The sequence below is a fragment of the Sphingopyxis sp. FD7 genome (assembly GCF_003609835.1).
Lineage (GTDB): Bacteria > Pseudomonadota > Alphaproteobacteria > Sphingomonadales > Sphingomonadaceae > Sphingopyxis.
On the sequence record NZ_AP017898.1, the window covers coordinates 2372667 to 2484722 of the forward strand.

General features: G+C 65.9%; 105 protein-coding genes and 1 pseudogene (1 of these 106 cut by a window edge). 43 read left to right on the forward strand and 63 right to left on the reverse strand.

Translation table 11 applies throughout. The annotated features are described in order from the left end of the window. On the reverse strand, positions 1-141 hold the start of the coding sequence (locus tag SPYCA_RS11280; RefSeq protein ID WP_120220468.1) for an SPFH domain-containing protein. 762 nt of this gene lie to the left of the window's left edge; 141 of the gene's 903 nt are visible here — the first part of the coding sequence; its start codon is at positions 139-141; its stop codon lies beyond the left edge, outside the window. A gap of 151 nt (positions 142-292) precedes the next feature. Between SPYCA_RS11280 and SPYCA_RS11285 the strand changes: the two genes are divergently transcribed. Beyond that, positions 293-1666 (forward strand): M20/M25/M40 family metallo-hydrolase, encoded by a 1374-nt coding sequence (locus tag SPYCA_RS11285; protein WP_120220469.1) that lies wholly within the window; start codon positions 293-295, stop codon positions 1664-1666. Positions 1667-1670: 4 nt separating this feature from the next. Here the strand turns inward: SPYCA_RS11285 and SPYCA_RS11290 are convergent, their stop codons facing one another. The 10 genes from SPYCA_RS11290 to SPYCA_RS19060 form a co-directional block, all read right to left on the reverse strand. Next, a complete protein-coding gene (locus tag SPYCA_RS11290; RefSeq protein ID WP_120220471.1) occupies positions 1671-2081 on the reverse strand; it encodes a SufE family protein in 411 nt (136 codons plus the stop codon). Positions 2082-2331: 250 nt separating this feature from the next. Next, on the reverse strand, positions 2332-2577 hold the full coding sequence (locus SPYCA_RS11295) for a hypothetical protein (protein ID WP_120220472.1): 246 nt from the start codon (positions 2575-2577) through the stop codon (positions 2332-2334). Positions 2578-2600: 23 nt separating this feature from the next. Beyond that, the gene (locus tag SPYCA_RS11300; protein WP_120220474.1) at positions 2601-2858 is read right to left on the reverse strand and encodes a hypothetical protein; all 258 of its coding nucleotides are present in this window, start codon (positions 2856-2858) and stop codon (positions 2601-2603) included. Between the two features lie 33 nt (positions 2859-2891). Beyond that, positions 2892-3155: a hypothetical protein gene (locus tag SPYCA_RS11305; RefSeq protein ID WP_120220475.1), complete on the reverse strand. Its 264-nt coding sequence runs from the start codon at positions 3153-3155 to the stop codon at positions 2892-2894. 12 nt (positions 3156-3167) lie between these two features. After that, positions 3168-3485 (reverse strand): hypothetical protein, encoded by a 318-nt coding sequence (locus tag SPYCA_RS11310; RefSeq protein ID WP_120220477.1) that lies wholly within the window; start codon positions 3483-3485, stop codon positions 3168-3170. An 11-nt stretch (positions 3486-3496) separates the two neighbouring features. Then, a complete protein-coding gene (locus SPYCA_RS11315; protein WP_120220479.1) occupies positions 3497-3796 on the reverse strand; it encodes a hypothetical protein in 300 nt (99 codons plus the stop codon). A 47-nt stretch (positions 3797-3843) separates the two neighbouring features. After that, a complete protein-coding gene (pspC, locus tag SPYCA_RS11320; protein ID WP_120220481.1) occupies positions 3844-4224 on the reverse strand; it encodes an envelope stress response membrane protein PspC in 381 nt (126 codons plus the stop codon). A gap of 1 nt (position 4225) precedes the next feature. Then, complete coding sequence (pspB, locus tag SPYCA_RS11325; RefSeq protein WP_011540524.1) at positions 4226-4501, reverse strand: envelope stress response membrane protein PspB; 276 nt, start codon at positions 4499-4501, stop codon at positions 4226-4228. A 12-nt stretch (positions 4502-4513) separates the two neighbouring features. Beyond that, positions 4514-5176 carry a phage shock protein PspA gene (pspA, locus tag SPYCA_RS11330; RefSeq protein WP_120220482.1) on the reverse strand — a complete coding sequence of 221 codons (663 nt, stop codon included), beginning with the start codon at positions 5174-5176 and terminating at the stop codon, positions 4514-4516. Between the two features lie 101 nt (positions 5177-5277). Then, positions 5278-5646: a hypothetical protein gene (locus tag SPYCA_RS19060; RefSeq protein ID WP_146625129.1), complete on the reverse strand. Its 369-nt coding sequence runs from the start codon at positions 5644-5646 to the stop codon at positions 5278-5280. Here SPYCA_RS19060 and pspF point away from each other — a divergent pair. Then, complete coding sequence (pspF, locus tag SPYCA_RS11335; RefSeq protein WP_120220484.1) at positions 5624-6655, forward strand: phage shock protein operon transcriptional activator; 1032 nt, start codon at positions 5624-5626, stop codon at positions 6653-6655. The two genes, SPYCA_RS19060 and pspF, sit on opposite strands and share 23 nt — an antisense overlap. Positions 6656-6949: 294 nt before the next feature. Here pspF and SPYCA_RS11340 read toward each other — a convergent pair whose 3' ends face one another. From SPYCA_RS11340 to argH, 4 genes are all read right to left on the reverse strand, one after another. Further along, positions 6950-7744: a precorrin-2 dehydrogenase/sirohydrochlorin ferrochelatase family protein gene (locus tag SPYCA_RS11340; protein WP_120220486.1), complete on the reverse strand. Its 795-nt coding sequence runs from the start codon at positions 7742-7744 to the stop codon at positions 6950-6952. Between the two features lie 151 nt (positions 7745-7895). Further along, positions 7896-9155, reverse strand: a complete 1260-nt coding sequence (lysA, locus tag SPYCA_RS11345; RefSeq protein ID WP_120220488.1) for a diaminopimelate decarboxylase — start codon at positions 9153-9155, stop codon at positions 7896-7898. A gap of 119 nt (positions 9156-9274) precedes the next feature. After that, on the reverse strand, positions 9275-9526 hold the full coding sequence (locus SPYCA_RS11350; RefSeq protein ID WP_172595045.1) for a hypothetical protein: 252 nt from the start codon (positions 9524-9526) through the stop codon (positions 9275-9277). Beyond that, positions 9526-10902, reverse strand: a complete 1377-nt coding sequence (gene argH / locus SPYCA_RS11355) for an argininosuccinate lyase (protein ID WP_120220492.1) — start codon at positions 10900-10902, stop codon at positions 9526-9528. Before argH ends, SPYCA_RS11350 begins: the two co-directional genes overlap by 1 nt. Here argH and SPYCA_RS11360 point away from each other — a divergent pair. Continuing rightward, a complete protein-coding gene (locus tag SPYCA_RS11360) occupies positions 10901-11521 on the forward strand; it encodes a TlpA family protein disulfide reductase (RefSeq protein ID WP_172595046.1) in 621 nt (206 codons plus the stop codon). The two genes, argH and SPYCA_RS11360, sit on opposite strands and share 2 nt — an antisense overlap. Before the next feature lie 213 nt (positions 11522-11734). Here the strand turns inward: SPYCA_RS11360 and SPYCA_RS11365 are convergent, their stop codons facing one another. The 12 genes from SPYCA_RS11365 to zwf all read right to left on the reverse strand — a co-directional run bounded on the left by SPYCA_RS11365 (position 11735) and on the right by zwf (position 26782). After that, positions 11735-12070 (reverse strand): hypothetical protein, encoded by a 336-nt coding sequence (locus SPYCA_RS11365; RefSeq protein WP_120220494.1) that lies wholly within the window; start codon positions 12068-12070, stop codon positions 11735-11737. Between the two features lie 136 nt (positions 12071-12206). After that, entirely contained in the window at positions 12207-13208 is a 1002-nt protein-coding gene (locus SPYCA_RS11370; protein ID WP_120220496.1) for an NAD(P)H-dependent glycerol-3-phosphate dehydrogenase, read from the reverse strand. Between the two features lie 99 nt (positions 13209-13307). Then, positions 13308-14243, reverse strand: a complete 936-nt coding sequence (locus tag SPYCA_RS11375) for an alpha/beta fold hydrolase (protein ID WP_120220498.1) — start codon at positions 14241-14243, stop codon at positions 13308-13310. A gap of 203 nt (positions 14244-14446) precedes the next feature. Continuing rightward, positions 14447-15301, reverse strand: coding sequence for an alpha/beta hydrolase (locus tag SPYCA_RS11380; RefSeq protein WP_120220500.1), 855 nt, complete (start codon positions 15299-15301; stop codon positions 14447-14449). Between the two features lie 2 nt (positions 15302-15303). Continuing rightward, positions 15304-16773 (reverse strand): DUF3336 domain-containing protein, encoded by a 1470-nt coding sequence (locus tag SPYCA_RS11385; RefSeq protein ID WP_232003277.1) that lies wholly within the window; start codon positions 16771-16773, stop codon positions 15304-15306. Between the two features lie 2 nt (positions 16774-16775). Then, on the reverse strand, positions 16776-18329 hold the full coding sequence (locus SPYCA_RS11390) for a wax ester/triacylglycerol synthase family O-acyltransferase (protein WP_120220502.1): 1554 nt from the start codon (positions 18327-18329) through the stop codon (positions 16776-16778). A 1-nt stretch (position 18330) separates the two neighbouring features. After that, the gene (locus SPYCA_RS19275) at positions 18331-18498 is read right to left on the reverse strand and encodes a hypothetical protein (protein WP_172595047.1); all 168 of its coding nucleotides are present in this window, start codon (positions 18496-18498) and stop codon (positions 18331-18333) included. Next, positions 18495-20831, reverse strand: a complete 2337-nt coding sequence (locus SPYCA_RS11395) for a glycerol-3-phosphate 1-O-acyltransferase (protein ID WP_120220504.1) — start codon at positions 20829-20831, stop codon at positions 18495-18497. The genes SPYCA_RS19275 and SPYCA_RS11395 overlap by 4 nt, the downstream gene beginning before the upstream one ends. Positions 20832-20953: 122 nt before the next feature. Next, complete coding sequence (locus SPYCA_RS11400) at positions 20954-22516, reverse strand: HAD-IB family hydrolase (protein ID WP_120220506.1); 1563 nt, start codon at positions 22514-22516, stop codon at positions 20954-20956. 104 nt (positions 22517-22620) lie between these two features. Further along, positions 22621-23241, reverse strand: coding sequence for a bifunctional 4-hydroxy-2-oxoglutarate aldolase/2-dehydro-3-deoxy-phosphogluconate aldolase (gene eda / locus SPYCA_RS11405; RefSeq protein WP_120220508.1), 621 nt, complete (start codon positions 23239-23241; stop codon positions 22621-22623). A gap of 100 nt (positions 23242-23341) precedes the next feature. Further along, positions 23342-25183 (reverse strand): phosphogluconate dehydratase, encoded by a 1842-nt coding sequence (gene edd, locus SPYCA_RS11410; RefSeq protein ID WP_120220510.1) that lies wholly within the window; start codon positions 25181-25183, stop codon positions 23342-23344. Between the two features lie 195 nt (positions 25184-25378). Continuing rightward, positions 25379-26782 carry a glucose-6-phosphate dehydrogenase gene (gene zwf, locus SPYCA_RS11415; RefSeq protein ID WP_232003672.1) on the reverse strand — a complete coding sequence of 468 codons (1404 nt, stop codon included), beginning with the start codon at positions 26780-26782 and terminating at the stop codon, positions 25379-25381. A gap of 269 nt (positions 26783-27051) precedes the next feature. Between zwf and glpD the strand changes: the two genes are divergently transcribed. The 3 genes from glpD to mobA all read left to right on the forward strand — a co-directional run bounded on the left by glpD (position 27052) and on the right by mobA (position 30122). Continuing rightward, a complete protein-coding gene (glpD, locus tag SPYCA_RS11420; protein ID WP_120220513.1) occupies positions 27052-28551 on the forward strand; it encodes a glycerol-3-phosphate dehydrogenase in 1500 nt (499 codons plus the stop codon). A gap of 258 nt (positions 28552-28809) precedes the next feature. Beyond that, positions 28810-29613, forward strand: coding sequence for a formate dehydrogenase accessory sulfurtransferase FdhD (fdhD, locus tag SPYCA_RS11425; protein WP_120220515.1), 804 nt, complete (start codon positions 28810-28812; stop codon positions 29611-29613). Then, a complete protein-coding gene (gene mobA, locus SPYCA_RS11430) occupies positions 29610-30122 on the forward strand; it encodes a molybdenum cofactor guanylyltransferase (protein WP_120220517.1) in 513 nt (170 codons plus the stop codon). Before fdhD ends, mobA begins: the two co-directional genes overlap by 4 nt. 153 nt (positions 30123-30275) lie before the next feature. Here mobA and SPYCA_RS11435 read toward each other — a convergent pair whose 3' ends face one another. Then, positions 30276-32546 (reverse strand): FdhF/YdeP family oxidoreductase, encoded by a 2271-nt coding sequence (locus SPYCA_RS11435; protein ID WP_120222299.1) that lies wholly within the window; start codon positions 32544-32546, stop codon positions 30276-30278. 121 nt (positions 32547-32667) lie between these two features. Further along, positions 32668-33369, reverse strand: a complete 702-nt coding sequence (locus tag SPYCA_RS11440; protein ID WP_120220518.1) for an extensin family protein — start codon at positions 33367-33369, stop codon at positions 32668-32670. Between the two features lie 171 nt (positions 33370-33540). On the opposite strand from SPYCA_RS11440, the gene SPYCA_RS11445 reads away from it, so the two are divergent. From SPYCA_RS11445 to SPYCA_RS11455, 3 genes are all read left to right on the forward strand, one after another. After that, positions 33541-34665, forward strand: coding sequence for a phosphoserine transaminase (locus tag SPYCA_RS11445; RefSeq protein WP_120220520.1), 1125 nt, complete (start codon positions 33541-33543; stop codon positions 34663-34665). Positions 34666-34769: 104 nt separating this feature from the next. Continuing rightward, positions 34770-36356, forward strand: a complete 1587-nt coding sequence (gene serA / locus SPYCA_RS11450) for a phosphoglycerate dehydrogenase (RefSeq protein ID WP_120220522.1) — start codon at positions 34770-34772, stop codon at positions 36354-36356. A 69-nt stretch (positions 36357-36425) separates the two neighbouring features. Beyond that, positions 36426-37538, forward strand: coding sequence for an ATP phosphoribosyltransferase regulatory subunit (locus SPYCA_RS11455; RefSeq protein ID WP_120220524.1), 1113 nt, complete (start codon positions 36426-36428; stop codon positions 37536-37538). On the opposite strand, the gene SPYCA_RS11460 is transcribed toward SPYCA_RS11455, so the two are convergent. The 6 genes from SPYCA_RS11460 to rimP are packed head-to-tail and all read right to left on the reverse strand — an operon-like array spanning position 37535 to position 43892. Next, a complete protein-coding gene (locus SPYCA_RS11460) occupies positions 37535-37912 on the reverse strand; it encodes a DOPA 4,5-dioxygenase family protein (RefSeq protein WP_120222300.1) in 378 nt (125 codons plus the stop codon). The genes SPYCA_RS11455 and SPYCA_RS11460 overlap by 4 nt on opposite strands. A 52-nt stretch (positions 37913-37964) precedes the next feature. Next, on the reverse strand, positions 37965-38366 hold the full coding sequence (gene rbfA / locus SPYCA_RS11465; protein WP_120220526.1) for a 30S ribosome-binding factor RbfA: 402 nt from the start codon (positions 38364-38366) through the stop codon (positions 37965-37967). Between the two features lie 52 nt (positions 38367-38418). Further along, entirely contained in the window at positions 38419-40950 is a 2532-nt protein-coding gene (gene infB / locus SPYCA_RS11470) for a translation initiation factor IF-2 (protein ID WP_120220528.1), read from the reverse strand. A 17-nt stretch (positions 40951-40967) separates the two neighbouring features. Next, entirely contained in the window at positions 40968-41726 is a 759-nt protein-coding gene (locus SPYCA_RS11475; protein ID WP_120220530.1) for a DUF448 domain-containing protein, read from the reverse strand. Beyond that, positions 41707-43341 (reverse strand): transcription termination factor NusA, encoded by a 1635-nt coding sequence (gene nusA, locus SPYCA_RS11480; protein ID WP_120220531.1) that lies wholly within the window; start codon positions 43339-43341, stop codon positions 41707-41709. The genes SPYCA_RS11475 and nusA overlap by 20 nt, the downstream gene beginning before the upstream one ends. Further along, complete coding sequence (rimP, locus tag SPYCA_RS11485) at positions 43341-43892, reverse strand: ribosome maturation protein RimP (protein WP_120220533.1); 552 nt, start codon at positions 43890-43892, stop codon at positions 43341-43343. Before rimP ends, nusA begins: the two co-directional genes overlap by 1 nt. A 359-nt stretch (positions 43893-44251) precedes the next feature. On the opposite strand from rimP, the gene SPYCA_RS11490 reads away from it, so the two are divergent. From SPYCA_RS11490 to SPYCA_RS11505, 4 genes are all read left to right on the forward strand, one after another. Beyond that, positions 44252-45199: a right-handed parallel beta-helix repeat-containing protein gene (locus tag SPYCA_RS11490; RefSeq protein ID WP_120220535.1), complete on the forward strand. Its 948-nt coding sequence runs from the start codon at positions 44252-44254 to the stop codon at positions 45197-45199. A gap of 78 nt (positions 45200-45277) precedes the next feature. Then, positions 45278-45763, forward strand: coding sequence for an anthrone oxygenase family protein (locus SPYCA_RS11495; protein ID WP_120220537.1), 486 nt, complete (start codon positions 45278-45280; stop codon positions 45761-45763). An 89-nt stretch (positions 45764-45852) separates the two neighbouring features. After that, a complete protein-coding gene (locus SPYCA_RS11500) occupies positions 45853-46977 on the forward strand; it encodes a cell wall hydrolase (RefSeq protein WP_120220538.1) in 1125 nt (374 codons plus the stop codon). Between the two features lie 45 nt (positions 46978-47022). Further along, entirely contained in the window at positions 47023-47409 is a 387-nt protein-coding gene (locus SPYCA_RS11505) for a VOC family protein (RefSeq protein ID WP_120220540.1), read from the forward strand. 399 nt (positions 47410-47808) lie between these two features. Here the strand turns inward: SPYCA_RS11505 and SPYCA_RS11510 are convergent, their stop codons facing one another. The 5 genes from SPYCA_RS11510 to SPYCA_RS11530 form a co-directional block, all read right to left on the reverse strand. Further along, on the reverse strand, positions 47809-49518 hold the full coding sequence (locus SPYCA_RS11510) for an ATP-binding protein (protein ID WP_172595048.1): 1710 nt from the start codon (positions 49516-49518) through the stop codon (positions 47809-47811). Between the two features lie 73 nt (positions 49519-49591). Next, the gene (locus SPYCA_RS11515) at positions 49592-50365 is read right to left on the reverse strand and encodes a TIGR02186 family protein (protein WP_172595049.1); all 774 of its coding nucleotides are present in this window, start codon (positions 50363-50365) and stop codon (positions 49592-49594) included. Beyond that, on the reverse strand, positions 50362-51270 hold the full coding sequence (locus tag SPYCA_RS11520; RefSeq protein ID WP_120220543.1) for a sulfite exporter TauE/SafE family protein: 909 nt from the start codon (positions 51268-51270) through the stop codon (positions 50362-50364). The genes SPYCA_RS11515 and SPYCA_RS11520 overlap by 4 nt, the downstream gene beginning before the upstream one ends. Before the next feature lie 104 nt (positions 51271-51374). Then, positions 51375-52019: a hypothetical protein gene (locus SPYCA_RS11525; RefSeq protein WP_146625130.1), complete on the reverse strand. Its 645-nt coding sequence runs from the start codon at positions 52017-52019 to the stop codon at positions 51375-51377. Positions 52020-52498: 479 nt separating this feature from the next. Then, positions 52499-53983 (reverse strand): glycosyl transferase family protein, encoded by a 1485-nt coding sequence (locus tag SPYCA_RS11530; protein WP_232003278.1) that lies wholly within the window; start codon positions 53981-53983, stop codon positions 52499-52501. Positions 53984-54062: 79 nt separating this feature from the next. Between SPYCA_RS11530 and nhaA the strand changes: the two genes are divergently transcribed. Together nhaA and SPYCA_RS11540 are read left to right on the forward strand one after the other, a co-directional pair. Next, complete coding sequence (gene nhaA, locus SPYCA_RS11535; RefSeq protein ID WP_120220547.1) at positions 54063-55337, forward strand: Na+/H+ antiporter NhaA; 1275 nt, start codon at positions 54063-54065, stop codon at positions 55335-55337. Positions 55338-55346: 9 nt separating this feature from the next. Beyond that, positions 55347-56699 (forward strand): hypothetical protein, encoded by a 1353-nt coding sequence (locus tag SPYCA_RS11540; protein WP_120220549.1) that lies wholly within the window; start codon positions 55347-55349, stop codon positions 56697-56699. A 116-nt stretch (positions 56700-56815) separates the two neighbouring features. On the opposite strand, the gene SPYCA_RS11545 is transcribed toward SPYCA_RS11540, so the two are convergent. Further along, a complete protein-coding gene (locus tag SPYCA_RS11545) occupies positions 56816-58555 on the reverse strand; it encodes an N-acyl-D-amino-acid deacylase family protein (RefSeq protein ID WP_120220551.1) in 1740 nt (579 codons plus the stop codon). 293 nt (positions 58556-58848) lie between these two features. Between SPYCA_RS11545 and SPYCA_RS11550 the strand changes: the two genes are divergently transcribed. The 3 genes from SPYCA_RS11550 to SPYCA_RS11560 all read left to right on the forward strand — a co-directional run bounded on the left by SPYCA_RS11550 (position 58849) and on the right by SPYCA_RS11560 (position 62472). Then, entirely contained in the window at positions 58849-59592 is a 744-nt protein-coding gene (locus tag SPYCA_RS11550; RefSeq protein WP_120220553.1) for a class I SAM-dependent methyltransferase, read from the forward strand. Between the two features lie 190 nt (positions 59593-59782). Next, positions 59783-60817: a LacI family DNA-binding transcriptional regulator gene (locus SPYCA_RS11555; protein ID WP_120220555.1), complete on the forward strand. Its 1035-nt coding sequence runs from the start codon at positions 59783-59785 to the stop codon at positions 60815-60817. A gap of 152 nt (positions 60818-60969) precedes the next feature. Next, positions 60970-62472: an MFS transporter gene (locus SPYCA_RS11560; protein ID WP_120220557.1), complete on the forward strand. Its 1503-nt coding sequence runs from the start codon at positions 60970-60972 to the stop codon at positions 62470-62472. 179 nt (positions 62473-62651) lie between these two features. Here SPYCA_RS11560 and SPYCA_RS11565 read toward each other — a convergent pair whose 3' ends face one another. Genes SPYCA_RS11565 through SPYCA_RS11575 form a run of 3 tightly spaced genes read right to left on the reverse strand, consistent with a single transcriptional unit; the run spans position 62652 to position 64752 of the window. Then, on the reverse strand, positions 62652-63134 hold the full coding sequence (locus tag SPYCA_RS11565; RefSeq protein WP_120220558.1) for a DUF2721 domain-containing protein: 483 nt from the start codon (positions 63132-63134) through the stop codon (positions 62652-62654). Further along, positions 63134-63544 carry a DUF4345 family protein gene (locus SPYCA_RS11570; protein WP_120220560.1) on the reverse strand — a complete coding sequence of 137 codons (411 nt, stop codon included), beginning with the start codon at positions 63542-63544 and terminating at the stop codon, positions 63134-63136. Before SPYCA_RS11570 ends, SPYCA_RS11565 begins: the two co-directional genes overlap by 1 nt. After that, entirely contained in the window at positions 63544-64752 is a 1209-nt protein-coding gene (locus SPYCA_RS11575; protein WP_120220562.1) for an LL-diaminopimelate aminotransferase, read from the reverse strand. The genes SPYCA_RS11570 and SPYCA_RS11575 overlap by 1 nt, the downstream gene beginning before the upstream one ends. Positions 64753-64867: 115 nt before the next feature. Between SPYCA_RS11575 and SPYCA_RS11580 the strand changes: the two genes are divergently transcribed. After that, complete coding sequence (locus SPYCA_RS11580; RefSeq protein WP_120220564.1) at positions 64868-66637, forward strand: PHA/PHB synthase family protein; 1770 nt, start codon at positions 64868-64870, stop codon at positions 66635-66637. A 10-nt stretch (positions 66638-66647) separates the two neighbouring features. Here the strand turns inward: SPYCA_RS11580 and SPYCA_RS19575 are convergent, their stop codons facing one another. After that, entirely contained in the window at positions 66648-67070 is a 423-nt protein-coding gene (locus tag SPYCA_RS19575) for a hypothetical protein (protein ID WP_232003279.1), read from the reverse strand. On the opposite strand from SPYCA_RS19575, the gene SPYCA_RS19580 reads away from it, so the two are divergent. After that, a complete protein-coding gene (locus SPYCA_RS19580; RefSeq protein ID WP_232003280.1) occupies positions 67060-67506 on the forward strand; it encodes a phasin family protein in 447 nt (148 codons plus the stop codon). The two genes, SPYCA_RS19575 and SPYCA_RS19580, sit on opposite strands and share 11 nt — an antisense overlap. 192 nt (positions 67507-67698) lie before the next feature. Then, positions 67699-68064 carry an ATP-dependent Clp protease adapter ClpS gene (gene clpS, locus SPYCA_RS11590; protein WP_172595050.1) on the forward strand — a complete coding sequence of 122 codons (366 nt, stop codon included), beginning with the start codon at positions 67699-67701 and terminating at the stop codon, positions 68062-68064. 15 nt (positions 68065-68079) lie between these two features. Here the strand turns inward: clpS and SPYCA_RS11595 are convergent, their stop codons facing one another. Then, positions 68080-68610: a winged helix-turn-helix transcriptional regulator gene (locus tag SPYCA_RS11595; protein ID WP_120220569.1), complete on the reverse strand. Its 531-nt coding sequence runs from the start codon at positions 68608-68610 to the stop codon at positions 68080-68082. A 103-nt stretch (positions 68611-68713) separates the two neighbouring features. Here SPYCA_RS11595 and SPYCA_RS11600 point away from each other — a divergent pair, with 103 nt between their 5' ends. The 3 genes from SPYCA_RS11600 (at position 68714) to murA (ending at position 71484) form a co-directional block, all read left to right on the forward strand. Next, entirely contained in the window at positions 68714-69439 is a 726-nt protein-coding gene (locus SPYCA_RS11600; RefSeq protein WP_120220571.1) for an SDR family oxidoreductase, read from the forward strand. Beyond that, positions 69433-70038 (forward strand): 2-hydroxychromene-2-carboxylate isomerase, encoded by a 606-nt coding sequence (locus tag SPYCA_RS11605; protein ID WP_120220573.1) that lies wholly within the window; start codon positions 69433-69435, stop codon positions 70036-70038. The genes SPYCA_RS11600 and SPYCA_RS11605 overlap by 7 nt, the downstream gene beginning before the upstream one ends. Before the next feature lie 162 nt (positions 70039-70200). Next, positions 70201-71484 (forward strand): UDP-N-acetylglucosamine 1-carboxyvinyltransferase, encoded by a 1284-nt coding sequence (murA, locus tag SPYCA_RS11610; RefSeq protein WP_120220575.1) that lies wholly within the window; start codon positions 70201-70203, stop codon positions 71482-71484. Here murA and SPYCA_RS11615 read toward each other — a convergent pair. From SPYCA_RS11615 to SPYCA_RS11635, 5 genes are all read right to left on the reverse strand, one after another. Next, on the reverse strand, positions 71471-72751 hold the full coding sequence (locus SPYCA_RS11615) for an alpha/beta hydrolase family protein (protein ID WP_120220577.1): 1281 nt from the start codon (positions 72749-72751) through the stop codon (positions 71471-71473). The two genes, murA and SPYCA_RS11615, sit on opposite strands and share 14 nt — an antisense overlap. A 46-nt stretch (positions 72752-72797) precedes the next feature. Next, on the reverse strand, positions 72798-73757 hold the full coding sequence (locus tag SPYCA_RS11620) for a DMT family transporter (protein WP_120220579.1): 960 nt from the start codon (positions 73755-73757) through the stop codon (positions 72798-72800). Then, positions 73754-74764: a threonine aldolase family protein gene (locus SPYCA_RS11625; RefSeq protein ID WP_120220581.1), complete on the reverse strand. Its 1011-nt coding sequence runs from the start codon at positions 74762-74764 to the stop codon at positions 73754-73756. The genes SPYCA_RS11620 and SPYCA_RS11625 overlap by 4 nt, the downstream gene beginning before the upstream one ends. An 85-nt stretch (positions 74765-74849) precedes the next feature. Beyond that, positions 74850-75035: a hypothetical protein gene (locus tag SPYCA_RS11630; RefSeq protein WP_120220583.1), complete on the reverse strand. Its 186-nt coding sequence runs from the start codon at positions 75033-75035 to the stop codon at positions 74850-74852. Positions 75036-75227: 192 nt separating this feature from the next. Continuing rightward, positions 75228-76445, reverse strand: a complete 1218-nt coding sequence (locus tag SPYCA_RS11635; RefSeq protein ID WP_120220585.1) for an argininosuccinate synthase — start codon at positions 76443-76445, stop codon at positions 75228-75230. Positions 76446-76694: 249 nt separating this feature from the next. Between SPYCA_RS11635 and SPYCA_RS11640 the strand changes: the two genes are divergently transcribed. From SPYCA_RS11640 to SPYCA_RS11650, 3 genes are all read left to right on the forward strand, one after another. After that, entirely contained in the window at positions 76695-77483 is a 789-nt protein-coding gene (locus tag SPYCA_RS11640; protein WP_172595051.1) for an energy transducer TonB, read from the forward strand. A gap of 87 nt (positions 77484-77570) precedes the next feature. Further along, a complete protein-coding gene (locus SPYCA_RS11645; protein WP_120220589.1) occupies positions 77571-79637 on the forward strand; it encodes a S46 family peptidase in 2067 nt (688 codons plus the stop codon). Between the two features lie 29 nt (positions 79638-79666). Beyond that, the gene (locus tag SPYCA_RS11650; protein WP_120220591.1) at positions 79667-80104 is read left to right on the forward strand and encodes a DUF1801 domain-containing protein; all 438 of its coding nucleotides are present in this window, start codon (positions 79667-79669) and stop codon (positions 80102-80104) included. Between the two features lie 31 nt (positions 80105-80135). Here the strand turns inward: SPYCA_RS11650 and SPYCA_RS11655 are convergent, their stop codons facing one another. The 4 genes from SPYCA_RS11655 to SPYCA_RS11670 all read right to left on the reverse strand — a co-directional run bounded on the left by SPYCA_RS11655 (position 80136) and on the right by SPYCA_RS11670 (position 84882). Beyond that, complete coding sequence (locus SPYCA_RS11655) at positions 80136-81383, reverse strand: SAM-dependent methyltransferase (protein WP_120220593.1); 1248 nt, start codon at positions 81381-81383, stop codon at positions 80136-80138. A gap of 38 nt (positions 81384-81421) precedes the next feature. After that, a complete protein-coding gene (locus SPYCA_RS11660) occupies positions 81422-82177 on the reverse strand; it encodes a molybdopterin-dependent oxidoreductase (protein WP_120220595.1) in 756 nt (251 codons plus the stop codon). A gap of 110 nt (positions 82178-82287) precedes the next feature. Then, the gene (locus SPYCA_RS11665; protein ID WP_120220597.1) at positions 82288-83142 is read right to left on the reverse strand and encodes a cytochrome b/b6 domain-containing protein; all 855 of its coding nucleotides are present in this window, start codon (positions 83140-83142) and stop codon (positions 82288-82290) included. A 30-nt stretch (positions 83143-83172) separates the two neighbouring features. Further along, the gene (locus SPYCA_RS11670; RefSeq protein WP_120220599.1) at positions 83173-84882 is read right to left on the reverse strand and encodes a class I adenylate-forming enzyme family protein; all 1710 of its coding nucleotides are present in this window, start codon (positions 84880-84882) and stop codon (positions 83173-83175) included. Positions 84883-84959: 77 nt separating this feature from the next. Here SPYCA_RS11670 and lgt point away from each other — a divergent pair, with 77 nt between their 5' ends. The 6 genes from lgt (at position 84960) to SPYCA_RS11700 (ending at position 91055) form a co-directional block, all read left to right on the forward strand. Continuing rightward, positions 84960-85835, forward strand: coding sequence for a prolipoprotein diacylglyceryl transferase (gene lgt, locus SPYCA_RS11675; RefSeq protein WP_120220601.1), 876 nt, complete (start codon positions 84960-84962; stop codon positions 85833-85835). Next, positions 85822-86892, forward strand: a complete 1071-nt coding sequence (locus SPYCA_RS11680) for a class I SAM-dependent methyltransferase (RefSeq protein ID WP_120220603.1) — start codon at positions 85822-85824, stop codon at positions 86890-86892. Before lgt ends, SPYCA_RS11680 begins: the two co-directional genes overlap by 14 nt. Beyond that, positions 86889-87407 (forward strand): GNAT family N-acetyltransferase, encoded by a 519-nt coding sequence (locus SPYCA_RS11685; protein WP_120220605.1) that lies wholly within the window; start codon positions 86889-86891, stop codon positions 87405-87407. Before SPYCA_RS11680 ends, SPYCA_RS11685 begins: the two co-directional genes overlap by 4 nt. Continuing rightward, positions 87404-88165, forward strand: a complete 762-nt coding sequence (gene pgeF, locus SPYCA_RS11690; protein WP_120220607.1) for a peptidoglycan editing factor PgeF — start codon at positions 87404-87406, stop codon at positions 88163-88165. The genes SPYCA_RS11685 and pgeF overlap by 4 nt, the downstream gene beginning before the upstream one ends. Before the next feature lie 120 nt (positions 88166-88285). Next, positions 88286-89692, forward strand: a complete 1407-nt coding sequence (locus SPYCA_RS11695; protein ID WP_120220609.1) for an SLC13 family permease — start codon at positions 88286-88288, stop codon at positions 89690-89692. Positions 89693-89762: 70 nt separating this feature from the next. After that, the gene (locus SPYCA_RS11700; RefSeq protein WP_120220611.1) at positions 89763-91055 is read left to right on the forward strand and encodes a cystathionine gamma-synthase family protein; all 1293 of its coding nucleotides are present in this window, start codon (positions 89763-89765) and stop codon (positions 91053-91055) included. A gap of 200 nt (positions 91056-91255) precedes the next feature. On the opposite strand, the gene SPYCA_RS11705 is transcribed toward SPYCA_RS11700, so the two are convergent. Beyond that, the gene (locus tag SPYCA_RS11705) at positions 91256-91975 is read right to left on the reverse strand and encodes an HAD family hydrolase (RefSeq protein ID WP_172595052.1); all 720 of its coding nucleotides are present in this window, start codon (positions 91973-91975) and stop codon (positions 91256-91258) included. Between the two features lie 101 nt (positions 91976-92076). Here SPYCA_RS11705 and SPYCA_RS11710 point away from each other — a divergent pair, with 101 nt between their 5' ends. The 6 genes from SPYCA_RS11710 (at position 92077) to SPYCA_RS11735 (ending at position 97062) form a co-directional block, all read left to right on the forward strand. Then, positions 92077-93183 (forward strand): ABC transporter permease, encoded by a 1107-nt coding sequence (locus tag SPYCA_RS11710; protein WP_120220613.1) that lies wholly within the window; start codon positions 92077-92079, stop codon positions 93181-93183. Beyond that, entirely contained in the window at positions 93183-94061 is an 879-nt protein-coding gene (locus SPYCA_RS11715; RefSeq protein WP_232003281.1) for an ABC transporter ATP-binding protein, read from the forward strand. The genes SPYCA_RS11710 and SPYCA_RS11715 overlap by 1 nt, the downstream gene beginning before the upstream one ends. Further along, positions 94061-95002, forward strand: coding sequence for an MlaD family protein (locus tag SPYCA_RS11720; protein ID WP_120220615.1), 942 nt, complete (start codon positions 94061-94063; stop codon positions 95000-95002). The genes SPYCA_RS11715 and SPYCA_RS11720 overlap by 1 nt, the downstream gene beginning before the upstream one ends. Positions 95003-95010: 8 nt before the next feature. Then, positions 95011-95616 (forward strand): ABC-type transport auxiliary lipoprotein family protein, encoded by a 606-nt coding sequence (locus SPYCA_RS11725; protein WP_120220617.1) that lies wholly within the window; start codon positions 95011-95013, stop codon positions 95614-95616. Between the two features lie 95 nt (positions 95617-95711). After that, a complete protein-coding gene (locus SPYCA_RS11730) occupies positions 95712-96629 on the forward strand; it encodes an alpha/beta fold hydrolase (RefSeq protein ID WP_232003282.1) in 918 nt (305 codons plus the stop codon). A gap of 112 nt (positions 96630-96741) precedes the next feature. Then, complete coding sequence (locus SPYCA_RS11735; protein ID WP_120220619.1) at positions 96742-97062, forward strand: DMT family transporter; 321 nt, start codon at positions 96742-96744, stop codon at positions 97060-97062. Positions 97063-97255: 193 nt separating this feature from the next. Here SPYCA_RS11735 and pepN read toward each other — a convergent pair whose 3' ends face one another. Then, a complete protein-coding gene (gene pepN, locus SPYCA_RS11740) occupies positions 97256-99850 on the reverse strand; it encodes an aminopeptidase N (protein WP_120220621.1) in 2595 nt (864 codons plus the stop codon). A gap of 46 nt (positions 99851-99896) precedes the next feature. Between pepN and SPYCA_RS11745 the strand changes: the two genes are divergently transcribed. Both SPYCA_RS11745 and SPYCA_RS11750 read left to right on the forward strand, forming a co-directional pair. Continuing rightward, on the forward strand, positions 99897-100688 hold the full coding sequence (locus SPYCA_RS11745; RefSeq protein ID WP_120220622.1) for an SDR family NAD(P)-dependent oxidoreductase: 792 nt from the start codon (positions 99897-99899) through the stop codon (positions 100686-100688). A gap of 125 nt (positions 100689-100813) precedes the next feature. Then, positions 100814-101635, forward strand: coding sequence for an IS5 family transposase (locus SPYCA_RS11750; RefSeq protein WP_066114500.1), 822 nt, complete (start codon positions 100814-100816; stop codon positions 101633-101635). Between the two features lie 520 nt (positions 101636-102155). On the opposite strand, the pseudogene SPYCA_RS11755 reads toward SPYCA_RS11750, so the two are convergent. Next, a pseudogene (locus SPYCA_RS11755) lies at positions 102156-102937 on the reverse strand (IS5 family transposase). 642 nt (positions 102938-103579) lie between these two features. Here SPYCA_RS11755 and SPYCA_RS11760 point away from each other — a divergent pair. Continuing rightward, the gene (locus SPYCA_RS11760; RefSeq protein ID WP_120220624.1) at positions 103580-103801 is read left to right on the forward strand and encodes an STAS-like domain-containing protein; all 222 of its coding nucleotides are present in this window, start codon (positions 103580-103582) and stop codon (positions 103799-103801) included. On the opposite strand, the gene SPYCA_RS11765 is transcribed toward SPYCA_RS11760, so the two are convergent. After that, positions 103796-105061, reverse strand: a complete 1266-nt coding sequence (locus SPYCA_RS11765; RefSeq protein ID WP_120220626.1) for a DUF445 domain-containing protein — start codon at positions 105059-105061, stop codon at positions 103796-103798. The genes SPYCA_RS11760 and SPYCA_RS11765 overlap by 6 nt on opposite strands. Before the next feature lie 72 nt (positions 105062-105133). Then, entirely contained in the window at positions 105134-108547 is a 3414-nt protein-coding gene (locus tag SPYCA_RS11770; protein ID WP_120220628.1) for an efflux RND transporter permease subunit, read from the reverse strand. A 175-nt stretch (positions 108548-108722) separates the two neighbouring features. On the opposite strand from SPYCA_RS11770, the gene SPYCA_RS11775 reads away from it, so the two are divergent. Continuing rightward, positions 108723-109544: an IS5 family transposase gene (locus SPYCA_RS11775; RefSeq protein ID WP_066114500.1), complete on the forward strand. Its 822-nt coding sequence runs from the start codon at positions 108723-108725 to the stop codon at positions 109542-109544. A 190-nt stretch (positions 109545-109734) separates the two neighbouring features. Here the strand turns inward: SPYCA_RS11775 and SPYCA_RS11780 are convergent, their stop codons facing one another. The 3 genes from SPYCA_RS11780 to SPYCA_RS11790 all read right to left on the reverse strand — a co-directional run bounded on the left by SPYCA_RS11780 (position 109735) and on the right by SPYCA_RS11790 (position 111860). Next, the gene (locus SPYCA_RS11780) at positions 109735-110922 is read right to left on the reverse strand and encodes an efflux RND transporter periplasmic adaptor subunit (RefSeq protein ID WP_443029482.1); all 1188 of its coding nucleotides are present in this window, start codon (positions 110920-110922) and stop codon (positions 109735-109737) included. Positions 110923-111199: 277 nt separating this feature from the next. Further along, positions 111200-111472, reverse strand: a complete 273-nt coding sequence (locus SPYCA_RS11785; RefSeq protein WP_120220632.1) for a GlsB/YeaQ/YmgE family stress response membrane protein — start codon at positions 111470-111472, stop codon at positions 111200-111202. Between the two features lie 121 nt (positions 111473-111593). Then, positions 111594-111860 carry a GlsB/YeaQ/YmgE family stress response membrane protein gene (locus SPYCA_RS11790; RefSeq protein ID WP_120220634.1) on the reverse strand — a complete coding sequence of 89 codons (267 nt, stop codon included), beginning with the start codon at positions 111858-111860 and terminating at the stop codon, positions 111594-111596. Between the last annotated feature and the right edge of the window lie 196 nt (positions 111861-112056).

Consider the following 112056-nt stretch of genomic DNA (forward strand, 5'->3'; position numbering starts at 1 on the left):
ATCGGCGTTGGCGTTGGTGATCGCCGCCCAGGCGGCGACGCCCAGCAGCACCAGCCATATGAACAGCATCAAATAGCCGCTTTGCGTATTGGCGCGCGTTTCGCGGCTGCGATTCAGCGCGGGTGCCCCACTCTCGACCATAAAACCCTCCGAGTCGACATAAAGATGATATCATATTTATATCGAAACGAGCGCCGGTCAAGCCGATTCGGCGGCAGGTTGGCGATCCGGTCCGGCGCGGCAAGAACTTTGGCCCTTGCCGCCCGTCGGCGAAGCCGCTTAACTGATTTTCATGCGCAACCTGTCCCTGCCGCTCGCCCTCGCCGCCGCGCTCGTCGCCGCCGCGCCCGCCCAAGCCAAACCCGCCGATCCCGCGGCCGCCAAGCAGATATTGAAGGACAGCATCGCGATCCCGACGGTGAAGGGTCGCGGCAAGGTGCCCGAGCTGGCGGCCTATTATGCCGGGGTGCTGAAGGCCGCGGGCTATGCCGACGCCGATATCGATATCACCCCGATGGGCGAGACGGCGACGCTGGCCGTCACGCTGCGCGGCACGACCGACAAGAAACCGATCCTGCTGCTCGGCCATATGGACGTCGTCGAGGCCGACCCGAGGGACTGGACGCGCGACCCCTTCGTGCCGGTCGAGGAGGATGGTTATATTTTCGGGCGCGGGTCGGAGGACAACAAGTTCGACATTGCGATGATGGTCGCGGCGATGGCGCAGCTGAAGCGCGAGGAGTTCCGGCCCAAGCGGTCGATCATCCTGCTGCTCACCGGCGACGAAGAGACCGAGATGGCGACGACGCGCGCGCTCGCCGCCAAATATAAGGACGCCGAATTCGCGCTCAACGGCGACGGCGGCGGCGGGCTGGTCGGCGAGGATGGCACGCCGCGATATTACAGCCTGCAAGCGGGCGAGAAGACTTATGCCGACTTCACGCTGGAGGTCACCAATGCCGGGGGTCACAGCTCGCGCCCGTCGGACGTCAACGCGATCGTCCAGCTCGCCAATGCGCTCGCCAAAATCGGCGCCTATCGCTTTCAGCCGCAGATCAACGAATTGACCCGTATCGGCCTGCCGATCGTCGCCGACCAGGTCGCCGGCGAGATCGGCGCGGCGCTGAAGGCCTTTGCCGCCGATCCGACCGACGCAAAGGCGATCGCGGCGATCCGCGCCGATCCCGAATATGTGGGCCAGATCGGCACCACCTGCGTGCCGACGCTGGTGAAGGGCGGTCATGCCGAAAATGCGCTGCCGCAGCGCGCGACCGCGAACATCAACTGCCGCATCTTTCCCGGTGTCGCGGTCGAGGCGGTGCGCGCGGAGCTGGAGCGCGTCATCGCCGACCCCGCGGTCAAGGTGCTGCCCGACCCCGACGCCAGCGCGAGCGACGCCTCGCCGCTGCGCCCCGACGTGATGGCCGCGGTGAGGAAAGCGGTCCATGCGCGCGCGCCGGGCCTGCCGATCATCCCGTCGATGAGCGCGGGCGCGACCGACAGCTATCATTTCCGCATGAACGGCGTGCCGAGCTATGGCGTCGCGGGGCTGTTCTCGAAAGCGAGCGACAGCTTTGCGCATGGGCTCAACGAGCGCGTGCCCGTCGCCGCCATCGCACCGGCGCTCGCGCATTGGGACAGCCTGCTGCGCGACCTGTCGAAGTGATGGATCAGCCCGCGGCGAGGCGGCGGGCGGTGTCCTGAACCAGCGCGATCATGTTCGGCACGCCCTGCGTGCGGTTCGACGAGAGTTGGCGCGTCAGGTCGAAGGGCGCGAGCGCGGCGGCGATGTCCATGCCGGCGACCTCGGCGGCGGGCCGGTCCTGCACCGCGGCGAGGACGAGCGCGACGATGCCCTTGGTGATCGCGGCGTTGCTGTCGGCGAGGAAATGCAGGCGGCCATCGTCCCGCGGCACCGGATAGACCCAGACGCTTGCGCTGCATCCGCGCACCAGCGTCGCGTCGGTCTTCAATGCATCGGGCATCGGCTCCAGCTCGCGGCCGAGTTCGATCAGCAGGCGATAGCGATCGTCGCCGTCGAGAAAGTCATATTCGTCGAAAATGTCGGAGAGGCTGCGCATGGGCGCGGGCAGTGGCAGATTTTGTGGCGCGGTGGAAGGGATTTGCCCTTTCGTCCCCACTAACCGTCATGCCGAACTTGTTTGGCGATTATCCTCTTACCATAAGGAGACCTCAACTCGTCATTGCGAGGAGCGCAGCGACGAAGCAATCTCCAGCCATCGTCCGGGCGCTACGCAATGACGCCGACGGATGCGACCGGGATAAACGCCAAACAAGTTCAGCGTGACGAAGAAAAGACACGGCGGAGCCTTACAGATCGACCCCCGCCGCGATCGCTTCCAGCTTGCGCAGCCGTTCCTTGAGGTCGGCGATTTCGATCCGCGATCCGGCGTGCGGCACGGTGGGATCGTGCGCCAGCGGGGCGTGGCCCGCGGCGAGTTCCTCGCGCTTCAGCTGGATCCAGTCGCGCCAGCCGCGCAGCGCGACGAGGCTGACGATGGTGAGCCCGGCGAGGGCGATGGCCGCGGTGGTGAGGTCGGGAGTGATGAAAGCCATGAGCGTTGCTCCTTTACCGGCGTTCAGATCTTGCTGCTGTCGCGCAGCTTCTCGATTTCCTCGTCGAGCGCGACGGCGCGATTATTGTCGGTGGCGATGCGTTCGAGCACCTGGATGCGCTCCTTGAGCGCGCGTATCTCGGCCTGCAACGCCCTGGTCTCGGCGTCATTGGCGACATAGTCGTTGCCGTGGCGGTCGCGGCGGATGCCGTGCTTGGCGCGGATGATGCTGCCGATCGTCACGATGAGGACGATGCCGACGACCATTTCAAACGGGCCCATGGGGAGGTTCCTTTCCAGTCTCGCTTATTGTTATCAGTTGAGCGGGGCGTCGCGCAGCTTTTCGATCTCGTCGGCGACATCGACACCCTTGTCGGTCACGATCCGTTCGAGCACGCGGACACGTTGTTCGAGCCGTTCGGTGTGCGCCGCATATTGCGCGGCCTTTTCGGCGGTTTCGCTGCTGATCGCCTGAAAGGCGCGTTCCTTGAACTTGAGGTGGCGTTCATAGGCGGCGTAGCCGATACCGAGCGTGACCGGCAGGCCGACGACGATGAACAGGATGAGGATCGTTTCCATCTGCCTATCTCCTCAGTTCGCGGGGCGCCGCAGCGCCTCGATCTCGACCGCGACGCGGTGGCTTTCGTCGGTGACGATGCGCTCGACGACCGCGAGGCGATCCTTCACCGAACCGAGTTCGGCGCGCAGCTGGGCATTTTCCTGACTGATCAGCTTGATGCGCTCCATCGCTTCGTCGTTGGTGCGCGGATAGACTGCCTTGCCCCAGCTGTTTTCGAGCGGATAGCCGTTCTTGACGCGCAGCCAGGTGGTGTAAACCCAGCCCGCCACCCCGGCGAGGCCGACGATCGCGGCGACGGGAGCAAAGGCGTTCACAATATCCAGATTCATCTGTTTTCCCCTCAGCGCAGGCGGTCGATCTGGTCGGCAAGCTGCGCCGCTTTGCCGCCCTCTTCGGTCGCGATCCTTTCGAGCACCGCGATCCGTTCCTCCAGCCGGCTGACCTGACTGGCAAGCTTGGCATTGTCGTCGGTCAACAGCCTGATTTTTCGATCAGCGTCGGGGTCGGTTCGATGAACCGTGCCGCCCCATTCATTCTCGACCGGATAGCCATGCTTGGCGCGGATCCAGGTGGTGAACATCCAGCCGCCGATCGACAGCGCGATGATGGCAAGGACGAAACCGGTACCACCGAAATTCATCTATCTTCTCCCTGTTGCGTGTCAGCCCGTCCGCTCAGCGCCCCGAATTAACGAAGGGCGTCGATTTCTTCGGCGAGGCGGCGATTATGGCTGGTGTAGTAAAGTTCAATGTCGGCGAGCCGACGGTCGATGTCGCGAAAGCGCGACTTGATGTCGCGGGTGGACGCCGCGGGGTTGCTGCGCACCCCCTGCCAGAACCTGGCTTCTTCCTGCGAGCCGTAGAGCGCGAAGGGTTTGGGCGTGCCCATCCAGGCGACCATCCAGTATGCGATCAGCGTCCAGGGAAAGCCGCCCATCAACGTGAGCAGCACCGCTCCGACGCGGACCCAGAGCACGTCGATCCCGCTATAGTCCGCGATCCCCGCGCACACGCCGCTCCATTTGGCGTTCTGCTTGTCGAGATAGAATTTGGTGCGGCTGGCAGACATCTCAGTTCCTCCGGTTTATGTTTTCAAGCTGCGCCAGCTCTTCATCGCTGCGAACCGCGGGGCGGAAGTCAGGATGGTCGGCGCTGATGATGCGTTCGACGGTATGAAGACGGTTCTCGAGCCGTCTGGCCGTATCGTAAAGTTCGTCGAGCAGCTGTTCGTCTTCTCCGGTCAGCGTCTTGGCCTGTTTCCACTTGGTGATATAGTGGAGGATCAGCCAGGGCAGACCGAGGAAGAGCGTTCCGATGACGATCGGGACGATGATGACTTCTTCCATCGGTCCGGCTCCTTATTTCTTGCCCTGCGCGGCCTTCAGCGCGGCGAGCTCGTCGGCGACCTTGTCGGCGGCCTGAAGCTCGGCAATCTCTTCGTCGAGCGACTTTTTGTAGCCGAGACCCAGTGCATCGGCACGCCCTTCGGCTTCGTCGACGCGGCGTTCGAGGATTTCGAAGCGCGAGAAAGCGTCTTCGACCCGGTCGCCGTTGGTCATTTCGCGAAGACGATAGCGATTTTCGGCGCTTTCGAGGCGGTTGACGATGCTCGACTGGCGCGCGCGCGCTTCGGAGAGCTTTTTCTGCAGCTTGGCGATGTCGGCCTCATAGCCGGTCAGCGCGTCGTCGAGGACGGCGATCTCGGCTTTCAGGCGTTCGGCCATGTCTGCGGCCTTCTGCTTTTCGACAAGCGCGGCGGTGGCGAGATCTTCGCGGTCCTTCGACAGCGCGAGTTCGGCCTTTTCCTTCCAGCTGTCCTGCAGGCTTTCGAGCTTGGCGATGTGGCGGCGCATCTCCTTCTGGTCCGCGATGGTGCGGGCGGCGGAGGCGCGGACTTCGACGAGCGTTTCGTTCATCTCGAAGATGATCTGGCGGATCATCTTTTCGGGGTCTTCGGCCCGGTCAAGCAGGTCGGTGACGTTGGCGGCGATGATGTCGCGGGTTCGTGAAAAAATACCCATTGGGAAACTCCTGTCGAAAAACTTGAGACCTGATTGTCTGGTTCAAAAATGCTGGTGCCGGGGCGGGGCAAGGGGGGAGAGTGCCCCGGCACCAGTGCCGGTCAGGCCATCGGGCCGACCGCCGGGGTCGAAGCAGCACCCACCAGGCCGACGACGGGAAGGCCGGCGGCGTTGGCGGCGGTGGCAGGATAGTCGACCGCGCCGACGAGGATGGCCAGCGCACCCACCGCGCTGAACGCGAAAGTAGCGGCCTGGGCAATCTTCGTTTTCATCGTATCAACCTTCCTGTTTTGCTGCACCGGAGCGTCATGCGCCGGTTCGCAGAAATCTTTGCAGGAGGCGTGCCAATTGCCGAAAGCGGCGGAAAAGCGCGTAACTTCATCCGCAATTCGCCTGTCGAACCGATTTGCCTTGCCAATCAGCGGGAAAATTTGCCAATGATTGGGAATGGAGCGCGAAACGCAATTCATCGGCCAGTCGGCCGCCTTTCAGGACGCGGTCGATCGCGCGAGCCAGGCGGCGCTGCTCGACCGCCCGGTGCTGGTAATTGGCGAGCGCGGGACGGGCAAGGAGCTGATCGCCGAGCGGCTGCATCGCCTGTCGACGCGCTGGGATCGCCCCTATGTCATCATGAACTGCGCCGCGATGCCCGAAACGCTGATCGAGAGCGAGTTGTTCGGACATGAGGCGGGCGCCTTCACCGGCGCGACCCGCAGCCGCGCGGGACGGTTCGAGGAAGCCGACGGCGGCACGCTCTTTCTCGACGAGCTGGCGACGATGTCGATGGGGGCGCAGGAGCGCCTGCTGCGCGCGGTCGAATATGGCGAGGTCACGCGCGTCGGATCGTCGCGCCCGATCCGCGTCGATGTGCGCATCGTCGCGGCGACCAACGAGCATTTGCCGGCGCTGGTCGAGGACAACCGGTTCCGCGCCGACCTGCTCGACCGGCTGTCGTTCGAGGTCATCACCCTGCCCCCGCTGCGCGCGCGCGAGGGCGATATCGAAGTGCTCGCGACCTATTTCGGGCAGCGCATGGCGGCTGTCGTCGGCTGGGACGAATGGCCGGGATTCGGCCCGCGCGCCCTCGCGGCGATGGAAGGATATGACTGGCCGGGCAATGTCCGCGAACTCAGGAATGTCATCGAGCGCGCCGTCTATCGCTGGGGCGACCCGACGAAACCGATCGACGCGCTGAGCTTTGACCCTTTCGCGAGCCCCTGGCAACCCACGTCGCGGTCGACGAAGGCCGAGCCGGCCAGCGGCGCCGCGTCCGGGACCGCCGCCGCGCCCGCCGCCGCCGCGCCGCCGCCGCCGGGCCAGGTCAACGACCTGCGCGCCGCGGTGGACAGCTATGAAAAGGCGATCCTCGCCGACACGATGGCGCGATGCCGCTATAACCAGAAGGTCGCGGCCGAGGCGCTCGGCCTCAGTTATGACCAGATTCGCCATGCGCTGAAAAAGCACGGGCTGAATCAATGAACGACGCGATGATTTGACTGGTCTGGCGGTCGAAGCGCTCCAGTCCTATCTGGGTTGAACCATTTTTATCGCCTCTCCTGAAGGGGAGGGGCTTGATTCCGCTAAAACAGGACAGCTCCAGCGTGGTGGAATCGACGTTCGTTTCATCATCGTCATCCCGGGCTTGACCCGAGGTGACGATATCAATGTGGCGAACTTTAGATTCAGGTGACTAGGCTAGTTTTCAAGTCAGGTGGAATCAACTGACGACTCGGAAAACACGGCAAAACAAGAATCTGGAGTGCCGGTTTTGATTCAATCAAAACCGAACGCACTCCAGGCGCGCATGTCCAGCCACAAGGACAGGCCGCCCGGTGGATCCTGTGGCGGTGCGGCGGCGATGTGACGCGCCGCGTCGGCGCGGGCGCGGGCAAGGATCGCGGCGGGGGTGTCCGGCGGATGAAAGATATGGTCGGCCTCCCCCAGCAGGCGGGCCGCGCGCAGGGTCAGCTGGTCGGGGTCGGCGCTCGTCAGGCGGATGGTTTCGAGGCGCGATTGCGGCGCATCGCTTTCGCCTTCCAGCCAGCTTGCCACCCGGTCCGCCGCATCGCCGTCGAGCGGGTCGAGCGCGCCGCCACTGGCCAGCGCGGCGTCGATCGCGCGGCGGCGGTCGGCGGCGGCGGGCCAGCGCGCCTTCATCGCGGCGCGCGCTGCGTGGAGCGCGCGTGCAAGGTCGCCGAGCCGCGCCGGCAGCAGCGCTTCGATGCGTTGGCGCACCGCTTTCGCAAGCCCCGCCGACGCGCCACCGGTGCCGATGGCGATGGTCACGGGGGCGCGGTCGACGATCGCGGGGGTGGTGAAATCGCAAAGCTCCGGGCGATCGACGACATTGACGAGCAGGCCGTGGGCGCGGAGCGCATCGGCGGCGGCGCGCGCTTCGGCTTCATCGTCGAGCGCGACGAAGGCGATAGTCGCGCCTTGCTCCCATGCCGGGACGATGCGTCCCCCTGCCCGCTCGATCAGCCGCGCTTTGGCGTCGGCGGCCTCCCCTTCGCCGACCAGCACGACGGTGCGGCCTGCAAGGTTCAGGAAGATGGGGAGTTGATGCATGGTGGCGGCTCTAACAGATCCTCCCCGGAACGGGGAGGGGGACCAGCGAAGCTGGTGGAGGGGCACGGGCAGTCAAACGCGGCGCCTGCCCTCCCGTGCCCCTCCACCACCCTTCGGGTGGTCCCCCTCCCCCCTTGGGGGAGGATCGCGTTCAGTCGATCCAATCCGGCACGCGCTCCGCCGCCATGATCGTACCCGCGGCGATGCGGTCGGCGACGGTGACGTAGCGGTCGCCGTCGACGAGCACTTCGGGGACGAGGCTGCGGCTGTTGTAGGTCGACGCCATCGTCGCGCCATAGGCGCCCGCGGTGCGGAAGGCGGCGAGATCGCCCGCCGCCACCTTGTCGATCACCCGGTCGCGCGCGAAGGTATCGCCCGTCTCGCACACCGGGCCGACGATCGACGCGGTCATTTTTTCGCCCGTGGGCCGGACCGCGACGAAGTCGTGATACGCATCGTAGAGCGCCGGGCGCGCGAGATCGTTCATCGCGGCGTCGACGATGACGAAGGGGCTTACCGCGCCTGGCTTGACCCACAGCACTTCGGTCAAGAGCACCCCGGTGTTGCCCGCGATGACGCGGCCGGGCTCGAACATCAGGGTGACGTCCCAATCCTTTGTCACGCGCGCGACCATCGCGCCATATTCGGCGGGGGTCGGGGGATTATCCTCGGGCCGATAGGGCACGCCGAGGCCGCCGCCGAGATCGACATGGGTGATGCTGTGCCCCGCGGCGCGCAGCTCGGCGACGAGGCGGCCGACGCGCGCGAACGCGGCCTCGAGCGGATCGAGGCTGGTGAGCTGGCTGCCGATATGGAGCGCCACCCCACGCATCTTGAGCCCCGGCAGCGCCGAAAGCCGGTCGAAGATCGCGGGCGCGGCATCGATGCCGACGCCGAACTTGTTTTCGGCCTTGCCGGTCGAAATCTTGGCGTGCGTGCCGGCGTCGACGTCGGGATTGACGCGCAGCACGGCGCGCGCGGTCGTCTCCTTCCCCACCGCGATTTCGGACAGCGCGACGCCTTCGGGCTCGTGCTCGATATTGAACTGCCCGATGCCGCGGTCGAGGCCGAGCGCCAGTTCGGCGCGCGTCTTGCCGACGCCCGAAAAGACGATGTCCTCGGCCGCCATGCCCGCGGCGAGCGCACGTTCGAGCTCGCCGCCCGAAACGACGTCGGCGCCATAACCCTGCCGCGCGAGGACACGCAGCACGCCGAGATTGGGGTTGCACTTGATCGCGAAGGCGATGTGCTTTTTCGGAATATCCTTGAGCGCGTCGGCGAACACCTGTGCATGGCGTTCGAGCGTCGCGCGCGAATAGACATAGACGGGGGTGCCGATCTCCTCGGCAATTTGCGGCAGCGGGATGTCTTCGGCGTGGAGGACGCCGTCACGATATTCAAAATGATCCATCGAAGGAAATCCTGATTATCCTTTCCGTTCGCATCGAGCCAAGTCGAGATGCCGGGGAGGCTTGTCACCGATGGGTGTCTCGACTTCGCTCGACACGAGCGGATGAAACTGGGCCCTGCTCAGCCCGGAGGCGGCAGGTCGAAATCGTCGGGTTCGCGTTGTTCGGACCGTTTGAGAAGTTCGTCGCTGCGCGCGGGCCGGGCCTGCGCGTCGGGCGTCGTAAGCTCCTCGGTGGTCGGGGCGCGGTTGGCGCCGATGGGGACGACGGGCGCCGGCTGGTTCGTCGGCGGCTTCAGATCTTCCTTCGCCCCGCACGCGCCGAGCAGCGCGGCGGCAGCGAGCGTTGCAAACATGCGGGGGTGGTGCGGCATTAATCCTGTCCCTGGAGTGCGGCGCGCGCCGCGGCGATGGCCTGCCTTACCCGTTCGGGTGCGGTTCCGCCATAGCTGGTGCGGCTGGCGACCGACGCCTCGACCGTCAGCGCGGCGAGCACGTCGGGGGTCACCGCGGCATGGATCGCCGCCGCGTCGGCGGCGGGCAGCGCGGGCAGTTCGACGCCGAGTTCCTCGGCGCGCTTGACGCAGGCGCCGACGACATGATGCGCCTCGCGGAAGGGCAGCCCCGCCTCGCGGACCAGCCAGTCGGCAAGGTCGGTCGCGGTCGAATAGCCCGACGCGGCGAGCGCGCGCATCCGGTCGGCGCGGAAGGTCAAGGTTTCGACCATGCCGGTCATCGCCGCGAGCGACAGCGCGAGCGCATCGAACGCGCCGAACAGCACCTCCTTGTCGTCCTGCAAATCCTTCGAGTAAGTGAGCGGCAGCCCCTTCACGATCACGCTGAGCCGCTGGAAGGCGCCGAGCAGCAGGCCCGCGCGCCCGCGCACCAGTTCGGCGGCGTCGGGATTGCGCTTTTGCGGCATGATCGAACTGCCCGTCGACCAGGCATCGGGCAGCGCGACGAAACCGAAGGGCTGGCTGGCCCAGATGACGATTTCTTCGGCGAGACGCGACAGGTGCAGTGCGGCGATTGATGCGGCGGCGCAGAACTCGAGCGCGAAGTCGCGGTCCGACACGGCGTCGATGCTGTTCGCCATCGGGCGGTCGAAGCCGAGTGCCGCGGCGGTGGCATGGCGATCGACCGGGAAGCTGGTCCCCGCGAGCGCCGCTGCGCCGAGCGGCGATTCGTTGAGACGACGGCGCGCGTCGGCGAAGCGCGAGCGGTCGCGGCCGAACATCTCGACATAGGCGAGCAGATGGTGGCCGAGCGTTACCGGCTGCGCGACCTGAAGATGCGTGAAGCCGGGCATGATGCTGTCGGCGTGCTCTTCGGCGCGGGCAAGCAAGGCCGACTGGAGCACGGCGAGCCCGGCGTCGATGCGATCGCACGCGGCGCGCGTCCACAGGCGGAAATCGGTGGCAACCTGATCGTTGCGCGAGCGCGCGGTGTGGAGCCGCCCGGCGGCTTCGCCGATCAGCTCCTTCAGCCGCGCCTCGACGGTCATGTGGATGTCCTCGAGGCTGAGGTCGACGGGAACGCCGTTCGCGGCGAACTCTTCGGCGATCTGGGCAAGGCCGCGGTCGATCGCCGCGGCATCCTGTGCGGAGATGATGTCGGTGGAACCGAGCATCGCGGCGTGCGCACGGCTGGCGGCGATATCCTCTTCCCAAAGGCGCTTGTCGATCGGGATCGAGGCATTAATCTCTTGCATGATCGCCGCAGGCCCGCCACCGAAGCGGCCGCCCCACATGCTGCTCTTGTCCGGAGTATTCGCCATCCGCCGCGTTCCAAATCCGTCGCTGTTGATCCTCGGCCTGTTGCTGGCCGGATCGGTCGCGGGCTGCGATAGGGAAAAGGCGGGCGGCGGGCAAGCCGCGCAAGGCCAAGCAAATGTTTCGGCAGGCCAAGCGAAGGGCGTTGGCGCGTTCGAATATATGATCGACCGCAGCCACAAGGGCAAAGCGGCGCCGACGGCGCGCTTCACCGGCCCCGACGATGCGCCGGTGACGCTGGCAGACTTTCGCGGGCGCCCGCTGCTCGTCAATCTGTGGGCGACCTGGTGCGGCCCATGCGTCGCCGAAATGCCCACGCTCGATGCCTTGGCGGCCGCGCGCGGCGAGTCGATGAATGTAATCGCGGTCGCGCAGGATTTGCAGGGCGCCGAGGTCGTCGATCCCTGGTTCCAGAAGGCGGGGCTGAAGGCGCTCCAGCCCTATCTCGACCCCGAAAACGGCCTGCTCGACGCGGTGAACAGCGCGTTGCCGACGAGCATCTATTATGACGCTGACGGGCGCGAAATCTGGCGCGTGATCGGCGCGATCGACTGGCAGGGCGAGGAGGCGAAGGCGTTGCTCGCGGAAGCACGCTAATCCTCCCTGTGGCTAAGCCATGGGGAGGTGGCAGCGCGAAGCGCTGACGGAGGGACTTTTGCGCTACCGTTGCGGCCCCTCCACCACTCGCTTCGCAAGCGGTCCCCCTCCCCATCGCCGCGCGACAGGGAGGATTTGACAAAGAAAAGGACGGGCGCCCGAGGACGACCGCCCTTTCCTGCGACCAGGGATGCGCCCTGGAACCTTCCCGGCTCAGCCCACCGTAACGCGGCCGACGCGATAGCCCTTCTCTCGCATTGCCTTCACATAATCCTTGTCGGCGTCGATCACCTCGGTTTCCCATTCGTCCCACGCATCGCGGCGATCTTCGCGATCGGTCGCGCGGCGCAGGTCGCTGAGCAATTCCTTTTCGGCTTCGAGAATGTCCGCCTGATAATTGAACCAATACTGGTTCTCGACCCCCGCGATCGGCGCGGTGCGGATCGGCGGCGCCTTGAAGCCCGGCGGCATCCGGTCATAGGGGACCGCTGCCACGGCGGCAGTGGCGGGGAGCGCCGCGAGCGCGGCGAGAATCGCCCATTTTTTCATTATCCGTCTCCTTTGTGGTCCTGTCGGACAACAGGACAACGTAGCAGCAGCGGCTTTTCTTCCCGGCTGGTCGGCAAAAAGGAACGGATCGCAGCGGATGGCTTCGTCGCGGCCCCCTCGCAATGACGAAGCGCCATCAACCCGGATGCGCCTCATCTCCCACGCTCGATTTGAGGAGGCCGCGGAAGACGTCGAGCGCGGTGCGGCGGCCCTGCGTCACGTCGAACACGTCGCGCGCGATCGGCATCGCGATGCCGTAGCGGTCGGCGAGCGCCATCACGGTGGGCGCGCTTTTGACGCCCTCCGCCACCATGTTCATGCCCGCGATGATTTCGTCGATCGGGCGCCCCTTGCCCAGTTCGACCCCGACGTGGCGGTTGCGCGACAGGGGGCTGGTGCAGGTGGCGATGAGGTCGCCCATGCCGGTGAGCCCGGCAAAAGTCTCCGGCCGCCCGCCCATCGCGACGCCGAGCCGCGTGATCTCCGCCAGCCCCCGCGTCATCAGCCCTGCGCGCGTATTGTCGCCCGCCCCCAGCCCGTCGCCCATGCCGACGGCGATCGCGATGATATTCTTGAGCACGCCGCCGAGCTCGCAGCCCAGAAGGTCGGTGTTGGTATAGACGCGGAAGAGGCCCGAATGAAACAGCGGCTGGAGCGCGCGAACGACGATCTCATCCTCCATCGACAACACGCTCGCCGCCGCCTGGCCCGCCATGATCTCGCGCGCCAGATTCGGCCCGGTGAGCACGCCGACGGGGTGGCCGGGCAGCACCTCCTCGATGAGTTCGGTCATGCGCTTGCCCGACGATAGCTCGAGCCCTTTGGTCAGGCTGATGACGGGCACCCACGGACGGAGGTGATCGCGGGCCTCCTTCAACACGCCGCGAAAGCTGTGCGAGGGGACGGCCATGACGAGCACGTCGGCGCCCGCGACGGCCTCTGCCATGTCGCCGGTCGCCCGGAGCGCCGCTGGAAGCCGGATGCCAGGCAGATATTTAGGATTCGCGTGATCGCGGTTGATGCCCGCGACCGTTTCGGCGTCGCGCGCCCACAGCTGGATCGGCGCGTTGCGCGACACCAGCGACGCCACGGTCGTCCCCCAGCTGCCCCCGCCGAGCAGGCCCACGTTGAGGCGCATATGTCTCTCCCCCTGTTTTGCGGGGAGAGTGGCGCGCGATCGGGGGGTTGGCAAGATGGCACTCGCCCGTCATGCCGGCCTGCGCCGCGATGACGAGGTTCAGGGATGGTCGGCGAGGAACGCGCGCTGGATTTCCGCCGTCGCCTTGGGATCCTCGATCATCGGGACGTGCGCGACATGCTCGAAGATGTGCGCGCGGCTGTTCGCGATGCCCTTTTCCAGCACCGCGACGCAGCTGACGTCGATCAGCTTGTCATGGCGGCCCCAGAGGATCAGTGTCGGCACCTGCACCTTGCCCAGATCGTCGTTGAGCGGCGCCTGCTCCATTTCGTCGGCAATGATCCAGAAAATCCGGTCGAGCAGGTCGCGGTGGCGCAGCGCGTCGGCATATATGGCGGGCTTCAGCCGCGCGGGCACAAAGGGCGGCTTGCGCACGACAAAGGCGATCAGACGGTCGGCATCCTCCAGATTGGCGAGGACGAGCGGGTTGTAGTCGCGTGTCGCAGCGAGTTTCTGCAACTCGCTTTCGTTCGCGCCGACGACGCCCGCATTGTTCATCAGGGTCAGCGTTCGCAGGCGATCGGGATAGTCAATGGCGAAACGCAGCGCGATCCAGCCGCCCATGCTGTTGCCGCCGAGGTGCGGGCGGTCGATGCCGAGCGCATCGAGAAAGCCCTTGAGCCGCGCCGCCTGGCTCGCGACGTCGAAGGGCAGCCCGCCGTCGCGATCATTTTCGCCGAAGCCGGGCAGGTCGGGCGCGATCAGGCGATAATCGCGCGTCATCCACGGCGCATAGAAGGTCCAGTGATCCTTGTCGGCGCCGAAACCGTGGATCATCACGAGGGTGGGTTTTGAGGGATCGCCGCCCTCCAGATAGGGCCAGGTCCGGCCGTCGACGGTGATGCTTTTTCGCACCAGCCGCGCGCGGCGGCGCATCAGCGCGCGCATCATCCGCACCAGCTGTTCGGGAAAGAGGAAATAGAGCAGCGCGAGGGCGATCAGCGGCGCGAAGATGAGGATAAGGAGGATTTTCATACGGGCTTCCTAAAGCCCCTCCCCTTCAGGGGAGGGGGGTGTTGGGTCGGTCATGCCCCCGGCATGACCTGGATCAGCCGGGGGCTGATCCACCCAACGCCGGTGGGGGCTATCGAGGTGGCGTGAGGCTGATGGCCCCCACCCCGCTGCGACTAGCGAACAGGTTCGCAAGCCTCGCTGCCCCTCCCCTGAAGGAGAGGGGCCTATTGTACCCGCGCCACATGCGCATCGAACCAGCCGATCAGGTCGTCCAGAACGGCATCGCGCTCGGGCTCATTATAAATCTCGTGGAACAGCCCGGGGTAGATTTCGAGGTGCTTGTCGGCCGACGCGACATGATCGAACAGGTAGCGCGAACCCGCGGGGGCGGTCAGCCGGTCCGCCTCGCCGTGCTGGATCAGGAGCGGCAGCCGGATCGTCGGTGCGCCCGCCTGCGCCGCGGCCATCGCGTCCATGAACTCCTTGCCCAATCGCGCGCCGATCTTGCCGCCATACACCAGCGGGTCGGCCTTATAGGCCTCGACGACCGCGGGGTCGCGGCTAACGCCGTTCGCGTCGAGAGACAGGACGCCGAGGCGCGGAAAGAAGCGCGACAGGAAGCGGCTGATCCAGACGGTGAAGCGCGACAGCGGCTGCGCGGGCAGGATCGCGGGGCCGGAGACGGCGGCGGCGACGAACGCCTGTTGGCGCTCGATCAGGAACAGCGTCGCGATGAGCCCGCCCATGCTGTGCCCGAGGAGCAGGCGCGGGGTGTCGCCATGATTGATCTCGACCAAGGTCAGCAGTTCGGCCATGCCGTCGAGATAGGCGGAGAAGCGCGGGACATAACCGCCCTCGCCGTCCGAGCGGCCATGGCCCCAATGGTCGACGGCGTAGACCGCATAGCCCGCTTGCGTCAGCCGCTGTGCGACATGGGCGTAGCGCCCGGCATGTTCGGCGTAGCCGTGTGCGAGCAGCACGATCGCCCGCGGGCGCCCTTCGGGAAGCCAGTGGGTGACGTGGAGCTTTGCTCCCGCGCCCGCCGACCCGGTGGGCAGGGTTACCGCACGGGTCGTCATGGTCAGCGCACCGCTTTCCCGAGCGCGGCGCTGCGGTGGCCGGGGCCGTCGTCGCCCGCCTTGTCGATCCGCGCCAAAATACCTTCCAGCGCGCGGCTGATCGCGGTCTGGGTGCGGACCATCTCGATCTTGGGCCAGGCGGTGCGCATCCCCGTGTCGATCAGCTCGTCAATGTCCTCCTGCCCCAGATCCGACAATATCTTCGCGGGCGACCAGAACTTCGGTGGGCGGATGATATTGATGTCGCCGGTATATTCCTGGTTGATCACCGAGCGCGCCATGTTCGCGATGCTGTTCAAGGGCGGGATCAGCTCGAGCGGTTTCTGGAAGATCACCATATTGGCGTTGAGCCACGCCTTGAAGGTCGTCATCGACGCATGTTGAATGGCCTCGATCGGCGCCATCTGCTTGCGCGTGTCGGTCGCGAAGGGCAGCGCGATCGGGTTCGCCTGGCTGACGATATGATGGTTGACGCCATAGAGGCGTTCGAGCCGCTTGGTCGGGATGTCGTGCGTCACCGACCCGTCGACCCAGCGCCGGTCGGGCTGATAGGGAATGCGCGCGCCGTCGTCGCCCCGCGCCATCAGCATCACCGGCGGAAAGACACCGGGCACCGCGCACGACGCCAGCACCGCTTCGCGGATCAGCACATTGGGCGCGGTGATCGCATTGAGGAGCCGTCCGTTCTGATGCTTTTCGGCGGGCGCGACCGAGACGTTGAGGTGGCGGCCGCTGACCTCATAGGCTTGCTGAAAGGTGAGGTCGGGGATCAGGCCCGCGAGCCGTTCGCGCACTTCGTCCGAGGCGAGGCGGCGGCCGTCGGGGGCGCGGTCGGGGTTGGCGAGGCGGTCGCTTTCGAGGAAGGCGCCGATGTCGGCGTCCTTGCGCGTGCAGACGATCGCCGCGACGATCGACCCGCCGCTGGCGCCCGACATGATCGCGGGCAGCACGCCTTCGGACCAGAGCGCCTTGACGACGCCGATGTGGAAGAAAAGGAAGCTGCCCGAACCCGAGAGCAACAGCGCCGAGCGGCCATAACAATGCTGCGCGCGGCGGAAAAAGTCGCGCTTTTCCTCGCGGGTGATGCTGCGCGCGGCGGCGATCCTGTGCAGCGCGGCGACAACCTCCGCCACATAATCCTCGACCAGCTTCTTGGTGCCGAAACGCGCCTTTGTGTAAAGCCGTTCGTGCCCCATGCCGTCGATATTGCCGTGGATGCCCTCGTTGAGCACGAAGAGCAGCCCCTTGACGTCGCCCGCCGCCGACAGCGCGCGCAATTTTTCGAGGCGGGCGCGGATCGCCCTATAGTCGAAATGCTTGCTCTCGTCGGCGTCGCGCCACGCCTGAAGCCCCGATTTCTTGTCATGTTCGCGCGCCGCTTTGGCCCAGGCGGCATAATCGGGCGCGGTCGCAAGATCGCGGTCGGCGCTGAGCGTCGGGGTGAAGAGCATTCGGTAATCCTGCGAGAGCATGGTTATTTTTTCGGAGTCTTGCGGGCTGCGTTGCTTTTGGCAACCGGTTTCGCCCGGCCCTTTACCGCAGGTTTCGGCGCGGCCTTCGGTTTCGCCTCAAGTTTCACCGCCGCTTTCGGCTTTGCCGTAGCGGCTTTTGGTGCCCCGGCCTTCGGCGCCGCCTTCATCAGATCGGCGAAACTTTCGTCGATGCACTCACGGAAAAAAGCGATGTCAGGCATGATCGCGCGTTCCGAGATGATCGAAAAGGCGATGCGGCCGTTGTAGCTGGGCGTCGCGACGAACAGCCCCATATTGTTCGCAAGCGGCGCCATGCCATGCTGCATCACGAGCTTCGCCCCCGCGAGATAGAGCGGCACCTGCGCGCCGGGAACGTTGGAGATGAAGAGGTTGGTGCCGCGCACCGCAAAACGCTCGCTGGTGACGAGCCGCGCGACCGCCGCCATTGTCGCGCCGGGGATATGCTGCGACAGGTCGGTCATGATCCGCGCGCTGACGCCCGCCTTCGCTTCCTTGGCCTCGACGGTGTAATCGCGCACCGCTGCGAGCCGCGCGAGCGGATCGGCAATGTCGGTGCGGATCGGCACGCTCATCGCCGACACCTGGTTGCCCGGCGTCGATGCTTTGCCGCCCTTTCCGCGCAGATTGACGGGCGCGACCGCAACCAGGCTCTCCTTGGGCAATTCCTTGTGCTTTGCGAGATATTTGCGCAGCGCCCCGCCGACGGTGGTGAGCACGACGTCGTTGACCGTCGCGCCGGGCACTTTCCCCCGGATCAGCGCGACATCGGCGAGCGCGACCGATGTGCCGTCGAACATCTTGTGCGGGCCGACGGGAACATTGAAGCGTGTTTCGGGGACGCCCGCGGTCATCCCGCCCTCGATCGCCTTGCGCGCGGACGAAATGATCGCCGGCGACATTTTCATCAGCGCGTTCATGAACTTGACCGGCGATTGCAGCGAGGCCGCCCAGGCACGCGAGACGATTTCGGCGCTCGACGGCGGATCGCCCAGCTCCTCGACCGGCGGCGGTTCGGAAATCGCCGGGGTGCCTTTTGCGTCGATGTCGCTCATCGCGATGAAGGCATGCGCGCCCGATGCGCCATCGACCGCCGCATGATGGACGCGGTGGAGCATCGCGAAGCTGCCCTTCGGAATGCCGGGGATACGGTCGAGCCCCTCGATGACATAAATGTCCCAGAGCGGGCGGTTCATATCCATCGGCTTGGAAAACCAGCGCGCGACCGCGATGCAGAATTGCCGCCAGTCGCCGGGTTCGGGCAGGCGCGCATGGCTCATATGCGCCTCGATGTCGAAATGCTCGTCCTCGACCCAATAGGGATGGTCGATATCGAACGGCAGGCGGTGGAGGCGGCGCCTGAACAAGGGTGAGGTGTGGACGCGGCTTTCGACGTGGGCGATGATGTCCTTGAAGCGCACGAAGCCGCCCGGCGCGGTCGAGGGGTCGTAGATATAGACGCCCATGATGTGCGTCAGATTGTTCGCGGTCTGCGTGTAGAGGAACTGGGCGTCCTGCGCGCTGAGCTGTTTGAGCATGTTAGTTGCTTTCCCGATCCGCGATACAAAACACATTGTCATTGCGAGGAGCCCCCGACTTGATCCAGGGCGACGCGGCAATCTCCAGCTTGCGAGGTTGCGCGACTTCGACGGCTGGAGATTGCTTCGCTTCGCTCGCAATGACGAACTTGGGGTGCTGCATCGTCATTCCCCCGCCCCCACCAACCGGTCCGCGAGTGCGACCGTCGACAGCCGCATCGTTTCCATCACATTCGCCAGCCCGCGCAGTTCCACCAGCAGCGCGCGGCGTTGCGCCAGAACCTCCGGCGTCGCCTCCCCGGCGAGCCCCATGTGGCGCATCAGCGACAGGCCGTTGGCGAAGAGCAATTTTCCGATCGCCGCTTCGCTGCTGATCCGGCGAAGGAGCCACGCCTGCCGCCCTTCGACCAGCGCGGCGTCGAGGAGTGGCTTTTCGTCGACCGTTTCACCGGGCCTTGCGCGGGCGAGCAGGTCGGCGACGACCGAATAGGCCTCTGCGAAGGGCAGCAGGATCGCGTGGCCGACGACCGGCTGGCAGCGGCGGATGAGCTGCGCGATGCCGCGATCGCCGCTCGCGAGCCGGCGGTCCCACACGGGGTCGATGCGGGCAAGCTCGGCTTCGATCGCCGCGCGATGCTCCTCGCGCGGCGGGTAGAAAAACTCGAACTTGAACAGGTCGCGCAAACGGTCGATCCTGCCCCAGAAGGCGGCGGTGGCATCGCCGCTGTCGGCGTCGCGCAGCTCGAAGAGCGCAAGCTCGATCATCGCGCGACCCAGGAAATGATGCGCGATGATGTTGCGGTAATAGCTTGCCATCGGATGCTTGGCGGGGTCGATCGAATAGATGGTCTCGCTCCCCGCTTCGTAGCGCGCGAGCAGCCCGCTGGCGACGAGCGTGTCGACGGTCGCCGACAGCGCGGCGTCGCCGCTTTCAAGCTCCTTGCTGAGCCGGATCCCCCGCGCCCGCGCCCAGGCGGTCACTGCGCCGATCGCGCCGAGCAGTTCGGCCGAGGTCGCGCCACGCGGCGCCATGCCGAGCAGGATGAGGCACATTACCGAGGTGACAGTGAGCGGCGTGACGCGGTTCGCCTCGACCGCGACCGCGAAGGCGATCCTTTCGAGCGCGCGCTTGTCATCAGGACCGGGCGCCTCGTCGATCACGACGGGGTCGCCGATGTCGAGGCGGATGCGCCCCGACGGTTCCTTCAGACTCTTCATATAGCCGATGAACCACGACAGGCTCTCGGGCTTCTTGTTCCGGCCCGTCTGCTCGGCGGCATATTCCTCGACATCGCGAATGAGGTCGAAGCTGGTGACGAAGGGGACGAAATGCACCCCGCGCGTCCCCGTCGCGTGCGCCGCGTCGAGGACATATTTCATCAGGCCATATTTGGGCGGCATCAGCTTGCCGAGACGCGAGCGCGTCCCCTCGAACGCCCAGCTCAAAGGGAAACGCTTGGCGAGCAGCCAGGCGATATAGTGGCGCAGCACGAGCTTGTAGACCGGCTGGTCCTGAAAGCTGCGCCGGATGAAGATCATCCCCGAGCGGCGAAAAAATTCGCCCATGATCGCGAAGTCGAGATTGGCGCCGCCAAAGCTGTGCAGCATCGGCAGGTCGTTTTCATAGGCGAGGCGGCTGGGCGTCGCGCCGTCGATATAGGTCTTGTGGGTGAAGAGGATGCAGGTGGGATGTTCGCGCAGGATGTTGCGAAGCTTCGCCAGCTCGGCGGCGTCAATCTCCATTTCAGGCGCATAGCCACCGAACATCATGCGGTCGAGCCGGGCGCGGAGGTCGAGGAAAAGCGCGCTGGGCCGTGCGATCACCTCCTTCATCAGCGGGCGCGCCTCGCGGTAGAGATCGGCAACCGGACGGCCGGTGGTTTCGGCGAGCTCGGCGAGCGCGGCGCGGAACTTGGGGCTGGTGCGCAGCCCATCGGCGACGAAGCGCGGCACCTTGTAGCGCGTGCCGCGAACGCCGCGCTCGGCGACGTCGAGCGCCAGCGCCGCCTGTCGCGCGACGAAGCGCGCGAACTCGGGGCTGTCGGCGCGCTCGCCGTCGCCGCCGCCGGTCTGTGCGCAGAAACGGATGCGCAGCGCGTCGAGCGTCGCCGCCTGCCCGACCAGAATCTGCGCGCGCCGCCGGTCGCGCAGCAGGATCAACCGCGCGCGCAAAGACCCCGGATGGCGCGGATCGCCGAAGATCAGGTGACGGAACTTGAGCGCGCGGCCCTTCTCGAAGCCGGGGATACGCCAGGCGACGCGCAGCGGCACGACGAGCCGCGACGGCGTGGCGCCGAGCCGCGCCTGCAACGCCTCGACGGGCAACGCGTGGTCGCCGTCCTCGATGTCGAGACTGGCCCAGGCAGGCTCTTCGTCGCCGCTCGTCGAATGAATCCAGTCGAGCAGGATGCGGCGTTCGACCCCATTGCGCGCGTCGATGATGTAGAGCCGGTCGGCCGCCGCGTCCGTCACGATCGGAGTGCGGGGCGAACCGTCGGCCACCTTCTAAAGAGCCTCCGCTTCATCCCCGCTCGTGTCGAGCGAAGTCGAGACACCCCGATGGCAAGCGCCCGGCCGATGGGCATCTCGACTTCGCTCGATGCGAACGGGAAGGGGATGTGCGGTCATGCCTTGGCGCCTTTTCCGGTTGCCTTCTTCTTCGGCGCGGCCCTTTTGTTGGCGGCCTTCTTCGGAGCCTTTTCCCCCCTTGCCTTGGCCGCAGGCTCCGCCGCCACCGATTCCGCAACGCTCTCCTCCACCTGCCCCAGCGTGCGCAGAAACATGTTCCGCACATCGCGGACGTGCGCGTTGACGGTTTTCGCACTCCACCCCGACGTGTCGACCGGCGGCAGCACGGTGACGCGCACCGTCGCGGGGCGCATCACGAACTCGTTCTTCGGCGCGACGTCGGAGGCGTTATGGATCACGATGGGGACGATCGGAACGCCCGCCTGCATGGCCAGATGGAACGCACCCTTCTTGAAGGGTTCGAGCTTGGGCGTCAGGCTGCGCGTGCCTTCGGGGGCGATGCAGATCGACTTGCCCTCTTCGCGGATCGCGTCGATCAGCGGCTCCATCGCCTTGATCGCGCTCTTGCCGTCGGCGCGGTCGACGAAGACGGTGCCGCCCCATTCCATCAGCTTGCCGAGGATGGGGATGTCCCTGATCTCCTTCTTGCCCACGCCGCCCATGTCGCGGCGGATGAGCTTGGCGAGGATCATCACATCGGCCTTGCTCTGATGGTTGAAGATGAAGACGCAGGGGCGCGACGACCAGAGGTGGCGCTCGCCCTCGACCTCCAGTTCGACGCCGGTGATCGCGGTCGCGAAATCGCCGAACAGCCCCATCGAGAAATTGACCGCCTCGCGCTGCGAGCGGGTCAGCGCCCAGATCGGCAGGCCCGCGGCGAAGGCGCCGACGAGCGAACCGGTGGCATAGATGGTGCGCGTATAGTCGATCCACGATGGCGTGCCGCGGCTGGCGAAACGCTGCACCGGCCAGTTCCGTTCGTCGGCGATGGCTTTCAGCTTCATGTTCGGGTTGAGCGGGCGCGGCTTGCCGACGCGCTCCAGAAGCTCGATGTCGTCGTCGCTGTCCGAATAGAAAAAGCTCTGGTCCAGATCGAGGCCATGTTCGGCAGCGAGCTCCTCGGCAGCGAGCACCTTGCCCTCGCCGAAACAGAGCGGCCGGATGATCTCGCCCGTGAACACCCCATCCTCGATTTCGTAGGAGGAGCATTTGATATCGGTAATGCCAAGGTCGCGCGCGGTCGGTTCGATCTGGTAGATCGTCGCCGACGAGATGATCGCGACGCGATGGCCCTTGGCTTGATGCGCTTCGATGATCGCGCGTGTTTCGGGGTAAATCTTGCGCGCGATATGTTTCCGGTAAAGCTCTTCGCCAAAGTCGATGAAGCTTTGTTCGTCGACGCCCTTCATGAATTTGGCGGCGGCGGTCATCAGCCCCGAAAAGCCGATCTGCCCCAGGCTGTGCTGCGCGATCACCTGCGCGGTTTCGGCAATCTCCTCGACCGACATTTCGCGGCGCTGGAACTTTTCGCGCAGCATAGCCGTCGCCGAATAGCCAGCGATGATCGTGCCGTCGAAATCGAAAAGCGCGGCAATGTGCGATCCAGGCTCGGACGCGAGCACTTCGTCCAGATGCGGCTGCGGTCTTGGCACGCACATCTCCCCACAGGCGGCTATATTGCCGCTTATCCCTGCACGATGACAGGTAAGATGGGGTTAATCAATGCGTCCAATTCGTCGCCCCCCGAAGGCGGGGGCGACGATCACGGGCGAAGCGCCGCCGCTTCGCGCGCCAATGTTTCGATCCGCACCGGATCGAGCGGCCCGGCGGGCACCACCCAGCTGCCGCCGACGCAGCGCACGGGTTCGAGCGCGAGCCATTCGGGCGCGGTCGCGGCGCTGATGCCGCCGGTCGGGCAGAAATTGACCCCGCCGAACGGCCCCGCGAGCGCTTTGAGCGCCGGGATGCCGCCGCTTGTCGCCGCGGGGAAAAATTTGAAGCTGTCGAGGCCCATGTCGAGCCCCATCATGATGTTCGACGCATTGGCGACGCCGGGCAGGAAGGGAATGCCGCTCGCCACCGCGGCTTCGCCGAGGCTGTCAGTGAGGCCGGGTGAAACGATGAATTGGGAACCGGCGTCCAGCGCATCCTTGAGCATCCGGGGATTGAGCACCGTCCCCGCGCCGACGACGGCGCCGGGCACCGCCTTCATCGCGCGGATCGCGTCGAGCGCGGCGGGGGTGCGCATCGTCACTTCGAGCACCTTGAGCCCGCCCGCGACGAGCGCCTCGGCCATCGGCACGGCGTCCTCGACGCGGTCGATGACGATCACCGGGATCACCGGCGCGAGGGTCATGATCTGCTCGATACCGCTGTTGGACATTCCATCTCTCTTTCATCGTCATCCCGGCGAAGGCCGGGATCCCACCCTATCGTCATGTCGCACCGTCGAGATCCCGGTCTTCGCCGGCATGACGGGAAAGTCAAAGAACTTGCTCCATCGCCGCCAGGACCGCCGATCCGCCCTTCTCCGCCTCGTCGGCATGGTGGCGGAACAGCGCAAAGAGTTCGCGGCCGACGCCAAGCGCGGGCGGCGGCGCGGCGGCGGGCTGGCGCGCGGCCCATTCGGCTTCGTCCACCAGCGCCGCGACTTCGCCCTTCACCGCGCAGACGCGCACGATATCGCCGTCCCGAAGACAGGCGAGCGGGCCGCTGACCCCGTCGGGTCCGGGCAGCGCCTCGGGCGACAAATGGATCACCGCGGGCACCTTGCCGCTGGCGCCCGACATGCGGCCGTCGGTGAGCAGCGCGACGCGATACCCCTTGTCCTGCAACACGCCCAGGGCAGGCGTCAGCTTGTGCAGTTCGGGCATACCGTTGGCGCGCGGCCCCTGAAAGCGGACGACGACGACGACGTCGCGATCGAGTTCGCCCGCCTTGAATGCGGTCAGCACCTGATTCTGGTCGTCGAAGATCCGCGCCGGCGCCTCGATCGTCCAGCGATCCTCGGCGACCGCGCTTGTCTTGATGATCGCGCGGCCAAGATTGCCCGCCAGCAGCCGCATCCCGCCGTCGGGCGAGAAAGGCGCCGAAACGGGGCGCAGCATCGTATCGTCGCGGCTTGTCGCAGGTGCGGCCTGCCACTTCAGCGCTTCGTCGACCAGCACCGGTTCGTTGGCATAATCGGCCATCGTCCCACCGACCGTCAGGACATCGCCGTGCAGCAATCCGGCCCCCAGCAGTTCGCGCACGACGAAGCCGATTCCGCCCGCGGCGTGGAAATGGTTCACGTCGCCCGCGCCGTTCGGATAGACGCGCGCGAGCAGCGGCACCGCATGGCTCAGCTCATCGAAATCCTGCCAGTCGATGACGATCCCCGCCGCGCGCGCAATCGCGGGCAGATGGATCGCGTGATTGGTCGACCCGCCCGTTGCGAGCAGCCCGATCGCGGCGTTGACGATTGCCTTTTCGTCGATACAGCGCGCCAGCGGGCGGTAATCGTCGCCGTCCCAACCGATCTGCGCGATGCGGTGCGTCGCGGCGCGCGTGAGTTCCTGCCGCAATTTGGTGCCGGGGTTGGTGAAGGCGGCGCCGGGGATGTGCAGCCCCATCAGCTCCATCATCATCTGATTCGAGTTCGCGGTGCCGTAAAAGGTGCATGTGCCCGCGCCATGGTAACTCGCGGCCTCGGCTTCGAGCAGCTCGTCGCGCGTCGCCCTGCCCTCGGCATAGAGCTGGCGGATACGCTGCTTTTCCTTGTTCGCGAGGCCCGAGGGCATCGGCCCGGCGGGGACAAGGATCTGCGGCAGATGGCCGAAACGCAGCGCGCCGATGAGCAGGCCGGGAACGATCTTGTCGCAGATGCCGAGCAAAAGCGCGCCCTCGAACATCGCGTGGCTGAGCGCAATCGCGGTTCCCTGCGCGATATTGTCGCGGCTGAACAGCGACAGGTCCATGCCCGCCTGGCCCTGCGTCACGCCGTCACACATCGCCGGAACGCCGCCCGCGACCTGCGCGGTCACGCCGACCTCGCGCGCGAAGAGTTTGATCTGTTCGGGATAGCGGCCATAGGGCTGATGCGCCGAAAGCATGTCGTTATAGGCGGTGACGATGCCGATGTTCATCGCCGCGCCGGCGCGGATGACGGGCTTGTCGTCGCCCGCCGCGGCAAACCCGTGCGCAAGGTTGCCGCAAGAGAGGTTGCCGCGGTTGGTGCCCGCGTCGCGCTGGCGGTCCATCAGGTCGAGATAGGCGGCGCGGCGGGGAGCGCTGCGCGCGATGATGCGGTCGGTGACCGCGGCGATGGTGGGGTGGAGGGTTGTCATGACAATTCCAAAACCCTCTCCCCTTGGGGGAGAGGGATGCGCAGACTTGCGAGCTTGCTCGCTAGTCGAAGCTGGGTGAGGGTGTGAACGGCAGCGGCGAAAGCGACGGCAGCGACCCTCATCCAACTTCGCCTAGGCGCTGCGCGCCAAGGCTTCGTATCCTTCTCCCCCAGGGGGAGAAGGTTTTCGGTAAGCTCAATCATGCCAGCTCGCCCCGTCGCGTTCGATCAGCGCGATCGCGCTCGAGGGCCCCCAGCTGCCCGCGGTGTAGCTTTGCGGTGTCATGTCGACCTGATCCCAGGCATCGCGGATCGCGTCGATCCATTCCCATTGCGCCTCGACCTCGTCGCGACGCACGAAGAGGGTCTGGTCACCCTCGATGAAGTCGAGCAGCAGGCGTTCGTACGCGATGCGTCGCCGCTCACCCGCAAAGCTGTGCGAGAGCGAGACGTCCATCGTCACTTCCTTGAGCTTCACCCCGTCGCGGTCGAGGCCCGGCTGTTTCGCCATCACCTTGACGCGGATGTTTTCCTCGGGCTGAAGGTTGATGATCATCATGTTCGCGTCGAGCTTGCCCGCGCCGACGCGCGCGAAGATGTTGTGCGGCACAGGTTTGAACTGGATCAGCACCTCGGACTTGCGCTGCGGCATCCGTTTACCGGTGCGCAGGTAGAAGGGCACGCCCTTCCACCGCCAATTGTCGATAAAGGCTTTCAAAGCGACGAAAGTTTCGGTGTTCGAGGGATTGCCCAGTTCGTCGGCATAGCCCGCAACTGCGGCGCCGTTCACCGCGCCGCTGCTGTACTGCCCCTTGACGCTGTGCGCCTTCACATCCTCTGCGCGCATCTTGCGCAAGCTGCGCAGCAGCTTGACCTTTTCATCGCGCACCGCAGTTGCGCTGACGCTCGACGGCGGCTCCATCGCGATGATCGCGAGCAGTTGCAGCATATGGTTCTGGACCATGTCCTTCAGCGCGCCGACGCCGTCATAATAAGAGACGCGGCCTTCGAGGCCGACGGTTTCGGCGACGGTGATCTGGACATGGTCGATCGCCTGCGCATTCCACAGCGGCTCGAACAGCATATTGGCAAAGCGCAGCGCGAGCAGGTTCTGCACCGTTTCCTTGCCGAGATAATGATCGATGCGGAACACGCGCTCCTCGGCAAAGGCGTCGCCGACCTGGGCATTCACCTCCCGCGACGAGGCGAGGTCGTGGCCAATCGGCTTTTCCATCGCAATGCGGCATTCGGCGCAGGCGATATTCGCCGCCTTCAACCCCTGCGCGATCGGGCCGAACATCGACGGCGGGGTCGAGAGATAGACGCCAATGGGTCGGTTCATGCGGTCGCCGAGCAAGGCCGCGAGGTCGTCATAGCCGGTGCCCGAGCCGGCATCGATCGCGCAGTAATCGATGCGCGCAAGGAAGCTGTCGACGGTCGCGGCGTCGATGCGGTCGGCGGGCAGATGCTCGGTCAAGGCGGCGCGGACCTGCGCGCGAAAGGCCTCGCGGTCCATCGCCGAGCGCCCCGACCCGACGATTGTCAGCGTATCGGCGAGCAGGCCGTCCATGTGGAGATTGTAGAGCGAGGGGAAGAGCATGCGCTGCGCAAGGTCGCCCGTCGCCCCGAACAACACCAATGTTTCGACTTTGACGCTCACATTCGTCCCCTTGGATAACAGGTGAGAAGTGGAGGATGCGCCCGGCGAATGCAACGCGCATACGTAAGCCGCATATCGTCATTGCGAGGAGCCGAAGGCGACGAAGCAATCTCCAGCTATCATTCGCCCTCGCCGATGGCTTGAGATTGCTTCGCTCCGCTCGCAAAGACGATTCCATTCGATGCCGTCCGGCTTTAAGAAGCCACGCCATGACCGAACCGCCTCAACCCTATGATGTCATCGTCGTCGGCGGCGGGGTGAATGGCGCGGGCGTCGCGCGCGATGCCGCGGGGCGCGGGGCGCGCGTGCTGCTGCTGGAAGCGAATGATTTGGCCGGGGGCACCTCGTCGAAATCGACCAAGCTGATCCACGGCGGGCTGCGCTACCTTGAACATTATGAGTTCGGCCTGGTGCGCGAGGCGCTGAAGGAACGCGAGACGCTGTGGGGCATCGCACCGCACATCATCCACCCGATGCGCTTTGTCCTGCCCTATCGCGACGGGCTGCGCCCGCGCTGGCTGCTGCGATTGGGGCTGTTCCTCTATGACCATATCGGCGGGCGCAAGAAGCTGCCCGCAACACGCTCGGTCGACCTCAGGCGCCATGCCGCGGGCGCGTCGTTGCAGCCGCATTATGTCCATGGCTTTGAGTATTCGGACGGCTGGGTCGACGACGCGCGGCTGGTGCTGCTCAACGCGCGCGACGCCGCCGACCGCGGCGCGCGGGTCCGCACGCGCACGCGCGCCGAGATGCTGCGCTGCGAGGAGGGGCAGTGGGTGGTCGAGGCGGCGGACGATCAAGGGCATCACTATCGCTTCACGGGGCGCAGCGTGGTGAACGCCGCGGGGCCGGCGGTGCTCGACCTCCTGAAACGCGCCGATGTCGAGCCCGACCATCAAATGCGCCTCGTGCGCGGGTCGCATATCGTCGTGCGCCGCCTGTTCGACCATGATTATGCCTATTTTTTCCAGTTGCCCGACGGGCGCATCTTCTTCGCCATTCCTTATGAGCAGGACTTCACGCTGATTGGCACGACCGACGTGGATCACGACGGACCCGCGAACGAGGCGCAGGCCAGCGAAGCCGAGATCGCCTATCTGTGCGAGGGCGCGAGCCTCTATTTCCGCGCGCCCGTCACCCCTGCCGACGTCGTGTGGACCTATTCGGGTGTCCGCCCGCTCGTCGAGGAGGGGTCGGGGCGGCCCGAGGCGGCGACGCGCGGATACCGAATTGACCTCGATCTCGCCGAAGGCGCGCCGCTGCTCACCATCTATGGCGGCAAGATCACCAGCTATCGCCATGTCGCCGAGGAGGCGGTCGACGCGCTGGCGCGCCACGTGCCCGCGCTGACGGGCAAGCATTGGACGGCGAAGGCGGCGCTGCCTGGCGGCGATTTTCCGGTAACGGGCGCCGCGGCGCTCGCGGCCGAATATCGGCTCGCCCACCCTTTCCTCTCCGCGACCACCGCCCGGCGCATCGCGCGCGCCTATGGCACCGAAGCGCGGCGCTGGCTCGGCGATGCCGGCGACTGGGACGCGCTCGGCGGCGAGATCGCCCACGGGCTCAGCGTCGCCGAGGTTCGCTGGATGGCCGAGCAGGAATGGGCGCGCACCGCCGAGGACATTTTGTGGCGGCGAAGCAAGCTGGGGTTGCTCTTCAGCGAGGAGGAAAAGGCGCGGCTGGTGGCGGTTCTAGGCGCGCTACGCTAGATTGTTGGCGCCTGGTCGCCCAAATCTTGTCCATTCCGCCGTTCGCATCGAGCGAAGTCGAGATGCCCTTGGCGTGGCGCGGTGTCGATTTGTGTCTCGACTTCAACCAAAGGTTGAAGTTTATCCTGAGCGCCTGCAAGGCAGTCGAAGGGCTCGACACGAACGGACAAAGGGGAACGTCTCGAAGCTACCCCAAAACCGCCACACCCCATCCAGCCGGGTTGAGACAAGCCCATGTCGATAGGCTATCGTGCACGCATGAATGGCGAGATGATCGACCTTCCCGTCCGCCGCCTCGGCCTTGGCGTACCCGGCGACGCCGCGATCGAGCGCTGCATCGCCGTCGAGGGGCCGGTGTCGGTGGAGGTCGGCGGCATGGCCTATGCGGTGATGATGGCGACGCCCGCCGATCTGGAGGACTATGCCGTGGGCTTCGCCTTGAGCGAAGGCCTGATCGCGGCGCCCGCCGACATCAGGCGGATCGACGTGCGGCCGATCGAGGGCGGCTGGGCGCTGCGGCTGTGGCTGACCGCCGAGCGCAACGCCGCGGCGCTCGAACGCGCGCGGACGCGGGTGAGCGAGAGCAGCTGCGGCCTTTGCGGGATTGCGAATATCGAGGAGGTGCTGCGTCCATTGCCGCCGGTGACCGCGCGCATCAGCGCCGACCGCACGGCCATCGCCGCCGCGCTGGCGGCGATAGAGGAACACCAACCGCTCGGCCGCGCAACGGGCGCCGCGCACGCCGCCGCCTTCTGCTCGCCCGCAGGCGCCATCCGGATGGTGCGCGAGGATGTCGGGCGGCACAATGCGCTCGACAAGCTGATCGGCGCGCTGGCGCGGGCGGGGATCGACGCGGGCACGGGCTTCATCCTGCTGTCGGCGCGGTGCAGCTATGAGCTGGTCGAAAAGACGGTGCGCGCGGGATGCCCGATGCTCGTCACCATTTCGGCGCCGACGAGCCTTGCCGCGGCGCGCGCGGCGGCGGCGGGCCTGACGCTCGTTGCGCTGGCGCGGCCCGACGCGGCGCTCGTCGTCGCCGATCCGCAAGGCATGATCGCATGAGGACATTGGGCGCGATCCTCGCTGGCGGAGCGTCGCGCCGCTTCGGGTCAGACAAGGCGCTGGCGATGCTCGACGGGCGCACGCTGCTCGACCATGCGCGCGCCGCGCTTGCCCCGCATTGCGACGCGGTGGTCATCGTCGGGCGTGCGGACGGCATCGCCGACTGGCCGCGCCCCGGCATGGGGCCGCTCGGCGCGATCGCGGGCGCGCTGGATCATGCGGCGGCGCAGGGGTTCGACCGGCTGCTGAGCGCGCCGGTCGATTGCGTGCGCCTGCCCACCGACCTTGCCGCGCTGCTGTCCCCTGCCCCCGCTTTCCTCGACAGCCAGCCGGTGATCGGGCTGTGGCCCATCGCGGCGCTGGACGATCTGCGCGCGATGCTGGAGGCGGACGGCGACCTGGCGATGCGCGCCTTTGCCCGCCGCATCGGCGCGCGCGCGGTGCCATGCGATTTTGCGCCGCCCAATATCAACAGCGTGGAGGATCTGGAGCGGCTGACGAAAGGCTGAACCGTTAGCGCCGGAAGGTCATGGCCTTTTATTAGTCGTCATTCCGGCACAGGCCGGAATCTCGCCCTCGCGTTCTGACGCAACGGCGAGATCCCGGCCTTCGCCGGGATGACGAGGAAAACAGGGCTATGTTTGTGTCTGAGCGGACACGCGCTAACCGGCCGCCACAACGCGCACGGGGATCGCCTTGGCGGCGGGGCAGCCGCTCACCCGGTCGTGGAAGGCGAGCGGGAGGAGCGGGTTGAGTTCGGGATAATAGCCCGCGACCGACCCCCGCGACATCGGATAGTCGATCAGCGTCAGCCCCTCGACACGCCGCGTCACGCCATCGCCCGCGATCGTTTCAAGCGCAACGCGCGCGCCCGCGGCGAGGCCGCGATCGACCCTGTCGTCGGCGTTGATCAAGAGCACCATCCGGTCGCCATGAACGCCGCGATAGCGGTCGTTGTAGCTGTAGATCGTCGTGTTGAACTGGTCGTGCGAGCGCACCGTCGCGAGGCGCAGCATAGAAGGATCATCGACCGCCGCATTCACCGCAAGGCCCGGCAGGACGAGGAAATTGGCCTTGCCGTTCGGCGTCGCCCAGACGCGGCGGCGCGGGGGAATGTCGAGGTGAAAGCCCGTCGGCGCCTGAATACGCTCCGAAAAACCTTCGTAGATGGCGGGATAGACCTGGGCGATCGCGTCGCGGATCGCGTCATAATCGTCGATATAGCGCGCCCATTGGGTCTTGCTGTCCGGCAGCGTCGCCATCGCCATGCGGCAGACGATCTCGACCTCCGACAAAAGATGCGCGCTCGCGGGGTCGAGCACGCCGCGCGAGGCGGTGACGTTCGACATCGAATCCTCGATCGTCACAAACTGTTCGCCCCTCGCGCTTTCGATCCGCTCGGACCGCGCGATCACGGGCAGGATCAGCGCGTCGCGGCCGTGGACGAGGTGCCCGCGGTTGAGCTTGGTCGCGATGCCGACCGTCAGGTCGAGCCGCCGCATTGCGGCATAAGCGCGGTCGGTATCGGGGACGGCGCGGACGAAATTGCCGCCGAGACCGATGAAGACCCTGGCTTCGCCCGCCAGCATCGCCTCGACCGCCTCGACGCTGTGATGGCCGTGCCCACGCGGCGGGTCGAAACCGAAGACATCGCGGACGCGGTCGAGATAGGCTGCCGACGGCCGTTCGTCGATGCCGACGGTGCGGTCGCCCTGCACGTTCGAATGGCCGCGGATCGGCGAGATGCCCGCGCCGGGCTTGCCGAAATTGCCGCGCAGGAGGAGCAGGTTGGCGATCTGCTGGACCAGTTCGGACCCGCGCTGGTGCTGCGTGACGCCCATGCCGTAGCAGATGATCGTCGCGTTCGAGCGGATATAGATGTCGGCGCAGCGGCGGATCTGCGCTTCGTCGATCCCCGCCGCGGCGGTGATCGCGTCCCACGACTGCGCCTCGACATCGGCGCGCAGCGCCGCGAGGCCGTCGGTATGGTCGGCGATGAAGCCATGGTCGAGCACCGCCTCGCCCGCGGCGTCGCGCTCGAACAATATCTTCATCATGCCCTTGAGCAGCGCCAGGTCGCCGCCGATGCGGATATGGACAAACTCGCTGCTGATCTCGGTCGAGCCGAAGGTCGCCATCTGGACCACGTCCTGCGGCTCGGTAAAGCGGATCAGCGCGCGCTCGGGCATCGGGTTGACCGCGACGATCGGCACCCCGCGCCTGCGCGCCTCGACGAGCGGGGTCATCATCCGCGGCGCGTTGGTCCCCGCATTGTGGCCGATCAGGAAAATCGCCTCCGCATGGTCGAAATCGTCGAGGATCACCGTGCCCTTGCCGATGCCGATCGACGGCGGCAGGCCGCGGCTCGTCGGTTCGTGGCACATGTTCGAGCAATCGGGGAAGTTGTTGGTGCCGAACTCGCGCACGAAGATCGAATAGAGGAAGGCGGCCTCGTTCGACGTGCGGCCCGACGTATAGAACTCGGCCCGGTGCGGGCTGTCCAGCGCGCGAAGATGGTCGCCGATCAGCGCAAAGGCCTCGTCCCAGCCGACCGGCACATAATGATCGGTGGCGGCGTCGTAGCGCATCGGCTCGGTCAGCCGTCCCTGCATCTCGAGCCAGTAATCGGACTGCGCCATCAGCTCGGCGACGCTGTGCTGCGCGAAAAAGTCGCGCGTGACGCGAAACTTCGTCGCCTCATGCGCGAGCGCCTTGGCGCCATTTTCGCAGAACTCGAGCTTTTTGGTGCAGGCCGCGTCGGGAAAGGCGCAGCTGGGGCATTTGAACCCGCCGGGCTGGTTCATCGACAACAGCGCGCGCGACCCCTTGGTCACGACGCTCTGTTCGAGCAGCACCTTCGCCGTCGCCGCCGCCGCGCCCCAGCCGCCGGCGGGGCGATCATAGCGTTTATAGCGGGGGCGCTTGCCAGCCATGAGCGCATTCAAGCACATCGCCCGGTGGCTGGCCACCGCTCTTTGAGCGCGGGGTGCATCGCCCGAACGATCAGCCTCGACAATCCCGTCATTCCGCCGAAGGCCGGAATGACGATCATGGTCAGCGGCAATAGCCGTTGCCGCTCATGTCGAAGTGGAAATGATCGTGATGGGCGGCGTTATAATCGGGGCCAAGCACGGTGCCGAAGCGGCGACACGCCGATTTGTGAAGCGCGCGAAGGAAATCCTGTGACGCCACGTCGCCCCTCCATCCGCCGCTGAGCAGGACGCGGCGCCCGTCGGCGAGCACGAAGCCCGACACGTCGATGGCGTTGGAATAGGCGTGCTGCGACAAGCGGCCCGACCGGCCGCCATAGATGTTGCGGCAGCTGTATGTTCCAAAGGTTTCGATCTTCACCACCTCGGTACCGAAATAGCGGCGCGCGGCGGGCTTCACGGCATATTGCGCCCAGGCCGCAAAATTGCGCGCGAGCGGACAGGTCATCGGCCCCAGGCCCGATACCGGAACGCCGACATCGAGAAGCTTCACCGAATCGATCGACGAACAGCCACCGCCATGGTCCTGATCGGGAAGCGGCGTGAAACGCACGCCGGCCTGTTTGAGATCGAACGCGCATTGCTGCGCCTCGGCGCTGGTGAAGGAAGGGGCGGCGGCGGCTTGCGGCCGCGCCGGTTTGGCGGCCGTGGTCCGGTTTCCACTCCCCTTTTTCATCACGTCGGGCGCACCGAAACAGGCCGACAGGGTCAGCGCGGCGGCGGCGGCGATGAGCGTCCGGGGCTTCAGAAGCGGCGCGAAGAACATGGGTGTCAAAATACCGACGAAATGGTGAACAAGCGGTATACCTTCGCGCCAATCGTCGGAAAAATTCGCGCGAGGGGCGCAATTTATTTGACAGGCGGCGCGCGCAGCCTAAACGCGGCGCCGGGCCACGCGGTCCCAACGCCGCGCGCGCTCTCTGCAAGGAGAGACTGAATGAGTGAAGTGACGACGCCTGAGGTGCGCCCTCAGCGCCCCTATTTTTCTTCCGGACCCTGCGCCAAGCCGCCGGTCTGGTCCCCCGACAAACTCGCTACCGAATCGCTCGGCCGTTCGCATCGCGCGAAGATCGGCAAGACGCGCCTCGCTTATTGCATCGACCTGATGCGCGAGATGCTGCAGCTTCCCGACACGCACCGCATCGGCATCGTACCGGGCAGCGACACCGGCGCCTTTGAAATGGCGATGTGGACGATGCTGGGCGCGCGGCCGGTTACCGCCCTTGCGTGGGAAAGCTTTGGCGAGGGCTGGGTTACCGATGCGGCGAAGCAGCTGAAGCTCGATCCCACGATAATCCGCGCCGATTACGGCCAGCTTCCCGACCTTGGCCAGGTCGACTGGTCGAACGACGTGCTTTTCACCTGGAACGGCACGACCAGCGGCGTGCGCGTTCCGAACGGCGACTGGATCGCCGCCGATCGCGAGGGGCTGAGCTTTGCCGACGCGACCAGCGCGGTATTCGCTTACGACCTGCCGTGGGACAAGATCGACGTCGCGACCTTCAGCTGGCAGAAAGTGCTCGGCGGCGAAGGCGGGCATGGCGTGCTGATCCTCGGCCCGCGCGCGGTCGAACGGCTCGAAAGCCATACGCCCGCCTGGCCGCTCCCCAAGGTTTTCCGCCTGATGTCGAAGGGCGCGCTCGCCGAGGGCGTGTTCAAGGGCGAGACGATCAACACCCCGTCGATGCTCGCGGTCGAGGATGCGATTTTCGCGCTCGAATGGGCGAGGTCGCTGGGCGGTCTCGACGGCCTGAAAGCGCGCAGCGACGCCAATGCCGCCGCGCTCGACAAGATCGTCGCGGAACGCGACTGGCTGAGCCACCTTGCCGCCGATCCCGCCAGCCGCTCGAAAACCTCGGTCTGCCTGTCGGTCGCGGGCGCCAATGCCGACTTCATCAAGAGCTTCGCCGGGCTGCTCGAAAAGCAGGGCGCGGCCTATGATATCGCCGGCTATCGCGATGCGCCTCCGGGGCTTCGCATCTGGTGCGGCGCGACCGTCGATACCGCCGATATCGAAGCGCTCGGCCCGTGGCTCGACTGGGCCTACGCCAGCCTCAAATAATTCGTGTGTCCCCGCGAAGGCGGGGACCATCACCTGCCGTTTCGTACCGCGACACCGGGAGCCGGGCTCCCGCCTTCGCGGGAGCACACAGAAGGTTTGAATCCATGACCCAACCCAAAGTCCTCATCAGCGACAAGATGGACCCCAAGGCCGCCCAAATCTTCAAGGAGCGCGGCATCGACGTTCACGTCATCACCGGCAAGACCAGCGACGAACTGATCGCGATGATCGGCGACTATGACGGCCTCGCCATCCGCTCGGCCACCAAAGTCACCGCCGACGTTCTCGCCGCCGCGACCAGGTTGAAGGTCGTCGGCCGCGCCGGGATCGGCGTCGACAATATCGACATAGCGGCGGCGTCGAAAAAGGGCGTCGTCGTGATGAATACCCCGTTCGGCAATTCGATCACCACCGCCGAACATGCGATCGCGATGATGTTCGCGCTCGCGCGCCAGATCCCCGAGGCGAATGCCGGAACGCAGGCGGGCAAATGGCCGAAGAACGACTTCATGGGGGTCGAGCTGACGTCGAAGACGCTTGGCCTGATCGGCTGCGGCAACATCGGCAGCATCGTGGCCGAACGCGCGCTGGGCCTCAAGATGAAGGTCGTCGCCTTCGACCCCTTCCTCACCCCCGAGCGCGCGATCGAACTCGGCGTCGAAAAGGCCGATCTCGAAACCTTGCTCGCGCGCGCCGATTTCATCACGCTGCACACGCCGCTGACCGACCAGACGCGGGGCGTCCTGTCGCGCGAAAATCTCGCCAGGACCAAGAAGGGCGTGCGGATCATCAACTGCGCGCGCGGCGGGCTGATCGACGAGGAAGCGCTGAAGGATGCGCTCGACAGCGGCCATGTCGCGGGCGCGGCGCTCGACGTGTTCGCGGTCGAGCCGCCGCCCGCCGATCATCCGCTGTTCAGCGCGCCGAACTTCATCTGCACGCCCCATCTGGGCGCGTCGACCGACGAGGCGCAGGTCAATGTCGCGATCCAGGTGGCTGAGCAGATCAGCGATTATCTGCTGACCGGCGGCATCACCAACGCGCTCAACGTGCCCAGCCTGTCGGCCGAGGAAGCGCCGAAGCTGCGCCCCTATATGAGCCTTGCCGAAAAGCTCGGCAGTCTTGTCGGCCAGCTTGCGCACGATAATCTCACCCATATTTCGGTCGAGGTCGAGGGCGCGGCGGCCGAGCTCAACCTGAAGCCGATCGTCGCGGCGGTGCTCACCGGGCTGATGCGCCGCTATTCGGACAGCGTGAACATGGTCAACGCGCCGCACCTCGCGCGCGAACGCGGGCTCGATGTGCGCGAGGTGCGCCACGACCGCGAGGGCGATTATCACACGCTCGTCCGCGTCACCGTCGCGACCGAAGCGGGCGACCGTTCGGTCGCGGGCACGCTGTTCGGCAACAATGAACCGCGCCTGGTCGAAATGTTCGGCATCAAGGTCGAGGCCGACCTCGACGGCGACATGCTCTATATCGTCAACGAAGATGCGCCGGGTTTTATCGGCCGCATCGGCAGCACGCTGGGCGACGCCGGGCTGAACATCGGCACCTTCCACCTCGGCCGCCGCGAGGCGGGGGGAGAGGCGATCCTGCTGCTCTCGATCGACTCGCCGATGCCCGAGCCGCTGCTGTGGCAGATCTGCCAGCTTCCCGGCGTGAAGACGGTGAAGGGGTTGAAGTTCTGACCAACCAAACGCCCTCCCCATCAGGGGAGGGGCTTTCACAAGCCCGCACCAAGGGCTAGAGGAGCCCCCATGACCAAGGCCCCCGCCCTGCTGCCCGAAGGCCTCCGGGACCGCCTGCCCGCGCAGGCCGAGGCGGCATCGCGCGTCACGCGGGCGCTGGTCGATGCGATGCGCGCGCACGGCTATGGCCGCGTGTCGCCGCCGCTCGCCGAGTTTCGCGAGACGCTGGGCAGCGACGACGACCGATCCGGCCGCGATCTCCTCCGCTTCACCGATCCGGTGTCGCAGCGCACGCTGGCGCTGCGCCCCGACATCACGCGGCAGGTCGGGCGGATCGCGACCTCGCTCCTCGCCGCATCGCCGCGCCCGCTGCGCCTCTGCTACGCCGGCCAAGTGGTGAAACTGCGCGCCAGCCAGCTCCGCCCCGCGCGCGAGATGCTGCAGGTCGGCGCCGAGCTGATCGGCAGCGACAGCGTCGCCGCGGCACGCGAGATCGTGATGGTCGCGATCGACGCACTCGAAGCCGCCGGCATCGGCCCCGTCACCATCGACTTCACCCTGCCCGACGTCGTCGACCTGCTTTCGAGCGGCCCGCTGCCGGTTGCGGCCGATCTTCAGCAGCTTCGCGACGAACTCGACGCCAAGGACGCCGGCGCGCTCGCGCACCTCGGCGCCGAGGCCTATCTGCCGCTGCTTCGCGCAACCGGGCCATTCGATCGGGCGATCGCCGACCTGCGCGCCTTCGATACCAGCGGCGTGCTCGGCGCGCGCATCGACGCATTGGAAGCCATCGCCGCGCCGATCCGCGACCGCGTGACGCTGACGCTCGATCCGACCGAGCGCCACGGTTTCGCCTATCAAAGCTGGTTCGGTTTCCAGATATTCGTCCCCGGACAGGGCGACGCGGTCGGCCGCGGCGGCGCCTATGCCATCCCCGTCGGCGAGGCGGAGGAGGCGGCGGTCGGTTTTTCGCTCTATCCCGATCCGCTGATCGACGCCGGGCTGGGCGCCGAAGACATGGGCGAGCGCCGCATCTTCCTGCCGCTCGGTCACGACGCGGCGGTCGCGGCAAGCCTGCGCGCCGACGGCTGGCGCACCGTCGCGGCGCTCACCGACGCCGATGATCCCGCGCGGCTCGGATGCGGATGGCGGCTGAGTCCCGACGGGCCGGCCGAAGCCTAAAAGTCCGACACGCCGAAGCGCGGGATCCCCCGATTCACTCCCGGTGGATCGAGCACGCTCACGTCGAGCTCGACCGGCGCGCCGATCCAGTGGGCAAGGCTCGTGTGATCGGCCAGATCGTCGTCGGTCAGCGGATGGACGAGCGCGCGCAGCCCCGTCGCCTCGATCGCCGCCACGACCGCATCGCGCGAGCGCGCGAGGAAATGCACCTCATATTGCGCGATCGGATGCGGCCCCGCGGCGCCATCGGCCATGGCTCCGACGAACAGGATCGCGGGATCGCGGCCGAACGCTTCACGCAGCGCAGCGGCCGCGGGCCGCTCGGCGGGATCATAATAGATGTGGGCGTGATAGGGAGCGTCTGGGTCGGTCATCGGCGTCGTGCCTGCTTTCTCGAACCGATGCAAGCCGGAGCATGGGCGAAAGTCAATCGAGCTTGTCGCCGTGCAGGTCGCGCGCCACCTTCGGATCGCGCAGCAGCCGGTCGATATGACTCGCCTCGTCAAAGCTTTCGTCGGCCAGGAACTTCAGCTTCGCCGCATATTTCATCCGGATGCGGTGCGCGACCTCGCGCTGGAGATAGGCGGTGTTGGTGCGCAGCGCTTTCAGCACCGCCTCCTCATCCTTGCCGAGCAGCGGTTTCACGAACACCGTCGCGTGGCGGAGGTCCGGCGACATGCGCACTTCGGTCACGCTGACCGGATGCGTCGCGAGGATGTCGTCATGCACGTCGCCGCGCGCGAGGATTTCGCTCAGCACATGGCGTATCTGTTCGCCCACGCGCAGCACGCGGACGGAGGGGCCTTCGGATTGGTCCTTGTGACGCATGGCTCTTTATCCTCCTGCACCCTCGCGACAACGAGGGTGCAGGGCTGGTTCGTTACAGCGTGCGTTCGCGCAGCTCGACCTCGAAGACTTCGAGGTGATCGCCCGGCTTGATGTCGTTGGTATCGGCCAGCACGACGCCGCATTCGAGGCCCGCGCGCACCTCGGCGACATCGTCCTTGAAGCGACGGAGCGAGGCGATGGTCGTCGCCGAGACGATGACATCGTCGCGCGTGAGGCGCGCGTGGAGCCCCTTGCGGATCGAGCCTTCGAGCACGAGCAGGCCCGCGGCCTTGTCGCGCTTGCCCGCCGGGAACACCTCCTTGACCTCGGCGCGGCCGACGACATTTTCGATGCGTTCGGGGCCAAGCTCGCCCGCCATCTCCTTCGCCACGTCGGCGGTCAGGTGATAGATGACGTCATAATACATGAAGCGCACTTTTTCGCGGTTCGCGATCTCGCGCGCCTTGGCGTTCGGGCGGACGTTGAAGCCGATGATCGGCGCCTTGGTCGACGCGGCGAGCGTGACGTCGCTTTCGGTGATCGCCCCGGCGCCCGAATGGAGGACGCGGACGCGGATCTCGTCGGTCGACAGCTTGTTCAGTGCGTTGACGATCGCCTCGACGCTGCCTTGCACGTCGCCCTTCACGACCACCGGATATTCGATGACATTGGCCTTGTCGGCGAGCGCCGAGAACATGCCTTCGAGGCTGACGGGCGCCTGCGCCGTCCGCTTCTTGAGCGCCTGTTCCTGGCGATAGGCGGCGACCTCGCGGGCGCGCGCCTCATTTTCGACGACGGTCAGCGTATCGCCCGCCATCGGCACCCCGCCGAGACCGAGCACCTCGACCGGCATCGACGGCGTCGCCTGTTTGACCTGCCTGCCATGATCGTCGATGAGCGCGCGGACTCGGCCGCTTTCGGCGCCGCAGACGAAGATGTCGCCGACCTTCAGCGTCCCGCGGCGAACCAGGATCGTCGCGACGGGCCCGCGTCCCTTGTCGAGCTTTGCCTCGATGACCGTGCCTTCGGCGGCGCGGTCGGGATTGGCTTTCAGTTCCATGATCTCGGCCTGCAGCGCGATCGCGTCGAGCAGCTTGTCAAGATTCTGTTTCTTGAGCGCCGAAACTTCAACGTCCTGCACCTCGCCGCCCATCGCCTCGACGATGATCTCATGCTCGAGCAGGCGCTCGCGCACCCGCTGCGGGTTGGCGCCATCCTTGTCGATCTTGTTGATCGCGACGATGATCGGGACGCCGGCCGCCTTGGCGTGGTTGATCGATTCGACCGTCTGCGGCTTTATGCCGTCGTCAGCCGCAACCACCAGGATCGCGATGTCGGTGACGTTCGCTCCGCGTGCGCGCATGTCCGTAAAGGCTTCGTGGCCCGGCGTATCGAGGAAGGTGATGACGCTGCCGTCCTTCGCCTTCACCTGATAGGCCCCGATATGCTGGGTTATGCCGCCGGCCTCGCCCGCCTGAACATTGGCGCCGCGCAGCGCGTCGAGCAGGCTGGTCTTGCCGTGATCGACATGGCCCATGATCGTCACGACCGGCGCGCGCGGCTTGAGCGCCGCGGCATCGTCGACATCCTCGTCGTGGCGGATGTCGATGTCGGCTTCGCTGACGCGTTTGATCTCGTGCCCGAATTCGGTGACGAGCAGTTCCGCAGTGTCCTGGTCGATCGTCTGGTTGACGGTGACGGGCATCCCCATCTTGAACAGCGCCTTGACCAGGTCGGCGCCCTTTTCGGCCATGCGGTTGGCGAGTTCCTGCACCGTGATCGTGTCGGGCACGACGACTTCGCGGACCTGCTTTTCGCGCGGGCCCGACGAGGTCATGTGCGAACGCTTTTCCTTTTCGCGGGCACGCTTCAGCGCGGCGAGGCTGCGCGCACGCGCACCTTCATCCTCATTCAGCGCGCGCGTGACGGTCAGCTTGCCCGATTGGCGGCGATTTTCGCCGCCGCGGCTGGCCTTGGGCTCGGGACGCTTGGGCTCGGGGCGTTTTGGCGGCTCGACGGGAGTGAAGCGGCGTGGCGCCGGGGCCGCGCCCGCCGTCGCGGGACGCGCGGCGGTTTCGGCCGGACGCTCGGCGGCCGGAACGTCGGCAGGGGCGTCCGGTGTCGGCGCCGGGGGCGGCGGCGCGGGCTCGGCGGCCTTTGCCGCGACCTGCTCCTCGCGCTTTTCGGCGCGCGCCCTTTCCTCCTCGGCCGCCCGCGCGCGCGCCGCTTCCTCGCGGCGACGATTCTCTTCGAGCGCCGCCATGCGCGCTTCCTCAGCCTCGCGCAGCAATTGCGCCTGCCGCTCCTGGCGCGTCAACAGGCTGTCCGCCGCGGCAGGCTTCGGCGCCGCGGGCCTGGGCGCGGCGGGCGCAGGCGCAGGGGCGGGCGGGGCCTTCGCCTCTTCGGCCTCCGGTGCCGGTGCGGCCTCGCCCGGCCGACCCAGCACGCGGCGGCGCTTCACCTCGACCACCACCGTATTGCGGCGGCCATGGCTGAATTGCTGCTGCACCTGTCCGGCCTCGACCGTCCGCTTCAGGCCCAGGGGCTTGCGGCTAAGGGTCGGCTTGTCCTGTTCGTCACTCATCGAAAACCATCATTCCTTCAAAACGCGCCCGAAACGGCGGAAGCCGCGGACGTATCCCCTGTTCCCGGCGCGCGGGAATCCGTATCCGAAACGCGATTGGCCGCGTCCCTACTCCATCCGGTGAAAAACTGCCAGCGGCTCAAATGCGCCAGCACCCGGTCGGCGGCGCGGGCGTCGACAATCGCCAGATGCACCGCGTTCTCGCGCCCCAATGCCACAGATAGGGTGCCGCGGTCTACCGGCAAGACCAGTCCTTCGCGGCCCGATCCTTCCGCATCCTCGCCGACACGCCACGCCTGCGCCAGTTTCTTGCGGCCATCCTCGCCCGCATCATGTGCGTGGAGGAGCAGGCGAACCTGCCCGCGCCGCGCCGCCTGTTCGATCTTGTCATTGCCGCTGATGAGCATGCCCGCGCGCGATTCGAGACCCAGCCGGTCGAGCGTCGCGCGGGCGAGCTGGGCCTCGATCCGCGCGCCGAGATCGTCGGGGATCGCAAAGCCGCTCTCGTGCAACGCACGCGCAAGGCCGCTCCTGAGCTTGCCCCTGGCCTGCGCCGCCTCGAGCGTCGCCCGGTCGACGCCGATCCATGCGCCGCGCCCCGGCGCCTTGCCGTGAACGTCGGGCGCGATGCCGCCATCGGGACCGAGCGCGAGGCGCACGAGTCGCTCCGCCGGAAACACCTCTCCGGTGACGACACAGCGCCGCTCGGGCACATGGTTGCCGCGCCCCTTTGCGCGGTCGGTTGGGCTCAGCTGATCATTGCGCGGGGTCCGCATCGGCGGCCTCCCCGGTTTGCGGCGCCGCCGCGGACCCGGCTTCCGGTTCGTCGTCGAACCAGTGCGCGCGAGCCGCCATGATGATCTCGTTGCCCTGCTCTTCGCTGAGGCCATAATCACCCAGCACGCCGCCCTTGTCCTCGGCGCGTTCACTGCGCGCCGGGCCGCGGCGGTTGTCGGTGCGCTTCTTCGCGATCAACTCGTCGGTCGCAAGGTCGGCGAGATCGTCGAGCGTCTTGATCCCGGCCTTGCCAAGCGTGACGAGCATCGCTTCGGTCAGGTGCGGAATCTCGGCGAGCGCATCCTCGACACCAAGGGCGCGGCGCTCCTGTCTCGCGGCCTCTTCGCGGCGATCGAGCCCTTCGGCGGCACGGCTCTGCAACTCCTGCGCGAGCTCTTCATCGAAGCCCTCGATGCTCGCAAGCTCTTCGAGCGGGACATAAGCGACTTCCTCGAGCTCGCCGAAACCTTCGGCGACGAGGAGCTGCGCGAGCGTTTCGTCGACGTCGAGTTCTTCCTGGAACATCGTCGAGCGTTCGACGAATTCGCGCTGGCGCTTCTCGCTCGCATCAGCCTCGGTCATGATGTCGATCTGTTTGCCGGTAAGCTGGCTGGCCAGACGCACGTTCTGGCCGCGCCGACCGATCGCGAGGCTCAGCTGATCGTCGGGGACGACGACTTCGATGCGGCCATCATCCTCATCGATGACGACGCGCTGCACCGTGGCGGGCTGAAGCGCGTTGACAACGAAGGTCGCCGTGTCTTCGGACCAGGGAATGATGTCGATCTTTTCGCCCTGCAATTCCTGGACGACCGCCTGCACGCGGCTGCCCTTCATGCCGACGCACGCACCGACCGGGTCGATGCTGCCGTCATAGCTGATGACGCCGATCTTCGCACGGCTGCCCGGATCGCGCGCGGCGGCCTTGATCTCGATGATGCCGTCATAGATTTCAGGCACTTCCTGCGCGAACAGCTTTTTCATGAAATCGGGGTGCGCGCGGCTCAGGAAGATCTGCGGCCCGCGCGTTTCGCTGCGCACCGACAGGATCAGCGCGCGGACGCGGTCGCCGACGCGCATCAGTTCGCGCGGGATCTGCTGGTCGCGGCGGATCACGCCCTCGGCGCGGCCGAGGTTGACGACGATATGGCCGAACTCGACCGATTTCACGACACCGGTGATGATCTCCCCGGCGCGGTCCTTGAACTCTTCATACTGGCGCTGACGATCGGCTTCGCGGACCTTCTGGAAGATCACCTGCTTCGCCGACTGCGCGTCGATGCGGCCGAGGTCGACCGCGGGCAGCGGGTCGACGATGAAGTCGCCGATCTTCGCGTCCTTCTGCAGCTTCTGCGCGGCGGCGAGATCGACCTGCTTGAAATAATCCTCGACCGTCTCGACGACCTCGACGACACGCCACAGGCGCAGATCGCCGGTCTGCGGGTCGAGCTTGGCGCGAATGTCATTCTCGGCGCCATAGCGCGCGCGCGCGGCGCGCTGGATCGCTTCCTCGATCGCCTCGATGACGATGCCCTTGTCGATCATCTTCTCGCTGGCAACGGCATTGGCGATCGCGAGCAGCTCGGCCTTGTTGGCGGAAATGGCAGTGGCCATCAGTCCTGTCCTTCTTCTTCCATTTCGTCCGCGCCCTCGGCCGAGAGCGGGACGGTTGCGGCAATCAATTTGTCGGTGAGGACCAGCTTTGCCGTGTCGATTGCCTCGAACGGCAGATGATGCTGCACCCCTTCCTTGTCCGAAATCGTGACGACATCGCCCTTAAGGTCGATGCCGACCAGGGTGCCGTTGAAACGCTGGCGCCCGTCCAGCTTCTCTTTCAGCGCAATCTTCGCCTCATGCCCCGCCCAGTCGGCGAAGTCGGCGCGCCGCGTCAGCGGCCGGTCGATGCCGGGCGACGAAACCTCCAGCCGATAGGCGGTCGGGATCGGATCCTTGCCCGCTTCCTCGAGCGCGTCGAGCCGGTCCGAAATGCGGCGCGACAGATCGGCGCAATCGTCGATCGTCAGCTGGCGCGTGTCGGGCCGCTCGGCCATCACCTGCAGGGTCGGATCGCTGTCGCCGCCAAAGAAGGCGACGCGCACGAGCGCGAGGCCCATCGCCTCGGCTTCGGGCGCGATGATCGCATGGAGGGCGTCGAAATCGACCAAGTCATTATTCCAGTTCGGATGACCGGAAAGCCATGCAGCTACAGCCGCCGCGGCCCGCGGCCCCGACGTCCCAACTGGCTAACCATGTCAAGAAGTGAGGCGCATATAGGCCGATGCGTCAACGTCGGCAAGAGGGAAAGCGGTTCCGCATCCGGCCTTGCCGCGCGGCAAAGGTCAGCAAAAGTCAGGGCAAGACAAGGAGAGGAAACAGGGCGGATATCGCGGGATGGTTAAGCCGCATTATCCATCTTTTCCTTATATTACAGTCTATTATAACCTGTCAGATAGTTGAGCCCCTGTCATCCGGTCGGCTACCGACGGCCGCGGCCAACCGTTCGCGCCGCCGGAGAGACAGGATCATGCTCAAAAGCCGGTTCCAGCACAACGCCGCGTTGCTCGTCATGCTGACGCTCGCCGGATGTGGCGGCGGGAGCGGCGAGGAAGCGCCGCCACCGGTGCAATTGCCCGCGCCCGCCCCTTCGCCGACTCCAGCGCCTGCACCGACACCCGCACCGACCCCGACGCCGACCCCAACCCCGCCGCCCGCCGCCAGTCCGCGCCCCGATGCCGCCAACACGGGCGTACCCGCGGGCATAACGCTGCGCAGCTGGTCGGGGCCCGCCTATGACGGACGATCGAACCTCGTGATCGACGGCTATGATCTTCCGAGGCCGCCCGACGGCGGCTTTTATCATTTCGCGGGCGCCGATGTCGTCCTGCGCAATTGCCGCTCGCAGGTGAGCATCCAGTTGTCGGGGCCGCGGTCGCGGATCGAACGGTGCGAAATCCGCGGCGGCATCTCGATATCGGGCGCGGCGGACGTCGTGCTCGAAGGCAATAATGTCCATGGTTCAACAAGCGACCTCATCCACATCACCTCCGACACCGGGCGCATCCGCAACCTGATGATCCGCAATAATTTTCTGCATAGTCCCGAGCCCGCGTGCGGCGCCCACGCCGACGGCATCCAGGTGCGCGGCGTCGAGAATCTGACGCTGGAAAACAATGCGATCGACATGGGACCGTGGCGCCAGGTGTGCGGCGACGACGCGCTGAATGCCGCGATCTTTTTCGAGAATGCGAACGGCGGCAACAGCCTGATCCGCATCATCGGCAATTATCTGAACGGCGCCGGCTATGTGCTGCGCCTCGCGCCGGGCCGCGACCAGCGCATCGTCGACAATCGCTTCGGGCGCGACGAGCGTTACGGCCTCATCCTCAACAATTCGGCGCCCGGCGACATCGTCGCGGCCAGCGGCAACGTCCGCGACGACAACGGCGAGGCGGTGCCCATCCCGCCGCCCTGATCCGCAAGCGCGAACCGCGATGTTCGCGTTGCCATATAAATGGGTTAGGAAACGGCAAGCAACGAACCGGAGTCGCCCATGACCGCCCCGCTTGTGACCGCCCTGCTCTGGTTTTCGATCGTCACCTGCGGCCTTCTTGCGGGCGTCTATTTCACCTTCTCGGCTTTCGCGATGACCGCCTTTGCACGCACCGGCGCGGCCGCCGGGGCCACTGCGATGACCAGCATCAACCGCGTCATCCTGCGCTCGCTGTTCATGCCCCTGTTCCTGGGGTCCAGCCTGTCGAGCCTCGCGCTCGCGATTGTTGGCGCGCTGCACTGGGACCAGCCGGGTGCATGCGCGGCGCTGGCCGGGGGCGTCATCTATTTCACCGGCATGTTCGTGGTGACGATGCTCTTCAACGTCCCGCGCAACACCGCGCTCGACGCGAGCGACCCGCAAAGCGAGGCGGGGCGGCTGCTCTGGGCGCGCTATCTCAAGGAATGGACGGCGTGGAACCACGTCCGCACGCTGGCGTCGACCGCGGCGCTGATCCTGTTCGTCGTCGCGCTCGACATGCGTTAGCGGCAACGCTTTATTGGCGTTTCCATGTATAGGATGCCCCCGCGGCGTCTGCATCGTGCAGGCGCGGCGCAAGGAATGATGCCGCTCTGATGAAGCCCGAACTGTCCCTGACCGCCCGTTCGACGTGGCGCGACCCGCCGCCCGAGGGGCCGGCGGGGCCGGGGCGCGCCTTTTGGGCGGCGATCGGCGCGGTGTCGGTGGTCGCCTGCCTCGCCTTCCTGCTGTCGAGCGGGCAGTTTCGCGCGCCGACGTTCTTAGGCCTCTACAGCGTATCGGTGCCGCTCGATTTCAGGCCCTATGACCCCGAACGCTGGGCGATCATGACCGCCGAGGATTATGAGGCAGCGCTGAAGATCGACCCGACGCTGCCCGACCCGCGCAGCATCGATTTTGCCGACGCGACCGCGCTGCCGCCCGCCGACCCGGCCGCGCTGCGCGAGGAGGCGTTCGTCGGCCCCGCGGCCAAGCCCTATGTCTTTCGCGGGCTGACCGCGCTCGACCGCGAACGCGCGCATTATTGCCTGACCGCCGCCATCTATTACGAAGCCGCATCCGAAAGCGACGACGGGATGCGCGGCGTCGCGCAGACGATCATCAACCGCGTCCGCCACCCGAGCTTTCCGGGCAGCGTTTGCGGCGTCGTGTTCCAGGGGTCGCAACGCGCGGGCGTGTGCCAGTTCACCTTTGCCTGCGACGGCGCGATGGCGCGCGCGCCCAGCCGCGCCAACTGGCTGCGCGCCAGCCGCGTCGCGGCAGCAGCGCTCGGCGGACAGGTCTTTGCCAAGGTCGGGCTTGCGACCCATTATCACACGCAGGCGATCTGGCCGCGCTGGGGCAAAAGCCTGGTGATGACCAACATCGTCGGCGCGCATATCTTTCACCGCTGGCGCGGCCGCTGGGGGATGCCCGACGCCTTTCGCGCCCCCTATGCAGGCCGCGAGCCGGTGCCCGGCCCCTATCTGCCCGTCGCGCAGCAGCTGGCGATCCTGAAAGGCCAGGGCATCGCGCCCGGCGCCGGGCCCCTCCCCGCCCTCACCGGCGCCGCGTCGCTCCCCGACGCCGCCCCCGCGCCGCTGCCCGGTGCGCTGGTCCCCGCAACCCCCGGCGTCCCGCCCGCCGCAACATCCGCCACGCCAGCCTACGCCGACCCGCGACTCAATCAGTCGGGACAAATCCGCGAGGAGTTCGCCAAAAGCGGAGAGTGGAAACGCTGAGCCAGGCGGTCTAGGCTGTCACCCTGTCAAAGGAGCGAGGTGGCCATGGGACATGTCAAAGGCATCGGCGGGCTGTTTTTCCGGGCGCGCGATCCCGATGCGCTCAACGCCTGGTATCGCGAGCGGCTGGGCATCGGCGCCGGCTGCAACGCCGACGACACCGGGCCGGTCAACGAATGGGTGTGGAACGTCGCCGCCGGGCCGCTGGTGTTCAGCGCGTTCAAGGCCGACACCGATTATTTCGCCGCCGACAAGCAACATATGCTGAACCTGCGCGTCGACGACCTCGACGCCGTGCTCGCCCCGTTTCGCGACGCGGGCGAAGAGATTATCACCAAGCCCGAATGGGACGACCCCGCCGTCGGCCGCTTCGCGCGCGTCCACGACCCCGAAGGCAATCCGATCGAGCTGTGGGAGCCGCCGCAGGCCTGATTGTGACGGGCCAAATGGCAATGTCGGATTGCGACCGATTGCGGTCTTTTGCCCGAAGGGCGGCGTTGGAACAGGATTCGCGCAGAGGCGCAGAGATCGCAGAGTGGAAACGCATTCCCCTCTGCGATCTCTGCGCCTCTGCGCGAATCTTATAGAATGCCGCGTTTCGATCGCTTGCAGGCGCGGCGCTCCTCCCCGAAACGGGGAGGGGGACCACCGAAGGTGGTGGAGGGGTACCATCGGTCGAACGCGGCCTATGCGGGCCTGTACCCCTCCACCATGCTTCGCATGGTCCCCCTCCCCCTGCGGGGGAGGAACGGCAGGAAACCACCCCAAAGCGGCCCTTCCGCAGAACAGAAAAATTGTGGTCGAACCTTGCTGTCGCCAGCGCCGATACGCCTACCGCCCCTGACTGCGCCAGCGTTTCACCACGCGCTCGATGATCTCGGCCTCGCCGCCCGTTTCGCGCCACAGTTTCGAGAAGAGCGGATCGCTCGACGCAGGCCGCTTTTCCTCTTCGAGCGTGTCGAGATAGACGCGGATCGGGATCGACACGCCCTCGCCGCACACGATGCACTCGCGGTTGCGCAGCGCGGGGATCGAGTCGATGAAGCCGCGCGCGCCTTCGGGCATCGCCGCTTTCACGAAATGCTGATCGCGCTCGTTGTTGAGGCGCATCGCGATGATCGTGCCGCACTGCGACAGCACGCCTTCGGCGAGGTCCGACGGGCGCTGGGTGATGAGGCCCAGCGACACGCCATATTTGCGGCCCTCCTTGGCGATCCGTTCGAGGATCTTGCGCACCGCCTGTCCCTGGCCAATGTCCTTCGAGGGGATGTAGCGATGCGCTTCCTCGCAGACGAGCAGGATCGGACGCTGCGGTTCGCCGCGCGACCAGATCGCATAGTCGAAGGTCAGGCGCGACAGCACCGCGACGACGACCCCCGTGATGTCGCTGGGCACCCCCGACACGTCGATGATCGAGATCGGCCGCCCGTCCGACGGCAGGCGGAAAATCTTGCCGAGGAAATTTGCCATCGTGTCGGCGACGAGCATGCCCGAAAACATGAAATTATAGCGCGGGTCGGCGCGCATTTCCTCGATCTTGCCCTTGATGCGCATGAAGGGCGCGGTCGAGGTCGCCTTGTCGAGCTTGCCCATCTCGTTGGTGAGAATGTTGAGCAGGTCGGATAGCAGATAGGGAATCGGCGAATCGACCGTGATCTTGGTCATGCCCTCGGCGAGCCGGTTCCTGGTCCGCGCCTGAAGCAGGCAGCGCGCGAGCACGTCGCAGTCCGCCTGGCGGTCGCGCCCCTCGGCGGTGACGAACACTTCGCAATGTTCCTCGAAGTTCATCAGCCAATAGGGCATCGCCAGATTGTCGACGTCGAACAGCGCGCCCGTGCCCTTGAACGCCGCCGAATATTCGCCATGCGGGTCGATCATCACGATATGACCCTGCGGCGCCAGCTCGCAGATCTTGTGCAGGATGAGCGCGGCGCTGGTCGATTTACCCGTACCCGTCGAGCCGAGCAGCGCAAAATGCTTGCCCAGCATCGCGTCGACATAGAGCGAGCCGCGGACATCCTTCGTCGGATGCACCGTGCCGATCTCGACATGCGCGCGCTCGTCGGCGGCGTAAATCTGTTTGAGGTCGGCGCTGGTCGCGGCGAAAACCGGGCTGCCCGGCACGGGGTAGCGCGTCACCCCGCGACGGAAATTGTGGATGCGCCCGGTGATCTTTTCCTCTTCGCCTTCGCCGAGGAAGTCGATCGTTGCGATGATCAACCCTTCGCCGCGTTCGTGCAATTGCTGATCGCGGATGCTGGCGACGAGCCAGATATTGCCGACGCGCACCTTTACCTGCGCGCCGACCTGTCCGGCCATCGCCACCGCGGCGTCGCCCGACGAAGACAGGGTGCCGATCGTCGCCGCGTCGAGCAGGACGCGCGATGCCGACCCCGAAATATCGACGACTTCGCCGATCAACAGGTCGTCGCGGTGATGGACGGCGCCCGGTGTCACCGGAGCCGCCACGCCGCCCCCTGCCAGGCGCACATGCTGCACCGCTGTCGAGTCTCCGGCGCCGAAACCGCCCTGCATGTCCATAAACCAAGCCCCCGCCTTTGTGATCCCGCCCCCGGCTATCGCAGAGGAGGGTAAACAAAGCGCTTATGATAGTTCAGCGGCGGCGGAAAATCGCCGATGCGGCATAGCCGAGACCGAGCGACATCAGCACCGCCGACAGACCGTAGAGAAAACCGTGCTCCTCGGCGGCCAGCGCGACGAAGCGCTCGAAGCCGGTCTTGCGGATCTGGACATCGCGCGATGCGACCGCGAGCACGCGGCCGCGGCTGATCAGATAGGTTTCGGCGCGATAGGTGCCGACCGGAACGCGCGCGGGCACGGGGATGCGCGCACGATAGAGCACACCTTCGGTAATCTCGACCGCCGAGGGATTTTCGACGAACAGCCCGGCGCGCGTATAAAGGTCGATGAGCCCCGCCTCGAAGCGCTCGAGCGTTTTCGCCTCCGAAAATCCGGTCGGCGACATCGACAGATTGGCAAGCCCGAGCTCGAAGATTGCCGCCGTGCGCTCGTCGACCAGCCTGTCGATCGGCCGCGACGAACCGATGGCGTAAAAGCTGGGCGCGGTGCGCAACCGAATGCTGCTGGCGTTGACCCATATACCCGCGACGCGCCGCTTTTCGCGCAGCACGATCGGCCGCACCGGCCCCTTCAGCACGACGACGATGTCGGCGCGGTCGTCGGGCAGGCGCTGGCCGGGATAGAGGATCGCCCCGAACAGCAGCAGTTCCTCGCCGGTGAAGCTGTACTGGATGTCGATCGCGCGGCTCGACACGTCGGGAACGAGCCGTGGATCGGCCGCGTGCGCTGGCGCGAGCGGAAGCAGCGCCAGCGCGAACAGTGCGATCAGGGCGCGCATCACGGTCATTGGACGGTGTAGATTTCGTCGGGGCGGATGAAGAGGTCGACCGCCATGCGCGCCGCGACGAGCAGGACGATCACCGCCAGCGCCATACGCAGATATTCGGGCTTGACGCTCTGCGCAAAGCGCGCGCCGATCTGCGCGCCCGTCACGCTGCCGAGCAGCAGCAGCCCCGCGAGCACGATGTCGACCGCGCCGGTCGTCAGCGCGTGAACCATCGTCGTCGCGATCGTCACGAACAATATCTGGAACAGCGAGGTTCCGACGACGACCTGCGTGCCCATGCCCAGCAGAAAGAGCATCGCGGGCACCATGATGAAGCCGCCGCCGACGCCCAGCAGCATCGTCAAAATGCCCACCACCATGCCGAGGATCAGCGGCGCGAGCGGCGAGATATAGAGGCCCGAGCGATAGAAGCGCCAGCGCAGCGGCAGGTTGGCGACCATCGGATGATGACGCCGCTTGCGCGCCGGGGCGGGAAGGCCGGCGCGCATATTCTGCAAGGCGCCCCACGCCTCGCGCGCCATGATGCTGCCGACCGAGCCGAGCAGCGCCACATAAAGCATGTTGATCACCGTATCGATCTGCCCCCAGGCGGTGAGCAGTTCAAACAGCCCCGCGCCGATCAGCGACCCCAGAAGCCCGCCCACGACGAGCACCGTGCCCATGCGGAGGTCAACCCCGCCGCGTTCGAGATGCGCGAGCGCGCCAGACACGCTGGCGCCCGTCACCTGCGTCGCCGCCGATGCCGCGGCCACTGTCGGCGGAATACCGTAAAAAATGAGGAGCGGCGTCGTCAGGAAGCCGCCGCCGACGCCGAACATGCCCGACAGAAACCCCACGCCGCCGCCGAGCAGGATGATGACCAGCGCGTTGACCGACAGATTGGCGACTGGAAGATAAAGATCCACGGAGGCCCCGAAACATGCGTCCACGGCGCAAAACTGCGCCGAGTCCGTCGACCCTAGAGCATTTTTTCACGGCGGGGAATCGGCTGCGGCGGCTATTTTTGCGGTCAGAAGTCGGCCGCGAGCGTCAGCGCGAGGCCGCTTGTCGGTCGCGCGTCGCCCGCAACGCGCTGCCGCCAGTCGAGCGCGATCCGGCCGCCCTGCCCCACGTCGGGCAGGCGCAGCGTCAGCCGCGGTCCGACATCGACGCGCGCCGCGCCGGGCTGCACCGCGCCCGCCGCCAGCAGGCCGAAGCGCAACGAGGCGCCTTCGCGCCCCAACCCGCGGTCGACCACCACCGCCCCATCGGCGAAAGCGTCGCGGCGGTGCGCGCCGACGACACCCGCCTGCGCATAGGCATCGAGCCGGAAACCAGCCGGGAGCCGAACGTCGGCGACCCCGCCGCTCGCCATCGCCGCGAGCGCCGTTCGGCCGTCGCGCCCGGCGGCGACGCGCTGTTCGATCGCCACATCGACCGGCATATCGGCGATCGGCGCGAAGGCCAGACCGAAAGCCGCGTCGCGCTGACGCGGCTGCTCGAAAGCGATCGTCGTCCGCGCATAGGCGCGCAGTCGCCCCGCCGCGCCAAAGCCATAGGCCATCCGCACGCCGCCCTGGCTGCTGCCGAGTTGACTCGACGCACCGATGCCGCGCGGCGCCGCGCCCGATCCGTCGCGAAAATAGAGCCAGGCCGACGCGGACCATCCGCCCATTTGGCGCCCCATCCAGACTGGCCGCTCCGGCGCGGCGGCGGAGCGGCGGACCGAAACGGACCCATGTGGTTCGTCATGGTCCGTCGGCAGCACGACGTTTCCCGCCGACGCAACAGGCGGCGAAAAGCGCCGTGCCGCCGACGGCCCGTCGTCGGGACGATGGGGCGTCGCGGTCCCGCGAACGGCCAGCGATATCGCGGCGGACCGGCGGCGCGGCGGAACGGTTCCGACATTCGCGGGCGCCACGCCGCGTCGCCGATCAACCGAAGCTGACGCGGTCCTGTCATTTCGCCGCGCCGTCGAAGGCCGGGCGTCACGGGCCAGGGGCGATGCGGCCGCCCATGGCGCGGACGCGGCTGTGGGCAGCGACGGGTGCGGCGGGTTGCCGAGCGTCATGACGCGCAACAGGATCCATCCGCCGACGCATCCCAACAGAAAGCGCAGCGCGGGGGCGTCGCGCCTCGCATCGGCACGGCGTATCATCGCCGCCGCGCCACTCGCACCGATACCTCCGCGACCGCAACGCTGCTTTCACTGTGATCGGTCTTGTCCCACACCACCTCGCCGGAGCGCAGCATCCGCCAGTAAAGCAGGATGGAACGCCGCGCCGCAAGCATGGCGATGATGTTCGCTACAAAGGCACGCGGGATTGCAAACGCGGCTTCGCGCCCTCCATGACGGCGCGCGGTGAAGTAGATGCGGAGCGCCAAGCGCCAGCCGAGGAACAGCGAATTGACGACGAGCAGCCATCGCAGCGCCGGACCGGGCTCCATCGCTTGCCAGCCCAGCGCCAATTGCCCCGCCACCCCGACCGCCAGGAGCACGAGCCCCGCATAGGCGGCAAGCAGGATGAGCGCGGCGAGCGGCGCTCGCCGGTCACGCCAGAGCATCCAGCGCGCAAGCAGAGCGCGTCCGGTCCAGCCCTGCTTGTGATCGAGGCGGGAGTCAGGCCAGCCGAGATGATCCCAGCCCGCCAGCGCGATCCCGGCGATCCAGCGCGACTTCTGCCGAACAGCGGTGTCGATGCGTCGCGGAAACGCCCCGCGCGACACAATGGGGTCGCCCGCGGGATCCACCGCGTCGACGAAACACGCGCCCAGGCCATAAGCGCCGATGACCATGCCGACCTCATAATCCTCGGTCAGGCTGTCGCCCCGGAAGGGCCGACCGCGTCGCTCGATCGCGAGCAAGGCGAGCGCACTGCGCGACAATGCGCAACCGACGCCCGCCGAAGGCAGGGGCAGACCGAGACGCGAGCGCACCAACAGATCCTTGCCATGCGCTTCGGCAAACTCGTCCGCATAATGGCCGCCGATCCAGCGCGCGCGCCGTTCGATGATCGGCACGACCGGGATCTGCACCATCGCATTCCGGGCCAGATGCTGTCGATAGAGCGCAAGTTCGTGGTGGTGGACATGATCTTCGGCGTCGTGAAGCACGATCGCGGCAAAACGCATGCCCTCCGTCCGTTCGTCGGCGCACAGCGCCGTCCAGAGCCGGTTCAGATTGTCGCCCTTGGTCGTCGGCCCTTCGCAATCGCCGATCACCAGGCGCAGGCGCCGATCGTCGGCGACCAGCGGCGAGACCGCAGCTATCGTGGCCATATCGTTGGGATAGCATCCGATATAGAGCCGGAAACTCTCCCCCTCCCACGCGGCAAGGGTGCGGCGAAGCATCGCGGGCAGGGCAGCGGCTTCGTCCCACGCAGGCACGAAAACGGCGATGCCACCCGTGATCGGCGGTGCGCTTGCGGTTTCGCATCGGCCCCGCCCACGCGTGGCCAGCCACAGCGCGTCGAGCAACAGATCGTCGATCCCGATCAACAGGATACCCACCGACGCGAACAGCATCAGTTCGCGGCCAGCCCCCAGCACCAGCCATTCCAGCCACGCGGTCGATAGCCCCACTTGCCAGCCCCGCCCCACCGATGGCATGGCGCCATCCTTGGCAAGAATGCTAATCAAGCCCGCTCATTTGTAAAGCAGCGCCCCCACCGCTAAGCAATTGTCACAACAGTTGACGAAACAAGGACATAATCCGCCCATGACCCGCCGTTTTCCGCCCCCTTCAGCGTTGCGCGATTTCCTCGAAAGCGAAAGCGCGGGCGGGATGCTGCTCATTTTCGCAGCCATTTTGGCGATGATTGTCGCCAATTCCCCATTGTCGGGCCTGTACCACGACCTGATTCATGCGGTGACGGGACCGGTGCTGACCGACAAGCTCGGCCCGATGACGGTCCATCTGTGGATCAACGACGGGTTGATGGCGGTATTTTTCCTGCTCGTCGGGCTGGAGATCAAGCGCGAGTTCGTCGACGGACGCCTCGCGAGCTGGGATCGTCGGCGCCTGCCCTTCATTGCCGCCGCGGCCGGCATGGCGGCGCCCGCCGCGCTTTACATGGCCTTCGTCGGCGGCGAGCCGGGGCTGGCGCAGGGCTGGGCGATCCCGGCGGCGACCGACATCGCCTTTGCCATGGGCGTGCTCGCGCTGCTCGGCAAGCGCGCGCCGACCTCGCTCAAGCTGTTCCTCGTCACCGTCGCGATCGTCGACGACATGGGCGCGGTCGCGATCATCGCGCTCTTCTATACCGCCAAGATCAACCTGATGGCACTTGGCGCCGCGGCGGCGATCCTTGGCGTCATGTTCGCGTGCAACCGCAGCGGGGTGAAGAACCTGCTCGTCTATATGCTCCTCTTCCTGCTGCTCTGGTATGCGATGCTGCTTTCGGGCGTCCATGCGACGATCGCCGGGGTACTCGCGGCGATGACGATCCCCTTCGAGCGCACGCCCGGCGCGCCCGACAGCCAGACCTCGCCGCTCCACCGGCTCGAACATGCGCTGCACCCGACGGTGGCCTTTGCAATCGTCCCGCTGTTCGGCTTTGCCAATGCGGGCGTCGACATGCGCGCGCTGGGCCTTGACCAGCTCTTTGCGCCCCTGCCGCTCGGCATCGCGGCGGGGCTGTTCCTGGGCAAGCAGATCGGCATTTTCGGCAGCGTCTGGCTGGCGGTCAAGCTCGGCATCGCCGGACGGCTGCGCGGCGCGACCTGGCTCCAGGTTTACGGCGTCGCGATGCTCTGCGGCATCGGGTTCACGATGAGCCTTTTCATCGGCAGCCTGGCCTTTCCGGGCAACGAGCTGCTGATCGAGGAGGCGAAGATCGGCATCCTCATGGGGTCGCTCGCGGCGGCGCTCGTCGGCTTTGCCGTGCTGCGCTTCGCTCCGCTCCATCCCGAACATAATGCCGTCGAATCCGCCTCGAGCGGAGAGATCGCCGCCGACGGCGATGTGCGTGACACGTCCGAAATGACCCGCTAGGCGAGCGATATGACCAAGCCGATCCCGCTTTTGCTGGTCGCAGCCACGATGCTGGCGGGATGCGCCGCCGGTCCCGCAAAGGCGCCTCCGGGCGAAACCGGCGTCGCGGCGCTCGACGTCCGCCGCACCGGCGCGGACGCCGCGGCCCTCGACGCCATCGCCGCCTCCTATCTTCGCCTCTCGCTCGAAATCGGCACGCATGAGCCGGGCTATATCGACGCCTATTACGGCCCCGCCGCGATCAAGGCCGCGGCCGAAGCCGACCCGCGCGACAAGGCGGCGCTGCTCGCCGCGACGCGCGCGCTGATGGCCGAGACCGACCGCACCGCGCGACGCCTCGATGACCCGCTCGCCAAGCGGCGCGCGGCTTTCCTGCGCGCCCAGCTTCGCGCCGCCGAAACGCGGCTGATGATGATGGAAGGCACGCGCTTCGCCTTCGTCGACGAGGCCGAGCGCCTGTTCGGCGTCCGCCCGCGGTTGAAACCGCTCGCGAGCTATGACACCGAACTCGCGAAGATCGACGCGCTCGTCCCCGGCCAAGGGCCGCTCGCCGACCGGGTCGAGGCCTATCTCGACGCCTTCACCATTCCCAAGGACCGGCTGCAACCGACCTTCGAGGCGGCGATCGCGCGCTGCCGCGGACGGAGCCTGGCGCATATCCCGATGCCGACGGGCGAGAGCTTTCGCCTGGAGTTTGTCACCGGCAAGAGCTGGAGCGGCTATAACTATTATCAGGGCGGCTATCACAGCCTGATCCAGGTCAACACCGACCTGCCGATCCGCCTGTCGCGCGCGCTCGATTTGGGCTGTCACGAAGGCTATCCGGGGCACCACCTCCTGAACATGAAACTGGAAGAGAAGCTGGTGAAGGAGCGCGGCTGGACCGAGTTCAGCGTCTATCCGCTCTACAGCCCGCAAAGCCTGATCGCCGAGGGCAGCGCCAATTACGGCATCGACCTTGCCTTTCCCGGCGACGCCAAGGCCGCGACCGAGCGCGACATATTGATGCCGATCGCCGGGATCGCGGCGCCCGCCGACGACCGCTACTGGCAACTGCTCGCGGCGATCGAGCGCGCTTCGGGAGCGCGGCTGACGATCGCGCAGCAATATCTCGATGGCGAAATCGACCGGCGGGCCGCGGTGGCGCTGACGCAGAAATATCTGCTGGTCTCGCAATCGCGCGCCGAACAATCGGTCCGCTTCACCGACCAGTATCGCAGCTATGTCATCAACTATGGCCTTGGCGAAGCGATGGTGCGTGCGCATGTCGAACGCGGCAAACCGTCGCGCGAGGAAATGTGGCGGCGCATGGAGCGGATCGTCAGCGAACCGACGCTGCCGTCCGATTTGCTGGCGCGGTGATCGAAAACTGCCGCCCATATAAACGACGTCATCCCGGCGAAGGCCGGGATCTCACCCTGGGATTGTGACGCACCAGCGAGATCCCGGCCTTCGCCGGGATGACGATCCGCTTGCGGTCATTCCGCCGCCAGCGCCATTTCGACGCGCTGCGGCCCGCGGATGACGCCGCCGGGGGTCGGGCCCTGCATCACGCCGTCGCGGAAGGTGATCTGACCCGACTTCACCGTCGCGACATAGCCGTCGGCCTTTTGCAGCAGGCGCTTGCCGCCCGCGGGCAGGTCGAAGGCGAGCCAGGGCTTGCCGAGTCTCAGCTTTTCCAGGTCGATGACGTTGAGGTCGGCGAGATAGCCCGGCGCGATCAGCCCGCGGTCTTCGAGGCCATAGAGCATCGCGGTGTCGCGGCACTGACGCTTGACCGCATGTTCGAGCGCGATGCGCCCGCGCGCGCGGTCGCGCACCCAATGCTGGAGCATGAAGGTCGGCGAGGCAGCGTCGCAGATCGTGCCGCAATGCGCGCCGCCGTCGGACAGGCTGTTCACCGTGTCGTCGGCCGCTTGCAGATCCTCGAGGAAATCGAGGTTGCCGTCGCGGTAGTTCAAAATCGGGAAATAGATGAAGCCCTTGCCGTCATCCTTCATCAAGAGGTCATAGGCATATTCACCCGGCGAAACCCCCGCCGCCGCGGCGCGCGCGGCGATGCTTTCGTCCATCTTCGGCTCGTAATTGAAATCGGGATCCATCTCGAACTGCACCGGCCAGCCGAGCGCGACGATTTTGAGGAAGTCGAGGATGTCGCTGTCGGGCCAGACATTTTCTTCCTCGATCATCCGCGTCTTGAACGCCGGGTCTTTGAGCTTCGCGAGCTGCTCGGCCCACGGCAGGCCTTCTATCTCGTTCCACGCGGGCTTGAAGCGGAAGGGATGCACCGTCCCCTGCCACGCCATGATGACGCCATTGCCGCGCAGCGCGATCTGCGCGACGATGTTCGCGCCGGTGGCGTTCTGGCGCCGCATTTCCTCGATCTGCTCTTCGAGCGGCAGTTCCTTGGCGATCGATTGCAGCGCGGCAAAGGTCACCGGCAGGCCGGTTTCGCGGCTGAGATCGCCCATCCACTGAAACTCGTTCCACTCGCGCTTCAAATCGCTCGCCATTTCGAACACGCCATAACCGACACGCCCCATCGCGCGGCCGATCGCGATCAGCTCCTCGGCGGTCGCGGTCGTGCCGGGGACGAGTTCGCCGTCGACCGACTTGTGGAGCACGGTGCGGCTCGTCGAAAAGCCGAGCGCGCCTGCGCGGATGCCTTCCTCGACGATCCGCGACATTTCGGCAATGTCGGCCTCGGTCGGGACCGCGCCGGGCTTTTCGCGGTCGCCGAGCACATAGGCGCGCACCGCGCCGTGCGGGACGTGGCAGGCGACATCGACCGTGCGCGGCAGCTTTTCCAGCGCGTCCATATATTCGGGGAAACTTTCCCAGTCCCACGTCATGCCCTCGGCGAGCGCCGTGCCGGGGATGTCCTCGACCCCCTCCATCAGCGAGATCAGCCAGTCGTGGCGATCGGGCCGCGCGGGGGCGAAGCCGACGCCGCAATTGCCCATCACGACGGTGGTGACGCCGTGCCAGCTCGACGGCGCCATTTCGGCGTCCCACGTCGCCTGTCCGTCATAATGGGTGTGGATGTCGACGAAGCCGGGCGTGACAATCTTGCCGCCGGCGTCGATTTCGTCGCGCCCGGCGCCCAGATTCGCGCCCACCGCGACGATCCGGTCGCCCTCCACCGCCACATCGGCGACAAAAGGCGCACCGCCCGTCCCGTCGACGACGGTGCCGCCGCGTATCACCAGATCATACATGTCCGTCTCCCGATTCTTTGGTCGATTTTTCGTTTCACGACGAAACCTATCATGGATTCGCGCGATGCCAAGGGCTGTCGAAGCCGCTTAAAGCCACAAAGGATACGCACGCGCGGCGTCAAACTGTGTCCTTTGTGGCTTTAAGCCAGGAAAGTCATTGGGCGGCTGGAAAGAGGCTGGCATCCGCGGACCAAGTAGGAAAGCTAAAAACAGCCGGTCGCGCGGTGCGATAAAGCGCGCGCGGTTGGCGCCGAGCTGTTATAGCGGTGCGATACACCAGAGGAGTCGATGCCATGATCCGTTCGCTCACCCTTGCCCTGCTGCTCGCCGCGAGCCAGCCCGTCGGCGCGCAGGCGGCCGCCCCGGACTATGCCGCGGCGCTCGCCGATCCGGCGCGCCCCGCCGCCGACCGGACCCGCGACGCCGCGCGCAAGCCCGCCGAGCTGCTCGCATTCGCCCAGATCGAACCCGGCGAAAAGGTGGGCGATTTCGTGATGGGCAGCGGCTATGTCACGCGCCTGCTCGCCGCCGCGGTCGGCCCGTCGGGGAAAGTCTATGGCTTCCAGCCCGCCGAGTTCATCGCTTTCCGCAAGCAATATGGCGACGACCAGGCGGCGGTCGATGCCGCCTATGACAATGTCGATGCGGTCGCCGGACCGTTCGCGGCGCCCGGCTTTCCCGAGCCGCTGGACACGATCATCACCGTGCAGAACTTCCACGACCTGTATCTCAAACCCTTCCCCGCCGGCACCGGCGACAAGGGCAGCGCGGCGCTGTTCGCCGCGCTGAAACCCGGCGGCACGCTGGTCGTCGTCGACCATAGCGCCGCCGAGGGCAGCGGCACGACGGCGGCGGACAGCCTGCACCGGATCGACAAGGCGGCGGTGGTCGCGGCGCTGACCAAGGCGGGCTTCGCGCTGGAGGCCGAAAGCCACATCTATCAGCGCGCCGACGATCCGCGCACCGCCAATGTCTTCGACGAGGCGATCCGCGGCAAGACCGACCAGTTCGCGCTGCGATTCCGCAAACCGGGGTGACGGAGCGCGCCGTCGGATCGGACTGCGCGAACGCCCTGAATCCACACGCGCGAACGGCTGTCGCCGAAATGTCACAGCAGCGCCGCCGTGACGTCGGCAACGGCTCTGACCATTGCGCCGCCTCCGCCAGCCGCTAAGTTCGGCGCCGAACAGCGCGCCGCCACGGGGGTGGCCGCGGCAGGAGAGGAGCATGGGGCGTCCGCCCTCGGGCAAGCCGACCAGCTTCGACATCGCCTATCTGGCGGGGGTGTCGCAGCCCACCGTGTCGCGCGCGCTGCGCGGCAGCAAGTCGGTGAGCGCCGCGACGCGCGCCAATATCGAGCGCATCGCGCGCGAGCTCAATTACACCGTCGACAAGAACGCCTCGAGCCTGCGGTCGCAGCGCACGCACACGCTCGCTTTGCTCTTTTTCGAGGATCCGACCCCCGACGACTCGATGATCAACCCCTTTTTCCTGTCGATGCTGGGGTCGATCACGCGGCAGTGTGCGCTGCGCGGCTATGACCTGCTCATCAGTTTCCAGCAGATGCACAATGACTGGCACGTCGATTATCAGGACAGCCACCGGTCCGACGGCATCATCCTTCTGGGCTATGGCGACTATCAGCTTTACCGCGAAAAGCTGGAACATCTGGTCGAGATGGACACCAAGTTCGTGCGCTGGGGATCGGTGTCGGAGGATGACATCGGGCTGACCGTGGGGTCGGACAATATCGGCGCGGGCGAACAGGCGGGCGAACATCTGATCGCGATCGGTCGGCGGCGCATCGCCTTCCTCGGCGACGCATCGGACCATGCGCCCGAGTTCCACGACCGATATCGCGGGCTTTGCCGGGCGATGCGCGCCGCGGGGATCGCGCCCGACCCCGCGTTGCAGCGCGACGCCGTTTCGTCCGAAGCGTCGGGCTATGCCGCCGCGAGGTCGCTGCTCGCGGGCGGCGCGCGCTTCGACGCCATCTTTGCCGCGAGCGACCTGATCGCGATCGGCGCGATGCGCGCGCTGACCGAAGCGGGGCTGACGATGCCGCAGGACGTTGCGATCATCGGCTTCGACGACATTCCCGCCGCCAACCTGACCTCGCCGACGCTGACGACCGTGATGCAGGACATGAAGGGCGCGGGCGAGCTGCTCGTCGACGCGCTGCTCCGCCGGATCGACGGTGCGGAAGCCGAGCGGCGGGTGCTGCCGACGCGGCTGGTGAAACGGCAGAGCACGGCGGTCTGAGAGGGGCGCGCGGGGGCGGGTTCCCGGCCTGCCTTCATTCGTCATCCCCACGTATTCGTATACGCAATCGGCCAAGCCGCTTGCCCTGCCCGCACCGCGCTGCAAAACCGGCAGGACAGAAGCCGCGCGCGCGGCTCGACGGGGAGAGACGCATGGACAAGCCGCGGCAGGGCTTTGCCGGCCTGTGGAACATCAGCTTCGGCTTTTTCGGCATCCAGATCGGCTTTGCGCTGCAAAATGCCAACATGAGCCGCATCTTCCAGTCGCTCGGCGAGGATATCGAGCGGCTGCCCGGCCTGTGGGTCGCCGCGCCGCTGACCGGGCTGCTCGTCCAGCCGATCGTCGGGCATCTGAGCGACAAGACATGGCTCGGCCGCCTCGGCCGACGCCGCCCCTATTTCCTGGCGGGCGCCGTCCTGGCCGCAATCGCCTTGTTCGCGATGCCCGAAAGCCCCGCCATCTGGTTCGCGGCGGCGATGCTCTGGCTGCTCGACGCCTCGCTCAACATTTCGATGGAGCCGTTTCGCGCCTTTGTCGGCGATATGCTGAGGAAGGACCAGCATAGCGCGGGCTATGCGGTGCAGACCGCCTTCATCGGTGCGGGCGCGGTCGTCGGATCGCTGTTTCCCGCGGCGATGGAGGCGATGGGGGTCGCCAATGTCGCACCACCGGGACAGATTCCCGACACGGTCAGATATGCCTTCTGGTTCGGCGGCGCCGCGCTGTTCCTGTCGGTGCTGTGGACGATCGTTTCGACGCGCGAATATGATCCGGCAACCATGGCGGGCTTTGCCGCGAGCGAACCGGCGTCGGCACCCCCGCCCGCGCACGACCTTGCGGAGCGCGGGCCAGGCAGCGCGCTTGCCTGGATCGCCGCAGGCGTTGCAGTCGCCGCGATTCAACAGCATTTCGCGCTGCTGCGCGAGGTGCTGCTGCTCGGCGCGCTGCTCATCGCCTATGGCATCGCCAGCATCGCCGCGATCCTGCTCGCGCGGCGCGGGCACCGCACCAATATGCTGGCGAGCATCATCGGCGATTTCGCCGGGATGCCGCTGCTGATGAAGCGCCTCGCGCTGGTGCAATTCTTCAGCTGGTCGGCGCTGTTCATCATGTGGATCAACACGACCCCGATCGTCGCCCAATATCATTATGGCGCGGTCGATGCCGCGAGCGCCGACTATCAGGCGGCGGCGAACTGGGTCGGCCAGCTGTTCGCCATCTATAACGGCGTCGCCGCGGTGGCGGCGCTGACGCTGCTGCCATGGCTTTCGCGGCGGCTGGGGCAGGCGCCGACGCACATGATCGGCCTCGGCTGCGGCGCGATCGGCTTTGCGAGCTTCTTCGTGCTGCGCGACCCCGCATTGCTGATCGTCAGCGAAATCTTCATCGGCATCTTCTGGGCCTCGGTGCTCGCCATGCCCTATGCGATCCTTGCGTCGAGCCTGCCGCAGGCAAAGCTCGGCATCTATATGGGGCTGTTCAACGTCTTTATCGTGATCCCGCAGCTGCTCGTCGCGGCGCTGATGGGATCGGCGATGCAGGCCTTTTTCCCCGGCGAGCCCATCTATACGATGGCCTTTGCGGCGACGACGCTGCTGCTTGCGATCGCCGCCATGGCGCGCATCGTCCCGATGCTTGCCCGACAAGGCGGCTGAACCGGGCGGGTCGTCGCCCGGGATGCCCGGTGGCGCGCGTCGCCTGCCAACCCCGAAATGATGCCGGTCAAGGCCCGTCCGCCAAGATCGCCAGGATTCCAGTTTCAGTGAGATTGAAGCGACGAGATCGTGCAGCGAGCCGCGCCGGGCGCGTCGCTTCAATCTCTCTGAAACAGCGTCTAGCGTCCGCCCTGCCGCTTGCGCCAGCCCATTTCTTCCAGTTCGAGCAATTCGAGCGGGACGTGGATCGTCCGCGTCGCGAGCCGCACCTCGACGAGAAAGAGCAGCAACGAGGCCAGCAGCAGCAGCATCGCCAGCGCAAACACCCACGCCGCCGCGGCGCCGAGATTGAAACCGACGAACGCCTGCGCAAACAGCAGCGCGACGAGCAGGCAGACGACGATCCCGCACGCGACGGCCGCGGCGATCGAATTGTTGATGATGTCCATCCGCCGGTCGACGACACGCAGTTCGGCGACGAGCCGCTCATGTTCGCGCCCTTCGGTCGTGCCCCATTGCTCGATCAGCACGCGCGAACGGTCGACCACGCGCGCGAGCCGCCCGGTAAAGACATTGAGCAGGCTGCCGGTTGCGACCAGCAGGAACACCGGGGTCACCGAAAGCTGGATCGTCTGCGCGATGGCGTTGGCGTCGGGCGTCATCAAGGGTGCGTCCCCGCCGCCAGTCCGCGCAATATCCAGGCGGCCAGCGCGACGCCGACGATCTCGATCGCGAGCAGCGTCGCGAACAGCGGGTCGGGGGCCTGTCCAAGCGCGATCGCGGCGAGCCGCGCGAGCGCGACGCTTCCCGCCACCAGCGCCAGCACCCACAAGGCGGCCCGCACCGTCGCGTGGCGCCCGCCGAGCAGCGCCGTCGCCAGACCGACCCCGACGAACATGCCGCCATAAACGGTGCGGATTTCCATCACCGCCTTGGCCGAGGGCATCGCCACCTCGGCTTCGGCGGTCAGCGCGCCGGGGTCGGCAAAATAGCGCAGCCCGAGGAGCAGAAAGCCGACCCCGAACAGGGCGGTCAGGATGCGCCCCGCGCGTTCCAACCCGGCGCGCGTCATCAACTGGCCTTCGCCGGCGTGTTCATCCCCATCGAGGCGAAATATTTGCGCAGGTTGCGCGCCGCCTGGCGGATGCGTTGCTCGTTCTCGACCATGGCGATGCGCACAAAACCTTCGCCATCCTCGCCATAGCCGACGCCGGGGGCGACCGCGACCCCGGCGTGCGTCAGCAGCTGCTTGGAAAACTCGAGGCTGCCCATGTCCTTGAGCGCGGGCGGCAACGGCGCCCAGGCGAACATCGACGCGGGCGGGCTGGGAATGTCCCACCCCGCGCGGCCGAAGCTTTCGACCATGACGTCGCGGCGCTTCTGATAGAGCAGTCGGTTCTTTTCGACGATGTCCTGCGGCCCGTTCAGCGCGGCGCAGGCCGCGGCCTGAATCGGCGTGAAAGCCCCATAGTCGAGGTATGACTTCACGCGCGTCATCGCCGCGATCAGCCGTTTGTTGCCGACCGCAAAACCCATGCGCCAGCCCGCCATCGAATAGGTTTTCGACATCGAGGTGAACTCGATCGCGACGTCCTTTGCGCCCGGCACCTGCAGGATCGAGGGCGTCGGGTTGCCGTCGTAATAAAGCTCCGAATAGGCAAGATCGCTGAGCACCCAGACCTTATTCTCCCTCGCCCACGCGACCAAGCGTTCGTAGAAGGCCAGGTCGACGGCTTCGGCGGTCGGGTTCGACGGATAATTGACCACCAGGATCGACGGGCGCGGCACGGTGAATGCCATCGCGCGGTCGAGCGCGCGCCAGTAATTCTCATCGGGAGTCGTCGGCACGCTGCGGATCGTCGCGCCGGCGATGATGAATCCGAAGGTATGAATGGGATAGCTGGGGTTCGGCGCCAGCACGACGTCGCCGGGGCCGGTGATCGCCGTCGCGAGGCTCGCCAGCCCCTCCTTCGATCCCATGGTCACCACGACTTCGCTTTCGGGGTCGAGATCGACGTTGAAGCGGCGACCGTAATAATTGGCCTGCGCGCGGCGAAGGCCCGGAATGCCTTTCGACTGCGAATAGCCGTGCGCATCGGGCTTGCGCGCGACCTCGCACAATTTGTCGATCACATGGTCGGGCGGCGGCAGGTCGGGGTTGCCCATCCCGAGGTCGATGATGTCCTCTCCCGCGGCCCGCGCGGCCGCTCGCATCGCATTGACTTCGGCGATGACATAGGGCGGCAGGCGCTTGATGCGATAGAATTCATCGTCGGACATGGGAAACTAGAACAACTCCTTTGCATATGCGTTTGAAGGGCCGCGAACGGCGCCTCGCCAGCCGCGACGCGGCTTGTTATAGGGATTCTCACGGCACTGACCAGCAGGAACCAGCATGACCGACATGGGCGAGGACAAGACGAGCGACGCGGCGAATCCCTTCATGCCTTCGCCCGACGACGTGCAACATTGGGCCAGCGTGATGGGCCGGGCGCAGCAGATGATGCTCGACTATGCGCTGAGCCAGGCGAACCAGGGAAACAGCGCGGCGGCGCTGTTCGACCCCGCCGGTTGGCTGCAAAACCCGACGACGAAGCTATGGGCCGAACAATCGGCAAGGATGTGGGAACAGGGCGCGGCCTTCTGGACCTCGCTCGCAACGCTCCAGCCCTCCCTGACGCCCGACACCGACGCGCCGAGGGACAAGCGATTCGCCGACCCCGACTGGACGGCCAACCCGGTCTTCGCGCTGATCCGCCAGACCTATGGCCTGCTCGCCGAACAATTGCTCGCGACCACCCGCAACATCCAGGGAATCGACGAACAGGCGCGCGCCAGGCTGGAGTTCGCCGCGAAGAATATGGCCGAGGCGCTGTCGCCTTCCAATCTCGCGATCACCAATCCCGAGGTGATCAAGCGCGCGGTCGAAACGCGCGGCGAAAGCCTGCTCAAAGGGTTGGGGCATATGCTTTCCGACCTGTCGCGCGGGCAGCTTTCGCACGTCGATCCCGAAGCCTTCGAGGTCGGCGTCAATATCGCGACGACGCCGGGCAAGGTCATTCACGAAACCGATCTGTACCAGCTCATCCAATATGATCCGGCGACGAAGGACGTCTTCACCGTCCCGCTCGTCATCTTTCCGCCGTGGATCAACCGATTCTATATTCTCGACCTCAATCCGCAGAAGAGCTTTGTCAAATGGGCCACCGAACAGGGGCTGACCGTGTTCATGGTGTCGTGGAAATCGGCCGATGCGACGATGAGCGAGATCGTCTGGGACGATTATGTGGCGGCCGAGGTCGATGCGATCGACACGGTACGCGACCTGCTGGGCGTCCCGCATGTCCACACCATCGGCTATTGCGTCGCGGGCACGACGCTCGCCGCGACGCTGGCGATGCTCGCCGCGCACGGCGAGGCCGACAAGGTGAAATCGGCGACCTTCTTTACCGCGCAGGTCGATTTCGAGCTGGCGGGCGACCTCAAGCTGTTCGTCGACGATGCCTATCTGGCGCTGCTTCAGCAATTGTCGGCGCCCGGCTATCTCGACGGGCGCTATATGGCGGCCACTTTCAACAGCCTGCGCGGGCGCGACCTCATCTGGAACTATGTCGTCAGCAATTACCTGCTCGGCAACGATTATCCGCCCTTCGACCTGCTCTATTGGAACGGCGACACCACCAACCTGCCGGCGAAGTGGCACCGCCAGTATCTGACCGACCTGTATCGCGACAACCGGCTGGTCATCCCGAACAGCCTGTCGGTGTGCGGCACGCCGATCGACCTTCGGAAAATCGCCGTCCCCGCCTATATCCAGGCTGGACGCGAAGATCATATCGCGCCGGCGGTCAGCGTGTGGCGGATGATGCACCATCTGTCGGGGCCCAAAACCTTTCTGCTCGCCGGGTCGGGACATATAGCGGGGGTCGTCAACCCGCCCGCCGCGGGCAAATATCAATACTGGACCGGCGACAATGACGCGGCGTCACTCGACGATTTCGTGGCGGGCGCCACCGAAACCAAGGGCAGCTGGTGGCCGCACTGGATCGACTGGATCGCCGCACAGGACGACAGAAAGATTCCCGCCAAGGGCGCGCGCATTCCCGGCAAGGGGCGCCGCAAGGCGATCGAGGACGCGCCCGGACGCTACGTCAAACTGCGGTAATATCCTGCCGCTAGACTGACATCGGGCCGGGATTCTCGATTTTTTGTGCGCTGCACAAAAATAGTCTTGAAATCGCCGATCCGCTCCTATATTGTGCAGTGCAACATAAAGGAGTTGTCCCGATGGCTACCAAGATGGATAGTGCCGAAAAGGCTTTTGAAGCCGCGACGCTGGAAACCGCCGCCAAGCCGGTGGCGACTCCTGCGGCCCCGGCGCCCACCGCTGCGCCGACAACGGCGCCCACCGCGGCGCCAGCCAAGACGAAGCCGGTGAAGGCGAAAGCCAAGCCGGTTGCCAGGAAAGCGGCTGCCCCCAGGGCCGCCGCCAAAAAAGCCGCCCCCGCGAAGGCGGCCGTGAAGACAATTGCCCCCAAGGCTGCGCCGAAGCCGGTCGCCGCCACCGTCAGCAAAGGATTGAAGAGCATGAACGACACCGTCAAGAAAATGGCCGAAGACGCCAAGACCCGCGCCGAAGCCCTGACCGCCGATTTCAACGAAAAGGCGAAGGAAGCCATGGCCAAGACCAGCAAGCTCGCCGAAGAAGCCGTCGAGTTCAACAAGGCCAACCTTGAAGCGCTTGTCGAATCGGGCAAGATCGCAGCCAAGGGCATGGAAACGCTCGGCCAGGAAGGCGTTGCCTTCGCCCGCAAGAGCTTTGAAGAGACGACCGCCGCGCTGAAGGGCTATACCGCCGTCAAGTCGCCGGCCGAATTCTTCAAGCTTTATGCCGAAAACAGCAAGAAGGCGTTCGACGCCGCCGTCGCGCAGACCTCGAAGACCAGCGAACTCGTCGTCAAGCTGACGAATGACAGCTTCGCGCCGATCTCGAACCGCGTTTCGGTCATCACTTCGAAGATGAAGGCCGCCTGAGCGCTTTCACCTTCCTCTCGTCGGCGCGGACACCTTCTTCCCCCTCCCCCCGTCTGCGCCGACGCCCCAAGGCCGCCCGCTTCCCCCCGGAAGCGGGCGGTTCTGGTCTGGCGCCAGCAGCCGCGCACGAAAAGGGGGTTAATGATCGCCGCGCCCCTTGCGATTCCGCCCCGGCTTGCGATATTCCGCCTGATGATGCTTCCCGCTTCGATCCCTCTTGCCGTCCGCGCCATGGCGGACAAGGACGACGACGCTACGGGCACCCCCGGCGTCGGCATCGCCACGCGTACGCGCGCGAAGCCCAAAAAGCCGTCGATGTACAAGGTGCTGTTGCTCAACGACGATTATACGCCGATGGAGTTCGTCGTGATGGTGCTGCAACGCTTTTTCAACATGGACATCGAACGCGCGACGCAGGTGATGCTGCACGTCCACCAGCAGGGCGTCGGCGTGTGCGGCGTGTTCAGCTATGAGGTTGCCGAAACCAAGGTCAATCAGGTGATGGACGCCGCGCGGCAGAACCAGCACCCGCTGCAATGCACGCTGGAAAAGGCCTGATCGACGGCCAATCGGTCATCCCGGCGAAGTCCGGGACGACGATGTCGAAACGCGCTGTCGGCCGCGAGCCGCCTGCTCGGCTCTGAGCGCCGACGAGGGCTCGCCTTTCAAATCACCATAGCGCAACACGTCTCCGCAGCCGGGGCAGACCGGCGATGTGCCGACGTCGGCGCCGCACGCACGGTGGACGTAACGGATCGCCGGACCGTCGCCCGTCTCGCCGTCGCGATAGGCCCAGCGCTCGGCCCAGCCGCGCATCGCATAGAGCACGCCGAACAGATCCTTGCCCTTGTCGGTCAGCCGATATTCGTGGCGCAGCGGACGGTCCTGATAGGGCCGGCGCGCCACCACCCCTTCATCCTCCAGCATCCTGAGGCGCGCCGACACCAGCTGCGGTCCCAGCCGCGTGTTCGCCGCGATCGCCTCGAACCGCCGCCGCCCGAAAAACAGCTCGCGCAGGATCAGCAACACCGCGCGGTCGCCGAGAATCTCGGCCGAGCGCCCGACGGGGCAGAATGTGTTCGACAAATCGGCGCGTTTCGGCATCAACCACCTTCCATCGCTGTCGTCGCACGACGATCTTCCCGGATGAAAAACCGCTTGTCACTATGATTATCATAGTTACTATCGCGGGCAAGAGGAGAGTCGCATGTCCGCAGCCGTCATCATCGGAGCCGGCGACGCCACCGGCGGCGCGATCGCGCGCGCGTTCGCCGCCGAAGGGCTCACCGCCTGCGTCAACCGCCGGACACGCAACGCCGATGCGCTCGAAGCCCTGGCGCAATCGATCCGCGACGCCGGACACCGCGCGCGCGCCTTCCCCGCCGATGCACGCGACGAAGCGGCGATGATCCGGCTGTTCGACACGGTCGAGGCCGAAGTCGGGCCCGTCGAGGTCGCGGTGTTCAACATCGGCGCCAACGTCAATTTCCCGATCGCCGAAACGACGCTGCGCGTTTACACAAAGGTGTGGGAGATGGCGTGCCTCGGCGGTTTCCTGATGGGCCGCGAAGCAGCCAAACGCATGGCGCCGCGCGGCCGCGGCACGATCCTCTTCACCGGGGCGACCGCATCCTTGCGCGGCGGAGCGGGCTATGCCGCCTTTTCGGGCGCCAAAGGCGCGCTCCGGATGCTCGCGCAGTCGATGGCGCGCGAGCTGGGGCCGCGGGGCATCCACGTCGCGCACATCGTCATCGACGGGGCGATCGACACCGACTTCATCAAGGGCCGCCATCCCGATTTCGACCATGCGAAGGCGCAGGATCTGATCCTGAACCCGGCGGCGATCGCCGCCAATTATGTGATGCTCCACAAACAGCCGAAAAGCGCCTGGACGCACGAGCTGGATCTTCGTCCATGGGGAGAGACATGGTGACCAGAGCCCTCGAACTCATTTTCGATTTCGGCAGCCCCAACGCCTATCTGGCGATGAAGGCGCTCCCCGACCTGCTCGACCGCACCGGCGCCGACCTTTTCATCACACCGTGCCTGCTCGGCGGCATCTTCAAGGCGACGGGCAACAAGGCGCCGATGGTGCAATATGCCGACGCGCCCGCGAAGCTCGCCTATGAAAATCTCGAAATGCGGCGTTTCATCGAGCACCATCGCCTGACACGCTTTCGCCTCAACCCGCATTTTCCCGTGAACACGCTGACGATCATGCGCGGCGCGATCGTCGCCGAGGATGAAGGCAATCTCGACGACTATATCGACGCGGTGAACCGGGCGATGTGGGAGGAAGGGCTGAAGATGGACGATGCCAACGTCATCGCGGCCTTCCTCTCGGCCAATGGTTTCGACGGTCCCGCGCTGCTCGCGCGCACGCAGGAGCCGGACATCAAGGCAAAGCTCGCCGCCAACACCGAAGCCGCGGTCGCGCGCGGCGTGTTCGGCATCCCGACCTTCTTCGTCGGCGAGGAAATGTTTTTCGGCAAGGACCGGCTGGGCCAGGTTGAAGAGGCCTTGCTCGGTTGACAATGGGCCGTGGCGGGGGCTGCTTCGGGGTGGATTCCGGCCGATCCTCTCCCGCAGGGGGAGGAGCGCCGCGTCCGCAATCGGCCGAAACCGGACATCGCCTTGACCGCCCCGACCACCGCACCGGCTTGCACGCCCCCGCGCATCGGCTAAAGACGCCCGATGGATCAAATCGTCATTCGCGGCGGCCAGCGACTCAAGGGCCGTATTCCCATCAGCGGCGCCAAGAACGCTGCGCTCACGTTGCTGCCCTGCGCGCTGCTCACCGACGAACCGCTGACCTTGCGCAACCTGCCGCGGCTCGCCGACGTCGACGGCTTCGGGCATCTGCTCAACCAGCTTGGTTGCTCGACGACGATCGAGGGTTCGCGGCCCGAGGATTTCGGCCGCGTGATGACCGCGCGCGCGACGACGCTGACCTCCACCGTCGCGCCCTATGACATCGTACGCAAGATGCGCGCCTCGATCCTCGTGCTCGGCCCGCTGCTCGCGCGCGCGGGCGAAGCGACGGTCAGCTTGCCCGGCGGCTGCGCGATCGGCAACCGCCCCATCGACCTGCACCTGAAAGCGCTCGAAGCATTCGGCGCCGAGATCGAACTCGCCTCGGGCTATGTGAAGGCCGTTGCCCCCGGCGGGCGGCTGGCGGGCGGCAAGTTCACCTTTCCCGTCGTGTCGGTCGGCGCGACCGAAAATGCCGTCATGGCGGCGGTGCTGGCCAAGGGGACGTGCGTGCTCGAAAATGCGGCGCGCGAGCCCGAGATCGTCGACCTGTGCAACTGCCTGGTCGCGATGGGCGCGCATATCGAGGGCATCGGCACCGAAACGCTGACGATCGAAGGCGTCGATCGCCTCCACGGCGCGACCTATCGCGTGATGGCCGACCGGATCGAGGCGGGGAGCTATGCCTGCGCCGCGGTGATCACCCAGGGCGATGTCGAGCTGGTCGGCGCCAAGGCGAGCGAAATGGAAGCGACGCTCGCGGCGCTGCGCGAAGCGGGCGCGAGCGTCGAGGACACCAAGGGCGGCCTCCGCGTCGCCATGTCGGGCCGCGCGCAGCCGGTCACGCTGTCGACCGCGCCCTACCCCGGCTTCGCGACCGACATGCAGGCGCAGTTCATGGCGATGGCGACGCTCGGCACCGGCGCGTCGCTGTTCACCGAGACGATCTTCGAGAATCGCTATATGCACGTTCCCGAACTCGCGCGCATGGGCTGCGACATTCAGGTCAAGGGCCGCACCGCGGTGGTGCGCGGGGTCGACCGGCTGATCGGCGCGCCGGTGATGGCGACCGATCTGCGCGCGTCGATGAGCCTCATCATCGCGGGCCTCGCCGCCGAGGGGCAAACCGAGGTCAACCGGGTCTATCATCTCGACCGCGGCTACGAGCGGCTGGAGGAAAAGCTCCAGGCCGTCGGCGCCGACATCGAACGGATCAGCGCGGGGTAGGCGTCAGCCTCTCTGCGCGGCCATAAGGCCCACGCGCCATACCCTTCATCCAGTCGCCGAGCAGCGTCAGATAGCCGTCGGCAATGCGCGTGTAGGTCCGCTTGCCATCGGGGCCGGTCGTGAACTCGATCATGCCATGGTCGGTGCCGGGGAAGAGATAGACGTCGATGGGTTGCCCCGCGGCCTGCAAGTCGGCCAGCGCGGCGCGCGTCGTTTCGATGGGCGCCTCGCGATCCTCGCCCGCGAGCACCCACAGGAGCGGCGTGCGAAGCCGACGGAGCGCCGCCACCGCGTCATAATCCCAGATCAGCTCGAGATTGTCGAAGCGCGCGCGGCCGATCCGGCGCAGCTCGGCGTCGGGCATCCGCAGGATCGTCCCGCTGTGCTCGCCCTGAATCTGTGCGGCCCAGGGCTTGCCCGCGAGCGCGGCGCGCGCGGCGTCCAGCTCGGTATAGCCGTCCCGGAAATATGACAGCAGCAGCTTCGCCGTCGCAGCCGACAGCTTGTTCACAAGCGTTTCAGCGTCCTTGCCCAGCCCCGCCGCGCGCACTTCGGAAATCATCTGCTCGCGATCTTCCTCGATCGGCGAGGCGACAAGGCCGAAACCGACCGCGACAAAATCGGCGGGAGTCAGCGTCGCGGCGAGCGGGGCGACCCAGCCGCCCTGGCTGCCGCCGAAAAAGCCCGCGCGCCCGCTATGTCCGGGCAGCATCGCGCGCGCCTGCCGGAGCGCGGCGGCGGCATCGCTCGCGAGCAGCTCGAAATTCTGCGTATATTCGCCCTCCGACTTGCCGGTGCCGCGCTTGTCGTAAACGAACACCGACAGGCCCTGCGCCGCCATCGCATAGCCATAGATGCCGCCGATCGGCGATGTGCGTTCGGAGCCGTGGACCATCACCACCAGCGGCCGCCCCGGATCGGCGCCGGGCGGTTCGATCAACATGCCCGCCAGCGCGCTTCCGGCGCTGTGGAAGGTGGCAGGGGTTTCACGGAAAGCGACGCGCGCCCACGTCTTCGCCCCGGCGCCCTGACCGATTCGCACGCCGTCGGGCGTGCAATCGAGCGGCGCTTCGGCGTCGCCCGTCGATCCGCGGCGCCCATCGCGGAACAGATAGCGCAGCCCGCCTGCCGGGTTGATCGTCGATTCCGCCAACGCGACAAAGTCGCCATCGGCGCTGCGATAGGCGCCCGCCTGACAGGATTCCTGTGCATGGGCAGGCTGGGCAAGGGTCATCGCGACGGCGAATGGGAACAATTTGCGTATCATGGCAGCGCTTTAGCGCTTGCCCCGATGCCGTCGCAACGGCTTTCGATCAACCGTCGGAATCGACCGGCAAGGAGACCATATTGCCGCTGACCGACGGACGCTCGGGACGCCTGGCGACCGCGATCACCAGCCCGATCAGCGCGACGATACCGCCCGCGACCGACAGCATCGCCCAGCGATAATCCTCGAACGCCGTCGAAAAGCCCATCGCGATGATCGGGATGAGCACGCTCGACCACGCCGCCTGCCCCGGCCCGACCGCACGGATGACGTTGAAGTAGAGGGGGAAGGTCACGGCGCTGGCGACGACGCCCAGATAGAGAACGCCGCCCAGATACACCGCCGTCGGCTCGACCACCGGCGGGCCGGTGGTGATCCACGCATAGGCGCCGTCGGCGAGCGCGCCGAACAGCATCGCCCAGCCGATCATCACGACCATTGATTGCGCGCGCGCGATCGCGGTGCCCTGCATGACATTGGCGATCGAGGCGCTCATCACGCCAGCGAGCGTCAGCGCGGTGCCGAGCAGCACCTCGCCCGCGCCCAGCGCCGCGGCGCGATATTCGTGCAGGATCATCAGGCCCACGCCGACGATCGCGATCCCCGCGCCGAGCAGAAAGCGCCCCTCCAGCGGTGTCTTGAGGAAAGCGCGTCCCATCAACGTATTGGGAACGATCAGCAGCGCGAACAGCACCGCGACAAGGCCCGACGTGATATGCTGCTCCGCCCGGTAGACGAAGTTGAAGTTCAGGGCGAATTGCGCGACCCCAAGTGCCGCGGCGAAGAGCATCGCGCGCTTGTCGAGCCGCAGCCGCTCGCCGCGGATGAGCGCAAAGGCGAACATCGCCGCGGCGGCGATGGCGAAGCGATAGGTCACCGACCAGCTGGGCGGCACGACGCCGAGCTGTCCCTTGATGACGATCCACGTCGACCCCCAGATCAGCGTCACCAGAAGGAAGGGCAACAGGACGCGCGGGCTGAGCAGCGTCGTCGGCGCGGCGCTCATAGCGCACCGATCGCGGCGGCGAGCGGCGCCACCGCTTCGGCGTCCTGATCCCAGCTGACGACAAGGCGCGCCGCGCCCTCGCCCCAGTCATAAAAGTCGAACCCCGCGCCGCGCAGCCGCGCCGCCTCGTCGGCGGTCAGGCGCACGAACAGTTCGTTGGCCTCGACCGGATACAGGAGGCGGCTGCCGCATGCGGCGGCCAGTTTCGCCGCGCCCGCATTGGCGGCGCGCGCATTGGCGAGCCACAGATCGTCCTTCAGCATCGCGCGAATCTGCGCCGCGACGAAGCGCCCCTTGCTCAGCAGATGCCCGCCGCGCTTCTTGAGTTCGCGCACCCCCGCGCCGCCGCTGCCGCCGAAAAAGACGATCGCTTCGGCCATCATCGCGCCATTCTTGGTAAAACCGAACGACAGCGCATCGACCCCGGCGCGCCATGTCACGTCGGCGGGCGCGCAGCCGAGGAAGGCGACGGCATTGGCGAAGCGCGCGCCGTCCATGTGCAGTTTCAACCCCTTGCGCTTGGCGATCTCGCTGATCTCCCCTATTTCCTGCGGCCGCCACGCCAGGCCATATTCGGTTGCGTTGGTGATGCTGACCGCGGCGGGCTGAACCTGATGCACGTCCTGGCGGATGCCCGCGATCCGCGCCTTCAGCGCCGCCGTGTCGATTTTCGCGCCGCGGCCGGGGAGCGGCATCAGCGTCGCACCGCCCGAATAAAAGGTCGGCGCGCCGCATTCATCGACCTCGATATGCGCTTCCTCGTAACAGAGAATCCCCTGCCACGGCCGCACGAAATGCGCGAGGATGATACTGTTCGCCGCGGTTCCGGTCGACACCCAGACAACCTCGCAGTCGGTTTCAAACAGGTCGGAAAAGGCCGCATCGAGCGACTGGCTGAGCGCGTCGCCGTCATAGGCGGTGTCGACATGGTTGGCGGCAACGAGCGCGTCCATCACGGCGGGATGGACGGTGGCGGCATTGTCCGAAAAGAAGCGGGTCGCAGTCATGCGCCGCGCCTTAGCGCAGGACGATGCCGCTTGCTAACGCTTCCTTTCGTCAAACTTCATCGTGGTTTGAGATGATTTGGCGCCGTCACCCACCGTCGAAGCGGTAGAGCATCTTGCCAAGCGAGCGCGAACGCCGGGTCAGGTAACGGCCAGGGCTGATCCAGCGTCGCTGGACGCCATAGCCATCGGCGATCAGCACCCGGCGCGGAAAGACGACATAGCATGGCCGCCAGTCATTATCATCATTTCCCGGGGCCTGGTTTTCGGACATGGGACATCACCTGCAACAGGACCGCCCCTCCGATATTTCCTTTATATTATCTTATATTTGGTTCGGGTACCGATAACGATGCGGCGTGACGGTGTCAGCCCCGCCTACACTCAACGCGGCGTTCAGCCGCTGCGTTCCGTCACCGTTTTGAAGGCCGGACGCGCCGAACCGAATGACCTCTGCCGCGCGCCCCTACCCGCCCTGTTTCGCGAGCAGTTTCAGCCGCAGCGCGTTGAGCTTGATGAAGCCGGCCGCGTCCTTCTGGTCATAGGCGCCGGCATCATCCTCGAAGGTCACATGGCGCTCGCTGTAGAGGCTGAACGGCGACTTGCGGCCGACGACACTTGCATTGCCCTTGTAGAGCTTCAGCCGCACCGTGCCGGTGACATTCGTCTGGCTGTGGTCGATCGCCGCCTGCAACATCGCGCGCTCGGGCGCGAACCAGAAGCCGTTGTAGATGAGCTCGGCATATTTGGGCATCAGCTCGTCTTTCAGGTGCGCGGCCCCGCGGTCGAGCGTGATGCTTTCGATTCCCCTATGAGCTCGAGCATAAATCTCGCCGCCCGGCGTCTCGTACATGCCGCGCGACTTCATGCCGACGAAGCGGTTTTCGACGAGGTCGAGGCGGCCGATGCCATGCTTGCGGCCAAGATCGTTCAATGCCGCCAGCAGCGTCGCGGGCGACATCGCCTGTCCGTTCAGCGCGACGCCGTCGCCGCGCTCGAAATCGATCGTGATATATTCGGGGGTGTCGGGCGCATCCTCCGGGTTCACCGTGCGCGAATAGACATAGTCCGGGGTTTCTTCCCACGGATCCTCGAGCACCTTGCCCTCCGACGAGGTGTGGAGCAGGTTGGCGTCGGTGCTGAACGGGCTTTCGCCGCGCTTGTCCTTCGGCACCGGAATCTGGTTCTTTTCGGCAAAGTCAATGAGCGCGGTGCGGCTGGTCAGATCCCATTCGCGCCACGGCGCAATGACCTTGATGTCGGGGTTGAGCGCATAGGCCGAAAGCTCGAAACGCACCTGGTCGTTGCCCTTGCCCGTCGCACCGTGCGCCACCGCGTCGGCGCCGGTTTCCTTCGCAATCTCGACCAGCCGCTTCGAGATGAGCGGACGCGCGATGGAGGTGCCAAGGAGGTAATCGCCCTCATAACGCGCATTGGCGCGCATCATCGGAAAGACGAAGTCGCGGACGAACTCCTCGCGCAGGTCGTCGATATAGATATGCTCGGGCTTGATCCCCATCAGCTCGGCCTTGGCGCGCGCGGGCTCCAGCTCTTCGCCCTGCCCCAGGTCGGCGGTGAAGGTCACGACCTCGCAGCCATAGGTGACCTGCAGCCATTTCAGGATGACGCTGGTGTCGAGACCGCCCGAATAGGCGAGGACGACGCGCTTGATGGAATCGGACATGGCTGCACCTTGAACGTAGGGATTGACGCGGGCGCGGCTAGCAGTCCTTCCCCCACGACGCAACGCCTGCTCGCGAAGAGAAATCACAGCCATGGCTGCGGAACGAAGCACTCGTTTCCGGCGACTTGGCAGCGCCTCAAGGCAAGTCGTTCAAAGCCAAAGGCTTGACGCACAGCCAATCTTACGGAAACTGCCGCAATGCGAGCTCCTTACCTACCGGGATTGGTCCCGCCGCTGTTAGCGGCTTGCTTGTTTGCGGCGCCCGCCGCTGCCACCCCAGCGGCGAAAGTCTGGCAACCATCGGGGCCAACAAATCTCCATCAACAACCCGAATACTGTACGCTCTCGCGCAGCTTTGTTCTCGGCGAGGAGACGATTCTTCTCCAGTTCCGGTCAGGCTTCTCGCTCGCGACGTATCAAACGACGCTGGCCAGCCTGACAGCTTTGGATAAGGGCCGGTCGGGCAAGGTCGAGCTAACACTCGCCGGACAGGATATGACTGGAGATTTCGATGCGCAAGCTGGCCGTGTGCCGGGCCGCAATGAACGCTTCCTCCATTGGTATTCGCATGATTTTTATCTTCCCGGCATGGTGTCGGAAGATCAGACGTTTCGCATTTCCAACGGAAGTCTGACCCTCGAACTGCATTGGACTGGCGCGGGCGAGGCCTTTCGCCAGTTTGCCCGATGTCAGGATGCGACGCTCGCTGTGTTGGGGATGGATGTTGCGGCCATGCGCGCGATTCATGCCGCGCCCAAGCCTGCCAATTTTCCGGGCATGTGGGCGACCAGCGACGACTATCCGCCCGCAGCACGCCGGGCCCGAATGGAAGGGGAAGTCGACTTCCTGTTGACCGTCGGGCCGGACGGCGCCATCGTTGATTGCCGCATCGTGCGGTCAAGCGGACATCAGGAACTCGATCAGCGGACATGTTCTCTGTTGCGGCAGCGCGCGAAATTCGCGCCGGCGCGCGGTGCGGATGGCGAAACGGTGACCGGCTATTACCTTAACCGGCTTCGCTGGAAATTGCCCGATTGATCACCCCTGCCCGCCACATATGGCTTGGCGCTCAGCTCCGCCCTCGTTAGTGTCAAACGATACTAAATCTCATCAATGGGGAGTTTCATGCGCCTGACCCTTGCTTTCGCTTCCGCCGCCGCGACCGCCTTTGCCATTTCCACACCCGCCGCGGCCGAGGAGGGCATGTGGACCTTCGACGCGGTGCCGACCGACGCGATCAAGGCGGCCTATGGCTGGGCGCCCGACCAGAAATGGCTCGACCATACGCGCGCGTCGGCGGTGCGGCTGACCGGGGGCTGTTCGGCGTCCTTTGTGTCGAGCGAGGGGCTGATCCTCACCAATCATCATTGCGTCGTCGGCTGCCTGCAAAATCTGTCGAGCGCCGATAACGACCTGGTCGCGGGCGGCTTCAACGCCGCCGACCGCGCGCGCGAGCTCAAATGCCCCGGCCAGCAGGCCGAAGTCGTCACCTCGATCACCGACGTCACCGGCGAGATTTCCAAGGCGATTGGCAGCCTGAACGGCGAAGCGCTGGTCAAGGCGCGCGACGCGCGGATCGCGGAGATCGAGGCCGCCGAATGCACCGACCGCGAAAAAACGCGCTGCCAGGTCGTCACGCTGTTCGGCGGCGGCCAGTACAAGCTTTATAAATACCGCAAATACAGCGACGTCCGCATCGCCTGGGCGCCCGAGTTCCAGGCGGCTTTCTTCGGCGGCGACCCCGACAATTTCAACTTCCCGCGCTATGCGATGGATGCCGCTTTCCTGCGCGCCTATGAAAATGGCAAGCCGGCCGCGACCCCGGCGCACCTCAAATGGAACCCGCGCGCGCCGCAGGAGGGCGAGATCACCTTCGTCGTCGGCAACCCCGGATCGACCCAGCGGCTGCTCACCGAAACGCAGCGCGCCTTTCAGCGCACCGAACGCCTGCCGCTCACCCTGCTCCTGCTCTCCGAATATCGCGGGCGGCTCATCGCCAAGATGGAGGAAAGCCCCGAAAAGGCGCGCGAGGGCGCCGACGAGCTGTTCGGGATCGAAAATAGTTTCAAGGCGCTGTCGGGCCAGTTTCGCGCATTGAACGACCCCGCCTTCACCGCCAAGATGGCGGCCGACGAAGCCGCGCTGCGCGAAAAGGTGAAGGGCAATGCCGAAATCGGCGACCCCTGGGCGGCGATCGACGCCGCGACGGCGAAGCGGCGCGACACCTATCTCGACAGCGTATTCCTCGAACGCGGCCCGGCGAGCTTCTCGACGCTCGCGGGTTATGCGCAGACGCTCGTGCGCGCCGCCGCGGAGCGGGCGAAGCCGAACAGCGAGCGCCTGCCCGGTTTCACCGATTCGGCGCTGCCGCTCACCGAAAAGCGGCTGACCGATCCGGTGCCGACCTATCCCTGGCTGGAGGAGCTGGCGGTCGGATTCTGGGCGAGCAAGGCGCGCGAATATCTGGGCACCGACAATGAAGACATCCAGGCGCTGCTCGGCAAGGAAAGCCCCGAGGCGCTGGCCGAGCGGCTGGTGACGGGCACCAGGCTCGCCGATCCCGCCTATCGCAAGCAGTTGTGGGACGGCGGCGCGGCGGCGATCACGGCGTCGGACGATCCGATGATCCGCTTCTTCGCGCAGCTCGATCCGCGCTCGCGCGCGATCAAGACGGCGTTCGACCGCGACTATGACGCGCCGGTCACCGCGGCGCAGGCGCGGCTCGCCAAGGCGCGTTTCGCCGCCTATGGCGACGCGCTCTATCCCGATGCGACCTTCACGCTGCGCCTGTCCTATGGCCAGGTGAAGGGGTGGACCGAACGCGGCAAGCCGGTGCCCGCAATGACGCGAATCGGCGGCACCTATGACCGCGCGACGGGCCAGCTTCCCTACAAGCTCGCCGAGGGATTCGTGACGGCCGAAAGCCGGATCGACAAAAATGGCGTCTATGATTTCGTGACGACGAACGACATCATCGGCGGCAATTCCGGGTCGCCGGTGATCGCGCGCGACGGCAGCGTGATCGGCACCGCCTTCGACGGCAATATCCATTCGCTTGGCGGCAATTTCGGCTATGACGGCACATTGAACCGGACCGTCGCGGTGTCGACCGCGGCGATCCAGCAGGCGCTCGACGTGATCTGGCCCGCACCCGCGCTGTCCGCCGAACTGAAGGGCGGCACGCGCCGGTAAGGACCGCGCGTCCCGGCAAGGAGGAGCGGATGGCGAAAGCCGAACTGAAAACACAGGCGACCGCGGCATCGGTCGCGGACTTCATCGCCGCGGTGCCGGATGCACGGCGGCGCGAGGAAGCGGCGGTGGTCGATGCGATCCACCGCCGCGTCACCGGCCTCGATCCGAAGATGTGGGGACCGTCGATCATCGGCTATGGCAGCTATGACTATCGCTATGACAGCGGCCGGTCGGGAACGATGTGCCGTGCGGGTTTCAGCCCGCGCAAGGCGGCGATGACCGTCTATCTGATGGGCCGGTATTGCGACCGGCAAGCCGAAGCCGACGCGCTGTTCGCGCGGCTCGGCAAGCACAAGACGGGCAAGTCGTGCCTTTATATCAACAAGCTGGCCGATGTGGACCTTGGCGTTCTGGAGCAACTTGTCGCGCTGAGCTGGGACAGCATGAACAAGCTCTATCCCGTTTAACCCGTCATCCGCGCGAAGGCCGGAAAGACGATCAGGAAACGAGGCGAAGATACTCGGCTTCGGCCGCCGCCATATAATCGCGCGTCAGCGGCAGCGCGTGGCGGCTGCGCGCGAACTGGATCTGGTAATTGCCCATCCCGCCGCTCTCGAACGCCGCGGTCGCGCCGGCGAGATAGAAGCACCACATGCGAAAGAAGCGGTCGCCCATCATGCGCTTGATTTCGCCCTCGTGCGCCAGCGTGCGCGCATACCATTGGCGTAAGGTCAGCGCATAATGCAGCCGCAGCGTTTCGATGTCGGTGGCGATCAGTCGGCTCTTTTCGCTCGCCGCCAATGTCTCGCTCAAGGCCGGGATATAGCCGCCGGGGAAGATATATTTGCGCGTGAAGGCGTCGGTCGCGCCCGGCCGCCCGAAGCGCCCGATCGTGTGGAGCAGCATCACCCCGTCGGCGGTCATCAGATTGGCGGCGGCGCGGAAAAAGGCCTCGAAATTGGCGGCGCCGACATGCTCGAACATGCCGACCGAGACGATGCGGTCGAACCGCCCCGCATCGCGCGCGGCCAGGTCGCGATAGTCGATCAGCTCGAACGTCACGCGGTCGGCGACCCCCGCCGCCGCGGCGCGTTCGCGGGCCAGCCTCAGCTGTTCTTCGGACAGGGTGATGCCGAGCACCTCGACCGCTTCGAGCTTCGCCAGGGTGATCGCCATCCCGCCCCAGCCGCAGCCGATGTCGAGAATGCGCTGCCCCGGCGCGAGCGCGAGTTTTGCGGCGATATGCGCCTTTTTCGCCGCCTGCGCCTCCTCCAGCGTCATGTCGGGCCGCGACCACCAGGCGCAGCTATATTGCATGTCGTCGTCGAGGAAGAGGCGGTAAAGCTCGTTGCCGATGTCGTAATGATGCCTGACGTTGGCGCGCGACTGGCGCTGGCGGTTGATCGAACCGAGCCGCGTCTTCAGCCAGTCGGCGCGGCGGCCGAGCCATGTCTTGTCCTTGAGCCTTGCGCCGCGATCCCATGGCGTGTTCATGCGAATGAGGGTGACGAGGTCCATGATGTCGCCCTGGATCAGCTCCATCTCGCCGTCCATGAACGCCTCGCCCGCGCCGAGCCGCGGGTCGAGCAGGATACGCCGCATTCCGCGGCGGCTGGTGAAGCGGACGGTGACGTCGGGAAAGCCGGGCGCGGGTTCGCCGAACGTCTCGCGCGCGCCGTCGGGCGCAACGACGGTCAGGCGCCCCTTGCGAACGATGCGGGAGAGAAACGGACGCAGGATCGACATTTTACGAAGCAAACATTCTGGACCGCAAATGGTTGCGGTCAGATGCCGGCATACCATTCATAATCGATGCGGTCTTCCCAATAGCCGCCCCTGCCCGCGCCGATCTCGCCCAAGCTGTCGACCGCCTCGATCGCCGTGACATATTTGGCGTGCTTGTAGCCGAGCTGGCGTTCGAGCCGCAGGCGCAGCGGCGCGCCATTGGCGATCGGCAGGATTTCGCGGTTGAGCGCCCAGGCGAGGATCGTCTGCGGATGCAGCGCATCGACCATGTCGCAGCTTTCATAATAGAGCGCATCGCCAAGCCGGTCGGCGCAGCGAAAGACGATATAGCGCGCGCGATCCTTCACCCCCGCCGCGGCGAGGATGCGGCGAAGCTGCGGCCCCGTCCATTCGCCGATCGCGCTCCACCCCTCGACGCAGTCGTGGCGCGTGATCTGCGTGCGCTGCGGCATCGCGCGAATGTCGGCCAGCGACAGCGACAGCGGCCGCGCGACGAGCCCCGTCACGGCGACGCGCCAGTCGGCGAAGCCTGTGGCGGCGTGCGCGGCATAGGCTGCGCCCGGCGGCAGACGCGTGCCGTTCGAGCGAAAGACGGGCGACAGGTCGGCGCGGGTGAACTCGCGCGCGAGCGCATCACGGTCGATCAGCGCGCGCTGGCTCGCGCGGTTCATCTCCTCGCCCATCGACAATATCTTGCGCACCGCGGGCGCGCCGTTGATCGCATCGCACGCGCCGAGCAGCGGCAGCGTCGCGGCAAGCCCGCCGGCGCGGACGATCAGTTCGCGGCGCGGCATCGGGATTTTATCTCCTTCGTCACCCCGGACTTGATCCGGGGTCCATGACTTCGAGGCCGGCAGTGGACCCCGGATCAAGTCCGGGATGGCGAGGGAGTGCAAATATATGCTCATTCGCTTTCTGCCTTCTCCACCGGCAGGCGGAACCAGCCAGTCACCATCGAGCGAACTTCGTTCACCGGCCCCGCGAGCAGCACCATGACGATATGGACGAGGAAAAAGGCCACGAGCGCCCAGGCGCCGATGAAGTGGATCGAACGCGCCGACTGGCGCCCGCCGAACAGATCGAGCAGCCACGGCGCCGCGGCGTTGATCCCCGGCGACATGGTCAGCCCGGTCGCGATCATCAGCGGCAGCAGGATGAAGATCACCCCGATATAGCTGAGTTTCTGGAGGATATTATAGCGCGCCGCCGCCTCCCCGGTCGGGAAGCGCAGCCGGGCATGATCCCTGATGTCGTGCCAGATATGGCGCGGCGACCATTCGTCGCGGCGGACGTGCAAATCCTTTTTCAGATGCCCGCCGATCGCGGTCCACAGCATGTAGAGCGTCAGGCTGATCGCCAGCACCCACGCGAACAGCAGATGCCAGCGCCGCCCGTCGGCGAGGCTGTAGCTGGTCGGGATCGTCGCCCAGCCGGGAAAGGCCCAGGTCTTCTCCACGCCCTCAGCATCGGTCCAGCGGCCGAGGACGCCGGTGGTCTCGACCCGCGCGGCGCCGATGCGCACATAGCCGGTGTCAGGCGTCGATCCGATCGCGAACCAGGCATAATCGGCGTTCGCGCCATATTGCCCCCAGTATAGCCGCGGGTGCGCGTTGAAGATCATCAGCCCGCTCATCAGCAGGACAAGCAAGGTGACGGCATTGACCCAGTGCCAGATGCGCACGGGCAGCCGGTGGCGATAGACGCGCGTTGGCGGCGAGGCGGTTCCCGAAGGAGCGATGGGAGTTTCAGCCTCGGCCATGGTCCCGGTTCGCTCCTTCATGGGGTTCGGTTACGCGGCGACCTCCGCCGCATAGGTTTCGCGATACTGGTTCCGCAGGCTGACCTTGTCGATCTTTTCGCTGCCGAGCTTGGGCAGCGCCTCGTTCGACATCCAGATCCTGCACGGCACCTTATAGGGCGCGAGCCGCGCGCTGAGGAAGGCGCTCATGTCGTCGGCGGTGACCTGGCTCTCCGGCTTCATCCAGATCACCGCGCCGACGACTTCGCCCAGCCGCTCGTCGGGAAGCCCGAAGACGGCGCATTCGTTCGTTTCGGGATGTTCGTAGATCGCCGCCTCGACCTCCTGGCAGCTGATATTTTCGCCGCCGCGGATGATGATGTCCTTCTTGCGGTCGACGATGAAGAGGTATCCGTCCTCGTCGAGATAGCCGAGGTCGCCCGAGCGGAAATAGCCATTGTCGAAAAAGGCCGCCCTGGTCGCCGCCGCATTGTTCCAATAGCCTTCAAAGTTGCACACCGAGCGGATGCACACCTCGCCGACGCCGCCCTGCGGCACCGGTTCGCCATTGTCGTCGAGAATTGCCAGATCGACCAGCGGCTTCGACGCCGGGCCGGTCGACAGCGGCTTGGCGACGTAATTTTCGTTGATGATGCCGCAGCCGACGGCGTTGGTTTCGGTAAGGCCATAGCCGAGCAAGGGCTTGGCCTCGCCCATTTCGGTCGCCAGCCGCTTCACATGTTCGGGCGGGCGCGGCGCGCCGCCGCCGGCATAGCTTTTGCACGTCGACAAATCGTAATTCTTGCGGTTCGGATGCGTGAGGATTTCATAGCTCATCAGCGGCACGCCGACGAAATAATTGACCTGCTCATCCTGGATCAGCCGCATCGCCTCCTCGGCATTCCATTTCGGCATCAGGACAAGCTTGCGACCGAGCGCGAAGCTTTGCAGGAACACCGGGATTTCGGCGGTGACGTGGAACAAGGGCGTGCAGATGAGGGTCGCGGGCTGGATGTCCGACATCTGCCCGTCCTCGGTCAGCAGATGCACGATGCTCGCGGTCTGCGTGACATAGTTGAAGATCGCTTGGCATACCGCCTCGTGGCGCGAATAGGCGCCCTTCGACTGGCCGGTCGATCCCGAGGTGAAGAGGATCGTCGCGAGATCCTGGCCGGTGAGCGTCGGCAGCACCGTTTCGGCGCTTCCCTTCGACGCCAGGGGAGCGATGGCCTCGTCGATCGGCCGGGCGATGTCGAGCGTCACCACCTCGGCGCCATGATCGAGGCCCGGTTCGGCAAGCCGCGCCGCGCGCTGCGGGTCGGCGATAACGAGCCTGGCTTCGCTGTCCCTGATCCCGGCGGCGAGCTCGCCGCCCTGCCACCAGCCATTGAGCAGCGTCGCGCAGCCGCCCGCCAGCAATATGCCGATATAGGTGACGCACCAGGCATTGGCGTTGCGCATCGCGAGGCCCACGCGATCGCCGCGCTCGACGCCGAATCCCTCGACCAGCCCCGCCGCGACCTGCCGCGCCGCCATATAGACCTGTTTGAACGACAGCCGCTCGTCGCCTTCGACGAGGAAGGTCGCATCGCCATGCTGCATCGCGAAATAGGCGACATAGTCGGCAAGGTTGGTCGGCGCATTGGTGATGAAGGGCAGCTGGCGGCCAAAGCGTTCGACGGACCCGACCTGGATCGGTCCGCCCGGTCCGGTGATCAGATTATAGGCGGCTTCCAGGCGCAAATCGAGCGCTGATGGCATCGTATATCTCTCCTCTTGGTCTCGCTCGCCTTACCCCTTATGGGGAGGCCTCTCCTGGGGAAGGATCGCGCGACTATATGTTTCTTTTTGCAACCTTAGCCGAAGCAACGCAATATGTGAACTTCGAGGAGCTGATGGGCCCCAACAGCGAGATCGCGTTCAGCGTCTTCGGCCTGCCGATCCGCTGGTATGCGCTCGCCTATCTGGCCGGGATTTTCGTCGGTTACTGGTATCTGCTGAAGCTGATCGCGCAGCCCGGCGCGCCGATGGCGCGACGCCATGCCGACGACATGATCTTCTATGCCATGCTCGGAATCATCGTCGGCGGACGGCTCGGCTATGTGCTCTTCTATAACCTTGGCGCCTATATCGGCGATCCGCTGGCGATCTTCAAACTGTGGGACGGCGGCATGTCGCTGCACGGCGGCGTGGTCGGCGTGCTGGTGGCGATCTGGTATGTGACGCGCAAGGACAGGCTCAGCTTCCTGCGCTTTTGCGATTATATCGCGTGCGTTGTCCCCTTCGGGCTCTTCTTTGGCCGCCTCGCCAATTTCGTGAACGGCGAGCTGTGGGGCCGCGCCACCACCGTGCCGTGGGCGATCATCTTTCCGGACAGCGGCACGATGGACCCCCGCCACCCCAGCCAGCTTTACGAGGCCGGGCTCGAGGGCCTGTTGATGATGGCGGTCCTCGCCTTCTTCTTCTGGCGCACCGACGCGCGCTACAAGCCGGGTTTCCTGTTCGGCATGGCGGCGATCATCTATGGCCTCAGCCGCTTTGCGGTCGAGTTCGTGCGCGAACCCGACGTCCAGCTCGGCACCTTGTCGTGGGGGCTGACGATGGGGCAGACGCTGACCCTCCCGATGCTGCTCGCGGGCGTCTGGCTCGTCGCGACCGCGAAAGCGCGCCGTCAGCGCGTCGAGCCGATCGCCGGACCCGATGCCGTTGCGTGACGGACCTCCCGCCCCCGACGAACTGATAAGCCAGATCGCGGCGGCGCGCCCGGTGACAGTCGCCGATTATATGGCGGCGGCGAACGCGCATTATTATGCGACGCGCGATCCGCTCGGCGCCGCGGGCGATTTCACCACCGCGCCCGAAATCAGTCAGATGTTCGGCGAGATGGTCGGCGTCTGGATCGCCGACCTGTGGACGCGCGCGGGCCGCCCCGCCTTTCGCTATGTCGAGCTTGGCCCCGGTCGCGGCACTCTCGCCGTCGATGCGCTGCGGACGATGGCGCGCTTCGGCTGCGAACCCCTCGGCATCCATCTCGTCGAAACCAGCCCGGCGCTGCGCGCGGCGCAGCTGGCGCGCCTGCCCGCCGCCCAGCACCATGACGAGGTCGACGCGCTGCCGGACGACGCGCCGCTGCTGATCGTCGCCAACGAGTTTTTCGACGCGCTGCCGATCCACCAATATGTCCACACCGCGGACGGCTGGCGCGAGCGGATGGTCGAGCGCCGCGAGGGGAGTCGCGTTCCGGTCGCGGGCGACATCCCCGCCGACGAAGCGATCCCGGCGGCGCTGCGCGGCGAAGCCGAAGGCGCGATCGTCGAAACCATGCCCGTCGCCGCCGCGATCATGCAGCGCTGCGCCTTTCACCTGTCGCGGCAGGGCGGCGCGATGCTGGCGGTCGACTATGGCTATTGCGGCCCCGCCGCGGGCGACACATTGCAGGCGGTGAAGGCGCACCGCTTCGCCGACCCCTTCGCCGATCCGGGAGACGTCGACCTTACCGCGCATGTCGATTTCACCGCGCTGGCCGACGCCGCGCGGGCGGGCGGCGTCGCGGTGTCCGGCCCGGTGCCGCAGGGCGCGTGGCTGCGCCGCATGGGCATCGACGCACGGCTGGCGTCGCTTGCCGCCGCCGCACCCGCACGCGCCGACGAATTGCAGGGCCAGCGCGACCGGCTGGTGGAAGCGGACGCGATGGGCGATCTGTTCAAGGCGATCGCCTTCGCCGCACCGAACTGGCCCGCGCCTGCCGGTTTCACAGGAGTTCCCGCATGACCGCCATCCAGTTCGCCGAACCCGCCGACGCCGAAGCGATCAGCGCCTTTGCCGAAGCGTCGTTCAAGCATACGTTCGGGCATCTTTACGACCCCGCCGACCTCGCGGCCTTCCTCGCCGACTGGAATCCGCCCGCACAGCTGCGCGCCCAGATCGCGAACCCCGACTATGCCATCGCGCTGGTGCGCGGCGAGCCCGGCACGATCCTCGGCTTCATCAAGATGGGGCCGGTCGATTTCGACCTGCCGCCGGACCAGCCGACCGACGACGCCGTCGAACTTCACCAGCTCTACGTCGCCGAAGCCGCGAAGGGCACCGGCGTCGCCGCGGCGTTGATGGACTGGGGTATCGCCTGGGCACGGGCGCGCGCGTCGATCCTCTATCTGTCGGTCTTTGTCGACAACGACCGCGCGCAGGCCTTTTACCGCCGCTATGGCTTCGTCGATGTCGGCCGCAACGCCTTTCGCGTCGGCAATCATATCGACGAAGACCGCTTTTTCCGGCTCGACCTGTGAGCGCGCCTTTCGTCACCGCGCCGACGCTGGACGGCGTCGCGCACGGCTTTTTCGGGCGCCGCGGCGGGGTGTCGGCGGGCGACCTCGCCTCGCTCAACTGCGGTCTGGGGTCGGGCGACGATCCGGCGCGGATCGCCGAGAACCGGCGGCGCGTTGCCGAAGCCGTGCTTCCCGGCGCGCCGCTCATCGGACTCTATCAGGTCCATGGCGACCGCTGCGTCATCGTCGATGAAAGCACCGACCTCGCCGCTCGCCCCGAGGCCGATGCGATGGCGACGCGCACGCCCCGCATCCTGCTTGGCATCTTGACCGCCGATTGCGTACCCGTGCTGTTCGCCGACCGTGAGGCCGCGGTCGTCGGCGCGGCGCACGCGGGGTGGAAGGGCGCGCTCGCGGGCGTCACCGACGCAACGCTCGATGCGATGGAGAGCCTTGGCGCCCGACGCGCCAACATCGCCGCCGCGATCGGCCCGTGCATCGGCCGCGCTTCCTATGAGGTCGACGATGGTTTTGTGGACCGCTTCGTCGCCGACGATCCCGCGAACGAACGCTTTTTCGCGGCGGGCAAGCCCGGCCACGCGATGCTCGACATCGCCGCCTATGTCGCTGCGCGGCTTGCCGCCGCCGGGGTGACGCGAATTGCCATCGGCGGGCAGGACACCTATGCCTTGCCCCAGGATTATTTCAGCTATCGTCGCGCGTGCCACAAAGGCGAAAACAGCTATGGCCGCCAATTGTCGGTGATCGGACTGAGGTAGCACACACTCATCCCGTCATCCCGGCGGAGGCCGGGATCTCGTGGTCGCAACATGACGCACCGGCGAGATCCCGGCCTTCGCCGGGATGACGGGGTGACAGGGACGGAAGAAGGGGGAAGGATGACGCGCACGCGCTGGTTGGGCCTGATCGGCGGCTTCGTCGTCTTTTGCACCATGCTCCTCCTCCCTGCCCCGGCCGGCATGGAACTCACCGCCTGGCGCGTGGCCGCCCTCACCGTCTTGATGGCGATCTGGTGGATGACCGAGGCGCTGCCGCTCACCGTCACCGCGCTGCTTCCCTTCCTCACCGTCCCCGCCTTCGGGGTGATGGACGCCAATGCCATCGCCAAGGAATATTATTCGCCGATCCTCTTCCTGATCCTCGGCGGCGCTTTCCTTGCGCTCGCGATCGAGCGCGTCGGGCTGCACCGGCGGCTCGCGCTCGCGCTGCTCAAGCGCGCGCCGCAGACCGCATCGGGGCTGCTCTTCGCCTTCATGGCGGCGACCGCGCTGCTCAGCATGTTCATATCAAACACCTCGACAACGCTCATCATGATCCCGATCGCGCTCGCCGTCGTGCGCGCGGGCGGGGTGCGGGAGGGCGAGACGAACGGCTTTGCGGGCGCGGTGATGATGGGCATCGCCTTCGCCGCCTCGCTCGGCGGGCTCGGCACGCTCGTCGGCAGTCCGACCAACGCGATCGCCGCGGGACTGATCGAAAAGGCGCTGGGCCTTCGCATCGCCTTCCTCGACTGGGCGATTTATGGCGTGCCGGTCGTGATCCTGTCGGTGCCCGTCGCGATGGTCGCGGTCGCGCGCGTCCAGCGGCTCGCCGACCATCCCTTCGACGGCGGCGCCGCCGCCTCGGCGCTCGGCAACCAGGCGATCTGGACGACCGCCGAGCGCCGCGTCGTGCCCATCTTCCTCGCCGTGCTCGCCGCGTGGATCGCCCAGCCCTGGCTCGAACCGCTGCTGCCCAGGGGTGCGCTGACCGACGGCACGATCGCGGTGGCGGGCAGCCTCCTGCTCTTCATCCTGCCCGACGGCACCGGCCGTCCGCTGCTCGTCTGGAAAGAGGCCGACCGCGCGCCGTGGGGCGTCATCATGATGTTCGGCGGCGGTCTCGCGCTCGCCGCCGCGATCACCGCGAGCGGGCTGGCCGCCTGGCTGGGCGCGGTCCTCGCGCCGCTCGGCGACATGCCGACCGTCCTGCTCGCGGCGATCATCGTCGCGCTCACCATCCTCGTCACCGAATTCGCCAGCAATGTCGCGACCGCGAGCGGGATCATGCCCGTGCTCGCGGCGCTGATCGCCGCGACCGGCGCCGACCCCATATTGCTCGCGCTGCCCGTCGCGATGGCGGCGAGCTGGGGCTTCATGCTGCCCTCGGGCACCGGCCCGAACGCGCTTGCCTGGGCGACCGGGCATATCGCGCTGCCGCGCATATTGAAGGCGGGGCTGGCGCTCGACATCGTCGGCGTGCCGTTGCTGATCGGCGTGATCTGGGCGATCGCGGCGATCGCCTGAGCCCGCGCAATATAGTTTCAAACGAAACCTGGCGCGCTATAAGGGCCGCCTCATCATCAGGAGCATCCCCATGGCCATGCGCGGCAAACCCAAGACCAACAACAAGAAGATCGGCGACCGCGAACTCAGCCCGGCGACGCTGATGATGGGGCTCGGCTATGACCCCGTGCTGTCCGAAGGGTCGCTCAAACCCCCGATCTTCCTGACCTCGACCTTCGCCTTTGAAAGCGCGGCGGCGGGCAAGCGTTTCTTCGAGCATATCACCGGCAAGCGCGAAGGCCCCGCCGACGGCCTGGTCTATTCGCGTTTCAACGGCCCCAACCAGGAAATCCTAGAGGACCGGCTTGCCGTGTGGGACGGCGCCGACGACAGCCTCGTCTTTTCGAGCGGCATGTCGGCGATCGCCACGCTGCTCCTCGCGCTCGTCGGCCAGAATGACGTGATCGTCCATTCGGGGCCGCTCTATGCGGCGACCGAAACGCTGATCGCGCGCATATTGTCGCGCTTCGGCGTCAGCTTCGTCGATTTTCCCGCCGGGGCGACGCGCGAGGAGATTGACGCGATCCTTGCCCGCGCGAAAACGCTGGCCGACGAAAAGGGCGGCAAGGTGGCGCTCGTCTATCTCGAAAGCCCGGCGAACCCGACCAACGCGCTCGTCGATGTCGAGGCGGTGCGCGCCGCGCGCGACGCCGCCTTCCCCGGCGAGGCGAAACCCGCGATCGCGATCGACAACACCTTCCTCGGCCCGCTTTGGCAGCAGCCGCTGAAACAGGGCGCCGAACTCGTCATCTACAGCCTCACCAAATATGCCGGCGGCCATTCGGACCTGGTCGCGGGCGGCGTGTCGGGCGACCAGCGCCTGCTCGACATCATCCGCCCGATGCGCAACACGATCGGCACGATCTGCGACCCCAATACCGCATGGATGCTGCTGCGCAGCCTCGAAACGCTCGAACTCAGGATGAGCCGCGCGGGCGAAAATGCGCTCAAGGTCTGCACCTATCTGCGCGACCACCCCAAGGTCGAAGGGCTTGGCTATCTCGGCTTTATCGGCGATCCGCGCCAGAAGGATATTTTCGACCGCCACTGCACCGGCGCGGGATCGACCTTCTCGCTCTTCATCAGGGGCGGCGAAGCCGAGAGCTTCCGTTTTCTCGACGCGCTCAAGATCGCCAAGCTTGCGGTCAGCCTCGGCGGCACCGAAACGCTCGCCAGCCATCCCGCCGCGATGACGCACCTGTCGGTTCCCGACGAACGCAAGAAAGCGCTCGGCATCACCGACAATCTGGTGCGCGTGTCGATCGGCATCGAGGACGCCGACGACTTGATCGCCGACTTCGCGCAGGCGCTGGACGCGGTGTAACGCGCCCTAGGCAGAGGGGGATGGCCGAAGTCGACCGGTAGTTGCCCTCAACTTTATCGTCATCCCGGCGAAGGCCGGGATCTCACCCTCTCGGTTTGCCGCACCGGCGAGATCCCGGCCTTCGCCGGGATGACGGATAAGGGAAGGCCCGGAATCCACCCCAAAACCGACTTTCGTCTTCAGGGCAGTCAACGCCAACTCTACTTCCGCGCCCGCCAGTCGACCACCTGCCACCCCATGCGCGGCGCAAGCCGTCGCAGCCCGCGCGACGGTGTCGTCGCGACGGCTTCGTCGGCGAAGCGCAGCATCGGATGGTCCGACACATGGTCCGAATAGGCGCGGATATGCGCATCCTCGCGCGTGATCGCATTGTCCGCGAGCCAGCCCGAAATGCGCGCGAACTTGGCGTCGCCATAACAATTGTCGCCCGCCAGCCGCGCATGGATATGATCGGCGCCGTCGGGTTCGTCGAGCCGCGTCGCGAGCACGTCGTCGATTCCCAGCCGCCGCGCGATCGCATCGACATAAAGGTGGAACGACGCGGTCGCGAGCAGCAGCCGGTATCCCGCCGCCCGGTCGGCGGCGATCTGTTCGAGCGCGGCGGGATGCACACCGCGCGCGACGACCTTGTCGGCATAGCTTTCGGCGAGCGGGGCGATTTCGGCGCGGGGAAACCGCTTGCCGACGAGCAGTCGCAGATTGATCGCCTTCAGCCGCGAACGGTCGACGAGGCGCAGCGCATAGGCCGCCCCCGCGAGGCCGACGAACGGCAGAAGCAGCAGCCGCCATGGCTGGCGCCGCCGCGCAACGTGGATCAGGAACCCGCTGTACGTCCCCGAATGGGTGATCGTCCGGTCCATGTCATAGATGGCGACGCGGTGCCTGTGGCGGACGGTCGGCGTGGCGGGCGGCTTCTCCATGCCTCTTCATAGAATGCGGCGCCGCGCTGGCCAAGCGCCGGCGATATTCGCCATGGATTCGCTTGCCGTGCCCCGGCAAATAATCCAATGTCGCCCGCACGATGGTGGCGAGGGCGGATTTCGAACATGGCGAGGGCGTCGACGGCGCCGAGGTCCGCTTCACCGGGCGCCTGACGCTCGCGCGGCTTGGTGACCTGCCCGCGCGGCTCGACGCGCTCGGACCGATCGCGACGCTCGACCTGTCGGCGATCGACCGCATCGACACCGTCGGCGCCTGGATCGTCACGCGCACCGCCGCCGACCATGGCGCGAAGATCACCGGCGCGAGCGCCGAGGCGCAGCGACTGCTCGACGCGCTGGCGAGCGACAAGAGCGAATATCGCGTCCACCGCGACCGCCGCCCGGCGTGGGTGCGGATGCTCGAACAGGTCGGCACGGCGAGCGTCGCGGTGTGGAACGAACTGCTTGGCATTGTCGGCTTTTTCGGCGCGATGATCGTCGCCATCTTCAACCAGATCCGCGCACGCCGCCGCCTGCGCTGGAACGCCATCGTCACGCGCTTCCAGACCGTCGGCGTCGATGCGTTGCCGATCATCGGGCTGATGAGCTTTCTGATCGGCATCGTCATCGCGCAACAGGGCGCGGTGCAGCTCGAACAATTCGGGCTGGAGGTGTTCACGATCAACCTCGTCGGCCGGGCGTCGATCCGCGAGCTTGGCCTGCTGATGACCGCGATCATGGTCGCGGGCCGGTCGGGATCGGCGTTCGCGGCGCAGATCGGCACGATGAAGCTGACCGAAGAGGTCGACGCGATGCGCACCATCGGCGTGTCGCCGATGGAGGCGATCGTGCTGCCGCGCGTCGCCGCATCGACGATCACCATGCCGCTGCTCGGCTTCTATGCCAGCCTCTGCGCGATCGCGGGGGGCGGCCTCTTCTGCTGGGTCGGGCTCGACATCCCGCCGCTCACCTATATCCAGCGGCTGCGCGAAATCATCCCGATGACCGATTTCTGGATCATGCTGATCAAGGCGCCGGTATTCGGCATATTGATCGGCGTCACCGGCTGTTACGAAGGGATGCAGGTGCGCCAGAACGCCGAGGAAGTTGGCCAGCGCACGACCTCGGCGGTGGTCGCGGCCATCTTCCTTGTCATCGTGCTCGACGCCTTTTTCGCCGTCTTCTTCTCCTCGCTCGGGTGGAACTGATGACCGGGGGGGAGGAAACCGAAATTCGCGAAGAACTGGCCGCGGCCGACGCCGTGCGTCCCGAAGCTTTCGAGCGCGCCATCTGCATCCGTGGCCTCAGGAACCAGTTCGGCGACGCGGTGATCCACGACGGGCTCGACCTCGATGTGCGATCGGGCGAGATATTGGGCGTGGTCGGCGGGTCGGGCACCGGCAAGTCGGTGCTGATGCGCTCGATCATCGGGCTGCAAACCCCGAGCGCTGGCGAGATCGAGGTCTATGGCAAGACGCTGGTGACGATCGCCGACGAGGAAGAATCGCGCGACCTGCGCCGCCGCTGGGGCGTGATGTTCCAGGGCGGCGCGCTCTTCTCGACGCTCAGCGTCGCCGAGAATATCCAGGTTCCCCTACGCGAATTTTATCCGCGGCTCGACGCAAGGCTGCTCGACGAAATCGCCGCCTACAAGGTGCAGATGGTCGGCCTGCCCCCCGACGCGGGGCCAAAATATCCCGCCGAACTGTCGGGCGGCATGGTCAAGCGCGCCGGCCTCGCGCGCGCGCTGGCGCTCGACCCTGCGCTATTGTTCCTCGACGAACCCACCGCCGGGCTGGACCCCATCGGCGCCGCCAAGTTCGACGAGCTGATCCGCGAACTGGCCGACACGATGGGGCTCACCGTCTTCCTCATCACCCACGATCTCGACACCCTCTATGCGACCTGCGACCGCGTCGCGGTGCTGGCCGAGAAAAAGGTGATCGCGGTCGGCACCATCCCCGAACTGCTTGCCACCGAGCATCCGTGGATACAGGATTATTTCAATGGACCCCGCGGCCGCGCCGCAGCGAGCGGGAACCAAAGCGCAAAGTCGCCCGTGCTGGGCGGCGATAGGAACGATTGATGGAAACTCGCTCGAACAACGTCCTCGTCGGCGCCTTTGTGCTGCTTTTCACCGCGGCGCTCGCCTTTTTCGTCGTCTGGCTGGCGAACGACAGCGGCGGGGCCAAGCGCGAATATGACATATTTTTCAAACAATCGGTCGACGGGCTGAACAAGGGCGCACAGGTGCAATTTTCGGGCGTGCCGTCGGGGCAGGTGCGCGAGATCGCCCTGTGGCCCGACGATCCGCAATTCGTCCGCGTGCGAATCGAAGTGAATGAAGGCGTGCCGGTCCTGCAAGGCACGACTGCCGCGCTCGAGGGCGTTGGCTTCACCGGCGTTTCGCAAATCTCGCTCGACGGCGCGGTCAAGGGCGCGCCGCCGATCACCGACAAGGGGCCGGCGGGCAAGCCGGTGATTCCGACCCGCGTTGGCGGGCTCGGCGAGATCCTCAACACCGCGCCGCAACTGCTCCAGCGGCTCTCGACGCTCACCGAACGGCTCGCCGAGCTGGCCGACGATCGCAACCAGCAAAGCTTCGCCAACATCCTCGACAATGTCGAAGCGACCACCGCGACGCTGGCACGCAACGGCCCCGCGCTCGAACGCGCGCTTGCCGACACGCGCATCGCAATCCAGCAGGCGGGGCAGGCCGCCGAACAGATCGGCAGCCTCGCGGCCGCGACGCAGGGGACGATCGACCGCAACGTCGACCCCGCGATGCGCAATTTGCGCGACACGCTCGCTTCCGCGAACAAGTCGATGCAGACGCTCGAAGCCGCGATCGCCGATGCGCGCCCCGGCCTCAAGACCTTCAGCGAGACGACGATTCCCGAAGCCAATGCGCTGATCCGTGACCTTCGCCGCACCTCGGCCTCGCTTTCCAGCCTGACCGACAAGCTCGACCAGCAGGGCGCGGGCGCAGTCATCGGCGGCAGCAAGCTTCCCGATTACAAGCCATGAGGACCGCCATGATTCGCCGTATCCGCACGCCACTGCTCGCCCTTGTCGGCGCGGCAACTCTGTCGGCCTGTTTCAGCTTCGGCGGCAAGCCGCCGCCCTTCCTGCTGACGCTCGATCCCGACGCCGCCCCCGCTGCGGGCACGGCGCGCACCGCTGCCGACGCATCGACGCTGACCATCCTTATTCCCACCGCGCCGCAAAAACTGCGCACGACGCGCATTCCGGTGCAGCAGGACGATGCCAGCATTGCTTATGTCGAGGATGCGCAATGGGTGGAGGCGCCACAGCGCCTGTTCCAGCGGCTTTTGTCCGAAACCGTCGCCGCGCGCACATCGCGCGTCGTGCTGGATGAGGGTCAATATCTGACCGCGCCGGGCGAACAGCTCGCGGGGCAACTCATGGAGTTCGGCGTCGACGCGCGATCGAACGAGGCGCTTGTCGTCTATCAGGCGATGCTCGTCGCGGCGGGCGGCAAGACCGTCACCCAGCGCCGGTTCGAGGCACGCGAGCCGATCGGCGGCAAGGTGGAGGCCAAGCTTACCGGCGAAGCGCTGACCCGCGCCGCGAACCGCGTCGCCGTCGATGTCGCGGCGTGGCTGGGCGAAGAGCGATAGTCGCTTGCGCCGTAGCGATTTCGATTACGTCTGACGTAATCGCTCCGGATCGCCGTGCCCGCTAAACAAACCTCCGTCACACGATGGAGGGACAGATGGACAGACGCCAGTTGATGTCGGCCGCGGCGCTGGGTGCGGCGGGTGCGTTGATGTTTGCGCCCGGTCGCGGCCATGCCGCCGAATCCGCCGCCAAGCGCCCCGCCGAAAGCTTCGTCGCCGCGAAAGACGGGACGGCGCTGTTCGTGCGCGACTGGGGCACGGGACAACCGGTGCTCTTCCTGTCGGGATGGGCGCTGCCATCAGACTTCTGGGGCTATCAGATGTTGGGGCTGGCGCGCAAAGGCTATCGCGCCGTCGCCTATGACCGACGCGGGCACGGACGGTCGGCCGATCCGGGGCGCGGTTATGACCATGACACGCTCGCCGACGATCTGGCGGCGGTGATCGACGGGCTGGCGCTCGACGGCGTGACCATCATCGCGCATTCGATGGGCGGAACCGAGGTCGCGCGCCATTTCGCGCGGCTCGGCGGTCGCGGCATCGCGCGCGTCGTACTGGTCGGGACGATCACGCCCTTTCTGATGAAAGGCCCCGACAATCCAGCGGGCGTCGATCCGGCGATGCTGGCCGAGGGCGCGGCGCTGCTCGCGCGCGACTTCCCGGCGTGGATCGAGGTCAATACCCCGCCCTTCTTCACCCCCGACACCTCGCCCGCGATGGTCCGCTGGGGCCAGAATATGATGATGTCGACATCGCTGCTTGGCGCGGCGCAACTCGCCGCCGCCAATTTCGCGACCGACTTCCGCCCCGACGTGCGGCGAATCACCGCGCCCGTCATGCTGATCCACGGCGACCGCGACGTCTCGGCGCCGCTGGCGTTGACCGCACAGGCGACCGCGGCGCTGCTGCCGCAGGCGACGCTCAAGGTTTACGAAGGCGCGCCGCACGGCCTCCCGCTCACTCATGTCGAACGCCTGACGGGCGACCTGCTCGCTTTCCTCGCCGACGGCTGACAGGCTTGCCAGCCTGCGCCCGGCGGTCTATCAGCCCCGGCGCGCATGGCCTCTTTCGGGTTTCCGGCCCGCGCTTGTCCCACGAGCCCGCCGACCCGAAAGGACGCGCCCCGTGGGATGGATCATCCTCGCCATCGCTGTATTCACCGAAATCTGCTGGGCGCTCAGCCTGAAATGGGCCGCGACGCTCGGCACCTGGCAGGCGTCGATCGTGCCGATCGCGCTCAGTTTCCTCAACATGGCGCTGCTCGCGCTTGCGATGCGCGAAATCTCCGCGGGCACCGCCTATGCGATCTGGACCGGCCTCGGCGCGGTCGGCGTCATCATCGGCGGAACGATCCTGTTCGGCGAAAAGGTGAGTTTGGTGCAGGCGGGTTTCATGCTGCTGATCGTCGTCGGGGTTGCGGGGACCAAGCTCTTCGCCGCGAATTGAGCCGCGAGGGCCGGTTTCGACCGATTGCGGACGGTTCCTCTCCCCTCCCGCTTGCGGGAGGGGTCGGGGGTGGGCAGCGACGGTGCGGTAGCCCACCCCGCTGCGACTAACGAGCAAGCTCGCAAGTCTCGCTGCCCCTCCCGCAAGCGGGAGGGGAGAAAGTCAACATCCGCTTCCCACCCCAAAGCCGCCCCTACCCCAGCAGGCTTTTCGACGCCTGTTCGGTGACGTCGCGCGACAGGCCGGGCTGCGCCAATATCCGCTCCAGCTCGGCCTTCATCAGCGCCTGCCGCCCTTCGTCGAAGCGTTTCCAGCGGCCGAGCGGCGGGATCATGCGCGCCGCGGTCTGCGGGTTCTTGGGATCGAGCGCGATGACGAGGTCGGCGATCAGCCGATAGCCCGCGCCGTCGGCCTGATGGAACGCGGCCTGATTGCCCGTCAGCGCGCCATAGAGCGCGCGCACGCGGTTGGGGTTGGTCAGCGTGAAGTCGGGATGCCGCGCCAGCGCGCGCACCGCATCGACGGTATCGGGGCGCATCGACCAGGCCTGCACCTGGAACCATTTGTCGAGCACGAGCGGATTGTCGCGATAGCGCTGATAAAAAATGTCGAGCGCATGCGTGCGTTCGTCGCTGTCGCCATGCGCGAGCGTGGCGAGCGCCGCCTGCCGTTCGGTCATCCCGTCGGCCTGCGAAAAGATCCGGAACGCCAGCGCGGCGGCATCGGCCATACCCGTCGCCGCGAGATAGGCGAGCGCAACGCCGCGCAGACGGCGGCCGCCCTTGGCGCCGCGCGACAGATCGGTCGCGGGCGGCGCCGCGCCGTCCAGGATCGCGCGCCATTCGCTTTCGAGCGCGGCGCCGATCGCCGCCTGCAGCGCCAGCCGCTCGCGGCGGATCGCGTCGGGATCGACCGTCAGCATCTGGTCGCCGATGAACGCCTCGCTGGGCAGCAAGACCGCCTCGGCGACGAAGGCCGGGTCGGCGGCGCGCCCCGACAGCGTCTGCGCCACGGCGTCGATCACCGCCTGCGCGTCGCGATCCTCGCCCGACACGGCGGCGACGAGCGTGTCGAGCATCAATTGCTGGAGCGCCTCGTAACGCGCGAACGGGTCGTCGTCATGCGCCGCGAGCCACGCGAGTTCGCCCGGCGCGCGCTCGAAATCGACGATGATCGGCGCCGAAAAGCCGCGATTGACCGACAGCGCCGGGCGCGCCGCAAAGCGGCCGAGCGCGATCCGCTGGGTCGCCGCCGTAATCGTCACCAACCTGTCGGGGACATGCGCGCCGCTGCCGTCCATGGCGAAGGCCGCGAGGCGAAGCGGCATCATCATCGGCTGTTTTTCAGGCTGGCCCGGTGTCGGCGGCACCGTCTGCACGATATCGAGCGACCAGTTCCCCGCTTCCTCGGCCAGCGTCAGTTTGAGCCGCGGCGTGCCCGCCTGTTCGTACCAGCGGCGGAACTGCTTGAGGTCGATGTCCGCGCCATCCTCGATCGCGCGCACAAAATCCTCGCACGTCGCCGCTTCGCCGTCGTGGCGCTCGAAATAAAGGTCGGTGCCCTTGCGGAACCGCTGCGGACCCACCATCGTCGCCATCATGCGGATGATCTCGGCGCCCTTGTTATAGACGGTGGCGGTATAGAAGTTGCTGATCTCCTGATAGCTGTCCGGCCGGATCGGGTGCGCGAGCGGCCCGGCATCCTCGGGGAATTGCGCGGCGCGGAGCAGGCGGACATCCTCGATCCGCTTGACCGCGGCCGATCCCATGTCGGCCGAGAAACACTGGTCGCGATAGACGGTGAAACCTTCCTTCAGGCTCAGCTGGAACCAGTCGCGACAGGTGACGCGGTTGCCCGACCAGTTGTGGAAATACTCATGCGCGACGACGCCTTCGACGCCGTCATAATCCATGTCGGTCGCGGTGTCGGGATCGGCGAGGATATAGCGGGTGTTGAAGATGTTGAGGCCCTTATTCTCCATCGCCCCCATGTTGAAATCGCCGACCGCGACGATGTTGAACAGGTCGAGGTCATATTCGCGGCCATAGACCTGCTCGTCCCATTTCATGCTGTTCTTGAGCGCCTGCATCGCGTGATCCGTGCGATCCTCGTCGCCCGCGCGCACCCAGATGCCCAGCTCGACCTGGCGCCCCGACATGGTGGTGAAACGGTCGCGGTTGACGACGAGGTCGCCCGCGACGAGCGCGAACAGATAGGAGGGCTTGGGCCAGGGGTCTTCCCACAGCGCCCAGTGCGTGCCCGCTTCGCCCTCGCCACGGTCGATGCAATTGCCGTTCGACAGCAGAATGGGAAAGCGGGTTTTGTCCCCTTCCATCCGCACGCGATAGCGACTCAGCACGTCGGGACGGTCGGGGTGAAAGGTGATGCGGCGGAACCCTTCGGCCTCGCACTGGGTGCAGAGCATGTTGTTCGAGGCATATAGCCCCATCAGCTGCGTATTCGCCGCAGGGTTGACGATCGTGTCGACCTCGACCGTCGCCGTGGTGCGCGCGCCAAGGTCGACGATCAGGTCGCTGCCGTCCATGCGCCAATCGTTCCAGACCTCGCCATCGACGCGCACCGCCGCCGGGGTCAGCCCGTCGCCGCGCAGCAGCAGCGGGGCAGGCGCGTCGACGGCGCGCGCGACCGACAGCGCCGCGGTGACGCGCGTTTCCTCGACCCCCAGCGCGAAATCGAGCGCGACCTCGGGCACCAGCCATTCGGGCGGGCGATAATCGCCGCGATGGATGGTGACGGGGATGGCGGGGGTAGAGGAGGCGTCGGTCATGCGATCGGTCTAGGCATCGCGCCGCCGACGCGCAATAAGGCGCGCGATGGCACAGATGCTGATTTTCGGAATGGGCTATGCCGCGAGCCACCTTGCCGATCGCCTCCGCGCGCGCGGGTGGGAAGTGACGGGGACGACGCGCGACGGGCGCGCGGGCAGCATCGCCTTTGCCGACGAGACCGCCGTGCTCGCCGCACTGCGGAGGGCCACGCATATCCTTTCGTCGGTGCCGCCGGTCGATGATGATGACCCGGTGCTGTCGCGCTATGGCGAGGCGATCGCGCTCGCCCCGGCGACTTGGACCGGCTATCTGTCCTCAACGGGCGTCTATGGCGACGCGGACGGCGCGTGGGTCGACGAAAGCGCGCCCGTCCGGGGCCGCCGCGCGGGCCGCAACGCCGCCGATGCCGCATGGAGGGCGCTGCGCGGCGACAGCCACGTCTTTCGCCTGCCGGGCATCTATGGCCCCGGCCGCTCGATCCTCGACCGCATCCAGCAAGGCCGCGCGCACCGCATCGACCTGCCCCGCCAGGTCTTCAGCCGCATCCATGTCGACGACATCGCGGGCGGCATCATCGCGTCGTTCCGTGGCCCGGCGGGCGTCTATAACCTCGCCGACGACGAACCCTGCCACCAGAACCGCCTCGTCGAATGGGGCTGCACGCTGCTCGGCGCGCCGCTGCCGCCGCTCCAGACGCTCGATGAAGCAGGCCTGTCGCCCGCCGCGCGCGCCTTTTATGCCGAAAACCGCCGCGTCGCGAACGGGCGGGCGAAGCGGCTGCTGGGGTGGGCGCCAAAATATCCCACCTTTCGTGAAGGGTTGGCGAACACGGGTTGATTCGGTCCAACTGCGATGGTTAGAGCCTGATCCGAAATTAAGTTGAGTGGTGCCAGCGGGTTAGCTTGACGCGAGCCCAAGTCGCTGATTCACGGGGTTTTGCAACAAACTTCGGGAGTTCAACGATGTGGACCGACACCACCCGGGCGCAGTATGCCCGTGCCGACCTGGCTTTGCCAAGCGATTTGACCGATGCGGAATGGGCCGTGCTGGAGCCGTTACTTCCGGGCCCTTGCTGTGTAGGGCGACCGCGCAAATGGCCGCTGCGGCGGATCATCGAGGCGATCCTGTATCTGCTGCGCGGTGGGCTGCCCTGGCGGATGTTGCCGCCCTGCTTTCCTCCGGTCTCGACGGTGCGGCGCTGGTTCTATCTGTGGCGCGACAATGGTCTGTGGCTCTCGCTCAATCACGCCCTGCTGCTGATCGGGCGGGAAGCCCTCGGGCGCGAGGCTTCTCCGAGCGCTGGGGTCATCGACAGCCAAAGCGTGAAAACCACGGAAAGCGGCGGGCCTTGCGGCTATGACGCAGGCAAGAAGATCAAGGGCCGCAAGCGACACATCGTGACCGACACCGAGGGCAATCTCGTTCATGCCGTGATCCACACCGCTGACGTGCAGGATCGCGATGGCGCGCCGTTTGTTCTGGCCGAGATCATCCGCCGTCACCCTTGGCTCAGGCACATCTTCGCCGATGGCGGCTATGCTGGCGACAAGCTTCGCCAGGCGCTGCGCAAGATCGGGAAGTGGACGGTCGAGATCATCAAGCGATCCGACCATGCCAAGGGCTTCGAGGTCCTGCCCAGACGCTGGGTGGTCGAGCGGACCTTTGCGTGGCTCGGTCGCAACCGCCGCCTCGCCAAAGACTTCGAGCAGACCATCGCATCGGCAACCGCGTGGCTGTTCATCGCCTCAATTCAGCTCTTCGTCCGCCGTATCGCAAGAGCATGAAATCTATCGCGATAATTTTGAATCAGACTCTTAGATCGACATATCTAGTTTCCAGTATTCTGCGGGGGTACGAGATTTGTCTCTGGAGGTTTTTTCCAAAGAAGGCACAATCACGATAAACGGAGACCTCCGGCTCGGGGAACTCCCACGGCTAATGAGCTGCATTCACCAAGCGACAAAGGTTTCAAGATACAAGGATATAATTCTGGATTTCTCGTCCTTGAAGTCCATCGGTTATAACGTAATGCCGCCGTTCGCTTCATATGTTAGAAGCCTCCTAAGAAGCGACAACGTCGATTTCGAGTATATAGAGCCAAAGTCATTTACTGCACGTAGCAGGATAGAGAACTGTGGCCTCGCCCATTTTATTAGTCACAGAAAATATCCTAAAGTCCAGCTAAATTCATCCGATCCAATACTACAGCAGTTTAAAAGTACTGATGAAGCAAGCGCGGCAAATGATCGGATTCTGAATGCCGTTCTTCGAACAGCAAAAATAAGCCGGAAAAACCTATCTGCTTTAGGCCGCGTTGACAAAAGACTTCAGCCATAGCCGCGTGGCGGCGAGGTTTAGGAAGCTCTCGAACGAGAGAAGGGTTTTGTCATATCGAGTGGCGATGCGTCGTTGCTGTTTGAGCTTTCCGAACATGCGCTCGACGCGGTTGCGGTCCTTGTAACGGCGATAGTCGGGATGCTCTGGCACCTTGCGGTTCGAGCGGGGCGGGATGATCGGCAGGATGCCCCGGGTCAGCAGGCTTTCCCGGAAGCGATCACCATCATAGCCCTTGTCCGCGAGCAGCGCCTTGGGTGTGGCGACGGGGATCGCCATCAGCGGTTCGGCAGCGGTGTAATCAGAAGCCTCGCCGCCGGTCAGGATGAAGCCGACAGGCAGTCCTTGATTGTCGCAGCGGGCGTGGATTTTGCTCGTAAAGCCGCCGCGTGATCGACCAAGAGCGTTCGCACAAGCCCCCCTTTTCCGCCCGCTGCCGAAACATGGCCGCGAACGCTGGTGCTGTCGATCATATGTTGCCAGTCGTCGGTCAGACCCAGATCGACCAGCGTTTGCAGCAGGGCATCCCAGACACCCTGTTCGGCCCAGCGCCGGAAGCGGACATAGACCGAGTTCCACTTGCCGTAGCGCTCGTGCATGTCGCGCCAAGGGCAGCCGACCCGCAGCACGTGAAGCATGCCGTTGAGAAAGCGACGATTATCGCCCGACGGCCGCGCCCAGCGACCACGTTCAGGCGGCAGCAGCGGCCCAATCAGGTCCCACTCCGCATCCGACAAATCCCCGCGACCCATGACTGATCCTCAAAAAGCAGTCTTGAATCAGAAGGAGGAGGATTTGGGAATCCCTTTTGTCAACACGGCCTAGAATGGGCACTAGACGAAATAACAGATAATGTTCTAAATCATTCGCAATCCAAAGTTGGTGGATTCATAATACATTCAAAACTGCCGTACTATAATATTATTGAATTTGTAGTTGCTGACTCTGGAATAGGTATAGGAAGGAGCCTTGGCGTTCAGGACGAGGTAGAGGCAGTTGAAAAGGCAATTCAAGAAGGTGTAACAAGAAATAACGTTAGCAATCAAGGCAACGGTTTATATGGAACTTATAGAATAGCTCTTGAATCAAATGCGCTATTTTCTCTTAAATCCTATCATGGTAACTTATATGTTAATTCCGAAGGCGAAACGCATGCACGTCGAGATCACATAACCTACCCTGGAACTCATATCCTTTGCCAGATCGATTGCGATCGGCCGGACCTGATCGAACGGGCATTTGTTTTTCGAGGAAAGCAGCATGTTCCAGGATTTGACTATGTTGAGAGAAAACTTGAAACGAAAGAAGAGGATATAAAGATACCCGCTCGCAGCATATGTAAGACTTTCGGAAGTAGAAAATCTGGCCTTGAAGCAAGAAATTACATCTTAAATATGGTTTCTGCCTTGTCAGGAAATAAAGTTGTAATTGATTTTGAAGATGTATATGTGATTAGTAGTAGTTTTGCTGATGAAGCGTTTGGAAAACTTTTTATTATACTTGGTCCAATGCTATTTATGAATACGATTGAGCTTGCCAATGCAGATTCAGCAGTTGAAGCTCTCATAAATCGCGCGATTATGCTACGAATGCAGACAGGATTAGGGGAGTCATAGCAACACATCGACCGCGTGGATCGCGACGCCGACCAGCCCGCCGACCAGCGTGCCGTTGATGCGGATATATTGCAGATCGTCGCCCACCGCATTTTCCAGCCGGTCGGTGATCGTCTTGGCATCCCAGCCGCGGATGGTGTCGGACACCAGCTTCAGCGCCGCCTCGCCATAGCTGTCGACCATGCCGACCACCGCGCGCCGCGCATAGCGGTTGAGCGTGCGCTTGATGTGCGCATCCTCGCCCAGCATCGTGCCGAACTGCGTCACCAGCTCGCCGATCCGCCCCGCGAGCATCGTGTCGGGGTTGCGCGCGGCCTTGAGCAGCGCGGCGCGGCCCTGTTCCCACAATCCGTCGAGCCAGCGCTTGACCGCCTTGTTTTCGAGCAGCTCGTCGCGCACGCGCGCGACCTTCGCCTTCACTTCAGGGTCGTGCTGCAGGTCGAGCGCCATCTTGGCGAGCCCTTCCTCGACGCGGAGGCGCAGCGGGTGCGTTTCATCGACCGCCATCTCGCTCAAGAGCTTCGACAGCCCGGCGACGATGCGGTTCGCAATACTCTCATCGAGCCCGGTGAAGCGCACGATCGCATTGCTGTTGTCGTGGACCATCTGGTGGATCAGATGCTCGTTGAGTTCCAGCGTCTTCGATCCCCATTTGACCATCGCGTCGAGGAGCGGTTGATGCCGCCCCTCGGCGAGCGCGGCCTGAAGCGCCTGCCCCAGCAGCGGGGCGACGTCGAGTTCGCGCAGCCGGTCGGCGATCGCCGATTTGACCATGCCGCCGAGCCGCTGCTGGTCGAGTGCGCCCAGCCCGTCGGCGATGATCCGTGACGCACCGAGCCGCAGCCGCCCGCCGCCCTCTGCGGGTTCGGACAGGAACCTGCCGACCGCGCCCGCGACATCGACCGCCTGCATCTTGCGCGCGATCAGCCGCGGCAGCAGGAAATTGGTGAGCAGGAAACGCGCCAGCGTGTCGCCGATGCGGTTCTTGTTGCGCGGGATGATCGCGGTGTGCGGGATCGGCAGCCCCATCGGGTGCCGGAACAGCGCGGTCACCGCGAACCAGTCGGCGAGCCCGCCGACCATCGCCGCCTCGGCAAAGGCGCGGACGAAACCGATCGCCGGATGCACATCCTGATACGTCTTGGCGCCGACAAAGACGATCGCCATGACGACGAGCATCCCCGTGGCAAGGATGCGGATGTTGGAGGGTTTCGCCGCGACGGCGACGCCGATCGGCCGGCGGGAAGCGAGGTCGGTCATGCGAACCAAATGGCGAACCGGCGCAAAGGTTGCAACCGGCGCGACCCGACGCCGCGCCGGTGGACCATCATGTCACTCTGCCGGTTCCGGGCTCGCCGCGCCGTGCGGCCGCCTGTCGTCGCCGGGCTTGTAGGTCAGCAGGTTGCGCGAGAAGAACCGGCCGAGCCGCTTTTCGATGCTGTCGGCCAGGCTGAAGCCCGCGGGCACGATCAGCAACGTCAGCACCGTCGACAGGATCAGGCCGCCGATCACGACAACGCCCATCGGTGCGCGCCAGGCGCCATCGCCCGACAGCGAGATGGCGGTCGGGATCATGCCCGCGACCATTGCCACGGTGGTCATCACGATCGGCTGCGCGCGCTTGCGCCCCGCGTCCATCAGCGCCGCGGTCTTGCCGATGCCCTTGTCCATTTCCTCGATCGCGAAATCGACGAGCAGGATCGAGTTTTTCGCGACGATGCCGAGCAGCATCAGCAGGCCGATATAGACGGGCATCGATATTTCCATGCCGGTGATCGCCAATCCTAGCAGCCCGCCAAGCGGCGCCAGCAGCAGCGACGACATGTTGACGAGCGGCGACAGGAAGCGGCGATAGAGCAGCACCAGCGTCGCGAACACGAGCAGCAGGCCCGACACCACCGCGACCATGAAATTGGTCAGCATCTCGGCCTGCCATTTGGCGTCGCCCTGGACGACCTTGCGGATGCCCTGCGGCATGTTCTTGATCGACGGCAGCGCGTCGATCTTTTTCTGCGCGTCGCCCGTCACCAGCCCCGGCGCGAGGTCGGCGCCGATCACGATGCGCCGCGTCTGGTTGTACCGACGCAATTCGGTCGGTCCCGCGCCAAAGCCGATCGTCGCGACCGATTTCAGCGGCACCGTCGTCCCGCGCGAGGTCGGCACCGGCAGATTCTCGATCGTGGCAAGCGTCCGGCGCGAATCTTCCGACAAAAGCACCCGGATCGGGATCTGACGATCGGAAAGCGAGAATTTCGCGGCGTTCTGGTCGATGTCGCCGATCGTCGCGATGCGGATCGTCTGGCTGAGCGCGGCGGTTGTCACGCCCAGCTCGGCGGCGAGGTCGAGCCGCGGCGTGACGATGATTTCGGGCCGCGGAATGTCGCCTTCGATCCGCGGCGCGCGCAGTTCCTTCAGCCCCTCCATCTCCTTGACGATCCTGCGTGCGTGGCGTTCGAGCGCCACCGGATCGTCGCCGCCAATGATGAAGGTGATGTCGCGGCCCGAAAAGCCGCCCGACTGGCTCTGGAACGACACGCGGGCGTCGGGGATCGCCGCCATCTGGGGTTGCAGGCTGCGCTCCCACTCGACGCTCGAGATGGGCCGGTCCTTCTTCAGCGTCAGAAAGGCGTTGCCGCCGCCCACTTCGACGTCATAAAAGGCGTTCTCGACCACCGGATCGTCGCGCAGGATCGCGTTGATCTGGTCGGCGATCGTTTCGCTCTGCGCCAGCGTCGATCCCGGCGGCAGCTCGTAACGGATCTGGCTGTAGTCGCTGTTCGTCGTCGGCTGGAACTGCTGCGGCAGGACGCCGAACAGCACGAGGCTCGAGATGAAAGCCGCGACGCCGATGCCGACGATCCACACGCGATGGTCGAACAGCCGCGCATAGGCGCGCTGGAGCATGAACTTCGCCCAGTTGGTAAAGGCAAAGTCGCGCATCCCCAAAGCATAGGCGAGCGCGCCGCCCAGGATCATCAACAGGCTGGTCACAAGGAAGGCGACGATCGCCGACAGCGGCGTCATCAACAGGAAGTGCAGCGCCGGGTTGGGCGCATCCTGCCCCACCGGCACCGGCTGGAAATACTGGAAGGTCAGGCCGATGACAGCCAGCCCCGCGACGATGGCGGGAACAAGGAAATAGATCAGCCGCGTTGAAAACACTTCGTAACGCGCCTTCACCACCTTTTGCTTTGAACTGTCGAGCGTGAAGGCGAGCAGCCGTTCATAGCGGTCGATCCACGGCCCATTGGCATGGTCCTGCTCGCCCTGCGCCGACAGGAAATAGGCGGCGATCATCGGCGTGATCATGCGCGCGACGGCCAGGCTCATCAGCACCGCGAACACGACGGTCATGCCGAACTGGATGAAGAATTGCCCCGACACGCCGGGCATCAGCGCGACGGGGAGGAACACCGCGACGATGGACATCGTCGTCGCGACCACCGCGAGGCCGATTTCGTCGGCGGCGTCGATCGACGCCTGATAGGCGGTCTTGCCCATGCGCATGTGCCGGACGATATTCTCGATCTCGACGATCGCATCATCGACGAGCACGCCGGCGACCAGGCTGAGCGCGAGCAGCGACAGGCCGTTCAGCGAAAAGCCCATCATTTCCATGAACCAGAAAGTCGGGATCGCCGACAGCGGGATCGCGAGCGCGCTGATCAGCGTCGCGCGCCAGTCGCGCAGGAACAGGAAGACAACGACCACCGCGAGCACCGCGCCCTCGATCATCGCCAGCATCGAGCTGCGATATTGTTCCTTGGTATATTCGGTGCGCGTGAACAGGATCTTGAAGTCCACCTTGGGGTTCGCCTTCTTGATCTGTTCCAGCTTCTTCATCGTCTCGTCATGCACGGTGACGTCCGAGGCGCCCTTGGCCTTTTCGATCGAGAAGCTGAGCACCTGCCGCCCCTTGATCTTCGCGAGGTTGCGCTGCTCGGCATAGCCGTCGGTCACTTTTGCGACATCCGCCAGACGGATCGTGCGGCCGTTGCCGATCGAAATGCGCGTCTCGCCGAGCTGGAAGGCACTGCCCGCATTGCCGAGCACGCGCACTGCCTGTTCGCTCCCGGCGATTTCGGTGCGCCCGCCCGCGGCGTTGACGTTCACCTGCCGCAATTGCTGGTTCACCTGGCTTGCCGTCAGGCCATAGCTTTGCATCCGCGCGGGATCGAGGATCACGCGAATCTCGCGATCGACGCCGCCCGACCGGCGAACCTGGCTCATGCCGGGAATCGAGAGCAATTCCTTCGCCACCGTATTATCGACGAACCATGACAGTTGCTCCAACGTCATGTCGGTCGCCTCGACCGCGAAATAGGTGATCGGGCCGCCGGCAATGTCGACGCGGACAACCTGCGGTTCAAGGATGCCGTCGGGCAGGTCGCTGCGGATCTGCGAGATCGCCTGGTTGACATCGTTATAGGCGCGGTCGATCGGCGTGCCGATCGCAAACTGCACGTTCGTTACGCTCGTGCCCTCGCTGACATAGGAGGACATTTCGTCGACCCCGCTCACGCCGCGAACCGCCGCCTCGACGCGCTGCGTGACCTGTGTTTCCAGCTCGGTCGGCGCCGCGCCGGGTTGCGATACGACAACACGAACGGCCGGGAACTCGACGTCGGGATTGTCGTTGACGTCCATCCGGTTGAAGCTGACGAGCCCCGCAAGCAACAACAGCACAAAGAGGACGATCGGCGGCACCGGATTACGAATTGACACCGCGGAGATGTTACGTAGCATTGTGCGCCTCCGAAGCGGGGGTGATTTCAACAGGGAGGTGAAACGTGAAGAAAGACTTCGTTACCGGACTAAGAGCCTGATCCGAAATTAAGTTGAGTGGTGCCAGCGGGTTAGCTTGACGCGAGCCCAAGTCGCTGATTCACGGGGTTTTGCAACAAACTTCGGGAGTTCAACGATGTGGACCGACACCACCCGGGCGCAGTATGCCCGTGCCGACCTGGCTTTGCCAAGCGATTTGACCGATGCGGAATGGGCCGTGCTGGAGCCGTTACTTCCGGGCCCTTGCTGTGTAGGGCGACCGCGCAAATGGCCGCTGCGGCGGATCATCGAGGCGATCCTGTATCTGCTGCGCGGTGGGCTGCCCTGGCGGATGTTGCCGCCCTGCTTTCCTCCGGTCTCGACGGTGCGGCGCTGGTTCTATCTGTGGCGCGACAATGGTCTGTGGCTCTCGCTCAATCACGCCCTGCTGCTGATCGGGCGGGAAGCCCTCGGGCGCGAGGCTTCTCCGAGCGCTGGGGTCATCGACAGCCAAAGCGTGAAAACCACGGAAAGCGGCGGGCCTTGCGGCTATGACGCAGGCAAGAAGATCAAGGGCCGCAAGCGACACATCGTGACCGACACCGAGGGCAATCTCGTTCATGCCGTGATCCACACCGCTGACGTGCAGGATCGCGATGGCGCGCCGTTTGTTCTGGCCGAGATCATCCGCCGTCACCCTTGGCTCAGGCACATCTTCGCCGATGGCGGCTATGCTGGCGACAAGCTTCGCCAGGCGCTGCGCAAGATCGGGAAGTGGACGGTCGAGATCATCAAGCGATCCGACCATGCCAAGGGCTTCGAGGTCCTGCCCAGACGCTGGGTGGTCGAGCGGACCTTTGCGTGGCTCGGTCGCAACCGCCGCCTCGCCAAAGACTTCGAGCAGACCATCGCATCGGCAACCGCGTGGCTGTTCATCGCCTCAATTCAGCTCTTCGTCCGCCGTATCGCAAGAGCATGAAATCTATCGCGATAATTTTGAATCAGACTCTAAAAATTGCCGCGGTTTTTGCGCTACTAAGCACGACCGGAGCCTCAGCGCAGGACTCTGGTCCTATAGTTTGTAATCCTGCCGACTTGTGGTGCATGGTTTGCCAATCGGTTCCTTGGATGTGCGGTTGAACTGCATCTGACACGAAACGCGGGCGCCTTCACTTCTTCTGCAGCACCGGCTTCACCGTGTCGCCGACGTTGAGGAAGGCGCCGGCGAGCGTCACCACCCGTTCGTTGCCGGTCAACCCCGACGCGATCGACACGCCCGCGTCGCTGACCGCGCCGACCTTGACCGCCTTGCGTTCGATCTTGTTGTCCTTGCCGACGATCAGCACATAATTGCCCTCGGGCCCGCTCTGAACCGCGCTTTCGGGAAGCAACGGCAGCTCCGCCGTGCCCGACACGAGGCGTGCATCGGCAAAGCCGCCCGGCCGCAGCACCGACGAATAGGGAATCGCGATGCGCACCGTGCCCTGGCGCGTGTCCATGTCGATGACCGGCGACACCTGCCACACCTGGCCCGGAATCTCGACGTCGGTGCCGACCGGCGTCACCGTCGCGCGCGTGCCGACGCGCACGCGGGCAAGGTCGGCTTCGGCCATCTGGGCCAGCATTTCCATCTCGCCGCCGCGCGCCATGCGGAACAGCACCCCGCTGCCCGCGCCGACGATCTGGCCGGGTTCGACCTGCCGCGTCAGCACCAGCCCCGCCGCGGGGGCGACGATGTTGAGCCGCGCGTTGCGCGCCGTGGCCTCGGCATATTGCGCCTGCGCGACGCGGACGCGCGCGTTGGCGGCGTCGCGCGTCGCGCGCTTGCGATCCATGTCGGCCTTGGAAATGAAACCGCGCGACACCAGCGCCTCGGCGCGCTCCAGCTCAGCCTGCGCCAGATTGGCATCGGCCTGCGCCACACGAATCTGCGCCGCGAGGCTCGCCGCCTGCTGCGACTGCACCGACCGGTCGATCACCGCGAGCGTCTGACCCGCGCCGACCCACTGGCCGGGCTCGACAAGCACGCGCTCGACCTGTCCCCCCTCGCCCGCAACGCCGACCGGCATTTCACGCCGCGCCGCGATCGTGCCGTTGGCGGCGATCGCCGCCTCCACCGACACGCGACCGGGAATGACCACCGTAACGCTCGGCACCGCGGCCGCTTCGCCGCCACCGGCATCGGCGGCGCCCTTGCCGCTCGAAAAGGCATAATAGGCCGCCGCCAGGGCCAGCACGATGAGCACGACGGCGACGATCAGCCGGGTGCGCTTGCGCCGGCTGTCGTCGACCTCTTCGTAAAAGCTTTGCGTCCCCGCCAGGCTGTCCATCGAATCCACTTTCCGCTCGTAGTTCACGCCGAAATCCCTCCCTGGCATCACGCGGCGTCGGTTCGGCGCGCATGGGCGCGCCCGCCCCAAAAGTCCGGCATGGCAGGACCAAAACTCTTTCGAGGTGTATTACCTAATTAAATCACCACTTGCAAGAGGCGATGCCTCGCCGTCCCGCCCGCGCCCCGGAGGGCGGTGCAGAAAGCGATCCGGCCGTGATTTCCAGTGGTTGCGCGCACGAAAAAGGGCGGCGCGCCCCATGGGCGGCCACCCTCTTGTCGTCCGGCCGACGATGCTGGAGCGGTCAGCGCACGCGCCCGCGCCGGATCAGGTTGACGACAGCGAGCAAAATGACCGCGCCGATAAACGCGGTGAGCAACGTCATCGGGTCGAAGGCGTCGCCGCGCAGATGACCGCCGCCAAGGAAGCTGCCGAACAGGAAGCGGCCGAGGATCGAACCGACGCAGCCGACGACGATATTGAGGAAGATGCCCTGCTGGGCGTCGGTGCGCATCACGATGCTGGCCAGCCAGCCGATGATGCCGCCCATGACGATTGCGATAATCCAGGTAAGCATGAATAACCCCCTACGATCTGTGATCGCCCGACTGTGCAGGCGTCCCGTTGGTAACCCAAATATCTGAAATCGCCTAGCGGAATGGCGAGCGTGCGGAGCGGCGCACGCTCGCCGTTCCGGTTCAGCGCACGCTGCCGCGGCGAATCAGGTTGATGATGCCGAGGAGCACGATCGCGCCGATAAAGGCCCAGAGCAGCCCGATCGGGCTGAAGCTGTCGAGGCTGGCCCCCATGCCGAAAAAGCTGCCGAGGAAATTGCCGAGAAATGCGCCGACAACGCCGACGACGATGTTGAGGATGATGCCCTGCTGCGCATCGGTGCGCATGACGATGCTCGCCAGCCAGCCGATGATGCCGCCCACGATCAAAGTGACGATCAAACCAACCATAATATATCCCTTCCCTGAACCGGCCGGACTGCCGATCGGCGCCGGCCCTTGCTGGAACGTTCCGCCGCAGCGGAGTCTCGCCTGGGCGATGTTCAAACAATGCCGAATGGATCGGAAAGGTTCCCGGCCGCCCCATCGGGGGCGACCGGGAAAGGGGGATCGGTTCCTGAACGGGAACGTCTCCGGGTCGCGGCAC

What these genes read in the sequence shown, in the direction of transcription:
- SPYCA_RS11775 (WP_066114500.1), top strand. Translation starts at nt 108,723, where the DNA reads ATGTGGACCGACACCACCCGGGCGCAGTATGCCCGTGCCGACCTGGCT.
- clpS (WP_172595050.1), top strand. Translation starts at nt 67,699, where the DNA reads ATGATGCTTCCCGCTTCGATCCCTCTTGCCGTCCGCGCCATGGCGGAC.
- SPYCA_RS11660 (WP_120220595.1), bottom strand. Translation starts at nt 82,177, where the DNA reads ATGCCGCGCCGCGAACTGATCGTCCGCGCCGGCGGGCTTGCCGCGACG.
- SPYCA_RS11645 (WP_120220589.1), top strand. Translation starts at nt 77,571, where the DNA reads ATGCGCCTGACCCTTGCTTTCGCTTCCGCCGCCGCGACCGCCTTTGCC.
- SPYCA_RS11725 (WP_120220617.1), top strand. Translation starts at nt 95,011, where the DNA reads ATGATTCGCCGTATCCGCACGCCACTGCTCGCCCTTGTCGGCGCGGCA.
- SPYCA_RS19060 (WP_146625129.1), bottom strand. Translation starts at nt 5,646, where the DNA reads ATGAATTGCGTTTCGCGCTCCATTCCCAATCATTGGCAAATTTTCCCG.
- infB (WP_120220528.1), bottom strand. Translation starts at nt 40,950, where the DNA reads ATGAGTGACGAACAGGACAAGCCGACCCTTAGCCGCAAGCCCCTGGGC.
- SPYCA_RS11715 (WP_232003281.1), top strand. Translation starts at nt 93,183, where the DNA reads ATGACCGGGGGGGAGGAAACCGAAATTCGCGAAGAACTGGCCGCGGCC.
- SPYCA_RS11560 (WP_120220557.1), top strand. Translation starts at nt 60,970, where the DNA reads ATGGACAAGCCGCGGCAGGGCTTTGCCGGCCTGTGGAACATCAGCTTC.
- SPYCA_RS11340 (WP_120220486.1), bottom strand. Translation starts at nt 7,744, where the DNA reads ATGCATCAACTCCCCATCTTCCTGAACCTTGCAGGCCGCACCGTCGTG.
- SPYCA_RS11495 (WP_120220537.1), top strand. Translation starts at nt 45,278, where the DNA reads ATGACCGCCCCGCTTGTGACCGCCCTGCTCTGGTTTTCGATCGTCACC.
- edd (WP_120220510.1), bottom strand. Translation starts at nt 25,183, where the DNA reads ATGACAACCCTCCACCCCACCATCGCCGCGGTCACCGACCGCATCATC.
- SPYCA_RS11500 (WP_120220538.1), top strand. Translation starts at nt 45,853, where the DNA reads ATGAAGCCCGAACTGTCCCTGACCGCCCGTTCGACGTGGCGCGACCCG.
- SPYCA_RS11655 (WP_120220593.1), bottom strand. Translation starts at nt 81,383, where the DNA reads ATGTCGATCCTGCGTCCGTTTCTCTCCCGCATCGTTCGCAAGGGGCGC.
- SPYCA_RS11760 (WP_120220624.1), top strand. Translation starts at nt 103,580, where the DNA reads ATGGTTTCTGCCTTGTCAGGAAATAAAGTTGTAATTGATTTTGAAGAT.
- lgt (WP_120220601.1), top strand. Translation starts at nt 84,960, where the DNA reads ATGTTTCTTTTTGCAACCTTAGCCGAAGCAACGCAATATGTGAACTTC.
- nhaA (WP_120220547.1), top strand. Translation starts at nt 54,063, where the DNA reads ATGACCCGCCGTTTTCCGCCCCCTTCAGCGTTGCGCGATTTCCTCGAA.
- argH (WP_120220492.1), bottom strand. Translation starts at nt 10,902, where the DNA reads ATGTGGGGCGGCCGCTTCGGTGGCGGGCCTGCGGCGATCATGCAAGAG.
- SPYCA_RS11695 (WP_120220609.1), top strand. Translation starts at nt 88,286, where the DNA reads ATGACGCGCACGCGCTGGTTGGGCCTGATCGGCGGCTTCGTCGTCTTT.
- SPYCA_RS11605 (WP_120220573.1), top strand. Translation starts at nt 69,433, where the DNA reads ATGGTGACCAGAGCCCTCGAACTCATTTTCGATTTCGGCAGCCCCAAC.
- SPYCA_RS11785 (WP_120220632.1), bottom strand. Translation starts at nt 111,472, where the DNA reads ATGCTTACCTGGATTATCGCAATCGTCATGGGCGGCATCATCGGCTGG.
- SPYCA_RS11665 (WP_120220597.1), bottom strand. Translation starts at nt 83,142, where the DNA reads ATGGCCGAGGCTGAAACTCCCATCGCTCCTTCGGGAACCGCCTCGCCG.
- murA (WP_120220575.1), top strand. Translation starts at nt 70,201, where the DNA reads ATGGATCAAATCGTCATTCGCGGCGGCCAGCGACTCAAGGGCCGTATT.
- SPYCA_RS11390 (WP_120220502.1), bottom strand. Translation starts at nt 18,329, where the DNA reads ATGCTCAAACAGCTCAGCGCGCAGGACGCCCAGTTCCTCTACACGCAG.
- SPYCA_RS11705 (WP_172595052.1), bottom strand. Translation starts at nt 91,975, where the DNA reads ATGGAGAAGCCGCCCGCCACGCCGACCGTCCGCCACAGGCACCGCGTC.
- SPYCA_RS11650 (WP_120220591.1), top strand. Translation starts at nt 79,667, where the DNA reads ATGGCGAAAGCCGAACTGAAAACACAGGCGACCGCGGCATCGGTCGCG.
- SPYCA_RS11370 (WP_120220496.1), bottom strand. Translation starts at nt 13,208, where the DNA reads ATGCGCCTCAACGTGGGCCTGCTCGGCGGGGGCAGCTGGGGGACGACC.
- SPYCA_RS11290 (WP_120220471.1), bottom strand. Translation starts at nt 2,081, where the DNA reads ATGCGCAGCCTCTCCGACATTTTCGACGAATATGACTTTCTCGACGGC.
- SPYCA_RS11440 (WP_120220518.1), bottom strand. Translation starts at nt 33,369, where the DNA reads ATGTTCTTCGCGCCGCTTCTGAAGCCCCGGACGCTCATCGCCGCCGCC.
- SPYCA_RS11615 (WP_120220577.1), bottom strand. Translation starts at nt 72,751, where the DNA reads ATGATACGCAAATTGTTCCCATTCGCCGTCGCGATGACCCTTGCCCAG.
- SPYCA_RS11580 (WP_120220564.1), top strand. Translation starts at nt 64,868, where the DNA reads ATGACCGACATGGGCGAGGACAAGACGAGCGACGCGGCGAATCCCTTC.
- SPYCA_RS11380 (WP_120220500.1), bottom strand. Translation starts at nt 15,301, where the DNA reads ATGACGACCCGTGCGGTAACCCTGCCCACCGGGTCGGCGGGCGCGGGA.
- SPYCA_RS11750 (WP_066114500.1), top strand. Translation starts at nt 100,814, where the DNA reads ATGTGGACCGACACCACCCGGGCGCAGTATGCCCGTGCCGACCTGGCT.
- SPYCA_RS11300 (WP_120220474.1), bottom strand. Translation starts at nt 2,858, where the DNA reads ATGGGCCCGTTTGAAATGGTCGTCGGCATCGTCCTCATCGTGACGATC.
- SPYCA_RS11315 (WP_120220479.1), bottom strand. Translation starts at nt 3,796, where the DNA reads ATGAATTTCGGTGGTACCGGTTTCGTCCTTGCCATCATCGCGCTGTCG.
- SPYCA_RS11375 (WP_120220498.1), bottom strand. Translation starts at nt 14,243, where the DNA reads ATGAAAATCCTCCTTATCCTCATCTTCGCGCCGCTGATCGCCCTCGCG.
- SPYCA_RS11365 (WP_120220494.1), bottom strand. Translation starts at nt 12,070, where the DNA reads ATGAAAAAATGGGCGATTCTCGCCGCGCTCGCGGCGCTCCCCGCCACT.
- SPYCA_RS11400 (WP_120220506.1), bottom strand. Translation starts at nt 22,516, where the DNA reads ATGTGCGTGCCAAGACCGCAGCCGCATCTGGACGAAGTGCTCGCGTCC.
- SPYCA_RS11525 (WP_146625130.1), bottom strand. Translation starts at nt 52,019, where the DNA reads ATGGGCGGATGGTCCGCGTCGGCCTGGCTCTATTTTCGCGACGGATCG.
- pspF (WP_120220484.1), top strand. Translation starts at nt 5,624, where the DNA reads ATGGAGCGCGAAACGCAATTCATCGGCCAGTCGGCCGCCTTTCAGGAC.
- SPYCA_RS11700 (WP_120220611.1), top strand. Translation starts at nt 89,763, where the DNA reads ATGGCCATGCGCGGCAAACCCAAGACCAACAACAAGAAGATCGGCGAC.
- SPYCA_RS11790 (WP_120220634.1), bottom strand. Translation starts at nt 111,860, where the DNA reads ATGGTTGGTTTGATCGTCACTTTGATCGTGGGCGGCATCATCGGCTGG.
- SPYCA_RS11360 (WP_172595046.1), top strand. Translation starts at nt 10,901, where the DNA reads ATGCTGCTCTTGTCCGGAGTATTCGCCATCCGCCGCGTTCCAAATCCG.
- pspC (WP_120220481.1), bottom strand. Translation starts at nt 4,224, where the DNA reads ATGTCTGCCAGCCGCACCAAATTCTATCTCGACAAGCAGAACGCCAAA.
- SPYCA_RS11635 (WP_120220585.1), bottom strand. Translation starts at nt 76,445, where the DNA reads ATGTCCGATTCCATCAAGCGCGTCGTCCTCGCCTATTCGGGCGGTCTC.
- SPYCA_RS11510 (WP_172595048.1), bottom strand. Translation starts at nt 49,518, where the DNA reads ATGGACATGCAGGGCGGTTTCGGCGCCGGAGACTCGACAGCGGTGCAG.
- SPYCA_RS11765 (WP_120220626.1), bottom strand. Translation starts at nt 105,061, where the DNA reads ATGACCGACCTCGCTTCCCGCCGGCCGATCGGCGTCGCCGTCGCGGCG.
- SPYCA_RS11455 (WP_120220524.1), top strand. Translation starts at nt 36,426, where the DNA reads ATGACCAAGGCCCCCGCCCTGCTGCCCGAAGGCCTCCGGGACCGCCTG.
- SPYCA_RS11730 (WP_232003282.1), top strand. Translation starts at nt 95,712, where the DNA reads ATGGACAGACGCCAGTTGATGTCGGCCGCGGCGCTGGGTGCGGCGGGT.
- SPYCA_RS11670 (WP_120220599.1), bottom strand. Translation starts at nt 84,882, where the DNA reads ATGCCATCAGCGCTCGATTTGCGCCTGGAAGCCGCCTATAATCTGATC.
- SPYCA_RS11295 (WP_120220472.1), bottom strand. Translation starts at nt 2,577, where the DNA reads ATGGCTTTCATCACTCCCGACCTCACCACCGCGGCCATCGCCCTCGCC.
- SPYCA_RS11505 (WP_120220540.1), top strand. Translation starts at nt 47,023, where the DNA reads ATGGGACATGTCAAAGGCATCGGCGGGCTGTTTTTCCGGGCGCGCGAT.
- glpD (WP_120220513.1), top strand. Translation starts at nt 27,052, where the DNA reads ATGACCGAACCGCCTCAACCCTATGATGTCATCGTCGTCGGCGGCGGG.
- SPYCA_RS11285 (WP_120220469.1), top strand. Translation starts at nt 293, where the DNA reads ATGCGCAACCTGTCCCTGCCGCTCGCCCTCGCCGCCGCGCTCGTCGCC.
- SPYCA_RS11555 (WP_120220555.1), top strand. Translation starts at nt 59,783, where the DNA reads ATGGGGCGTCCGCCCTCGGGCAAGCCGACCAGCTTCGACATCGCCTAT.
- SPYCA_RS11435 (WP_120222299.1), bottom strand. Translation starts at nt 32,546, where the DNA reads ATGGCTGGCAAGCGCCCCCGCTATAAACGCTATGATCGCCCCGCCGGC.
- SPYCA_RS11460 (WP_120222300.1), bottom strand. Translation starts at nt 37,912, where the DNA reads ATGACCGACCCAGACGCTCCCTATCACGCCCACATCTATTATGATCCC.
- SPYCA_RS11475 (WP_120220530.1), bottom strand. Translation starts at nt 41,726, where the DNA reads ATGCGGACCCCGCGCAATGATCAGCTGAGCCCAACCGACCGCGCAAAG.
- SPYCA_RS11770 (WP_120220628.1), bottom strand. Translation starts at nt 108,547, where the DNA reads ATGCTACGTAACATCTCCGCGGTGTCAATTCGTAATCCGGTGCCGCCG.
- SPYCA_RS11565 (WP_120220558.1), bottom strand. Translation starts at nt 63,134, where the DNA reads ATGACGCCCGACGCCAACGCCATCGCGCAGACGATCCAGCTTTCGGTG.
- SPYCA_RS11350 (WP_172595045.1), bottom strand. Translation starts at nt 9,526, where the DNA reads ATGCCGCACCACCCCCGCATGTTTGCAACGCTCGCTGCCGCCGCGCTG.
- SPYCA_RS11630 (WP_120220583.1), bottom strand. Translation starts at nt 75,035, where the DNA reads ATGTCCGAAAACCAGGCCCCGGGAAATGATGATAATGACTGGCGGCCA.
- SPYCA_RS11305 (WP_120220475.1), bottom strand. Translation starts at nt 3,155, where the DNA reads ATGGAAACGATCCTCATCCTGTTCATCGTCGTCGGCCTGCCGGTCACG.
- SPYCA_RS11710 (WP_120220613.1), top strand. Translation starts at nt 92,077, where the DNA reads ATGGTGGCGAGGGCGGATTTCGAACATGGCGAGGGCGTCGACGGCGCC.
- pspA (WP_120220482.1), bottom strand. Translation starts at nt 5,176, where the DNA reads ATGGGTATTTTTTCACGAACCCGCGACATCATCGCCGCCAACGTCACC.
- SPYCA_RS11575 (WP_120220562.1), bottom strand. Translation starts at nt 64,752, where the DNA reads ATGTCCGACGATGAATTCTATCGCATCAAGCGCCTGCCGCCCTATGTC.
- SPYCA_RS11550 (WP_120220553.1), top strand. Translation starts at nt 58,849, where the DNA reads ATGATCCGTTCGCTCACCCTTGCCCTGCTGCTCGCCGCGAGCCAGCCC.
- SPYCA_RS11720 (WP_120220615.1), top strand. Translation starts at nt 94,061, where the DNA reads ATGGAAACTCGCTCGAACAACGTCCTCGTCGGCGCCTTTGTGCTGCTT.
- nusA (WP_120220531.1), bottom strand. Translation starts at nt 43,341, where the DNA reads ATGGCCACTGCCATTTCCGCCAACAAGGCCGAGCTGCTCGCGATCGCC.
- rbfA (WP_120220526.1), bottom strand. Translation starts at nt 38,366, where the DNA reads ATGCGTCACAAGGACCAATCCGAAGGCCCCTCCGTCCGCGTGCTGCGC.
- lysA (WP_120220488.1), bottom strand. Translation starts at nt 9,155, where the DNA reads ATGGATCATTTTGAATATCGTGACGGCGTCCTCCACGCCGAAGACATC.
- SPYCA_RS11595 (WP_120220569.1), bottom strand. Translation starts at nt 68,610, where the DNA reads ATGCCGAAACGCGCCGATTTGTCGAACACATTCTGCCCCGTCGGGCGC.
- SPYCA_RS19580 (WP_232003280.1), top strand. Translation starts at nt 67,060, where the DNA reads ATGAACGACACCGTCAAGAAAATGGCCGAAGACGCCAAGACCCGCGCC.
- mobA (WP_120220517.1), top strand. Translation starts at nt 29,610, where the DNA reads ATGAGGACATTGGGCGCGATCCTCGCTGGCGGAGCGTCGCGCCGCTTC.
- SPYCA_RS11625 (WP_120220581.1), bottom strand. Translation starts at nt 74,764, where the DNA reads ATGACTGCGACCCGCTTCTTTTCGGACAATGCCGCCACCGTCCATCCC.
- SPYCA_RS11385 (WP_232003277.1), bottom strand. Translation starts at nt 16,773, where the DNA reads ATGCTCTCGCAGGATTACCGAATGCTCTTCACCCCGACGCTCAGCGCC.
- serA (WP_120220522.1), top strand. Translation starts at nt 34,770, where the DNA reads ATGACCCAACCCAAAGTCCTCATCAGCGACAAGATGGACCCCAAGGCC.
- SPYCA_RS11545 (WP_120220551.1), bottom strand. Translation starts at nt 58,555, where the DNA reads ATGTATGATCTGGTGATACGCGGCGGCACCGTCGTCGACGGGACGGGC.
- eda (WP_120220508.1), bottom strand. Translation starts at nt 23,241, where the DNA reads ATGTCCAACAGCGGTATCGAGCAGATCATGACCCTCGCGCCGGTGATC.
- zwf (WP_232003672.1), bottom strand. Translation starts at nt 26,782, where the DNA reads ATGCTCTTCCCCTCGCTCTACAATCTCCACATGGACGGCCTGCTCGCC.
- pspB (WP_011540524.1), bottom strand. Translation starts at nt 4,501, where the DNA reads ATGGAAGAAGTCATCATCGTCCCGATCGTCATCGGAACGCTCTTCCTC.
- SPYCA_RS19275 (WP_172595047.1), bottom strand. Translation starts at nt 18,498, where the DNA reads ATGACGATGCAGCACCCCAAGTTCGTCATTGCGAGCGAAGCGAAGCAA.
- SPYCA_RS11685 (WP_120220605.1), top strand. Translation starts at nt 86,889, where the DNA reads ATGACCGCCATCCAGTTCGCCGAACCCGCCGACGCCGAAGCGATCAGC.
- SPYCA_RS11680 (WP_120220603.1), top strand. Translation starts at nt 85,822, where the DNA reads ATGCCGTTGCGTGACGGACCTCCCGCCCCCGACGAACTGATAAGCCAG.
- pepN (WP_120220621.1), bottom strand. Translation starts at nt 99,850, where the DNA reads ATGACCGACGCCTCCTCTACCCCCGCCATCCCCGTCACCATCCATCGC.
- fdhD (WP_120220515.1), top strand. Translation starts at nt 28,810, where the DNA reads ATGAATGGCGAGATGATCGACCTTCCCGTCCGCCGCCTCGGCCTTGGC.
- SPYCA_RS11570 (WP_120220560.1), bottom strand. Translation starts at nt 63,544, where the DNA reads ATGACGCGCGCCGGGTTGGAACGCGCGGGGCGCATCCTGACCGCCCTG.
- SPYCA_RS11445 (WP_120220520.1), top strand. Translation starts at nt 33,541, where the DNA reads ATGAGTGAAGTGACGACGCCTGAGGTGCGCCCTCAGCGCCCCTATTTT.
- SPYCA_RS11540 (WP_120220549.1), top strand. Translation starts at nt 55,347, where the DNA reads ATGACCAAGCCGATCCCGCTTTTGCTGGTCGCAGCCACGATGCTGGCG.
- SPYCA_RS11600 (WP_120220571.1), top strand. Translation starts at nt 68,714, where the DNA reads ATGTCCGCAGCCGTCATCATCGGAGCCGGCGACGCCACCGGCGGCGCG.
- SPYCA_RS11620 (WP_120220579.1), bottom strand. Translation starts at nt 73,757, where the DNA reads ATGAGCGCCGCGCCGACGACGCTGCTCAGCCCGCGCGTCCTGTTGCCC.
- SPYCA_RS11515 (WP_172595049.1), bottom strand. Translation starts at nt 50,365, where the DNA reads ATGACCGTGATGCGCGCCCTGATCGCACTGTTCGCGCTGGCGCTGCTT.
- SPYCA_RS11745 (WP_120220622.1), top strand. Translation starts at nt 99,897, where the DNA reads ATGGCACAGATGCTGATTTTCGGAATGGGCTATGCCGCGAGCCACCTT.
- SPYCA_RS11310 (WP_120220477.1), bottom strand. Translation starts at nt 3,485, where the DNA reads ATGAATCTGGATATTGTGAACGCCTTTGCTCCCGTCGCCGCGATCGTC.
- SPYCA_RS11490 (WP_120220535.1), top strand. Translation starts at nt 44,252, where the DNA reads ATGCTCAAAAGCCGGTTCCAGCACAACGCCGCGTTGCTCGTCATGCTG.